Genomic DNA, 111,039 nt, shown 5'->3' with positions numbered 1-111,039 from the left:
GCCTGGGACTTCAGCCGGGGCCGTCGGCCGGTGCGCTGGCCCCGGGACGCGCCGCGCGGACCGCTGGTGGCACTGGCCGACGAGGCCACCAGCTCGGACGGCGACGTGATCATCGCGGCGATCAAGCTGCTCGGGCTCGGCCCGGTGATCGGCACCCGTACCTGGGGCGGGGTGGTCGGGATGAGCGGGCGGCACACCCTCGGCGACGGCACCCAGATCTCGGTGCCGAAGAACGCGTCCTGGTTCGGCGGCGGGCTCGGCTGGTCGGTGGAGAACCGGGGCGTGGAGCCGGACGTGCACGTGCTGCGCACCCCGCGCGACTGGGCGCGGGGGCGCCACCCGGAGCTGGTCGCCGCCGTCCAGCTGGCCCTGGAGCTGCTGGAGGACGCGCCCGCGGCGGCGCCCCCGCCGGAGTCCACGCCCCGGCCGGACCTGCGGCGTCCGCCGCTGCCGCCGCGGACGAACTGATCCCCGGGCTCAGTCCCAGGGGTCGCCCTCGGCCGTCATGTTCTCGGCGGCACGCCGGTCGGCCTCCTCCTGGGCGATCCGGTCCCGCTGGTCCCGGCCGCGCTCGGTCTCGTCGCCGTACGCGTCGGCGGCCTCCTCGTGGGCGAGGGCGGCGCGCCGGGCCTCGTCCTGCCCGGTGGACTCCTGCTGCGGCCGGTGGAACAACCTGTCGAAGATGCCCATGACTCCTCCAAACGGGATGGACGGAAGGTCGGAATACCGGGCTGCCCCCACTCTCACACCGGGTGCCCACGGACGCACCTTGAGCCCTTGGTCCCTGGTGGACGCGCCGAACGGCCGTAGCCGCGGGCCCCCGGACGGGCGGACAGTGGGGCCGTCGGCGAAAATCGACGCCACCCTCTGGAGCCCGCTGTGACCGTCGCACATCCCGGAAGCCACGCCCGGCGCACCGCCGAGGACCCGCACGACGGACCGCGCCGGCGGGTCGGCCCGCTGGCCGCGCTGGACGGGCGGCTGCCCGGCAACCACGACCTGCTGCTGATGCAGTGCCCCGGCTCGCTGCGGCCCCTGGCGGGCGGCGAACTGCCGGACTGGGCCCGGGCGGTCCTGCGGGCGTACCCCTGGGTGACGGTCGGCCGGGCACCCGCCGTGGTCGGCAACCCGGTGGACCTGCCGCACCCGCAGCGCTGCACCCGCGACCCGGAGGCGGCGCCCGAACTGTGGTTCCCGGTGACCGTGCGCGGCCCGCGCCCCGGGCAGCGGCTGGACGCGCTCGCCCCCTGGGCGGCGGTGGCCCGGACGCTGCGGCCCGAGCAGCTCGTCGAACGGCGCGCGCGGCTGGCCCCCGAGCGGCTGGCCGGCATCCCGGCGCTGGCCCTGCTGCCGGAGGTGGACCGGATGGTGGCGGACCACCGGCTGCCCTGGGGCCCGATCGGCGCGGTCGGCTACGAGCTGGGCAGCGGAGTGCCGGTGGCCGGGCCGCTCAGCCCGCTGCGGCTGGTGCTGCGCTCCCCGCAGCCGATCAGCCGGCGCGACGCGCTGCAACTGCGGCGGGCGCTGACCAAGCTGCCGCTGCCCGTGCAGGCGGAACTGGAGACCAGGCACGGCGCGGTGCAGCTGGCCGAGTACGCCTCCGGCGCCCACAGCCTCACCCTGCTGACCCCGGACGGCCCCCGGGAGGTCCACGACCCGTGGTTCCCCCGCGGCCCGTTCGTCTGAGCGGCCGGCGGTGTTCCAGGACAATCTCGGAGTTGGCGGCCCGGCCCGGCACCCGTGACGATGGAGCGTCGTCCGCCCTTCCCCAGACAAGGGAGTACTCCGTGCCGCACATCGCCATCGACAACGGACTGCCGGGAATCAGCGGCCTGCTGTCGCTGCGTCCGGACACCGCGGCCCCGCTGGGGATGCTCGCCGACGCGCTGCTGCGGGCCCCGGCCCCGATGAGCCGGGGCGAGCGCGAGCTGGTCGCCGCCTACGTCTCCCGGCTCAACGGCACCCGCTTCTGCGAGGGCGCCCACAGCGCCTTCGCCGCAGCGCAGTTGGACGGGGGCGAGGACCTGGTGAAGGCGGCCCTGGCCGACCCCTCGGCCGCGCCGCTCACCGAGCGGATGCGCGCCCTGCTGCGGATCGCCGGGGAGGTGCAGAAGCAGGTCGGCCCGGTCTCGCAGGAGGCGGTGGCGGCCGCCCGCGCCGCCGGCGCCGGTGACACCGAGATCCACGACACCGTGCTGATCGCCGCCGCGTTCTGCATGTACAACCGGTACGTCGACGGCCTGGCCACCGAACTCCCCGAGGACCCGGGCTACTACGCCGCGGGGGCGAAGCGGATCGTCGACTCCGGCTACGGCCGGGAGGACTGAGCCCGCGCGGACGGCGCCGTCGGGCGGGCGCCCGGCGGCGGTGTCCGGCGGCGTACCGACAGGGCACGATGGAAGAAGCGGCCGATCGGCCGCACCGGCAGGATGTCAGCGCTCGAGCACCGGTCCCCTGCCGAAGAGAGACACTGCCATGAGCACTTTCGCGTCGGGTCAGCCGAACTCCCTGGCCGACCCCGCTCCGCGCCGCCCCGCCTCCCGCACCTCACTGTTCGTCACCGGGGACTTCCCCCGCCGCCGCTGGCTCACCGTGCTGCTCAGTACCGTCGGCGGACTCCTGCTGGCGTACGCCTGGAACGCCAAGCTGGTCGACGACGAGATCGGCTTCAGCAGCGCCGACGCCCTGCTCGGGCACGACGCCCACCACACCCCCATCAGCGGGGTGCTCTCCGGCATCCTGTTCGCCTTCGTCACCGGACTGGCCGGCTCGTTCACCGCGTGCAACATCGCGGCCTTCAGTGCGGTCGGCCCGCTGGTCGGACAGGCGCCGTCGCTGCGCGGCAGGCTGCTGCACGTCGCCCGGCCGCTGGGCTGGATCTTCGCGGGCATGGCCCCGGTCTCCGCCGCCTACGGCGCCCTGGTCGGCCTCGTCGGCACGCACATGCCGCAGTTCTCGACGGCCGCCGCCAAGGGCCTGACGCCCCGGTCGATCCAGTCGATGACGACCTTCGGCCTGATCGGGCTGGTGATGATCGTGCTCGGCCTGGCCGCCGTCGGCCTGGTCCGGGACCCGCTGGCCGGCCTCTCCCGCCGCTTCCCGAACGCGCCGCTGGTGCTCGTCGGCGCGCTGATCGGCGGCTTCCTGGTGGGCCGGCCGTACCCGCTCTTCCGCGACCTCTTCCGGCACGCCGCCAACACCCACAACCCGGTGTACGGCGCCGGGGCGTTCCTGCTGCAGTCGATCGGCAACATCGCGGTCATGGCGCTGCTGTTCGTGCTGCTCACCTACGGGGTGGGCGGGCGCCTCCAGCGCCGGCTGGCGGCCGGGCCCGCCCGGATCAGCGTGCTGACCGCCGCGGCCTTCCTGGTCGCCGGGGTCTTCACCGTCGTGTACTGGGACCTGCGCATCCTGGGCCGGCTCGGCTACATCTGGTTCCCGTCCTCCCCCTGGACGTAGGCGCCTGTCCTCGAACTCGCGTCCGCGGGGCGCCGCAGGCCCCGACCGCCCACCCGGCCGGTCGGGGCCTGCGCGGCAGGGTTGGCGGACCGTCGCCCGGGCGTCACCGGGCGACGCCCGGCTGTACGGGCGGCGGGGTTGTGGGGCGTGTTCAGCGGTCCTTGACGTCGATCCCCAGGGCGTGGGCGAACTGGGGTGCCAGCTCCAGCAGTTGGGTGGAGCTGATGACCGCGCCGCGCAGTCCCTGGTGGCCGTCGGCCAGGCCGAGCCGGACGGCGCCGCGCAGGTCGGTCCGGCTCAGCGTCGCGCCGCGCAGCCGGACCTCCTCCAGCGTGGAGCCGGGGAAGGAGACCTCGGTCAGCCTGGCCTCTCCGAAGTCCACGTCGCGCAGCAGGCAGTCCTCGAAGACGACGTCCCGCAGGACGGCCGAGCGCAGGTTGACCGCCTCCAGCTTGCAGCCCCGGAAGACCACCCGGCGCAGCGCCGAGCCGTACCCGGCGACCCCGGCGAGCACCCCGCCGACGAAGGAACTGTCCTGCCACTCCGAGTCGCTGAGGTCGCAGGCGACCCAGCGGCCGGCCTGCACCCACACCTCGTTGAACCGGGCCTGGCGCAGTTTGACCCCGCTGAGCGCGACACCGGTGAAGGCGCACTCCAGGAACGCCGCGCCGGCACCCGACTCGTCGGTGTGCTCGCCGCCGTCGAAGTGCGCGGTGTCGTACCGCTCGTCGCTGCGCAGCGGCCCGGTGTGCGGGCGCAGCAGCTCGGCGTACGGGAGGTCGGCGAGCCGGTCGGGGACGGCACGGGACATGGCGGTGGCTCCTGGCGGTCGGGGCGGACGGGTCTCGCCCGCATGCTCGCACGCGGCACCGACAACGACCCGCAGCCACAGCAACACGGCCCGGACCGGCCGCGCCGAGGCGGCCGGTCCGGGGTGCTCACCGCGAGGACGGACCCTCGGGTCAGCCGCGCGACCAGAGCGAGTTGACCCGGCTGCGCTCGGTGCTGTTCGGGTAGGGGTTGGTGCAGGAGGTGCCGGGGCCGCCGCCCGACATCAGCTCGCTGCACGGACCGGTGTAGTGGTCCGGCAGGCCGAGCACGTGCCCGGTCTCGTGCGCCACCACGCGCACCGAGCTGTACTGCTGGTTCTGCTGGTAGTCGAGGAAGACGTAGCCGCGCCCGTGGCCGTCGGTGCTGGCGTACGAGCCGCGGCTGTCGTTGCCCTCGTAGTAGCGGAAGTCGGCGGCCGAGCCGGATTGCAGCTTGACGTTGGCGACCGAGCTGTTCCAGATCTGCGCCGACTGGGATATCTGGTTGCGGAAGGTCGGGGCGGAGCTGGCGTCGTAGGTGACGGTGACGACCGCCAGGCCGGGGTTGGCGGCCTGCTTGGCCTTGGCGGAGGTCATCACGGCCTGGAAGAAGGCCTGGTTGTTGGCGGCCTCCTCGGCCGAGCCGGCGTACGTCGAGGAGGTGTAGCCCTGCACGGCCGGAGCGGCCGGAGCCGCGGCGGCGGCGGTGGTGGGCAGTACCGCGAGGCCGGCCGCGAGGGCGAGGCCGAGGGTGGCGGACAGCACGGATCGCTTCATGTGGGGGCTCCGATTCCTGAGGTGCCGTGGCCGGTTGGGGGTCGGCCCGGGGGAACACCTGGTCAACGGGTGGTGTCCCCAGAGCTTCGGGCAACCCGGTGCGCGCGCGGATGATGCCAACCCGCGATAACACCGTCCAATACCCCTGCCGTGGAGCCCAATTGAGCTGTCTTTTCCTCGTCTTGACTCAATCGTGCCCCTGGCATTCCGTTCCGGCGGCGGCTAGGCTCCCGATCGGGGAAGTACCCGGAGCGGCGGGCCGCTCGATTCCGGCCGAGCGGCCCGCCGCTCCGAACCCGCCTGCGGGCCGAGTCAGTTGCGCGCCGCGAGACCGTTCGCCCAGAGGTAGTCGACCTGGCCGCGCTCGTTGCCGTCGGGGTACGGGTTGGTGCAGGACGGGCCGGGGCCGCCGCCCGACATCAGCTCGCTGCACGGGCCGGAGTAGTCGTCGGGCAGGCCGAGCACGTGTCCGGTCTCGTGCGCCACCACGCGCAGCGAGCTGTACTGCTGGTTCTGCTGGTAGTCGAGGAAGACGTAGCCGTGGCCGTGCCCGTCGGTGCTGGCGTAGGAGCCGCGGCTGTCGCTGCCCTCGTAGTACGAGAAGTCGCCGTAGCCGCTGGTCTCCTGGAGCCGCACGCTGCTCACCGAGCCGTTCCAGATCTGCGCGGCCTGGGATATCTGACCGGTGAAGGAGGGCGCGTTGGCGGTGTCGTAGGTGACGGTGACGGTCAGCAGCCACGGGTTCGCCGCCTGCCGGGCCCTGGCCGAGGCCATCACGGCCTGGAAGAAGGCCTGGTTGTCCGCGGTCTCCACGGCCGAGCCGGCGTACGTCGAGGGGGTGTAGCCCTGGACGGCCGGGGCGGCCGGGGCCGCGGTGGCGGTGGTGGCGGGCAGGGTCGCGAGGCCGGCCGCGAGGGCGAGGCCCAGGGCGGCGGACAGCACGGATCGCTTCATGTGGGGGCTCCGGTTTCGCGGTGCGCCGGCTCGCCGGGGCCGGTGGGGGCCGGGCCCGGGGGCGGCGCACGGTGGGGGCCGCCCCGGCGGCGCGGCCGGGGCGGGTTGCTGTCCCCCGAGCTTCGACCCGCCCGGGGCCGTCGGGGATGATGCCAACCGGCGATAGCCCGGCCGCATAGCGGCCCGTTCGGGCCCCGTTCGGGACCCGTTCGCGGCGCGTTCCGCCGGACGGTCGCGCCGCGCTCCGAGCCGGTCGGTCCGTCGGCATGCCTTTGATTGCCTGTCATGTCCTTGGCGAGATAGTGCGGCGGCGATTATGCTCCGGACGTGGAGCTCGACGTGAGACACCTCCGGGTGCTGTGCGCGATCGCCGATACCGGCAGCCTCCGCAAGGCCGCGCTCCAGCTCGGCATGACCCAGCCCTCCCTCACCACTCAGCTGCACCGCATCGAACGGGCCATCGGCGGCACCCTGTTCACCCGCGAGCAGACCGGCAGCCGGCCCACCGCGCTCGGCCACTCGGTGCTCTCCCGGGCCCGGCCGGTGATCACCGAGATGGCCGCCCTGGTGGCCGCCGCCCGCCAGGAGGCGCGGGACGCGGCCGGGGCCGGCCGGCAGCGGCGGCTGCGGATCGGCAGCGTCGGCAACCGGGCGGTCGCGGCCTGGCTGCGCCGGGTGCACGAGCGGCTGCCGGACACCGACACCACCATCCACGTGGACATCTCGGCCAGCGCGCTGCTGCGGATGGTCGCCGCCGACCAGTTGGACGTGGCCTTCGTGCACGAGAGCGAGGGCTTCCCGCTGCGGGTACCGCCGGACGCCGAGCAGCGGGTGCTGATGGCCCGGGAGCCGCAGTTCGTGGCGCTCGCCGCCGGGCACCCGGCCGCCGCCCGGCCGGTCGTCCACCTGGCCGACCTCGCCGAGGACACCTGGATGGTCGACCCGACCGCCGACCACGAGTACGCGGCCATGCGCCGGGTGTTCAGCGAGGCCGGGCTCAACCCCCGGGTGGTGCAGGTGCGGGACAACGCCACCGCCGCCGAGCTGGTCGCCTCCGGCGAAGCCGTCCGCCCCTGCCAGCCGACCTCGCTGCCCGGGCCCGGCACGGTGGTCCGCCCGGTGCACGGGGACCCGCTGGCCGTCCGGCTGCTGTTCACCTGGCGTCCGCGGGTGCTCAGCCCGCCCGCGCTGGACGCGCTGTACGGCGAACTGCGGGCCGCCTACCTGGATCTGGCCAAGGACAACCCGGCCTACCTGGACTGGCTGGCCCGGCACGAGCCGGTGCTGCTGGAGCGGGTCGGCTAGCCGGCGGTCTCCGCGCCGCGGGTCGGCCGGCCCTCCCGCGCCCGCCTGCTCTCCCGGCCGTGGATCAGCACGCCCACCGCCACCATCAGCGCGCAGACCAGGCCCGCCGCGAGCACGCCGGAGTCGCCGAGCGCGGTGCAGGCCAGCACCAGCACGGCCCCGACCGGTGCCAGCGCCTGGGCCACCGCGCCCCGCTTGGTGTGCCGGGAGTGCAGGAACCAGACGGTGGCCAGGTAGAGCGCGGTGGGCACGGTGACCGTCGCGGTGGCGGCGGTCGCGGAGACGTGCGCCTTGTGCACCGCCGACTCCACCGCCACCTCCAGCCCGGCGCCGATCGCCGCCGCCGAGCCGAACACCAGGTAGTGCCCGTAGCCCCAGACCAGCGCCTGCCGGTTGGAGCGCAGGTGCTCGTGGACGGGCCGGGCGAAGTAGATCCACCAGGCCGCGAAGCAGATCAGCAGCCCGCCGACCGCCACCGGCACCAGCCGGCCCAGCCCCTCGTGCTCGTCCACCGCCGACTGCACCGCGACGGTCGCCGCCGCCACCGTCTCGCCGAGCACGATGAGGGTGAACAGCCCGTACCGCTCGGCGATGTGGTGCGGGTGCCAGGAGGTCTGCAGCCGCAGCTCGGCGATCACCGGCACGGCCAGCTCGCACAGCACCCCGACCGGGACGGCGTACGGCCGGGCGCCCTGCGGCAGGAACAGCATCACCACCCAGGCGACCTGGCAGAGCGTGATCCCCGCCGCGTATCCCAGCGCGACCCGGCGTGCCGGGCCGTGTTCGCTGGCGGCCGCGCGCAGCCACTGGGTGACCATCGCCAGCCGCATCACCACGTAGCCGGCGATCGCCAGCGTCAGGTCCTGGGTGGCGAACAGCCGGGGCACCCCGGCGGCGAGGATCAGCACCCCGGCGATCTGCACCAGCGTGGTGACCCGGTACGGCACGTCGTCGACGTCGTACGCGGAGGCGAACCAGGTGAAGTTCATCCAGGCCCACCAGATCGCGAAGAAGGCCAGCGCGTAGCCGCGCAGGCCGTCGCCGTAGTGTCCGGCCGCGAGCGCGTGGGCCAGTTCGCGCCCGGCCTGGCCGACCGCGACCACGAAGCAGAGGTCGAAGAAGAGCTCCAGCGGCGTGGCGACCCGGTGCGGCTCGTGCCGGTCGCGCGGGACCATCCGGCGCACCGGCGGCGGATCGACGGGGTGGCTGCGGGGTGCCGCGGCGGCGGGGTCACTGGCCATCGGTACGGCTCCGGGAGTCGGGGGATCGTCCCGCGCATCCTGGCAGCGCGCCCGGCCCGGCGCACGCACCGGCGCGGCAGGTGTGCGCGCTCGGGCGCGACCGTGTGCACGCTCGGGCTCGGCCGCGTGCACGCTCGGGCGTGCGGCGTGAACCCCGCGCACCCCGGGCCACGAGAGCCCTGAATGTCCCTTTTTTCCTTACCGTCAGCCGCAGTTGACGCTCCGGTGCGCGAACCGGGTGACACCTCGGCGGGTTTCCGGGCGCGCCCCGCGCGCTGCGTCGCGCGCGGGCGGGGCGCCGCTAGATTCTTCCCGGTTGGAAGAGCGCGGGCCCGGCCGGGCCCCACGACACGGGCGGCCTGCGGGCAACGCGGAAGGTCAAGGCGGGTGGCGGGACAGCGGGGGCGGCAGAGCCGATCCTCCCGCGTCCGCGCCACCGGCCTCGTGATCACCGCGCTGCTCGCCAGCGCCTGCCGTGCGGCCCTCCTCGTCGCGGCGGCGGGTACTCCTACTTCTCCCAGCCGATCCTGCTGTAGTCCTCCCCCGCCAGGCCGAAGGCCCCGTAGTTGGCCAGGCCCTTGCGGGTCGCCACCACCTCCGGCCGCTGGTAGAGCTCGACGGTGTGGCCGAGTTCCCAGATCTTCGCGTCCGCCTGGTTGTAGAGCTTCGCGGCCTCCGCCGGGTCGACCGCCCCGGCCGCCTTCTTCAGCAGGTCGTCGATCTCCTGGCTGCCCAGGCGCGAGGGGTTGCTGAAGCTGTTGTCGCCCACCGGCAGCCGGAAGTTGCTCAGGCTCTTGGACAGCGGGAAGGAGTCGGTGTTGCGCCAGCTCGCGATCTCGAACTTGCCCGGGTTCACGTACTTGGTGAAGAAGTCGTTGGCCGGCACCTTGTCCAGGCTGACCTTGGCGCCGGCCGCCTGCCACATCGCCACCGCCGCGGTGGCCAGGTCGATCTGGGCCTGCGGGGTGGAGTCGTTGAGCACCCAGTGCAGCTCCAGCGGTCGGCCGTCCTTGGTGCGCGGCTGACCGCTGCCGGCCTCCTTCCAGCCCGCCTCGTCCAGCAGCTTCTTCGCGGCGGCCAGGTCGAACTTGGCCCACTCGCCGGAGGTGTCCTGGTAGCCGGTCTGGTTGGGCATGAAGATGTGGTTGCCGAGCGGCTTGAACTCCACCGGCACCCCGTTGTTGGCGATCTTGATCAGCGCGGAGCGGTCCAGCGCCCTGCCGAGCGCCTGGCGGACCTTCTGGTCGGCCAGCGCGCCCGAGCCGCCGAAGGAGATGTGCACCTCGTCCCACGGGCTGGCGCTGCGGATCACGGTGTCCTTGGCGTTCTTGAGCTGCCCGTACGCGGTGGCGGTGCCGGCCGCGGCGTAGTCGATCTCGTTGTTCAGGTACGCCTGGGTCGTCGCCGCCTGGGACATCACCCGGAAGGTGATCTTGTCGACCTTGGCCTTGGTGCCCCACCAGGCCGGGTCCGGGACGAGGGTCAGGGTCTGCGCGGTCTTGTCCGCCGTGCCGACCTTCAGCGCGCCCGCGGTGATCGGGATCTTCTCCACCCAGCCCTTGTTGAAGTCGTCCGGGGTGGAGATGCCGGCCGCCGGGATCAGCGGGCGGAAGAGGTTCTGCCAGTCGGCGTACGGCTCGGCGAAGGTGACCTTCACCTCGGTCGGATCGGCGCCCTGCTCGACCGCGGAGATCTGCTCGTAGCCGGACGGGTCGGAGACGTTGTACGCCGGGTCCTTGCCGCTCGCGGCCTGCCAGTCGGCCTTGAAGTCCAGGTAGCCGAGCGGCTTGCCGTCCGACCACTTGGCCTTGGGGTTGAGCCTGTAGGTGACCACCTGCGGCGAGGTCGAGGTGACCTTGGCGTCCACCAGGTAGTCCGGGTTGGGCAGGAAGGTGCCGGCGGCGTCCGTGGTGAAGAGCGAGGGCTCCAGGTTGCGCATGATCGAGACCGCGGAGCCGTAGAAGCCGTCCACCTGTAGCGGGTTCCACTGGGTGATCCACTGGTACAGCGGGAAGCGCACCTCCCCGCCGTCCTTGAGCTGGTCCGACGGCTTGGGGTTGAGGTCGTTGGCGCCCGTGCCCGGCGGTTCGGTCTTGGCCACGTCGCCGGCCGAGCCGCCCCCGCCCGAGGAGCACGCGGTGACCGCCAGCGCGACGGCGACGGCGAGGGCGGTCGCCCGGCCGAGACGGCGGGCCGTGGTGGAAGCGTCCATGAGGGTCCCCCTGGGATTGGTGACGCGAGTTGGGGCGCGCGAGGTGTGACGGGGCTTGAGCGTGGGCAGCCAATTCGGCACCGAGCGAGCAGAACGTAACAGCGGATCAGATCCGCCACCAGGGGGAGGAACGCACACCTGATCCAAAAGTCACACAAGGCAACACGGGCGCAACACCACCTCAGCGACCCGGTGCTTCACTCTGACCAGCGCATTCCCAGATATCGCTTCTCACCCCCCGACTGACGCCCCGACCGGGGCCGGAACGAAGGCCACCACCCGATGCCCACCAGACGCGTCGGCCCCACCCGCACCGCGACGGGCGGCCGTTGATGCTCCGCTACCTGGCGAAGCGGCTGAGCTACTACGCGGTGCTGCTGATCGCCGCCGTCTTCCTGGCGTACGCGATCTCCGCGACCGCCCTCCAGCCGCGCACCTACTTCGACGCCAAGGTCCCCCGCCCGGCCGCCGAATCGGTCGAACGCCAGCTCACCGCGCTCAACCTGAACGACCGCACCCCGGTCGTCGAACGCTTCGGCCACTGGGCCGGCGGGCTGCTCCACGGCGACCTCGGCCGGACCATCCACGACACCCCGGTCACCGACGACTTCGGCCGCCGGGTCTGGGTCTCGCTGCGACTGTTGCTGATCGGCAGCCTGCTCGGCATGGTCCTCGGCGTCGCGGCCGGGGCCTGGAGCGCCGTGCGCCAGTACCGGCTCTCCGACCGGCTGCTCACCGTGCTGTCCTTCGTGCTGCTCTCCACCCCGGTCTTCCTGGTCGCGCTGTTCCTCAAGAACGGCGCCATCGCCGCCAAGGACGCGGCCGGCCACGACGTCATCCCGTTCACCGGCTACGAGACCCCCGGGCTCACCGGCGGACTCGGCACCCACCTCGCCGACTGGGCACTGCACCTGCTGCTGCCCACCATCTCGCTGGCCCTCGGCGGCCTCGCCACCTACAGCCGCTACCAGCGCGGCACCATGCTCGACGTGCTCGGCTCCGACTACCTGCGCACCGCCGAGGCCAAGGGGCTCACCCGCCGGCAGGCGCTGCTCCGGCACGGACTGCGCACCGCGGTGATCCCGATGTCGACCATGTTCGCCTACAGCTTCCTGGGCATCTTCACCGGCGCGATCTTCACCGAGACGATCTTCGGCTGGCACGGCATGGGCGAGTGGCTGATCCAGTCGATCAACGAACAGGACGTCAACTCCGTGGTCGCCGTCAACCTGTTCACCGCCGTCGTCGTCCTCGCCTCCGGCTTCCTCGCCGACACCCTGCACGCCGCCCTCGACCCGCGCGTGCGGTCCTGACCGGAGGCGATCCCCACCATGACCACCACCGTCGCCGACTCCCCCGCCCCGGCCGCCGCCCCCCGGGCCTCCGGCCGCGGACGACTCGTCCTCGGCCGGCTGCTCGCCGCCCGCGGCGCCGTCGCCGGGGCCGTCGCCGTCCTGCTGCTGTTCGCGCTCGCCTTCGGCGGCCCCTACCTCACCCCCTGGGACTACGCCGCCCCGGACTTCTCCGCGCTGCACCAACCCCCTTCCGCCGAGCACTGGTTCGGCACCAACGGGGTCGGCCAGGACGTCTTCGCCCAGACCGTCCGCGGGCTGCAGAAGTCGCTGGTCATCGGCCTGCTGGTGGCGCTGTTCTCCACCGTGCTGGCCTCCCTGGTCGGCGCCTGCGCCGGCTACTTCGGCGGCTGGGCCGACCGGAGCCTGATGTTCCTGGTCGACCTGCTGCTGGTCTTCCCCTCCTTCCTGATCATCACCATCGTCTCGGGCCGGCTGAAGAGCGCCGGCTGGATCGCCTTCGTGCTGCTGCTCGCGCTGTTCAACTGGATGATCACCGCCCGGGTGGTCCGCTCGATGACCATCTCGCTGCGCGAGCGCGAGTTCGTCCGCGCCGCACGGTTCATGGGCGTACGACCGCTGCGGATCATCAGCCGGCACATCCTGCCGAACGTCGCCTCCTTCCTCATCATCGACGCCACCATCGCGGTCGGCGGCGCCGTGATGAGCGAGACCGCGCTCTCCTACTTCGGCTTCGGGGTCAAGGCCCCGGACGTCTCGCTCGGCACCCTGCTCGCCGCCGGGACCAGCGAGGCCCCGGTGTTCCCCTGGCTGTTCTACTTCGCCGCCGGGCTGCTGGTGGTCTTCGTCCTCGCCGTCAACCTGATCGGGGACGGGCTGCGCGACGCCCTCGACCCCACCTCCGGGGCGGCGCCCCGCCGTTCGCGGTCCGTCCGCCGTTCCCCTCGCACCCGTCGCCCCGTCAGCAGTCCCCGTGCCGCCAGCCGTAGGAAGCGCCCGTGACCACCGTCGTCGAAACCCCGCTGCTCACCGTCCGGGACCTGCGGGTGGACTTCGCCGGGCCCGACGGCCCGGTCCCCGCCGTCCGCGGGGTGGACCTCACCCTGCGGCGCGGCGAGACCCTCGGCATCGTCGGCGAGTCCGGCTCCGGGAAGTCCGTCACCGCGCTGTCCGTGCTCGGGCTGCTGCCCGGCACGGCGAGCGTCAGCGGCTCGGTGCGGCTGGACGGCCGGGAACTGGTCGGGCTACCGGGCCGGGAGCTCGCCGCGATCCGCGGCCGCCGGATCGCCATGGTCTTCCAGGACCCGCTCTCCGCCTTCACCCCGGTCTACCGGATCGGCGACCAGATCGCCGAGGCGGTCCGGATCCACCAGCGGGTGGACAGGGCCACCGCGCGCCGCCGGGCCGCCGAACTCCTCGACCTGGTCGGCATCCCGGCGCCCGACCGGGCCCTGGACAGCTTCCCGCACGAGTTCTCCGGCGGCATGCGCCAGCGCGCGATGATCGCCATGGCGGTCGCCAACGAGCCCGACATCCTGCTCGCCGACGAACCCACCACCGCGCTCGACGTCACCATCCAGGCCCAGGTGCTGGACGTGCTGCGCACCGCCCGGCGGGAGACCGGCGCGGCCCTCGTCCTGGTCAGCCACGACCTCGGGGTGATCGCCGGGACGGCCGACCGGGTCGCGGTGATGTACGCCGGCCGGGTGGTCGAGACGGCCGGGGTGGACGAGCTGTTCGCGGCCCCGCGCCACCCCTACTCGCTCGGCCTGATCGGCGCGCTGCCCCGGCTGGACGGGCGCGGCGGCCCGCTGGTGCCGATCCCCGGCGCCCCGGCGCCGATGGCCGAACTGCCCCCGGGCTGCCCGTTCGCGGCCCGCTGCCCGCTGGCGGAGGAGCGCTGCACCACGGCCGAGCCCGCCCTGGAAGGGGCGGGCGGGGAAGCGGCGGACGGGGAAGGCGCGGACGGTCACCTGGCGGCGTGCGTACGGTCGGCCGAGCTCGCCGAGCGGCGGCCCGCGCCGGCCGAGGTCTACCCCGTCCCGGAGCTGCCCACCGCCACCGGCCCCGACGACCGCTCCGCCCGGCCCCCGGTGCTGTCGGTGAGCGGGCTCGGAAAGACGTTCCCGCTCCTCAAGGGCACGGTGTTCAAGCGCAAGGTCGGCGAGGTGTACGCGGTGGACGGCGTCGACCTGGACCTGCGGGAGGGCGAGACCCTCGGCCTGGTCGGCGAGTCCGGCTCCGGCAAGTCCACCACCCTCTTCGAACTGCTGCGGCTCGGTGCCCCGGAGACCGGCCGGATCGAACTGCTCGGCCGGGACACCGCCGCGCTCACCCGGGCCGAGGCCCACCGGCTCCGCGCCCAGGTGCAGATCGTCTTCCAGGACCCGATGGCCAGCCTCGACCCCCGGATGCCGGTCGGCGACATCGTCGCCGAACCGCTGCTCGCCCAGCGCACCCCGCGCGAGGAGATCGCCCGCCGGATACCCGAGCTGCTGCGCCAGGTCGGCCTCGACCCGGAGCACGCCGTCCGCTACCCGCACCAGTTCTCCGGCGGCCAGCGCCAGCGCGTCTCGATCGCCCGGGCGCTCGCCGTCCGGCCCAAGCTGCTGGTGCTGGACGAACCGGTCTCCGCGCTGGACGTCTCCATCCAGGCCGGGGTGCTCAACCTGCTCCAGACGCTCAAGGCCGAACTGGGCCTGTCCTACCTCTTCGTCTCGCACGACCTCTCGGTGATCCGCCACCTCGCCGACCGGGTCAGCGTGATGTACCTCGGCCGGACGGTCGAGCAGGGCGAGGTCTCCGCCGTCTTCGACCGCCCCCGCCACCCGTACACCCGCGCCCTGCTCTCCGCCGTCCCGCTCCCCGACCCCGGCGCCGAGCGCGCCCGCGACCGCATCCTGCTGGCCGGCGACCCGCCTGCGCCCACCGAGCGCCGCACCGGTTGCGTCTTCCGCACCCGCTGCCCCCGGTACGCCGGGCTCACGGCCCCGGCCGACCGGACCCGCTGCGAGCAGGAGCGGCCGGCCCTGGTCGGCGGCGCGCCGGGGGCGGACCACCAGGCGGCCTGCCACCACCCGGAGCCGACGGCCGACGACGGCCACGTAAGGTAACCACTCGAACACGATTCGGTGGATCGGCTCGGCGCCGTGTAAAGTCTTCGACGTCAGCAGGCGCCGCTAGCTCAGTTGGTTAGAGCAGCTGACTCTTAATCAGCGGGTCCGGGGTTCGAGTCCCTGGCGGCGCACATGGCAAGGTCTCAGGCCGTCCACTCCGGTGGGCGGCCTGAGGCGTTTCCGGGGCCCAGGGGCCGGGGCCCGGTCAGCGGGTGTCGAGCACGGCCGAGGCCACCGCGTCCGGGCGGTCGAACATCACCAGGTGCCCGGCCGGGGCGGTGGTGCGGAAGTCCGCCCCGAGCAGCGCCGCCAGCTCCCGCTGCCGGGCCAGCCAGTCCTCGGTGCGCCGGGTCCGGCAGCCGTCGTCGGCGGCCAGCACGGTGATCGGCAGGTCCTCGGCCAGCGGCCGGGTGCGCCGCAGCTCGTCCAGCTCGGCGGCCGTGTCGAGGTAGCGACCGTTCTCCCGCAGCAGCGCGCGCAGGGCCCGCCCGGTGCGGTAGCAGCGCCGGACCAGCGGCGCCGGGGCGAGGTCCTCGCGGCGGACGGTGGACAGCCGGGCGGTGGTCCGGCGGACGGCCGGGCCGAGCAGGTAGGGCACGGCGAGGGCGGTGGCGGCCCCGGCCACCGCCCTCGCCACCAGGTCGCGCGCCGCCGGCGCCGGGTACGGCCGGACCGCCGCCTCCACGCTGCCGTCCACCAGCACCAGCCCGGCGGTCCGCTCGGGGTGCAGCCGGGCGAAGGCCTCGACGTGGAAGCCCGCGAGCGAGTGGCCCACCACGGTGCAGGGCGCGCGCAGCCCGAGGCCGTCCAGCACCGCCCGGATGCGCCCGGCCTCGCCGGCCGCCGTCGGAGCGGGCCGCCCGGCGGCGGGCTCGGCGGCGCTCAGCCCGTAGCCGGGACGGTCGAAGCGGACCACGGTGCGGTACGGCGCGAGGAAGGGGACGACCAGGTCCCAGTCGAACCAGCTGCTGCCGAGGCCGCCGGAGAGCAGGCAGGGCGGACCGTCGCCCTCGACGCGGACGTGCAGCGGGACGCCGTCGACGCGCAGGAAGCGCGTCCGGCCGCCGGCCTCCGTCCCGGGAGCGCTCATGCCGGCCTCCGGCCCGGCTGCGGCTCGGACGGGCCGTACTGCTCGTTGCCGCCCTGGCCGGACTGCCCGGCGCCGTCCGCGCCGGGCGGGTCCGGGCGAGCGGAGCGGGCGACGCCCAGGGCCAGCAGGCCGAGCCAGAGCGCGACCAGCAGCACCTGCAACCGCTGCCCGGCCCCGAGCGCCCAGGTGCCGCGTCCGGCCTGGAAGGCGGCGATCGAGGCGAGGCTCCAGCCGGTGGCGAGCAGCTCCGCGCCCAGCAGCCAGGGCCCGAACCGGCGCACCGGCGTCCACCAGTGGTAGCGCCGGGCGGCCACGGTGAGCGAGACCAGCGCGGTGAGCGCCCCGGCCGTGGCGAGGCTGCTGGTGACGGCGTGAGCGGTGTGGGTGGCGGGGACCAGCCCGGCGGTCTCCCGGGCGGCGCACATCTCGTCGCTGGTGGGGGTGCAGCTGAGCGGCAGCCGGGAGTCGGCGGCGGTCGCGGCGCCGAACAGGGCCAGCGCTGACCAGCCGGCCAGCGCCCAGCGGTGCCGCCGGGAGGCCCCGGCCCGGCCGGTGGCGAGGGCGGTGCCGGCGGCGGCGAGCAGGCAGAGCCCGGCGGCCAGGTCGGTGGCCCGGAACAGGCCGCCCAGCGGCTGGTCCTCGGCGGCGAGTTCGCTGATGTACGCCTGCACCGGGTCGAGTCCGGTGCTCAGTACGACCTCCAGGACCCAGGCGGTGTACGCCACGGCGCTGAGCAGCAGCAGGGCGGCGACCGTCGTCCGCGCGGCGCGGTCTCCCGACCTGCCGGGTCGCGCTCGTGGGTGTCCTGGCTGGGGGCTGGGCACCGTTCCACCCTAACCAGCGGCGAACTCCGGCCCAACCGGAAGGAAAGGGACGGATCGGGCGGCGGTCGCCGCGATGGTCGGGGGCACCCCTCGGAAGCGTGTATTGTTTTCCAGGTCAGCAGGCGCCGCTAGCTCAGTTGGTTAGAGCAGCTGACTCTTAATCAGCGGGTCCGGGGTTCGAGTCCCTGGCGGCGCACAGACAGTTGGGGAGTCTCTCGCAGCAGCGAGAGGCTCCCCGATTTTTTGGCCTCCGACGTCCGTTTTGCGTGTGATGTCGGTCTCGATTGGCGATCCGCCGGAGCCATCCGGCCCGTTCTGCTCGTCCAGGGCAGTAAAACCGGAATCGGGACAAAGGTCCCCAACCGCCGATGTCCCCGTCCGTGCAGGCTGCCCCGGTGCGCCCGCAGGAAAGGCCGCGCTTTGTCCAGAAACGCCCAGAGCGGCCGTCGCTCGCCGTCGATCAGCCTCCGCCCGGTCAAGCGGCTCAAGCGCACCCCCGGCCCGGCCGGCGGGTCCGGCGGGTCCGGCGGGTCCGGCGGCAAGAAGTCGCGCCGCCCCAAGCGCACCGGCTGGCGCCGCCTGATACCCACCTGGCGGATGACCCTGCTCGGCGCCGGCTCGGCGCTGCTGCTCGGCATCGGCCTGTTCGCGCTGGGGATCGCCCTGGTGAAGGTGCCGGACGCGCACGCCGCCGCGACCGCCCAGAGCAACACCTGGCTCTACTCGGACGGTTCGGTGCTCACCCGCACCGGCCAGACCAACCGGCAGAACGTCACCCTGGACAAGGTCTCCCCGGCCGCCCAGCACGCCGCACTGGCCGCCGAGGACCGGAACTTCTACGGCGAGGGCGCGGTCAACGTCCAGGGCCTGGCCCGGGCCGCGATCAACACCGCCAAGGGCCAGGGCACCCAGGGCGGCTCCACCATCACCCAGCAGTACGTGAAGAACACGTACCTGAACCAGAAGCAGTCGATCACCCGCAAGGTGAAGGAACTGTTCATCGCCATCAAGGTGGACGCCACCGAGAGCAAGGACGACATCCTCTCCGGCTACCTGAACACCTCCTACTACGGCCGCGGCGCCTACGGCATCCAGGCCGCCTCCCAGGCGTACTTCGGCGTCGACGCGTCCGCCCTCGACGCCGCCCAGGGCGCCTACCTGGCCACCCTGCTGAACGCGCCGAGCGCCTACGACGTGGCCACCGCCACCGCGGCGGGCAAGCAGAACGCCGTCAACCGCTGGAACTACGTACTCGACGGCATGGTCAAGGAGGGCTGGCTCCCCGCGGAGGAGCGGGCGAGGACCGCCTTCCCCGAGGTCCGGGACCCGCAGCCCAACCCGGGCCTGTCCGGCCAGGCCGGCTACCTGGTCGACGCGGCCACCCAGTACCTCACCTCCAGCGGGGTGATCAGCGAGACCGAGCTGGCCAAGGGTGGCTACACGGTCAAGCTGAGCATCGACCCCTCCCGTCAGCAGGCCCTCCAGGACTCCGTCCAGGCCCAGCTGCACGACACCCTGAACCCGGACAAGCGGAAGAAGGACGCGGCCGCCCAGGCCGGCGCCGCCTCGGTGGACCCGAAGACCGGCGCGGTCGTCGCCCTGTACGGCGGCGTCGACTACGTGAAGCACTACGTCGACAACGCCACCCGGCGCGACTACCAGGCCGGCTCGACCTTCAAGGCGATCGCGCTGGCCGCCGCCTTCGAGAACGAGGCCAAGACCCAGGACGGCCGCACCGTCACGCCGCGCACGGTCTACGACGGCACCAGCGGCCGGAAGGTCCGCGGCGGCAAGGGCACCCCGTACGCGCCGCCGAACGAGGGCGACAGGAGTTACGGCCAGATCAGCCTCCAGCAGGCCACCGACTGGTCGGTCAACTCGGCGTTCGCGCAGCTCGCGCAGGACACCGGGCTGCAGAAGGTCAAGGACACCGCCATCGCGATGGGCCTGCCCGGCAACACCCCGGGCCTCGACCCGGTGCCGTCCATCCCGCTGGGCGCGGCCACCCCGAGCGTGCTCGACATGGCGGGCGTGTACGCCACGCTGGACAACGGCGGCAAGCAGATCACCCCGTGGCTGGTGCAGTCGGTGGACCGCGAGGGCGAGAACGTCGCGCTGCCCGCGCACAGGACCACCCAGGCGATCAGCGAGGACACCGCCAACCAGGTCACCTCGATGCTCCAGGGCGTGGTGAGCGACCCGGGCGGCACCGGCTGGCGGGCGAAAGCACTGGGTCGTCCGGCGGCGGGCAAGACCGGTACCACCGACGACCAGAAGTCGGTCTGGTTCGTGGGCTACACCCCCGAGCTGGTCACCTCGGTCGCCCTGTTCGGCCAGGACCCGGCCAACGGCTCCCAGGTCAGCCTGAGCGGCGTCGGCGGCATCGACGGCGCGGCGGGCGGCCAGTACCCGGCCCAGATCTGGACCAGCTACATGAAGGCCGCGCTCAAGGGCCAGCCGGTCGGCGACTTCCCGACCCCGGCCGCCGGCGACTCCTCGGGCGCCACCGACCTGCCGACCGCCCCGAGCACGCCGAGCAGCGCCCCGTCGACGGGCGCCCCCACCGGCGCGCCGAGCACCGGCCCCACCACGACGCCGGGCGACGGCTCGGGCTCGACCCCGTCGGGCGGCACCGACGGCGGCGCGACCACCGCGCCGACGGCACCGCCGACCACGCAGCCGACCACCCAGCCCACCCGGCCGCCCCGGCCCACCTCGAAGCCGACGCCGACCGCCCCGCCGACGACGGCCCCGACCACGCAGCCGACCACCCAGCCCACGGGCGGGACGGACGCGCTCGCGGGGGCGGGTGCCTCGTCGGGCTCCGGGGGCTGACGGGCGGGGGCTGGTCGGGAGCCGGTTCTCGTGGCCGGGTCCTCGGGGCCGGGTCCTCGGGAGTGGGTCCTCGAGAGTGGGTTTCCCGGGGCCGGGTGAGTGCGCCACTCCGCACAGTTGCGGGCAGGACCAACTGACGGAATGGCGCCTTACCCGATCACTCGTGTGACTGTCACAATGCGGCGGTGCACAGATCAACGGCCTCGCCCACCCTCCCGTCGGGCAGAACCCTCGGCCTCGGCCTGGCGCTGGTCTCCGCCTTCGCCTTCGGCGGCTCCGGCACCGCGGCCAAGCCGCTGATAGAGGCCGGACTCTCCCCGCTGCACGTGGTGTGGCTCCGGGTCACCGGAGCGGCGGTGGCACTCCTCCCGGTCGCCTACCGGCACCGGCACGCCGTACTGCGCCGCCCCGGCCTGCTGCTCGGCTTCGGCCTGCTCGCCGTGGCGGGCGTCCAGGCCTGCTACTTCGCGGCGATCTCCCGCATCCCGGTCGGCGTCGCCCTGCTCATCGAGTACCTCGGACCGCCGCTGCTGATCGGCTACGTCAAGTTCGTCCAGCGCAAGCCGATCACCCGCGGCGCGGCCGTCGGCGCCGGCGTCGCGGTGGCCGGGCTGGCCTGCGTGGTCGAGGTCTGGAACGGTCTGGGCTTCGACGCCCTGGGCGTGCTGTTCGCCCTCGGCGCGGCCGTCTGCCAGGTCGGCTACTTCGTGCTCGCCGACGCCGGCCGGCACGGTGACCGCCCGGTCGACCCGCTCGCCGTCAGCGCGTTCGGGCTGCTCGTCGGCGCCGTGCTGCTCACCGCCCTCGCCCGGCCGTGGCAGGCCGACTGGGGCCTGCTCGGCGGGTCGGTGGTGATGAACGGGCACTCCCTGCCCGCGTTCCTCCCGGCCGCGTGGATGGTCCTGATCGCGACCGTGCTCGCCTACCTGACCGGCGTGATCTCGGTCGGCTACCTCTCGCCGCCGATCGCCGGAGTGGTCGCCAACCTGGAGGCCGTGGTCGCCACCGTGACGGCCTGGGTGCTGCTCGGCGAGCACCTCGGGCTGCCGCAGATCGCGGGCGGCCTGCTGGTGCTGACCGGCGCCTTCGCGGCGCAGGCGAGCAAGCCCGCGGAGGCGGGCGCGGGTTCGGGGAACGACGGGGCCGGAGGCGCCGACCCCCGGGACGCCGAAGCCGGGGCCCGTGACCGGGTGGCCGCCGAGCGTGGGGTCAGCGGCCGGTCCAGCCGAACCAGTCGAGGTGATTGAGCGGCCACACGACGGCCGACACCGGGCCGACCACGTTGTCCACCGGCACGGCGCCGCCGCCCGGGCCGTGCTGGTGGTACCGGGAGTCCGCGGAGTCGCTGCGGTGGTCGCCCTCGACCCAGACGTAGCCCGAGGGCACCTTCACCGGCCCGAAGTCCAGCCCGGCGCAGGAGTCGTCCCCGGGGTGGAGGTACGGCTCGTCGACCTTCCGTCCGTCGACGGACAGCGTGGTGCCCTGGCACTGCACGGTCTGGCCACCGGTCGCGATGACCCGCTTGACCAGGTAGTTGTCGTCCTTCGGCGGCACCAGGCCGACGAAGCCGAGCACCGAGCCCACGGCGTTGGTGACCGGGTTGGGGTCGGTGGGCTGCGGCGGCAGCCAGCCCCCCGGGTCCTTGAACACCACCGGCTGCCCCGGCTCCGGCTCCCAGCCGGTCAGCGGCGCGAGCTTGTTCACGCCGACCCGGTCGCCGATCCGCAGGGTGTTCTCCATCGAGCCGGACGGGATGGTGAACACCTGGAACAGACAGGTCTTGATCAGCAGCGCGACCACCAGGCCGACCGCCACCATCAACGGCAGCTCGATCCACCACGGCCGGGCGCGGCGGCCCGAGCGGCGGGCCTTGCGACCGCGCGAACCGCGAGCCCGGCGACGGGCCTCGGCGCGGCCGCCGGACACCCCGTGAGCGTTCGACGCGGAGTCGCCGGGAGCTCCGGCTCCACTGGGCGTTTCGGGCAGGTTCACCGCCATCGTCGCTGCTCCACCTCTCCGGCTGGGGAAGTCTGCACGCTACGCCAACCGTGGAGCCTGACGAAATCGGTCATTTAGCCGCCACCGACATCACCGGGCGACCCGGGGCCGCCCGGGGAGCCGGCCCTTGGGCCGTTCGTGACCGCCCGGAGCCGGGCCCCGGGCCGGCGGCTCGCGGCTCGCGTCTCTCGACCGGCGGCCCGGGCCGCCGGTGCAGGGCCGCCGGCGCCGGGTCTCAGGAGCGGGCGATGGCCTCGTGGTGGCGGATGACCTCGGCGATGATGAAGGTCAGGAACTTCTCCGCGAAGACCGGGTCCAGCTTCGCCCCCGCCGCCAGCTCCCGCAGCCGCTTGATCTGGTCCCGCTCGCGCGCCGGGTCGGCCGGCGGCAGCTTGTGCTCCGCCTTGAGCCGGCCGACCCGCTGGGTCGCCTTGAAGCGCTCGGCCAGCATGTGGACCACCGCGGCGTCGATGTTGTCGATGCTCTCGCGCAGGCTGGTCAGCTCGGCCCGTACGGCGTCGTCGATCCCCTCGGTCAGGCCGGTGTCGGGGGTCGTGGAGTGGTCCGTCATCGGGGCGGCTCCCGGTGTCTGCGGTGGGCGCCCGACCGTACGGCGGCCGGGCTCGGGCCCGGGCAAATCTAACAGGGCCCCGCTCGGGCCCCGCACCGTCGGACGGAACCGTCCACGATCCGGACAGCGGGCCGGGACCGGCGGACGGCACCGTACTCCGCCCGACCGGCCACGCGTGAAGCACCGGACCGCGCGGCGTGACGCACCGGACCGGGGAGGGATCTGCCCGTAGGCTGGGGCGTGCACGACCGGACGTGACCGCTCGAACACTCCCTCAACACTGGAGGAACCGACCGTGGCAACCACCCGCACCGCCCGTACGGCCTGGGAGGGCGACCTCGTCGCCGGTCAGGGCCAGGTGGCCTTCGAATCGTCCGGGATCGGCACGTTCCCGGTGTCCTGGCCGTCCCGCGCCGAGCAGGCCAACGGCAGGACCAGCCCGGAGGAGCTCATCGCCGGCGCTCACTCGGCGTGCTTCTCGATGGCCCTCTCGCACGGCCTGACCGGCGCCGGCACCCCGCCCACCAAGTTGGACACCCGGGCCGACGTCACCTTCCAGCCGGGGACGGGCATCACCGGCATCCACCTGACCGTCGTCGGCGAGGTCCCCGGGCTGGACGAGGCGGGCTTCGTGAAGGCCGCCGAGGACGCCAAGGCCAACTGCCCGGTCAGCCAGGCCCTGACCGGCACCACCATCACCCTCTCGGCCTCGCTGGCCTGAGCCGCGCCTCACCCCCTTCTTCCCCTTCTCTTCTTTTCCCCTCTCCGGCACCGCTTCCGGACCCGTCCGTCCCCCGGCTCCCGGCCCGCTCCGCTCCACTTCCGGCGCGCGACCGGCGCCCAGGGGCGCGGCTTCGGCGCACACGCCCCCGGTGCACATCATGTGATGTGCACCGGGGGCGTCTGCACGTACCACCATTCATGATCACAAAGCGGGCGAATCACCCTGGCGGCGGTCACCGCGCGTTGCCGTCGCGGCCTATGATCGGCCGCAGCGCCCTGTCCTTCCGGTGGGTCCCCGCGCGCCGGCGCCCCACGACGGGCGGCCCGTAGCGGACCGACTCCGAGGACCACGACAGAGTGCGGAGCCGACCGCCGGGTCCCGACTGGCCGGCCGGACCATCGTCAAGCGTCAGCAGCGGACGGGAGCATGCCGTGCCGGGCCAGAACGAGGGGGCCGACGCACACCACCCGGGCGTGCGGCACGAGGGATCACCGCGCCACCGCCACCTCGCCTCGCCGGTCCTGGGACCGGCCACCGGATCCGCCACCGGACCGGGCACCGGGACCGCGGGGGCCGTCACCGCCCGCAGCGCCTGCGGCACGCTCCCGGAGCCGGAACCGCTGCTCTGCCCCACCTGTTCGGCCCCCCTCACCGCCGACGCCCACCGGGGCCGGGCCCTCACCGCCGACGACACCGGCTGGGCGGACGGCGGCACCGGCCGGGCGGACGGCGGCACCGGCCGGGAGCGCGACGGCACCGACCGGCTGCTGGCCGCACTGCGGGCCAGCGAGTCCCGGTTCCGGGCCGCCTTCTGCGACGCCGTCATCGGCATGGCCCTGATCGACGCCGAGGACCGGATCATCGAGGTCAACCCCGCCTTCGCCACCCTGATCGGCCGGAGCGTCGGCGACCTGGTCCGCACCCACCTGCACGAGATCATCGACCCGGAGGGCATGCCGGACCGGCTCTTCTCCGAACTCGTCCACGGGGAGCGGGAACGGTTCCGCGTGGAGAAGCAGCTCAAGCACCGCGAGGGCCACACCGTCTGGAGCAAGGTCACCGTCTCGCTGATCCGGGACGGCGCCGGGGTGCCGCTCTACACCCTCGCGCTGGTGGAGGACATCACCGAGCAGCGCCGGCTCGGCGACCGGCTGGAGTACCAGGCCCTGCACGACCCGCTGACCCGGCTGCCCAACCGCGCCTACTTCTTCGAGCGGCTCGACGCCGCCTGCCTCGCCCCGGCCGACGGGCCGGTCCCGGCCGAGACCCCGGACGAACGCCGGGTCGGGGTCTGCTACCTGGACCTGGACGGCTTCGCGGCGATCAACGAGGCGCTCGGCCACCACATCGGCGACCAGCTGCTGATCGCCGTCGCCACCCGGCTGCGGCACGGGTTCGAGGGCCGCGACACCCATCTGGTGGCCCGGATGGGCGGCGACGAGTTCGCCGTCCTGGTCACCGACAGCCTGGGCATCGAGCAGCTGACCGAGCTGGCCGACCGGATCCTGGAGATGCTGGAACGTCCCTTCGACGTCGCCGGGCACCGGCTGGTGATCACCGCCAGCGTGGGCGTGGTCGAGCGGTCCGTGCACGAGACCACCCCGACCGACCTGGTCAAGGACGCCGACGCCACGCTCTACTGGTCCAAGGCCGACGGCCGCGCCCGCTGGACCCTCTACGACCCGGACCGCGGCGCCCACCAGCTCACCCGGCAGCTGCTCGCCACCGCGCTGCGCCCGGCCCTGGAGCGCGGCGAGTTCACCATCGAGTACCAGCCACTGGTCGGGCTGGCCGACGGCACCGTGCACGGCGCGGAGGCGCTGGTCCGCTGGCGCCACCCCCGCTACGGGACGCTCTCCCCGGACCGTTTCATCCCGCTCGCCGAGGAGACCGGCGCGATCGTGCCGCTCGGGACCTGGGTGCTGGAGGAGTCCTGCCGGCAGGCCCGGCAGTGGCTCGCCGAGTTCCCCGAGACCGAGACCTTCGTGAGCGTCAACCTGGCCGCCCGCCAGATCTGGGACTCCGACATCGTCGCCGACGTCGCCCGGGCCCTCGACCGCACCGGCCTGCCGGCCCGGCTCCTCCAGCTGGAGATCACCGAGAGCGCCCTGCTCGGCCCCGGCGGCCGCCCCCTCCAGGCCCTCCAGGCGCTCGCCGACATGGGCGTGCGGATCGCGATCGACGACTTCGGCACCGGCTACTCCAACCTGGCCTACCTCTCCCGGCTGCCGGTGCACGTGCTCAAGCTGGACGGCACCTTCATCGAGGGCTTCCGCGAGCCCGCCCCGGCGGACCGCCCCGGTCGGCCGGAGCTCGGCTCCCGCCGCAGCGACGCGGACGAGCAGATCGTCGGCGCGATGGTGCAGCTCGCCCACACCCTCGGCCTGACCGTCACCGCGGAGGGCATCGAGAGCGCCGCCCAGGCCGAGCGCCTGCGACTGACCGGCTGCGACACCGCCCAGGGCTGGTACTTCGCCCGCCCCGGCGAGGCCGAGCTGGTCGCGGCCATACTCCGCGAGGGCCGCCCCGCCCTCGACGGCGGCGGCCGCCGGGGCTGAGGCGACGCAGCCGGGTGTCGGGTCGGGCCGCGGCGGGACCGGCGGCCGGGCACGTGGTCGCCGTCACGGCGTCCCGGTCAGGCCGTTCCGGTCGGTTCGTTCCGGTCGGTTCGTTCCCGTCAGGCCGTTCCTGTCGCGCCGTTCCTGTCAGGCCGTCGGCGGGAGGCTGTCGCCGGGGCGCCACCGTCACGCGGCCGCCGTCAGGCCGTACGCCTCGGCGATCAGGCCGTACGAGCGGAGGCGGGCCTCGTGGCCGTGGATGTGCGAGGTGACCATCAGCTCGTCCACGCCGGTCCGCTTGCGCAGCGCCTCCAGCCCGTCGGCGACCCGGCCCGGGTCCCCGAGCACGACGTTGTCGAGCCAGCTGTCGATGAAGTCCGCCTCGACCAGGCTGTACGGGTACTGCTCGGCCTCCTCCGGGGTGGGGATCGGGCCGGGGTTGCCGCGCCGCAGGCGGAGCATGCCGAGGGCGGCGGAGCGGGCCAGGCGCCGCGCCGAGGACTCGTCGTCGGCGGCGACCGCGCTCACGCCGATCAGCGAGTACGGCTCGGCGAGCACGGCGGAGGGGCGGAAGGACGACCGGTAGAGGTCCAGCGCCGGGAGGGTGTTGGCGCTGCTGAAGTGGTGGGCGAAGGCGAACGGGAGGCCGAGGCGACCGGCCAGCTGGGCGCTGAAGCCGGAGGAGCCGAGCAGCCAGACCGGCGGGCGGTTCTCCCCCTTGGGGACGGCCGTCAACCGGGCGTACGGGTGGCCGTCCGGGAAGTCCCCGTCGAGGAAGTGGGTCAGCTCGGCGAGCTGCTGCGGGAAGTCGTCCGCGCCCTCGGTGAGGCCGCGGCGCAGCGCCCGGGCGGTGGCCGGGTCGGTGCCGGGGGCGCGGCCGAGCCCGAGGTCGATCCGGCCGGGGTGCAGGGCCTCCAGCAGGCCGAACTGCTCGGCGATGGCCAGCGGGGCGTGGTTGGGGAGCATGACGCCGCCGGAGCCGAGCCGCAGCGTCGTGGTGTTGGCCCCGAGGTGGGCGAGCAGGACGGCGGGGGTGGAGCTGGCCACCCCGGGCATGCCGTGGTGCTCGGCCACCCAGAAGCGGTGGTAGCCCCACTGCTCGGCCCGGCGGGCCAGCTCGGTGGTGGCGGCGAGGGCCTCGGCGGGGGTGTGGCCGACGCCGACGGTGGCCAGGTCGAGGATCGAGAGCGGAGCGGGTGCCGCTCCCCGGGTGGTGCCCCGGATCGCCGCGTCGGCCGTCGGCCCGGTCGCGTGCTCCTGCTGGTCCTCGGTGGTCATCCCGTCCGCCCTCCTGGCTGCCGTCCTTGAGCCGGCTGTCATGGGTGACCGCGCGGACCCGGGTGGCCCGCCGGTCGCTGTCGCCGAGCAGCGTCAACCACGGCCGGCGGCTCGCTGTTCCCGCCTCCGGGGTGTCGTCCGGCCGGGGTCCAGTCGGGTTTCGGCCATTCGGCACGGAACTCCGACCGGACGTCCGGCTGACGCAGAGCCAGCGGGCGAACACGGCTGGCGACTTCCCGCCAGCGCCGGAAGTCGCCAGCGCCAGGTCTCGCGGCAGCGGGCGGGGGTCCGGCAGGCTGGGACCAGGAGCGGGTCGCCGGAGCGGGACCCGCACTCCACCAGCAAGATCGTCGGGCTGGACCAGTACCGGACGATCACTGCGAGCCCTCGGCGCGGCACCCCGCCCCGGGGGCTCGTTCCAGTTGCGGCGGCCCTCCGCCGCCGGGGCGGCCCGCCGCACGGCCGGTCGCACGACCGGCTCGGCCGCACGGTTCGCCGCACGGGAGCGCAGCCGGAATCAGCAGCCGTGATCCATGCCATACCGGGGTGCTTCATGGCATGAAAAGTCGAGGCGCTAGCGTTGACCCCTGCAGCCACCTGCTCCCCCGGGCGGCGTGGAGGGAGTAGGGCCTTGAACTTCGTGGTGGCGATCGGATCCTCGTGGATCTGCGCGCTGGCGATCGTCGCCGTGCTCGGGGACGCCCTCCTGCCGTTCATCCCCAGCGGAACGCTGGTCATCCTGGCCGTGCTCAAGACGTCGCAGATCAACGGTGCCCCCCTGATGCTCGGACTGGGCGTGGCGCTGGCCTCCTTCCTGGGCGACCTCCTGCTGCTCAACCTGGCCCGGCGCGGCGCCCCGGTGCTGCACCGCCGGCTCGCCCGGCGTCCGAAACTGGCGGCCAGTGTGACCCGGGTCCAACAGGCCCTGGTCGAACGCCCCCACGGCGCGGCCGCCGCGATGGTGGTGATCGCGCGGTTCGTCCCGGCCGGGCGGACCGTCCTCGACCTGGCCATCGGCCACTCCCCCACCCATCCGCACCGGTTCCTGCACTGGTCGGCACTGGCTGCGCTGGTCTGGGCCGCCTACATCGTGACGCTGGGCTGGCTGAACAGCCACTGGTTCAACACCGCCTGGCTGAGCCTGGTGGTCTCCTGCGCGGCAGCCACCGCCATCAGCACCGCGATCGCGCGCATGGTGCGTCGCACCCGGCGGCTCGCCGCACTCTGACGGTCCGACCGCCGGCCGTCCCCTCCCGGCCGGGCCGCCCGTCCCGCTCCGGCCGTCCCGCTCCGGTCGGCGCGCCCCATAGCGGGCTTCGGGCCTGCCCGGCCCGGCAAGGGGCAAAAGTTTTCCCAAAAGGGCGACCAACCGGGCCGAACGCTGACGAAGTCCGCTGGGGAGCGGGCTGCCCGGCGGTACCGTACTGACCGGGCCGCACGGGGTGGACAGCGTCACAGGACGGCAACAGTCGACGCATCTCCGCAGCCCAGCCGGATGCGTCAAGCGTGTTGAGAGTCGTCAGTGCTCGACGACCTTGGTGGCCGTTGCGGCGACATGACATGCTAACGGCGGAATATTCATCAATTGCCCGATTTGACCGGTGCGGCTGCGGACCGCCCTCATCACCGGTATCGGCACCCAGGGGAGACCATGACCAGCATCTCGCGCAGGACTGTGCTCAGTGCGACCGCTGCGACCGCGGCCCTCGGCGCGGTCGCGGCCTGTTCCAGCGGCGGATCCGGTTCCGGCCAGGGCTCCGCCTCCCCCGGCCCCGGCGGCACGAGCACCCCCCAGAGCGGCACCGGCGACCCCACCCAGACGGCGGTGCCCAAGGGCACCCCGATCGGCGACGGCTCCAACGCGGACACCGGCCCGCAGCCGAACCAGCCCAAGCCCGAGAAGCTCAAGCCGGGCGAGCGGCCGCCGCAGTTCGTGGTCTTCTCCTGGGACGGCGCCGGCGGCACCGAGGACGGCCAGTTCCCCCGCTTCCTGAAGCTGGCGGAGCAGCACAAGGCCACGATGACCTTCTTCCTCTCGGGCATCTACGCCCTGCCCAAGGGCAAGGCCGACCTGTACCACCCGCCGAAGCACTCGGTCGGCGCCTCCGACATCCCGTACCTGTCGGACGGCGCGGTGAAGAGCACCCTCAAGCTCATCAGCCAGGCCTGGCTGGCCGGGCACGAGATCGGCACCCACTTCAACGGGCACTTCTGCTCCAGCCGTCCGGACAAGAACGGGGTCAACGTGTGGACCCCGGAGGACTGGCAGAGCGAGATCGACCAGGCGATCGGCTTCGTCACCCAGTGGCGGACCAACACCGGTTTCACCGACGTCGACCCGCTCCCCTTCGACTACAAGAAGGAGCTCATCGGCGGCCGCACCCCGTGCCTGGAGGGCCAGAAGGCGCTGCTGCCGACCATCGCCAAGCTGGGCTGGAAGTACGACGCCAGCTCCTCGGGCGGCCTCCAGATATGGCCGCAGAAGGTGCAGGACGGCAAGGTCTGGGACTTCCCGCTGCAGTCCATCCCGTTCCCCGGGCGCAACTTCCAGGTCCTGTCGATGGACTACAACATCCTGGCCAACCAGTCCAAGGGCAGCACCAAGGGCGACCCGGCCATGTACGGCGAGTGGCGCACCCAGGCCGCGAACTCCTACCTGGCGGGCTTCGAGCGCGCGTACAACAGCAACCGCGCGCCGTTCTTCATCGGCAACCACTTCGAGCAGTGGAACGGCGGCATCTACATGGACGCCGTCGAGGAGACCCTCAAGGCCGTCGCCGGCAAGCCCGACGTCCGGCTGGTCTCCTTCAAGCAGCTGGTCGAGTGGCTGGAGGTGCAGGACCAGTCCACCCTGCGCAAGCTGCGCTCGCTCAACGTCGGCCAGGCGCCGGCGGGCGGCTGGGAGAGCTTCCTCGGCACGGCCGGCTGACGCACCGGGCCGATCCGGACCCACTGAGTGACACGTCGGACTGACACGCCGGACTGACACGCCGAAGGGCGGAGGGCCGAAGCGCCGGCGGCCGGCGGGGCTCGAACCCCGCCGGCCGCCGCCGTCCAGGACGGATCCCTGGCCGGTGACCCGGCACGGCACGGCTATCCGACGGTGAGGGTGTCCGCCAGCAGGATGCGGACGATGCGGTCCGCCCCGGCCTCGCCCCAGAGGATCGAGTAGTGGTTGGTGTCCGGCACCGGCGCGGCGGTCACCTTCTCCGGGTCCAGCCCGGCCAGCCCGATCCGCCCGTGGTCGTAGAGGCCCTGCGGCTCGTCGAGCAGGCCGCGCTCGGCCCAGAGCAGGTCGGCCGGGCAGGGCAGCCGGTGCACGGCGGCGGCCGCGTCCTCGTCCAGCAGGACCTGGGCGCCGTCGGTCTGCACGGCCTCCAGCACGCAGGAGGAACGCAGTTCGGGCTCCACGCCGACGAGGTCGCGCTGGGTGTAGGCGTCGATCCCCTCGGTCCACTCGCCGGCGAAGGCGGGGTGCCCGCGCCAGAACTCCCGATAGGCGTCCCGGTCCGGGAAGGTGGTGGACAGCCGGGCCAGCGCCGGGCCGAGCACCGCCGCCAGGGCCTCCTCCTCGCGGACGCCCTGCGGCAGCGGGAAGGTCACCGCCCCGTCGACCAGCAGGACGCGCCGGACCAGCTCGGGGTGCCGGACGGCGGCCAGGGCGGTGACCCAGGCCCCCATCGAGTGACCGACCACCATGACGGGCCCCGAGCCGAGGGCGCCGATCAGCGCGGCCACGTCGTCGGCGTGCCGGGCCAGCCCGTACGGTCCGGCGACCGAGCGGCTGGCGCCGCGGCCGCGCAGGTCGGGCGCGACCAGGGTGACCCGGCCGGCCAGCCGGCGGGCGACCTCGTACCAGGCGAGGCCGTTGGCGGTGATGCCGTGCACCGCCACGACCGTCGGGGCCCGCGGGTCGTCGGCCGGCCAGCGCAGGACGGCCAGGTCCCCACCGGGCACGGGGACGGTCGACTCCTCGGGCTTCAGCGGCGACTGGCTCACGCGGGGGTACCTCCGGTGGGGTGGGCGGCTCCGAGGCCGGCCGGCGCCGGAGCGGAACGGGCGGATCGGCCGGCACGGATGCGGGCAGGCAGTCTAGCCAGGCCGCCGGGCAGCAGGTAGACCACGGCGACGAACAGGGCGCCCAGCAGGAACAGGGGTTGGGACAGCGGCGCGCGCAGCGCCGCCGGCAGGTCGGCGACGGTCGACGAGTTGGCGAGGTCGCCGAGCCGGTGGCCCGCCCAGGTGTACAGGACACCGCCGAGCAGCGGCCCCCAGCGGGTGCCGGACCCGCCGAGGACGACCATGACCAGGAGCGCGAGCGTGGCGTCCGAGGTGGCGGCCTGCGGGGTGGCGCCGCCGGTCAGCAGCAGGTAGACCACCCCGCCCAGTCCGGCGAGCCCGCCGGCCAGCACGAAGGCGACCAGCTTGTGGCCGTACGGCCGCAGCCCGAGCACCTCGACCCGGCGCTCGTTCTCCTTGATGCCCTCCCAGACCCGTCCCATCGGCGACTTGACGGCCCAGTGGACCGCGGCGACCGTCAGCACCAGGTAGCCGACGGCGATCCAGTAGAGGTTGGCGGTGTTCTCGATCCCGAGCAGCCCGTCGGGCAGCAGGTCGGCCGGGGCGGAGCGGCCCTCCTCGCCGCCGGTGACTCCACCGGGGTTGCGCTGGACGAGGATCGAGCCGGCCTGGGCGAAGGCCAGGGTGACCATGGAGAAGCCGATGCCGGTGACCCGCAGGCTGACCGAGCCGAGCAGCAGGGCCAGCAGCACGGAGCAGGCGACACCGAACACCGCGGCGGCGGCGAACGGCAGTCGCAGCTCCAGCATGCCGAGGTCGGTGGCGTAGAGGCCGGTGGCGAAGTAGAGCGCGTGGCCGAAGGAGAGCAGTCCGGTCCGACCGAGCAGGAGGTCGTAGCCGGTGGCGAGGGCCCCGTAGAGCAGGCACAGGGCGAGCAGTTGGAGGCTTCCGGGGCTGCCGAGCGGGCCGTCGAGCAGTCCCGGGACGGGAAGCGCACTGTATGGGGCGACAAGGAGCGTGATCAGCAGAGCGATCGGCCACCAGCGTAGCGCTCTGTGCACGACTGTCCAGCGATTAGTGACCGGATCACCTGTTCGAGGGATGGCGCCGGACCCGGCCTTGTGCTCACAATGGGTCTCGGCAAGGCCGGTGTCAGTCCCCCTTGCCACAGTGGCGGTGTCGGCGGAGCTGGTGTCAGTCCCCTCTGCTGGCATGGTGGTCACGGCAGGGCTGGTGTCAGTCCCCCCTGCCGGGACGGCGGCGCTGCGGTCGGCCGCGGGGCCACCGGTGCTCGTGATCGGTGTTTCGGCGCTCACGCGAGCCTCCCGGTGAGTCCACGGGGTCGGACGAGAAGCAGCACGGCGAGCAGGACGACGACCGAGAGGTCGCCGAGCCCGGCGCCGGTGTAGTAGTTGGCGAACTGCTGGACGAGGCCGACGCCCACCGAGGCGACGGCGGCTCCGGTCACGGAGCCCATGCCGCCCATCACCACGACGACGAAGGCGAAGATGAGCAGGCCGGTCCCCTGGCCGGGATTGACCGAACCGAAGTAGAGGCCGCCGAGGGCGCCACCGAGCGCGGCGGCCGCCCCACCGAGGGCGAAGACGAGGGTGAACGCCCTCCGGACGTCGATGCCGAGCGCCGCGACCATCGCCCGGTCCTCGACGCCGGCCCGGACGATCAGCCCGTAGCGGGTGCGGGCGAGGAACAACCGAAGAGTGAGCAGCAACAGTGCGGCGGCGGCCACCAGCACGAGGCGGTTGACCGGGACGGTCGCACCGAGCACGTGCCAGGTGCCGGACAGCAGGTCCGGCTGGGGGAAGGGGCGGGAGTCCGCGCCCCAGATCCCCATCAGCAGGGCGGGTACGGCCAGCCCGACCCCGACGGTGGCAAGGATCTGGTCGCGCGGGCGGCTGTAGAGCGGCCGGATCAGGAAGAGCTCCAGCAGGACGGCGGCGGCCGTCCCGACCAGGGTGCCGAACGGCACCGCCAGCCAGAAGGAGAAGCCGGCCTCGACGCCGGCCCACCAGGTGGCATAGGCGCCGATGGAGAGCAGGGCGCCGTGCGCGAAGTTGAGCACGTCCATCAGACCGAAGATCAGCGACAGACCGGAGGCGACCAGGAAGTACAGCGCACCGAGACCGAGTCCGGTACAGAAAAGGAGGACGACGGTGTCCATCAGGGCTTCACCTCGGCGGTGACGACGGGAGTGGCCGGGGAGGCGGCGGGCCGGGGCCCGCCGGCGAGCGGGTGACGGGAGCCGACGCCGAGCAGGCGGCGTGCGGCCTCCTCGTCGGCCAACAGCTGGGCGGTGTCCCCGCGGTGGGCGGTGCGGCCGTCGGCCAGGACGGCGCAGGCGCCGGCCAGCCGGCGGACGAGGGCGAGGTTCTGCTCGACCAGCAGGACGGGCACGGCCTCGGCCGCACGCGCCAGCACCTCGGCCACCTCGGCGACGATCTTCGGGGCCAGGCCCTTGGTGGGCTCGTCGGCGATGATCAACCGGTTTCGGTTGAGCAGCGTCCGGCCGATCGCCACCATCTGCTGCTGGCCGCCGGAGAGCGTCCCGGCCAACTGTCCGGCCCGCTGCTCGAGTTCGGGGAAGAGCTCGTGGACGAGCGCGTAGTTCGGCTCACCGGCCCCGTCCCCGGTCCCGGCGGCGCGTTCGGCGAGGCGGAGGTTCTCGGCGACCGTGAGGCCGGCGAAGATCCCCCGGTCCTCGGGCGCGTAGCCGATGCCTTGGCGCACGACCAGATGCGTGGGAAGGGAGGAGAGTTCGGTGCCGGAGAGCCGGATGCTTCCGGTGCGCGGCACCAGGCCCATGACGGCCTTGACGGTGGTGGTCTTGCCCGCGCCGTTGCGGCCCAGGAGAGCGGTCACCCCGGCGGGGGCCACGTCGAAGTCGACACCGTGCAGGATGTGCAGCCCGTCGATGACCACCCTCAGATCGCGGACGGAGAGGAGGGGATCGACAGCCGGCGGCTGCGAGGAGGCGGAGTGCGTCGCAGGAGCGGGGCGATGAGCGGAGAACGGAGAGGAGGTCACAACGCCTCACCCAGGTAGGCCTGTTGCACGGTCGGGTCGGCCATCACGGCCTCGGGGGTGTCCAGGGCGAGCAGGGTGCCGTGGTGCATCACCGCCAGCCGGTCGGCCAGACCGAGCAGGACGTCCATGTGGTGCTCGACCATCAGGACGGTCCGGCCCAGGTCACGGTGCACGGAACGGATCAGCGCGGTGAGGGCGGGCACCTCCTCCGCGCTGACACCGGCCATCGGCTCGTCCAGCAGGATCAGCCGGGGCTCGGAGACCAGCAGGACGGCCAGCTCCAGCTTGCGCTTCTCCCCGTGCGAGAGCGCACTGGCCAGGGTGTCCGCGCGGTGGGTGAGATCGGTGCGTTCCAGGGTGTCGGCCAACTGCTGCTCGTAGCGGTCGGCCCGGCGCCAGAGCCGGTACGAGGCACGCGGCCCGGCCGCCGCCTGGGCGGCCAGGCGGACATGGTCGGCGACGGTCATCCCCGGCCAGAGGGAGGAGGTCTGGAAGGTGCGGCCGAGCCCGCGGCGGGCCCTGGCGTGCACCGCCTCGGCGGTGATGTCCGCGCCGTCGAGGTGGAGGCTGCCGTGGGTCGCCGGGTAGATGCCCGAGATCAGGTTGAAGAGGGAGGTCTTGCCGGCGCCGTTGGGCCCGATGAAGGCGATGAACTCGCCTTCGCCGACCGAGAAGGAGACGTCCTCGACGATCGGCACGCCGCGGACGGCCCAGCCGAGCCCGTCCAGACGCAGCACCGGAGAGGAGGACGAGGACGGCGCGGAGGAGGAGGGCGCGGAGGCGACGGAAGGAGTGGAGGCGCTACGGGCGGACATCGGGATCAGCCCGCCATCGGAACGACCGGGGGGGCCGCCTCGTCCGCGGTCAGGGTCTTCTCCACCGAGGGCTTGGCGGCGGCGCCGTTGCCGGTCAGCCGCACCTGGAACATCGGCTGGAGCAGGGCGTGGTCCTCGGCGCGGACCGTGGTCCTTCCCTTCACCCCGTCGAAGCTCCAGCCCTCCAGGGCCTTGACCAGGGCCGACGTGTCGTCGGCGGAGCCGTGGTTGGACTCGACGGCGTGCACGATCATCTGGGCGGCGGTGAAGCCGTCCGGGGTGAAGATGTCCGTCTTCCCTCCGGCGGCGGTGACGGCCTCGGTCATGGCCTTCTCCACCGGGGTGCCGGCGGCACCGTCGAAGTAGTGGTTCAGGAAGGAGATCTTCTCGCCGGCCGGGCCGAACAGCGGGTAGGAGGCGGCCAGGTCGAGGCCGGTGACGACCTTGGTGTCGGCGAACACGTCCTGCTGGTTGAGTGCCGTCCACAGGGCCGAGGCGGTGTCGCCGGCCCAGGCGACGAACAGCAGGTCGGGCTTGGCGGTCTTGGCCTGGGTGGCGAAGGGCGTGAGGTCGGTCGCACTCGGCGGGGCGAGCACCTGGTCGACCGTCGCACCCTCGGCGCCGAGCACCGCCTTCACCGCGGTCACGTTGGCCTGGCCGAAGGCGTTGTCCTGAGCGAGCACGGTGACCTTCCTGCCCTTGGCGTCACCGACGAACGAGGCCGCGGTCCTGATGTCCTGGTAGGACTGGCGGCCGGAACGGAAGGTGTACTTGTTCAGGCCGGTGGCCTTGTCGGCGGCGGCCGGTCCGCTGATGAAGAGCACCTTGTTCTGAGCGGCGATCGGGCCGACCTGGAGGGCCACACCGGAGGCGGTGGAGCCGGCCAGCACCTTGTAGCCCTTGCCGATCAGGTCCTTGGCGGCGGACACCGCCTTGGCCGGGTCACCGGCGTCGTCCTGCTCCTCGAACTCGATCTTGTGTCCGTCGACCGCGCCGGTGCCCTTGGTCGCGTAGCTGAGGCCCGCCTTGAAGCCCTCCAGGTACTGCTTGCCGTAGGCGGCCAGCGGCCCGGTCTTGGAGTACACCAGGCCGACCTTGACCGGGCCCTTCGTCCCGCCGTCCGCCGCGCTCGTCCCGGCCGTACCGGCCTTGGCGCAGCCCGAGGCGAGCAGGACGCAGGCCGCGAGGGCGGCGAGCTTCCGGGCCGGGCCGCCGGTCAGGGAGTCGCCCAGGACGGCGCCGGAGGCGGCCCTGGAGGGGGTTGTCGAGCTGCGCATGGTGACCGACTCCTGAGGTGCGGCGGGGTGATTGCGGGAACCGTAGGTGTGCGGTGGGAGCGGCGACATGTGCCCGGTCGACGCATCAGCCCATCGGGATGTGGCTCCGGCCTCCATACCGTCGGGCCGCCGCCGTCCTCCGGGCGCCCAGGTGTGGTGTACCGACATGGTTCCCCGATCACCCATGGGGGTGGCCGCCATGGCTGAGGCGGCCCCCGGCCGGTGACGGTGGAGCAGCGCGGAGCCCGTCCGGCGGCAGCCACCCCAGCGGCGTGCCCGACCCGGTCCGGCCCAGGCAGGACCCCAGCCCGGCCTGGTGCGGCCACGGGCTCCGCGCGGTTCCCGAGCCCGCCGGCCACCCCTTCCGCCTGCCCTCCCGCCTGCCCCCGACCCTCCCCCTGCCCACTCCCCCCGGCCCCCTCGCACCGCCCGCTCCCTCCCACACGCCCCTCCCCCTCCCACCCCCTCCTCCCACTCCCTCACGAGGTGACCCCTTGGACAAGGTCCTGGACTCCCCCGCCGACGCGGTCGGGGACATCCCCGACGGCGCGGTGCTGGCCGTCGGCGGCTTCGGCCTCTGCGGCATCCCGAGCACGCTGATCGGCGCCCTGGTGGACTCCGGCACCACCGGGCTGCGGGTGGTCTCGAACAACTGCGGGGTGGACGACTGGGGGCTGGGCCTGCTGCTGCGGGCGGGCCGGATCGCCCGGATGACCTCCTCGTACGTCGGGGAGAACAAGGAGTTCGCCCGGCAGTACCTCTCCGGCGAACTGGAGGTGGAACTGACCCCGCAGGGCACGCTGGCCGAGCGGCTGCGGGCCGGCGGAGCCGGAATCCCGGCGTTCTTCACCCCGGCCGGGGTCGGCACCCAGATCGAGGAGGGCGGGCTGCCCTGGCGCTACGCGGCCGACGGCTCGGTGGCCCTGGCCTCCCCGCCGAAGGAGGTCCGCGAGTTCGGCGGCCGCCGGTACCTGCTGGAGGAGGCGATCACTGCGGACTTCGCGCTGATCCGGGCCGAGGTGGCGGACCGGCACGGCAACTGCGTGTTCCACGCCGCCGCCCGGAACTTCAACCCGCTCTGCGCGACGGCGGGCCGGATCACCCTGGTCGAGGCGGACCGGATCGTCGAGCCGGGCGAACTCCCTCCGGACGCGGTGCACCTGCCCGGGGTGTACGTCGACCGGGTGGTGGCCGCCGACCCCCGGGACCGCCGCGTCGAGCGCCGGACCGTCCGCCCCGCACTCCAGGAGGCCTGACCCGATGCCCACCGAGACCGCCGCCCCCACCGCAACCACCCCGGCCCCGCCCCCGGCCGTCGCCGAGGTCCCCGCCACCGCCACCGCCACCGCCACCGCCCTCGACCCGCGCAACGCCCTGGCCGCCCGCGCCGCGCGCGAGTTGCGCGACGGCCAGTACGTGAACCTGGGCATCGGCCTGCCGACCCTGATCCCCGACCACCTTCCGCCGGGCGTCGAGGTGGTGCTGCACTCGGAGAACGGCGTCCTCGGCGTCGGCCCGTACCCGGAGGAGGGCGCCGAGCACGCCGACCTGATCAACGCCGGGAAGGAGACGGTGACGGTCGCGCCCGGTGCCTCGTACTTCGACTCCGCCTTCTCCTTCGGCATGATCCGGGCCGGGCGGATCGACGTCTCGGTGCTCGGTGCGATGCAGGTGTCGGCCGCCGGGGACCTCGCCAACTGGATGATCCCCGGCAAAATGGTCAAGGGCATGGGCGGCGCGATGGACCTGGTGCACGGGGCCCGTCGGCTGATCGTGGTGATGGAGCACACCGCCCGGGACGGCTCGCCGAAGATCGTCGAGAATCTGTCGCTTCCGGCTACTGGCCGGAGAGTTGTGGACCGGATCGTCACGGACCTCGCGGTGGTCGACGTGACCCCGGAGGGGCTACGGGTGGTGGAGACGGCGCCGGGCGTGGACTTCGCGACGGTGCAGGCGGCGACCGGCGCACCCCTGCTGCCCCCGCTCTGACCAGCCCAGTCCCAGGAGCCCGAACCCCGCCCGAACCCAACACGGCCCCAACACGGCCCCAACACGGCCCCAACACGGCCCAGCACGGCCCAGCACGGCCCAGCACGGACGGCCGGATCGCCCCGAAGGCGGTCCGGCCGTCCCGTTGCCTCCGCGCCCGCCTCCACCACCGCCCTCCTCCGCTTCCGAGTTCCACCGATCCGCCCGACCGGAACGAATTCGCCGCAATAGCACCCGCACCCGCCGGATTGGCCGGGAACCACGGCATCTTCATGCCTGGGCGGCGGCGATCTCCCGGATTGGTTGCGATCACCGTTGCGCTCAGGGAGAGTTGAGGCGGCCAAGGATCCCGACGTGCCCGGAGGGGAAGCTGGAGAGTGCATCGGGATCCCGGATTCGAGGCCGCCCTACCGCCGTACAACCGAACCGGCCGCACACGCCGAAATTTGCTGGACAGCCCGGAAACCGCCGGAGAACCGCAGTTCACCGGGTCGCGTGTCGGCTGATTCCGACCGGTTCCCCCTGTTCCGCCCCGGACGGCTCCGAGTCGAGGCAAGCCCACGCAGAAGCCGAGCCAGCCGAGCGAGGCGCACACGTCTCGAACTCCGGGGGGAGTAGCTATGACCATGCCGTTCTCGCGACGAAAGGGCGTCGGAACGGCCCACGGGCGAGGTGCCGGGCAGCTGGAGGAGGCCGCCCTGAGCGACGTTCCCGTACCCGAAGCCCCTTACGACTACGGTCACTTCAGCCGTCTCGCGGGCCCGGCCCACGACCCGGACGAGGACGACGACCTCGGCGGCGGCGTCTACTGGCCCGAACCGGCCACGTCGTACGTGCCCGCCTCACCCAGCACCGCCTCACCCAGCACCGCCGCGCACGTACCCACCCCGCACGACCCCGCCCCGTACGAGCCACCGCCCGAAACCCCGTACCGCGTGCGGTACCGCAGCCTGCTGCGCCGCGAGCCGCACCGGATCCGCGCCGCCCTGCTGCTGACGGCCGCCCCCGTGGTGGAGGCGGTGCTGCTGGTCTGGCTGCTGCTGCCGGAGCACTGGCCCGAGCGACTGGACGAGACGAACGGCCTGGTGCTGCTCGGCGACAAGGTGATGATCGGCATCATCGCCGTCGTCGAGGTGTTCCGGCTGGTCAACGTCGTCTCCAACACCCACGCCACGCTGGTCGCCCGCGATCCGGTCCCGGTGACACCCGAGCCCGGCACCCGGGTCGCCTTCCTCACCACCTGCGTGCCGGGCAAGGAGCCGCCGGAGATGGTCCGGGCCACCCTCACCGCGGCCCGCGCCGTACGGCACGACGGCCCGTACGACGTCTGGCTGTTGGACGAGGGAAACGATCCTGCAATGCAGGCGCTCTGCACCGCGCTGGGCGTACACCACTTCAGTCGCGCCGGCCGGCCGCACTGGAACCGGCCGAAGGGCAGGTTCCGCGCCGGGACCAAGCACGGCAACTACAACGCCTGGCTCCAGGCCCACGGCGACGACTACGAGTTCTGGGTGTCCGTGGACACCGACCACGTTCCGCTGCCGGACTTCTGCGAGCGGATGCTCGGCTACTTCCGCGACCCCGACGTGGCATTCGTGGTCGGGCCCCAGGTGTACGGGAACTACCGCAGCTCCGGTTCGGCCGTCACCAAATTCTCCGAGAGCCAGCAGTACCTCTTCCACGCCCTCATCCAACGCGCCGGAAACCGTTACGGCGCGCCCATGTTCGTGGGCACCAACAACGCCGTCAGAATCCGCGCACTCCAGTCGATCGGCGGGTTGTACGACTCCGTCACCGAGGACATGGCGACCGGTCTGGAGTTCCACCGGAGCCGAAACCCGCGGACCGGGGAACGCTGGAAGTCCGTGTACACCCCGGACGTGCTCGCGGTGGGCGAAGGGCCGTCCTCCTGGACCGACTTCTTCTCCCAGCAACTGCGCTGGAGCCGCGGCACCTACGAGACCCTGCTCACCCAGTACTGGCGGGTGCTGTGGCGGCTGTCGCCCGGGCGGCTGCTCAACTACTCGCTGATGGTGGGCTTCTACCCGATGGCGGCGCTCACCTGGCTGCTCGGCGGTCTGTCCAGCGTGCTCTACCTGGGCTTCGGCGCCTCGGGCGTGCACGTCTCCTCGGAGATCTGGATGATGCTCTACAGCGACGCCGCCGCGCTCCAACTCCTCCTCTACACCTGGAACCGCAAGCACAACGTGAGCCCGCACGAGCCGGCCGGCTCCTCGGGGGTCGCCGGCATGGCGATGTCGGCGCTCTGCGGTCCGATCTACGCGGCCTCGCTGCTCCAGGCACTGGTGCGCCGCCGCAGCCGCTTCGTGGTGACGCCGAAGGGCCGCTCGGCCAGTACCGACCGGTTCGGCACCTTCCGCTTCCACCTGTTCTGGACCCTGGTGTTCGGCGGCGCGATCACCGCCTCCTACTTCACCGGCTACGACCACGCCGCGATGCGCACCTGGGCCTGGATCGCCCTGGCGCTCACCCTCCTGCCGGTCCTGATCAGCGCCGGCGACGCCGTCCGCCGCCGCCGGACCCGCCCCACTGCCACCCTCACCGTCACCGGCGGCCCGACGGCGGCTCCGAGGGTCGTCCTGGAGAAGCGCCGCCCGCGCCACGCCCGCGACTCTCGAGCCGCCAGGCCCACCGACCCGGCACAGCCCGTACGGACCGCACCCGACCACGCCCGCAGCGGCACGCCCTCCCACTGAACAGCACCGCCCACCGACCAGCACCGCCCACCGACCAGCACCGCCCACCGACCAGTACCAGAGCCGCCCCGCCCCGCCCCCGACCACCTCCCGAGGGGAGCACCCACCGTGAAGATCCACAAGGCCGGCCGCACCAAGCGCCTCGCCCTCGGCAGCACCGTCGCGCTGACCGTGGCCGGGATGAACGCACCGGCCGTCCTCGGCTTCGCCTCCGAGCAGTACCACCACTACGTGATCAACCGCCCCGAGTACAAGGCGCGGTACGGCCACTGGCAGACCCTGTCGCTGCCCGCCGAGTTCCGGGTGAACGCCGTGCACGCGACCCTGCTGCGCACCGGCAAGGTCCTGATCGTGGCGGGCTCCGGCAACGACGAGAAGCAGTTCAATGCGGGCACCTTCAAGAGCCTGCTCTGGGACCCGGCCGGGAACACCTACAAGATGGTCCCCACCCCGGCGGACATGTTCTGCGGCGGCCACACCTCGCTGCCGGACGGCCGCGTCCTGGTGGCCGGCGGCACCCAGCGCTACGAGAAGCTGGCCGGCGCCGTGAAGAAGGCGGCCGGCATCATGCGGGTGCGCAACGAGAGCCCGGAGCGCGACCGGACCTTCCCGAAGGGCACCGTCTTCGTCTCCCCGAACGGCCACGAGTACGCCAGCACCGGCCCGGTGACCGTCCCGGCCGCGACCAAGACCGGCTCCGGCGAGCAGACGGTGGTCACCGCCGGGGAGCAGCACGTGTACGTGGAGGCGGTCGGCCCGGGTCCGGACTACGTCTCCGGCTCCCCCGCCCAGTACCGGATCAAGGGCCTGAGCGGCACCGACGCCCACAACCTGTACGGGCAGAACGAGAAGCTCACCCTGGACAAACAGGAGTACCAGGGCATCCGCTCGGCCTTCGAGTTCAACCCGGACACCGAGCTGTACGAGCCGGTCACCGACATGGCCCACGCCCGCTGGTACCCGACGCTGACCGGGCTGGGCGACGGCCGGGTGGTCACCGTCTCCGGGCTGGACGACACCGGGGAGATCCTCGACGGCAACGACAACGAGATCTACGACCCGAAGAGCAAGTCCTGGTCCAAGGGCCCCGACCACTACTTCCCGACCTACCCGGCGATCTTCCTCACCGCCTCCGGCAAGCTCTTCTACTCGGGCTCCAACGGCGGCTACGGCCCCGGCGACAAGGGCCGCGAGCCCGGCGTGTGGGACCTGGCGAACGGGGCCTTCCAGCCCGTCCCCGGCCTTCGCGACCCGGGCCTCACCGAGACCTCCTCCTCGGTGCTGCTGCCGCCCGCGCAGGCGCAGAAGGTGATGGTGCTCGGCGGCGGCGGTGTCGGCGAGTCGCCGCTGTCCACGGCCCGCACCGACATCGCGGACCTCTCCTCCGCCGCCCCCGCCTTCACCCCGGGCCCGGACCTGCCGGCCGGCGGCACCCGCTACCTCAACAGCGTGATCCTCCCGGACGACACCGTCTTCACCACCGGCGGCTCCAGCGGCTACCGCGGCCGGGGCGACAGCGACCTGCTCAAGGCGCAGGTGTACCACCCGGACACCAACAGCTTCAGCACCGCCGCCGAGCCGACCGTGGGCCGCGACTACCACTCCGAGGCGCTGCTGCTGCCGGACGGCCGGGTCGCCGTGCTGGGCTCCAACCCGCTCTTCGCGGACAAGGCCGAGACCCAGCCGGGCGGCTTCGAGCAGCGCATCGAGATCTGGACCCCGCCGTACCTGTACCACGGCGACCGCCCGCAGGTAGGGGCCGTTCCGGAGTCGGCCAGGCTCGGCGGCACCGTCACCGTCGGGACGGCTCGGCCGGAGGCGGTCGCCACCGCCAAGCTGATCAGGCCGAGTTCGGTCACCCACGTGACGGACGTCGAGCAGCGCTCGGTGGCCCTGGACCTCGCCGGACGGACGGCGGACGGCGTCTCGCTCACCCTGCCCGGCAACCCCGACCTGCTGCCGCCGGGCTGGTACATGCTGTTCCTGACGGACGCCGCCGGAACCCCGTCGGTCGCCCGCTGGATCCAGGTCACCGCCTGACGCCCGGGCACCGGCCCGGACGCGGACGCGGGCCGCCTCAGCGCGCCGTCTGCGCCAGCCCCAGCGCGTACGGCAGCCAGAACTCGCCCGCCCGGGGCTCGCCCCGGCCGCAGTCGCCGTCCGACTCCCCCGGGTTCTTGATCCACAGGTAGGCGTCCACCCCGGGCCGGCCGGTCTCGGTGGTCGGCCGCTCGCCGAGCGCCCGCCCGGACGGGTTGCACCAGGCGTCGCCGCCCAGCGCGCCGTTGCCGCTGCGGCTGGTGTCGATGACGAAGTTCTTCCCGCCCAGGGCCGCGGAGAGCCTGGCGCCGTACGCCGCGTTCCGGTCGGTGTCGTAGAAGTTGGCGACGTTCACGGCGAAGCCGTCCGCCGCCGCGATGCCCGACTTGCGCAGGGCCGTTGCCAGTTCCTCCGGGTCCTGGGCCCAGCCGGGGTTGCCCGCGTCCAGGTAGACCCGCGCGTTCGGGTTCTTCTTCAGCTCCTGGACGGCGAACGCCAGCAGGCCGTACCGCTCGGCGGCCAGGTCGCCCTTGATCCCGCAGCTGTCCAGGGTGTGCGCGACGGCGTCCGGCTCCAGCACCACCCACGCCTTGCGGTCGCCGAGGGCCTGGGCGACGCCGGTGATCCAGGCCCGGTAGGCGGCCGCGTCGGGGGCGCCGCCGGCCGAGTACTGGCCGCAGTCGCGGTGCGGGATGTCGTACGCGACGAAGACCGCCGTCCGGCCCGCCTCGGTGGCCCGCCGGCTCACCTGCTCGGCGATCTCCTTGGCGCCCTGCTCGCCGAGCCACTGGGAGGAGGGCTGGGCGGCGATCCGCAGCAGTGTGTCGGCCTCCGCCGTCCGGCCCTGGCCGCGCAGCGCGGTCACCTGGTGGGCGGCGTTGGTCCGGTCGGAGACGTAGAAGGTCTGTCCGGGGAGCTGCGCCAGGGCCCCGTCCGCACTCGGGCCGCCGACCGCGCCGGCACCCGAGCTACCGGGTCCGCCCGCACCCGGGCCGCCGGCCGCCGCCGGGCCCTGGCCCTGGCCCTGGCCCTGGCCCGCCGGAGCGGCGCCCGGTGCGCCACCGCCCGTCGATCCGCTGCACCCGGACACGGCCGCCAGCACCACCCCGGCCAGCAGCGCTGCCGCGGCCCCCCGCAACGTCCCTGTCCGCCCCAGCCCGCGCACGTACCGCCCCTCCCCGGGACCGGTCCGGCGACCGGTCGGCACCAGCTAAGCACACCGGGAACCGGCCGACTGCCACCGCCGGTGAACGGCAAGTGGCCGTGGGCGGACGGGACATCGAACCCGTCCGGCCCACGGCCACCGGCGCTCAGAACTCGGGGAGCACCGCCCGGGGCGCTCCCGCCGAGGCTCAGGCCTCCTTGAGGTTCGGCACCCGCCAGTCGATCGACTCGCCGCCGAAGGAGTCCAGCGCGGCGTTGATCTGCGAGAACGGACGGCTGCCGAAGAACAGCTTGGCCGACAGCGGCGACGGGTGCGCCCCCTGCACCACCACGTGCCTGGTGGTGTCGATCAGCGGCAGCTTCTTCTTCGCGTAGTTGCCCCACAGCACGAAGACGACCGGCTCCTCGCGGTCGCTCACCGCCTTGATCACCGCGTCGGTGAACTTCTCCCAGCCCTTCGCCTTGTGCGAGTTGGCCTCGTGCGCGCGGACCGTGAGCACCGCGTTGAGCAGCAGCACGCCCTGCTCGGCCCAGTGCATCAGGTAGCCGTTGTCCGGGGCCGGGATGCCCAGGTCGGCGTCCAGCTCCTTGAAGATGTTGCGCAGCGACGGCGGCGTCTTCGTGCCCGGCAGCACCGAGAAGCTCATGCCGTGGGCCTGGCCGTTGTCGTGGTAAGGGTCCTGGCCGAGCACGAGCACCCGGACCTTGTCGTACGGGGTGGCCTCCAGCGCGGCGAACTCCTGGCCGCTCGGGGGGAACACCTCGTGCTCCGCGCGCTGGGCCGCCACGAACGCAGCCAGCTCGGCGAAGTACGGCTTCTCCACCTCGGCGCCCAGCACCCCGCGCCAGGACTCGGGCAGCTCCAGCCCGCCGCCCGCGCCGGCCTCGACCACGCCCGCCTCGACCGTGTCCGTCACGACATCTACCTCCCACACCGCGGCTGCTGCGCCGCACGCCCTCTTGCACCCCGAACGCTACACAGCCCCACCGACAACTCACTCCCCCGGAGCGGTTTCCGGACTCCGGACGGCGGCCACCGCCCGCCCCGCTCCCGGATCCACTTCCCGACCCGCTCCCCGGCCTTCTTCCCGACCCGCTCCCGGACCCGCTTCCCGCTCCACTCCCCGCCGCTCCACCCGCAGGTGCTCCACCACGTTGAGCGCCACCAGCAGCACCGCGAGCACCAGCAGCACCACCAGCGCCGGCAGCCGCACCATCGCGGGCAGCAGCGCCAGCACCACCCCCGCCGCGGCGATCCGGGTCGCCGCGACCTGACGGAACATCATCCAGCGCGTGTAGCCGAAGGTCAGCAGGTACAGCCCGCACCCGCCGTACAGCAGCGCCACCGGACCCGCGCCGAGCGCCCGCCGCGGGTCCGCGACCGTCTCCCCGAAGCCGACCGCCACCCCGATCACCCCGGCGGCCAGGGCCAGGTGCCCGTACTGGAAGACCCGCCGGACCAGGTCCCGGCGCGAGTCGGCGATCACCACGGCGTGCCGCATGGCGTCCGCCGCGTACACGAAGTACTGCCACCACAGGCCCACCGAGATGGTGAACGCGACCGCCACCGTGGCGAGTTCGGCCGCGTCCAGCCGGGCCGCGGCCGCCGTGCCGCCGATCCCGACGACCGACTCGCCGAGCACCACCAGCAGGAACAGCGCGAACCGCTCCGGCATGTGCGCCGGGTGGTACGCCACCACCGCGAGCCGCCGCCGGAACACCAGCGGCGCGGCCAGGTCGCCGAGCGCGGCCACCGCCCACAGCGCGAGCCGCGGCCCCTCCGGCAGCAGCCCGCCCGCCACCAGCAGCGGGCCGCTGACCAGCACGCCCACCCCGTACGGCCCGCGCCACGCGCCCGGGATGCGGACCACCAGGAGCAGCAGCACCATCCGGGCCAGCCAGTACGCGGCGCCGAGCAGCACGCCCCGCCCGCCGTACGCGCCCGGGACCGCCAGCGCCATGAACAGGCCGGCCAGCCCGACCAGCAGGATGCCCAGCCGGTCCCGCAGGTTGTCCACGTCCCGGATGTTGGCCTGCACGGTGGTGCCCACCCAGCACCAGTACACCGGCACGAACACCACCAGCGCCCGGACCAGCCCGGCCATGTCGTGGTGATGGTGCAGCAGCCCGGACACCTGGGTGATCGCGAAGACGAACACCAGGTCGAAGTAGAGCTCCGCCCAGGTGACCCGCTTCTCCCCCGGCCCCCGCGCTTCCTCCGTGATGTCCATCCGCCCGGCCCTCCCCGTAGGTACGAAGCGGCCCCGCCCCGGCGACCGGCCGGAACGGGGCCCACGACAGCACCGCAGAGGCTAGACCAGCTCGACCAGGTCCGCGATCGACTTGACCACCCGGGTCGGCCGGTACGGGAAGCGCTCCACGTCCGCGGCCGAGGTCAGGCCGGTGAGCACCAGGATGGTCTCCATGCCGGCCTCCATGCCCGCGACGATGTCGGTGTCCATCCGGTCGCCGATCATCACCGCCGTCTCGGAGTGGGCACCGGCGGTGTTCAGCGCCTCGCGCATCATCAGCGGGTTGGGCTTGCCGACGAAGTACGGCTCCACCCCGGTCGCCTTGGTGATCAGGGCCGCGACCGAGCCGGTGGCCGGCAGCACGCCCTCGGTGGAGGGGCCGGTCTCGTCCGGGTTGGTGCAGATGAACCGGGCGCCCTGGTTGATCAGGCGGATCGCCTTGGTGAGCGCCTCGAAGGAGTAGGTGCGGGTCTCGCCGAGCACCACGTAGTCGGGGTTGTTGTCGGTCAGCACGTAACCGGCCTGGTACAGCGCGGTGGTGAGCCCCGCCTCGCCGATCACGTACGCGGTCCCCCGCGGCCGCTGGGTCTTGAGGAAACTGGCCGTGGCCAGCGCGGAGGTCCAGATGCACTCCTCCGGCACCTCCAGACCCATCCCGGCGAGCCGGGCGCTGAGGTCGCGCGGGGTGTAGATGGAGTTGTTGGTGAGGACCAGGAAGGGCTTGCCGGACTCCCGCAGCCTGCGCAGGAACTCCTCCGCACCGGGGATCGGCGTGCCCTCGTGGATGAGGACCCCGTCCATGTCGGTCAGCCAGGACTCGATGGGCTTGCGCTCTGCCACGTGCGTGTCTCCCGAAGTGTTGCAGCGTCTTGCGAAATACGAGGGCCCTGACGCGGCACAGCCTAATCCGCCCGCCTGGCCGGGAACAGGACGTCCCGCCCACCGGGACGCGGCCTCCCGGCGGCGGGCGTTCCGTCGAAACCGGGAGCAACCGGGCGCCTCGTGATTGAGTAGGCGCATGAACCCGCAGACGACCCCCGGTCCTTTCCGCGTCGGCCTGATCGGCTACGGCCTGGCCGGCTCCGCGTTCCACGCGCCGCTGATCGCCACCACGCCGGGGCTGCGGCTGGACGCCGTGGTCACCGCCAACCCCGAGCGGCGCGCCCAGCTGGCGCGGGAGCACCCCGACGCCCGCGCCGTGGACACCCCCGAGCAGCTGCTCGCCGACCCGGACGCGCTCGACCTGGTCGTCATCGCCTCGCCGAACCGCACCCACGCGCCGCTCGCCCGCGCCGCCCTGCGGGCCGGCCTGGCCACCGTGGTGGACAAGCCGCTGGCCGGCACCGCCGCCGAGGCGCTGGAGCTGTGCCGGCTCGCCGAGGAGCGGGGCGTGCTGCTCTCGGTCTTCCACAACCGGCGCTGGGACGGCGACTTCCTGACCGCGAGCCGGCTGGTGCGCGGCGGCGCGCTCGGCCGGGTGCACCGCTTCGAGTCCCGCTTCGAGCGCTTCCGCCCCAAGCCCAAGCCGGGCTGGCGGGAGCTGGCCGACCCGGCCGAGGTCGGCGGCACCCTGTACGACCTGGGCAGCCACCTGGTCGACCAGGCGCTCACCCTGTTCGGGCCGGTCGAGACGGTGTACGCGGAGATCGACGTGCGGCGCGACGGAGCGGTGGTGGACGACGACGCCTTCCTGGCCCTCAACCACGCCTCCGGCACCCGCTCGCACCTGTGGACCAGCGCCGTCACCCCGCTGATCGGCCCCCGGCTGCGGGTGCTCGGGGACACCGCCGGCTACGTCAAGCCGGGCATGGACCCGCAGGAGGCCGACCTGCGGGCGGGCCTGCGCCCGGACGGCACCCGCCCCTGGGGCGCCGACCAGCCCTCGCACTACGGGACCCTCGGCACCGACGAGTCCGCGATCTCGCTGCCGACCGAGCCGGGCGACTACCCCGCCTTCTACACGGGCGTCGCCGCCGCCCTGGCCACCCCGGGCACCCCGCCCCCGGTCGACCCGCGCGACGCGGTGGCCGCCCTGGCCGTACTGGAGGCCGCCCGCGCCTCCGCGGCGACCGGGACGGCGGTCCGCCTGGGCTGACCGGGGTCCGGGTCCGGGGTCCGGGCAGGACGGGACCGCCGCCCTCACACCCCGATGACCTCCACCGCCGAGCCCAGCCCCCGGAAGTCCGCCAGGTTGCGGGTGTACAGCGGCAGCCCGTGGGCCGAGGCGACCGCGGCGATCATCAGGTCGATCCGGCGCGGGCGCGGCTGCCGACCGGCGGCGATGGTGAGGGTGACCAGCGTCCCGTAGCGGGCGGCGGCCGCCGCGTCGAAGGGCAGCGGGTCGAAGTCCGCCATGGCCGCGCCCAGCACCTCCAGCCGGTCCGCCCGGCTGGCCGGGTCCCGGGCCATCGACACGCCCTGCTGCAACTCGGCGAAGGTGATCGCGGTCAGCTCCGGCACGGCCGGCAGGTGGGCGGGGTCGAGCAGCGCCAGGTCGATGTAGACGCAGGTGTCCAGCACCCCGGCCGGCCGCCGCCGGGGCGCTCTGCGGCGCTCAGCCACGCCGCCGCTCGAACGGGTCGTCGCCCTCGTCCCCCACCAGCTCCTCGGGCCCGAAGTACTCCTCGGCCTCCTTGCGCATCCGCTGGTAGTCCACCCGCGGCAGCTTCCCGTGCCGCGCCACCAGCTCCTCCGCCGTGAGCCGCCGCCGCCCGGACACCGGCCGCAACTCCGCGACCTCGACCCCGTTCCTGGTGATGTGGAAGGTCTCCCCCGCCTCCACCGCGTCCATCACCGCGGCGGAGTTGTTCCGGAACTCCCGCTGGGTAATCGTCCTCATCCCTCCACGGTAGCCCCGCGTAGCACCCCTGGCTACACCCCGCCCGAGCACGCCGAAGCCCTCGTCGACCGCGCCCGATCCGCTGGGTTCGAACACCGATCATTCGAACAGAGGGGGGCTTCTGTCATGACCGGAAACGGCGAGCGGGACCAGAATCCCTGGCTCTACGGCCAGGACGCACCACCGCCCACAATCCTGGCGACCCGTCCCGCCCGACCGGGCCGTGGACGGGCACCGGCTCGACCGTCCTGGTCCAGCCGACCGTGCTCCAGCAGGCCTCCGGCGAATCCCGACGGCTCCAGGGTGAGCTGCGGTTCGCCGTCAGCCGCGTCGAGCCCGACACCGCCGCAGCCGTCCAGGCACTGGCCGGCGGGTGGGCCGGCGGCCCCGCGCTGTCCCAGGCGCTCACCTGGTGGAAGGACCGCTGGACCAGCCTCGACCACCGGCTCGGCCTGACCGCCGACCGCCTGGACGCCACCGCCCGCAGCTACCACGCGGCCGACAACGCCGCCGCCGCCGACTTCAAGGGGCCGTGACCATGGTGACCTTCGCCCTGCTCCGCCACGCGTCCTTCGACTCCCTCGACCACGCGGGCGGCACCTGGAACGGCGTCTCCGGCCAGGTGGAGCACCTCGCCGGCCAACTGCGCTCCGGCGTGCTACGCCCCCTCTCGGGCGGCGGCGGCCCCTACGCGGCCCCCGGGTCCGGGAGCCGACCCTGGACCGGCGCGGCCGCTGAGGAGGCCGTACGCGAGATCGGGTTCCCGGCCGACGAGCTGCACGCCTTCCACTTCGAGGCGCTGGCCGTCGCCGCCGCGCTGCACCAGGCCAGGAAGGCCTTCGCCGAGGCCCAGCAGAAGCTGCTGCGGGCGATCGGCGACGCCGAGGCCCTCGGCGCGACCGTGGCCGCCGACGGCACGACCACGCTGCCCGACCTGCCTCCCGAAGAACGCAACGCCCCCGAGGCGATCGCCTACCGGAAACGGAAGTGGGACGAGGTGCAGCAGCACGTCCAGGTCATGACCGCGGCCCTGACGGCAGCCACCGAAGCCGACAACGCCGTGGCTACGGCTCTGCGCGCGCTCAACCAGGAGGAGGTCGACCCGGCGACGCATCCGTACGGGGCCGCCAACAAGGACAAGTGGCGCCAGGCCGCGGTGGAGGCGTTCGAGAAGTCGGGAGGCGTTCCGGTCTCGATCCCCGTCGAGAGCCCGGTTGAACACCGCAGCTTCAAGGACGCGAACTGGTACTTCGCGATCGGGAGTTACCCGTACCTCACATCCGGAGTGGCGACAGCCGTCCCCGGACCGGACGGCAAGCCGCAGGTGTCGCTGCAGTACCAGGTCAACGTCTGGGACCGCTACAACGGGGATGAAGGCAAGACCACGCCGATCGCCGGCACCACCGTCACGGACCACGACATGGCGACGCTGCACCAGACCGGACTCGCCAAGGAGTTCGACATCGTCGGCAGGACCCAGCCGATCACACGGGTTCCAGCGGGCTGGGGCACCAGATCCGAAGGCGGCGGGACCGTTGCGGGAGGGCTCCTTCCTCGCCGAGCCGCTGCCCGGGCACAACAAGCGGCTCGGGGCGACGCTCTGGCTGGCGACGGAGGCGGGCGGTGGCACGCGGGTGTGGGTGGAGGCCGGGGACGCACCGTAGGGGGCTTCCCCGATGGATGCGGGAACCGGGCGAACCGTAGGATCGTCCTGCTGGTACGTCAGATGACCGACGGGGCACCGGGAGGGAGAGCGCGCCGTGACCGTGGTGGCGATGCTGCTGGGCCTGCTCCGGGTGCTGACCGGGGAGTTGGTGGCCGACAGCGGGATGCTCGCGTCGGTCGCCGCCGTCGCGGCCGTGGTGCTGGTGGCCGGGGCGGTCGCCGGGGCGCTGGCCGGGGCGCGCCTTTCGGGAGCGCGGGCGCCGGCGGCGGTGCGCAGCGGGGTGCTGCGGCGTCGGGCGTTCGGTACGGCGTTCCTTCCGCAGCGTGATCCGGACGCCCGGGGCAGGCGACGCCCCAGGGCGCCGGGGGCGGCCCTGGCGGCCGCGTAGTCACTCAACAGCCGTTCCGCGCGGCCGTCCTCCGCCGATCACTCATGTCCTGAGACCCCGGAGGGCTCGCTTCACCATGTCCGTACTCGCTGTTCTCGATCCTGCCGTCGCCCTGGCGCACGCCGTCGTCGCCGCCGTCGCCCACCTGGTGCCGACCGCACTGGCCATCGTCCTGTTCACCGTCGCCGTCCGGCTGGCGCTGCACCCGTTGGCGCGGGCGGCGGCGCGCGGGGAGAAGGCCAGGGCGCGGCTGGCGCCGAAGGTCGTCGCGCTGAGGGAGAAGTACGGGAAGCGCCCGGAGAAGCTGCGGGAGGCGCTGGCCGACATGTACCGGAAGGAGCGGGTGTCGCCGTTCGCGGGGTGCCTGCCGCTGCTGGTGCAGGTTCCGTTCTTCTCGGTGATGTACCGCCTGTTCACCACCCCGAACGACCTGCTGGACCACACCCTGTTCGGTGTCCCGCTGGGCCTGCACGTCACGGGCGCGCACGGCGCCGGGCAGTGGGCGGTGTTCGGGGTGCTGTTCGCCGGGCTGGCGGCGGTCGGGTTCGTCAACTTCCGCCGGGTGCGGCGCGCGGCGACGGCGACGGCGGCGCAGTCCGCCCCGCAGCCGGGGGCGGGACTGATGCCGTACCTGTCGTTCGGGTCGGTGCTGTTCGCGGCGCTGGTGCCGGTGGCCGCCGTGCTCTACCTGCTGACGGCCGGCGTCTGGTCGGCTGCCGAGCGGGCCTGGCTGTACCGGGACGGGACGCCCGTGCCGGCGGCCGCGCTGATCGCCTGATCAGCCACGCCAGCCGGCGGTCGGCACGCCGCGGTCAGAAGTGGCGCAGCAGCTCGGGGAAGGTCCCGAGCCGCAGCGTCGCCTCGTCCGGGCCGAGTTCCGCGTGCTCCAGCACCCAGGTGTGCTCGTGCGGGATGAAGACGGTGCGCAGGCCGGCCCGGCGGGCGGGGGCGATGTCGGACTTGGGCGAGTTGCCGATCATCCAGGTGCGGTCGGGGTCGAGGCCGAGGTCGGCGGTGAGCCGCCGGTAGGTGTCGACCGACTTCTCGGCGACGATGTGGATGCCGCGGAAGTGGTGGTCGATGGCGGACTCGGTCACCTTGCGCTGCTGTTCGCCCTGGTCGCCCTTGGTGAGCAGCAGCAGGTGGTGGCGGTCGGCGAGGGCGGCCAGGGTGTCCGCGACACCGGCGATCAGTTCGACGTTCCGGCTGGTCAGCGGCGTGAGCAGGGCGTCGATCCGGGCGTGCTCTTCGGCGGTGGGGGTGCGGCCGCTGAGCTGGTGCAGGCAGTCGGCGAGGCTCTGCCGGAAGACGGTGGCGCCGTAGCCGAGGGTGGCGGAGTTGACGGCCTCGATCTCGTTGAACAGGGCCCTGGTGCGCTGGTGCTCGGCGGGGGCGGCAACCCAGTCCAGAAAGCCGTCGATGACCCGCTCGAAGAGGACGTTGTTCTCCCAGAGCGTGTCGTCGGCGTCGAAGATCAGGGTCTGGTCGGCGTGCATCCGGTGGTCTCCAGGAGGGGGTCGGTCGGGCGGCGGCGGAAGTGGAAGTGGGTCAGACCGTCGGCAGCAGGCGGGCGGCGCGGTCGAGGGTCTGCCGGAGGTTCTCCTCGGTGGTCCGCCGCTTGGCCTCCTCGACGGTGAGCCACTCCAGCGGGGACGCCGGGTTCTCCGGCCGGGCCTGCCCCGGGGTGCCGGTGGCCAGCAGGAAGCGCAGGTCGGCGTGCTCGTGCACGGGTTCGGCGGGCGAGGCGGGGACGGGCACCACGGCGAGGTGGACGAGGGCGGGGCCGGGCCAGGGGGTGAGGTCGGTCAGGCCGGTCTCCTCCAGCCCCTCGCGCAGGGCGATGTCCAGCGGCCGGGTCTCCCCCGGGTCGCCGTGGCCGCCGACGTGCAGCCAGGCCTGCTGGCGGACGTGCCAGCGCAGCAGGACGCGGCGGGTCGGCGGGTGGACGATCAGCGCGGAGGCAGTGAAGTGGAGCGGGAAGGTGCCCCGGTTCCAGGCGTCGGCGACGCCGAGGAGGCGGCGGGCCCGCTCGTGGTCGGCGCTCTCCACCGGGCCCTGCGGGCGGTGGTCGTCCAGCAGTGAGGCCAGGTCGGGGCTCTGTGACGGGCTGCCCGTGGTCACCATGGGTCTGTGCTCCTCGTTCCGCTCCGGGGCGGCGCGGACCGCGTCGACCGGTGTGCGGGAGCGGTCGGTCGGGCCCGGGGCTTCGGGTTCCGGCGAACCCGCGCAGCCTAGCCCGGGGGCGTTCGGGCGGCCCACCGGTTTTCGCCGACGGCCGCGGGGTCCGTGGGCGGGCGGCACCCGGGTCCGGAAGCCGGACGGCGCCCGGGTCGACTGCCGTTCCACGGGCCTTCCACGGGCCTTCCACCGGCGGACACTTCCGGTACGGACGGCGGCGTACGGCGGCGTACCGGCTGGTCCGGCCGTTTCCCCGGAGGCCGTAGCCTGTGGTGATCGTTTCGGGACAGGTGGAGGGATGTCGTCATGGTGGCTGCTCCGGCGCTCGCCGAGCTGCGCGAGGTGTGCCAGCCGCAGGCCAAGCTTCAGAGCCGCAACGGCGAGCACTGGGCGGGCCGGCTGTACATGCGGCGGATCTCGCTGCGGACCACCCGGCAGCTGGTGCGCACCCCGGTGTCGCCGAACACCCTCACCTGGGTGATGGTGGCGTGCGGGGTCGGCGGCGGCGCGGCCCTGCTGATCCCGGGCCTGACCGGTGCGGTGCTGGCCGTCGTGCTGTTCCAGCTGTTCCTGCTGTTCGACTGTGTGGACGGCGAAGTGGCGCGGTGGAAGCGCCGGTTCAGCATGGCCGGGGTGTACGTGGACCGGCTCGGCGCCTACCTGGCGGATGCCGCGCTGATGATCGGTGCGGGCGTACGGGCGGCGCGCGGCGGCTCGGAGCTGTGGGTGTCGGCGGGGCTGGCGGCCGCGCTGGGCGTGGTGCTGCTCAAGGCCTCGACGGACCTGGTGGACGTGGCCCGGGCCCGCAGCGGGCAGCTCCCGGCGACCGAGGAGTCGACGCAGCCGCGTTCCCAGGGCATCGCGACGGCCCGCAGGGTCGCCTCGGTGTTCAAGATCCACCGGGTGACGAACGGCATCGAGGCCTCGCTGGTACTGCTGGCGGCGGCCGCGGTGGACACCGGGCTCGGCAACCTGGACGCGACGCGGTGGACGCTCGCGGGCATCACGGTGATCACCTGGGGCATGGTGGTCGCCCACCTGGCGTCGATCCTGTCCTCCTCGCGACTGCGCTGAGCGCCCCGCGCGCCCGGGAACCACCAGTAGCCACCGGGAAACACCAGTAACCCCCGGGAAACACCGGGAACGCTCCCCCTTCGGAACCAGTTGGACTACATATTCAGTCCAACGGCATATACAGTCGCCCGACTGTTCCGACCGAAGGGGACACCTCCATGCCGCCCCGCACGACGATCCGCACGGCGATCAGCACGGCGATCCGGACGGCCGCCACCCGGCCCGCCGTCGTCCTGCTCGCCGGATACCTCGCCGAGCTGCTGTTCCGGCTCGCCCTCGTCCGGCAGATGAGCTTCCCGTCCGTCCACCCCGACGAGGGCTCCTACCTCGCCCTGGCCCGCGTGCTGGCCGGCGGTACGGCGACCGAGATCCCGGTCGGCGTGGTCGTCCCCGGCGGCTACCCGCTACTGATCTCCCCCGCGCTGCGGCTGGCCGACGATCCGGTGACCGCCTACCACCTGGTCATGGGCGTCAACGCCGCCGTCAACGCGCTGGTCCTCCCGCTCGCCTACGTCGCACTGCGCCGCCTCGGCCTGGACCGCCGACCGGCCCTCCTCTTCGGCGCCGCGACCGCGCTGCTGCCGCCGGTGGTCTTCTACTCGCAGTTCGCGATGACCGACGCCGTCCTGCCCGTCCTGGTGCTCGCCTGGCTGCTCTGCCTGCACGGCTGGCTCGCCGACGGCCCGCCGCGGCGCCGCACCTGGCACGCCGTCGGGGCGGGTGCGTCGGCCGGCTACGCGATGGCGGTGCACGACCGCGGCGGCGTGGTGGTCGCGCTGACCGCCGCCGTCCTGCTCGGCGTACTGGTGCTGCGCCGCGCGCCGTGGCGCGCCACGGCGGCGGGGCTCGCGGCGCTCGGCCTCGGCGTGCTCGGCGCCGAGCTGCTGGCCGCCTGGCTGCACGCGCGGTTCACCGTCCAGGACAGCGCGGTCGGCGGCCTCCTCTGGCAGGGCCTGACCGATCCGGCGCTCGCCGGGCGGACCCTCGCCCGCACCGCCGGTCAGACCTGGTACTTCATCACCTCCACCTGGGGCGTCGGCGGACTCGCCGTCGTCGCCTGCCTGCACGCGCTGTTCGACCGCCGCCTGCCGCGGGCGTCACGGATCACCGGCGGCGTCCTGGTGGCGCTGCTGTTCGGCACGGCACTGGCCTCCGCCGCCACGCTGCCGCCGGACGGCCGGGTCGACGACTGGGTGTACGCCCGCTACACCTCCTGCCTCGTCCCGGCGGCCTTCGTGACGGGCGTCGCGGTGCTCGCCGGGTACGGGCGCCGCGCGCTGCGCCGGGCGGCGGCGGTGACGGCCGGGCTCGTCGCGCTGCTCGCCGTGGGCGTGGCGCTGTCGGCCGGCGCGGAGCTGAGCACGTCGAACTTCATCCCGTGGAGCCTGCCCGACGTCTCGTTCCTGGCCTCCGACTGGGGCCGGCTCGACATGCCCCGCGCCTCCGCCGCCGCGCTGGTGGTGCTCGGCGGGGCGGTCCTGGTGCGCGGCGCCGGGGGCCGCCGGGTGCTCGGGGCGCTCGGCGTCTCGCTGGCGCTGTTCGCCGCCTTCGCGACCGTGACGATCACCGCGCAGGTCGCCCGGCCGCACTCGACGGGGCGGGAGGGCCTGGCGACGGGCTTCACCCGCGCCTCCGGGATCGGCCAGGACGACAACGTGGTGTTCGCGTGGGACGTCGACTGGTCGCTGCGGGCCGCCCAGACCTTCGAGGTCTACCGGGGGCGGGTCTGGTTCCGCGATCCGCGCTGGCAGCCCGTCCCGGCGGAGGCGAACGTCATGGTCCTCCCGCTGCCCGAGGCGGGGCGGCCGCCGGAGGCGTACTGGCCCGACCACCCCGCCGACTGGTACGTCGAGCGGTTCGACGCCCAGCAGAACTGGGCGGTCTGGCACCGGCGTTGAGCCCGCCCGGGCCTACCGGCTTACGGGCCTACAGAGCTACAGGCCTACAGGCTTGCGGGCTTGCGGGCCTACTCGCCCACCGTCCGGGCGTGGGCGGCGAGGACGGTGTCGAGCAGGCCGGGGAAGCGCCGCTCCAGGTCGACCGTGCGCAGGGCGGAGAAGCGCCGGTTGGCCTCCTCGCGCTGACTGATCAGGCCGGACTCGCGCAGCACCTTGAAGTGGTGGCTCAGGGTGGAGGGCGCGACGTCCACCGGGAAGGTGCCGCAGGCCCGCTCGGCCTCGGTGCGCAGGATGCGCACGATGGTCATCCGGGTGGGGTCGGCGAGCGCGTGCAGGACGTCGAAGAGGTCGATCTCCTCGGTCTCGGGGTGCGCGAGCGCCGGTCGGCGGCGGGTGCTGCGAGGCATGGTTCGACCTCCCTGATCTGCGATGTTCGACATCCATGGAAAAGGCGTGGTACCACTTGCCCCGCACCAATTTCGTCGTTCGTCGAACATCGTAGCCGAGGGGGCCCGACATGCGCGCACTGGTGATGACCGCACCCGGTGGATCCGAGAACTCGCAGGTCCAGGAGATCGCCGCACCGCACCCCGGACCGGGGCAGGTGGCGATCGACGTCGCCCACGCCGGGCTGAACTTCGTGGACGTGATGACCCGCCGCGGCGACGCCGCGTACGCCGCCGACTGGCCCTACCGGCCCGGCAAGGAGGTGTCCGGTACGGTCCGCGAGCTCGGCGCGGGCGTCACCGGCCTGGCGGTGGGCGACCGTGTGGTCGCCGCGCCGGTCGGTGCCGGACTGGCCGAGGTGGTGCTCGCGGAGGCCGCGCTCACCGTGCCGCTGCCCGACGGGGTGGCGCTGCGCGAGGCTGCCGCCGTCCCGCTGGGCCTGGCCACCTCGCTCCTGCTGCTGACCGACGCCGGCCGCTTCACCGCCGGGGACACCGTGCTGGTCCACTCGGCGGGCGGCGGGATCGGCAACGCCGTCGCCCGGCTGGTCCCGCTGCTCGGCGGCGGCCGGCTGATCGGCACGGTCGGCCGGGCGGAGAAGGCCGCGGCGGCGGTCGCCTCCGGCTACCAGCACGCCTTCGCCCGGGGCGACGACACGGCCGAGGCCGTACGCGCCGCCACCGGCGGCCGGGGCGTCGACCTGGTGCTCGACCCGCTGGGCACCGCGGCCCTCGACCTCGACCTGGCCGTGGCGGCGCCCGGCGCGCGGATCGTGCTGTTCGGCAACGCGAGCGGCGGGGCCGTCGCCGACCTGCCCCCGCTCAGCCGCCTGATGGCGGGCAACCTGACCGTCACCGGCTTCAGCCACCGCGGCCTGGCCGCCACCGCCCCCGAGCGCCTGGCCCGCGCCATCCGCCGGGTCCTCGACCTCCTCGCCGGCGGCGGCCTGGAGCTGCCGGTCACCGAGCTGCCCGGCCTGGACGCCGTCCCGGCCGCCCACGACGCCATGCAGGAGGGCCGGGCGACCGGCAAGTACGTGGTGCGCGTCGGCGGCTGAACCCTGAGCCCGGCGCCCGGAGCCCGGGGCGAGGCGCCCGGCGGGCAGACGGGCCAGGAACGGCAACGCGCCCTGCACGGGAAGTCGACTCGGCCGACTTCCCGTGCAGGGCGCGCTACTCGCCGGGGTTCAGCGACCGGCCGGGCTCGCCACCTTGGCAGCGGAGGCGGCAGGGGCGGAGCCGGCCCGGCCGGTGGCGGTGGGGGCGGTACGGATCGAACGCTTCAGGGCCATGTGCATGACAGGCTGCCTTTCGAGGAGGGATGAGGGTCGGGCGTCACCGGCGACGACGCGTCAGCTCAGCGGCTTGGCCGGGCACCAGGCGTCGCCCCAGGCCGTCGTCTGGATGCAGTTGTGCCCGGTGGCGACGGTGGAGTCCGTCAGCGTCGCACCGTCGAACACGGAGGCGCCGGCCGGGGCCACCCCGCCCAACCAGGCGGCGGCACCCAGCGCGACCGCGGCCAGGGTCCGCGTCACGATTCCTCGCATGACGACAACTCCCATCACTTCGGGGACAGTTCCACACGTTTCGGGCGTTTCCGCAGTTCCCGCGGCATCGCCCGGCCCGTGATCGCCACCCTGCCAGTCGGCGGATGGCCACGGCATCCCCCACAAGGGATCATGAGCCTGCCTGGCAGCTTGAGGAGGCATGCGATGGACCCCGGGACCGGCCCCGACCCGACCGCCGACGTACCCGCACTCGACAGCGCGGCCGTCACGCTCTACCGGTGGACGGTCGCGCACGAGCGCCTCACCCCGGCGACCCTCGCCCAGGCCGCGTCGGAGACCGGCCTGAGCCTGCCGGAGTGCGAGGCGGCCGTCCGGCAGCTCACCGTGGCCTGCCTCTTCCAGGAACTGCCCGCACCCGAAGCCCCGACGGCCGGCGCCCCCACGGAAGGCGCCCCGATCGCCTGGCAGCCCGTCAGCCCCCAGGCCGCGACCGCGCAGCTGCTCTCCGCGCGCGACACCGCCCTCCGCGCCCGGGAGGAGGCCCTGCGCGAGCAGCGGCGGCTCATCCAGCAGCAGCGCGACGGCCTCGCGGCGCTGGTGCCCGTCTACCTCCAGGCCCGCCAGCACGCCTTCCCCCAGGGCACCATCGACCGCCTGCCGGACAAGTTCGCGGTGCGCTCACTGCTCGCCGACGTGATCGACTCCTGTCGCAGCGAGGTGCTGGTCTCCAAGCACGGCGGGTCGTTCCCCCCGGCCGCGCTGCGCGAGGCGCTGCCGCGCGACCTCGCGCTGCTCGACCGGGGGATCCGGATGCGGAGCCTCTACCAGCACGCGACCCGCTTCGACCAGCCCACCCGGGTGCACGCGGAGCAGCTCATCGGGGCGGGCGCCGAGATCCGGACGCTGCCGGAGGTGCTGCCGCAGCTGATCATCGTGGACGGCTCGCTGGCCCTGCTGCCCGCCAGTTCCGGCGGTGCGCTGATCATCCGGGAGCCGGACCTGCTCTCCTACCTGCTGGCGGTCTTCGAGCGGGACTGGGAGAACGCGACCCCGTTCGCCACCGGCCCGCAGGCCGCGCACGACGTCACCAAGACGATGAAGCAGAGCATCCTGGTGCTGCTCGCGAAGGGCCTCAAGGACGAGTCCGTCGCCCGCCGCCTCGGCATCTCCCTGCGCACCTGCCGCCGCCACGTGTCCGAACTGCTGGACAGTCTCGGCGCCCAGAGCCGCTTCCAGGCCGGCGTGGTCGCGGAACGGCTGGGCCTGACCTCGCACCCGGCGCCCGCCGCCCCCGCCGCCGAGGCCGGGGAGGCCGCGCCGGCGGCGGCCTGCCCCGCGTGCGGCGGCCCGCTGACGGCGCCCGCCCCCTCCCCCGCCGGCCAGCGCCCGGGCGGCCGCCCACCGCGCTACTGCTCACCGCGCTGCCGCTCCCGCGCCTACCGGAGCCGCCAGCGGGAACGGGCCGACGGCGTCACGTAACCCGGCTCCGGCGTGACGTAACCCGGGAACGCGGTTCCGGGCGGCCGGAAACCCGCGCGCCCGTCCGGGCCCGGTCTGTTTGACTCCCCGCCATGAGCACCTCGAACGTCCTGCCGGTCCTGCGCACCCCCAACCGGTGGGTCGCCTACGACGCCGCCCGGCGGCTGCTGGACATCACCGCGCACCACCGCTCGGCGGAGGTGAACGCGTACGCGGACGGGCTCACGGCGGCGGAGGCCCGGCGGCTCTTCGAGAGCTACCCCGACCACGTGTACCCGGGCGCCGCCGGCCACGGCACCGGGTACGACGAGGCCCGGTGGCTGCCGGCCGCAGGCGACTCCCGGGTCGACGGACTGGCCCCGTTCTCGTTCCAGCTGGACGAGCAGCCCGTCGGGTCGATCGAGGACCGTTTCCTCGGCCTCCTCGGCTCCTCCCCCGCCTCACTGTCCTGGAGCGGCTTCGCCTGGCCCGCCGTTCCCGAACTCGGCCTGGACCTCCGCGCCAAGGACGCCGGCGTCCAGATCGCCCTCAACAGCGGCAACGTCCACTTCGACCAGCCCGCGGACGACCACACGCTGTTCATCCACTTCCGCGCGGGCGACGTAGCCCGCGCCGGGTGGCTGGCCCGGCGGGTCGGGCTGACGGCCGTCGGCCCGGTGCAGCCGGGCTGGTAGCAGCCGGGGCATAGCCGCCGACCGATCGGCGTTGGGCCGGGCATGACCAAGATCCTGGTGATCGGCGCAACCGGCAGCGTGGGCAGGCACGTCACGGCCTCACTGGCCGAAGGCGGCCACGAGGTGCGGGCGTTGGTCCGGGACGCGGCGAGGGCCCGGCTGCCCGCCGGCGTCCAGGCCGTCCAGGGCGACCTGACGGTGCCCGGGAGCCTGGAACCGGCGCTGGCCGGCGGGGTGGAGGCGGTGTACCTGATGTGGCCCGGGCTGCCGGTGCAGCCCCGGGTCGTGGAGCTGATCGCCCGGCACGCCGAGCGGGTCGTCTACCTGTCGGCGGACGTGGCGGACCTCGCCGACGACGAGCCCGCCGTGATCTTCCACCAGGAGGTCGAGCGGCTGATCCGGCGGTCGGGCCTGAGCTGGACCTTCGTCCGGGCGATCGACTTCGCGGGCAACCTGCTGGCCTGGGCGGACCAGGTGCGGGAGGGCGTGGTCCGCTGGCCGTACGGGCGGGCGCGGCGCTCGCTGGTGCACGAGCGGGACATCGCGGACGTCGTGGTGCGGGCGCTCACGGAGGACGGGCACGACGGGGCCAAGTACGTGGTCACCGGCCCGGAGTCGCTCTCGCACGCCGAGCTGGCCGGGATCATCGGCGAGGAGCTGGGCGTCGCGGTGCGCTGGGAGGAACTGCCGGTGGAGACGGCCCGCGAGCAGCTGACGGCCGCCTGGGGGAACGCGGCGCTCGTGGCGGCCCGGCTGCGCGCCTGGGAGTCGTTCACGCGCGAACCGGAGCGGGTGACCGACACCGTGCGCCGGGTGCTCGGGCGTCCGCCGCGCGACGTCCGCTGCTGGGTGCGGGATCACGCGGCGGACTTCCGTCAGGGCCCTGGGTTCGAACTCGCCTCGGCGGGGCGTCAGTAGCGGACGGCCTTGACCACCACGGGCAGCAGGGTCATGTCGGCCGGCTGCCGGCTGAAGGCGACGGGCTGGGCCTTGCCGTTCGCCGGGACGTTCTCGGCGCCGACGACGGAGCTGTCCACGGTCCTGCCGCTGGTGTCGGTGAAGTCGACCTGGACGGCGTAGGAGGCGGCGGCGGTCCCCCGGTTCCGGATGGTGACGACCACCGCGTGCAGGCCGCCGGTGTTCTGCCGCGCGATGCCGGTGATGGTGATGTCGTTCAGCGCGTTGCCGCCGTCCGTCACCCCGCTGAGCGCCGAGGCGGCCTTCTCCCTCGTCATCGCCTGCTGTGCCGAGACGGACGCCTCGAAGGCGGACGCCGCCGCGGCGTTGGAGGCGGTGGCCGCCGCGGAGGCCTCCGAGGCCGAGGCCGCCGCGGCGGACGCCGAGGCCAGCAGCGATTCCGCGGCGGAGGCGACGGCGGAGGGCGGCTCGCCGGAGAAGGCGCCCGCGTTGGGCGGGGTGGCCGTGGGCGAGGCCGCCGTGCCCGACGAGCTGCTGCCGCAGGCGGCGAGCACGAGGGCGCCGGACGCCGCCACGATCAGCGCGACGGTGCGCTGCGGCGTCCACCTCCGGCCCGGTCGCCGCTCACCGCCCGGGGCGCGGCCGGGCAGTGGACGGTGGCTGGGTCGGCCGTGGCTGGGGGGACTGTGGAGTTCACGCACCGAGGATCCCTCTCCTGGTCGGGGCGGGGCGGCCGAGGGGCCCGTACGTCCCCATGCTTGGCAACATCCCGCTCCACAGCGACAGCTCCTGACCCGTCCGAGTGGGCGGGGCCGCGCCGGGGCGGCCCCGCAGGGACACGGACGGGTCCGCGCCGGGCGGCCTCAGCCCCCGATGGTCAGCACCGCCTTGCCGTGCAGCCGCCGTCCGAGCAGGGCGTCGACCGCCTCGGCCGCGTCGTCCCAGTCGCCGCGCCAGGTGATGCCCGGGTCCAGCTCGCCCGCCGCCACCCGGTGGGCGAGCCAGCCGAGGTCCCGGCCGAGGCCGGTGCAGCCGAGCAGGTAGAAGGAGACCACCGAGCGGTCGTGCCGGTCCGCGTCGCCGAAGAGGGTGCCGAACGCGAAGTCCTCGCCCTGCCCGGAGCTGTGGCCGGTGGCGACCAGGGTGCCGCCCGGCCCCAACGCCTGGTAGGCCTCGACCAGTTGGGGGCCGCCGACGACGTCGACCACGCCGTCGACCGGTCCGGCGGCCTCCTTCGGCGAGGCGACGACCTCGTGGGCGCCGAGCCGGTGCAGCAGTTCGCCGTTCCGGTCGGGCGAGCCGGTGGACGCCACGACGTGGGCGCCGGCCGCCCGGGCGAGCTGGACGGCGTAGCGGCCGACGCCGCCGGTGGCGCCGGTGACCAGGACGCTGCGGCCGAGCAGCGGGCCGATGCGGTGCAGCGCGCGCAGGGCGCTGGCGGCGGCGACCGGGATGGTGGCGAGGGCGGCCAGGTCGGCCCCGGCGGGTGCGGCGCCGATCAACCCGGTGTCCACCGCCCGCAGTTCGGCCCAGCCGCCGGCGGGCATCAGGGTGACCACCGGGGTCCCCGCGGCGGGGCCGGAGCCGTCGGCGGCGGCGCGTTCCACGATTCCGGCGGCGTCCCAGCCGAGGACGGTGCCGTCGGGGGCCATGTCGAGGCCGAAGGCGACCTCGCCGTAGTTGAGCGAGGTCGCGGTGACCCGGACCAGCGCCTGATGGGGCGCCGGTTCGGGGTCCGGAGCCGTACCGAGACGCAGGCCGCCGGGGGCCGAGCGGTCGACCAGGAGTGCGCGCATGGAGGATCCTCCCCAAGGTTCTGCCACTGAGTGGCATAAGCCTACAGGTGGCATAGTGGCTCCCACTAGACTGAGCGCGATGACTCCCGAGAAGGCCACCGCCACGGCACCGCAGCGGGGCGCCGAACAGGCCCCCGGCGCCCCGGACGCCAAGCTCCCGCTGCGCGAACGCAAGAAGCTGCGCACCCGTCAGGCGCTGATCGACACCGCCCTGGAGCTGTTCGGCGAGCACGGCTTCGACGGGGTGACGCTGGACCGGCTGTGCGAGGCCGTCGAGGTCTCCAAGCGGACCTTCTTCCGCGCGTTCACCAGCAAGGAGGACGTCGCGATGGCCCCCACCCAGGACCTGTGGGCGACGTTCCTGGAGGTGCTGGAGAGCCGCCCGCCGGACGACGGCCGGCTGATGGCCGTCCTGGAGGAGACGCTCGCCGAGGCGGTCGACCGGATGCCGGCCGACGGCTGGGCCGAACGCGCCCTGGCGAGCCGCCGGCTGGCCGCCCGGACGCCCTCGATGGACGCCCACGGGCTGGCCTTCTGCGAACGGACGACCCGGGAGGCGGTCGCGGCGGTCGACCGCCGGTTCACCCTCGACGGCCCCGGGACGGGCGCCGCGCTGCGCACCCGGCTGGCGGTGGACATGCTGGTCGCCGCGTTCCACCAGGCGATGGACGGCTGGGTGGCGCAGCCGTCCGGGCACACCCGCGCGGACCTCGTACGGCGACTCCGAGCGGCCTGCGCCGAACTGCCGGGCGCGCTCGCGGCGACGGTCGGGCCGCGGCGGGGCTGAGCGCGGCCCGGCAGAGCGGCGGCGGGGCTGGCGCGGCTCTCAGTCCGCGGCGGTGAGGCGGGCGAGGACGAGCCCGGCCACGATCAGCGCCAGCGCGGCCGCCCGGCCCGCACCGAGCGACTCGTGCCGCAGGACGGTCCCGAGCGTGATCGCGCCGACCGTGCCGATGCCGGTGAACATCGCGTAGGCGAGCCCGGCCGGCAGGTCGCGCATCGCCCGCGACAGCAGATAGACGGAGAGCGCGCCGAGCAGGACGCAGAGCGCGGTGGGGCCGGGGCGGGTGAAGCCGTCGGTCGGCTTGATGCTCTGCGACCAGACGACCTCGACCAGCCCGGCGGCGAGCAGGACGAGCCAGGACACGGCCGCCTCACCCCCGCCCGCCGGCGCGCACCCCGCCCGCCCCGGACGCCTCGCCCGGTCCGGACTCCCCGCCCGCCCCCGACGCCTCGCGCGCCAGCCGCCGCCCGGCCTCGGCGGCCTGCGCGAGGGCGGTGGCCAGCGACTTCTCGTGCTGCGGGAGCCGTTCGGCCAGCGTGGGGTCGACGGTCGCGTTCGCCAGTTCGGCGCCGATGACCAGGGTGTCCTCGACGGCGTAGTGCCCGCGGAAGAAGTCCAGCAGGTAGCGCTCCTGGTGGTCGAAGGGCTCGCGCGGCATGCCCGGCCGGTAGGAGCCGCCCTGGGCGGAGGCGACCACGAAGCGCCTCGGCCGCAGGTCCATCCGCGGGAAGGTGACCTGGTCGATCCAGAGCTTGAGCTGGGCCGGGACGCCGAAGTTGTACATCGGCGCCCCGATCAGGACGACGTCGGCGGCGAGCAGTTCGGCGAGCAGCGGTCCGAGGACGGCCCAGGCGGCGCGCTCGGCGTCGGTGCGGACCGCCTCGCGGTAGCGGTCGGGCTCGAGGATGCCCTCGCGGAGCATGGTGTCGCAGATCGTCGTCCAGGCCTCGCCGATCGGCGGCACCGGCTCGGCCGCGAGGTCGCGGTAGGTGTAGCCGCCCTGCGGCGCTTCGGCGCGCCAGGCCTGGGCGAAGGCCGCGCCGATCCGACGGGAGAACGAGCCGCGGCGGGCGCTGGCGTCGAGGTGGAGGAGTTGCGGCATGACGGTGCCCCCGGAAACCGTAAGCGGACACGGCGTCCACTTGACTGGTGCCGATGCTAGCCCTCAAGTGGACACAGCGTCCACTTGTTAGGATCGGCCCATGCCACCAGCCGAACGCGCCGACGCCGCCCGCAACCGCCTCAAGGTGCTCCGGGCGGCCGAGCAGCTGTTCACGACCCGCGACCCGTCCACGGTGACCATGGAGGACATCGCCCGGGCGGCCGGCGTCGGCCGCGGCACGCTCTACCGCCGCTATCCCGACCGCGCCTCGATCGCCCGCGCCCTGCTGGACGCCCACGAGCACGAGATCCAGGAGCAACTGCTGCGCGGGGAGGGCCCGCTGGGCCCGGAGCCGGCGGCCACCCCGGCCGAGCGGCTGAGCGCCTTCTACGCGGCGATGGTCCACCTGCTGGAGCGCCACTCCCACCTGCTGCTCGGCGCGGAGACCGGCCCGGCCCGACTGGCCACCGGCGCCTACGGCTTCTGGCGCGCGCACGTCCGGATGCTGGCCGCGGCGGCCGGGGCCGAGGACCCGGACCTGCTCGCCGACCAGTTGCTCGCACCGCTCGCACCGGAGCTGTACCGCCACCACCGCGACCGGGGCGTCTCCCCCGAACGCATCGAGGCGGGGCTCCGCCTGCTCGCCCACCGGATGCTCGGCGACCGCGAACCCACCGGGCCCGCCAGGCCTACGGGGCCTGCCCGGTAGGCGACTTACGCGTCCCGCAGGGAGTCGAGCCAGCGCAGCAGCCGGCCCCCTTCGCGGGTCATGACCTCCGGGTCGCGCAGCGCGTTGGCGAGGAGGGACATGCCCTGGTACCCGGCGACCAGGGTGAGGGCCAGGCCGTCAGGGTCGGGCAGGCCCAGCTCGCGGAACTGGCCCGCGGCCCAGTCGAGCAGCCGCCGGATCACCGCGCCGGCCTCCGCGTCGAGGTCCCCGTCGGCACGCTTGTCGAGTTCGACGGCCAGGGTGCCGGTCGGGCAGCCGCGCCGGGCGGCGGTGTCGCGCCGGCCGACCCAGGCCTCGACCAGCGCCTTGAGCCGGTCCAGCGGGTCGGACAACCGCTCCAGCCCGGCGGTGAGCTCGTCCAGGTGCGCGCTGTGCTCGGCGAGGGCGGCGCGGACCAGCTCGTCCTTGGTCTTGAAGTAGTAGTAGACGTTCCCGACCGGGACGTCCGCCTCGCGCGCGATGTCGGCGAGGGTGGTGCGCTCGACGCCCTGCTCGTGCAGCACCCGGGCCGCCGCCGCGGTGAGCCGTCGGCGCTTCTGCGACGCCGCTGTGCGCCGGTTCCCTGAGTCAGTCACCCGACTGACTATAGACAGCGACCCGCGGAGGGGGCTACGGTCTTTCTCAGTCAGCCAACTAACTCACTACACCCAAGGGGCGGAAATGATCACGGTGACGGGCGCGACCGGAAACATCGGGCGGACGCTGGTGGAGCTGCTGGCCGGGGCGGGCGAGCAGGTGGTGGCCGTGTCCCGGCAGCCGCAGCCCGCCCAGCCGGCGGCGGCCGGGGTCCGCTGGGCTCAGGGCGGGCTCGGCGACGCCGTGGGCCTGCGCCCGGCGCTCGAAGGGTCCCGCGCACTGTTCGTCCTGCTGGGCGGCGAGCTCAACAGCCACGGCGAGAGCCCGGACGCCCTGCTGAAGACGGTCGCGGACGCCGGGGTGAGCCGGATCGTCCTGGTGTCCTCGCAGGTCAGCGCCACCCGGCCGGACGCGCCCTCGCACGCCCGGCTGCGCGAGTTCGAGGCCGCCGTCCGCACCTCCGGACGGGAGTTCACCGTCCTGCGCCCCGGCGGCTTCGCCTCCAACGCCTTCGCCTGGGCCGAGACGGTCCGTACGGAGCGGACGGTCTTCGCGCCGTTCGGCGAGGTGGCGCTGCCCGTCGTCGACCCGGCGGACATCGCGGCGGTGGCCGCGGCCGTGCTGCGCGAGGACGGGCACGGCGGCCGCACGTACGAGCTGACCGGGCCCGAGGCGATCGGGCCGCGCCGGCAGGCCGAGGTCATCGCCGAGGCCCTGGGCGAGGAGGTGGCCTTCGTCGAGCTGTCCCGGGAGCAGGCCCACGCCCACTTGGCGCGGTTCATGCCCGAGCAGGTGATTTCCGGGACCCTGGACGTCCTCGGCCTCCCGCTCCCGGCCGAGCGGGCGGTCAGCCCGGACGTGGCGACCGTGCTGCACCGCCCGGCCGCGCCCTTCCGGGCCTGGGTCGAGCGCAACCTGCCGGCGTTCCGGTAGCACCGGCCGGCACCCCGGGCGCGCACGGAACGCGCGAAGCGCACGGAGCGCGGCGCGCGCCCGGGGCGGGCTCGGCAGGGTTCAGGCGGTGGTCGGCTCGGCGGCCTCGGTGTCCGCCGGGGCCGAAACGGCCCGCAGCTGGGGAGCCGGCGGCGCGGGGATGACGGCGGCGACGGCGGCCGCGAGCAGCGCGACGGCGCAGCCGATCACCAGGCCGACCCGGAAGCCGCCCTCCGACGGCAGGGCGTGCCCGCCCAGGGAGACAGTCATCTGCGACAGCACCACGCCCATCACGGCCGCGGACACCGAGGTGCCCAGCGAGCGCATCAGGGTGTTGAAGCTGTTCGCCGAGGCCGTCGCGGACAGCGGCACCGCACTCATGATCAGCGCGGGCATCGCGCCGTAGGCCAGGCCCACGCCGCTGTTGCAGACGATCGTCACGATCAGCACGCCCCAGGTGGAGCCCATCAGCGGCAGCGCCAGCCCGTACCCGACGGCGATCGTCAGTGCCCCGGCGACCAGGGTGAACTTCGGTCCGCGCGCGCCCGACAGCTTGCCGCCCAGCGGGGAGACCACCATCATCATCAGCCCGCCGGGCGCCATCCACAGGCCCATCGCCAGCATGGACTGCCCCAACCCGTAGCCGGTGGCCTCCGGCAGCTGGAGCAGCTGCGGCACGATCAGCGCCTGGGCGTACATGCCGAAGCCGACCAGGACGGAGGCGGCGTTGGTCAGCAGCACCCGCGGGCGCGCGGTGACCCGCAGGTCCACCAGCGGGTCGCCGACCCGCAGTTCCCAGCGGGCCCAGACCATCAGGATCGCGGCGGAGGCGGTGAACAGGCCGAGCGTCCGGGTGCTGCTCCAACCCCAGTCGCCGCCCTTGGAGACGGGCAGCAGCAGGCAGACCAGGCCGACGCTCAGGCCGATCGCGCCGACGAAGTCGAAGCGGCCGCCGGTGGGGCGGTGGCCGGTGGCGGCGGGGGCCGGGACGACGGTCCAGAGCATGCCGATGATGACGACGGCCAGCACGGCGGTGCCCCAGAACAGCACCCGCCAGCTGGCGTAGTCGGCGACGCCGGCCGCGATCGGCAGGCCGAGGCCGCCGCCGATCCCCATGGAGGCGCTGACCAGCGCGATCGCCGAGCCGAGCCGCTCGGGCGGCAGGACGTCGCGCAGCAGGCTGATGCCGATCGGCACCAGGCCCATGCCCATGCCCTGGAGCGCCCGGCCGGCGATCATCGGCACCACCGAGTCGGCCACCGCGCACAGCACCGAGCCGAGCAGGAGCGGCACGCAGGAGGCGATGAGCATCGTCCGCTTGCCCAGGAGGTCGCCGAGGCGGCCGCTGATCGGGACGAAGACGGCGGCGGAGAGCAGGGTCGCGGTGATGACCCAGGAGGCGTTGGACGCGGTGGTGTGCAGGAGTTGCGGGAGTTCGCTGATCAGCGGGGTGACCAGGGTCTGCATGATCGCGGCGACGGTGCCGGTGAAGGCGAGCGTCGCCACGATCGGACCGGTGCGGGCGGTGGGGGCGGGGCCGTTGATGGCGGGCCTCCTCGGGCGGGTCGGGGAAAGCGAGAGCGTGCACTTCGCACATGATGTGCGGATAGCACACTCTGATCAGGCTACACATGATGTGCATCGCGCACATTCTGTGGGAGGTGCACATCTCTGGCATACTGGACGTGATCGACGAAGAACCCGCAGGTCAACGCGGTGATGAAGGGACTTCGACATGGCCAGCCCCACACACGAGGTCGCCCTCGAATTCCTGGTGTTCGCCCGGCACCGCGACCTCAGCCAGGTCGACGACCGCCGCCCCGAGGGCAGCCAGCTCGAACGCGGCGCCTACATCCTGCTCAGCCGGGTCGAGGCCCAGGGGCCCATGTCGATCGGGCAGCTCAGCGACGCCTTCGGCCTGGACGTCTCCACCCTGAACCGTCAGACGGCGGCCCTGAAGAGCGCGGGCCTCCTCGAACGCATCCCGGACCCGGACGGCGGCATCGCCCGCAAGTTCCGCCTGACCGAGGAGGGCCGGCGCCGCCTGGCCGGCGAACGCGAGGCGCACGTCCGGGCGCTGAACCTGGTGATGGTCGACTGGCCGGAGGAGGACATCGCCGGCTTCGCGGAGTACCTGCGCCGCTTCAACGTCGGCATCGAACGCCTCGACGGCCGCCCCTGGCCCCGGGGCTGACGGGGCGCCCCTGGAGACCTCGCGTGTCGGCGGCGGACCGTAGTCTTCGCCCGGGTCCACGCACGAGGGGAACGAAATGGCGACACTCGACGAGATCAAGGCGCTCCTGGGGGAACCCCGGTTCCACTGGTCCGACCCCGCCCCATGGACGCGGTTGGAGCAGGAGCTCGGGGTCTCCCTCCCCGCCGACTTCCGGGAGTTCGCCGACGCCTACGGCCCGGTGGAGATCAACAAGCAGCTGTACCTGGACCACCCCGGCCACCCGATCCGGAACCTGGGCGAGAAGATCCGGGAGTGGATCGAGCACTGGCGCGACGAGGACGACGCGGAGTTCCTCCCCGGCCCGGCCGGCTCGGCCCCCGGGGAACTGCTGCCGATCGCCACCGCCACCACCGGCGAGTTCGTCTTCCTGCGCGTCCCGGACGAGCCGTCGGCACCCTGGGGCGTGGGCGTCCTGGAGACGGACACCCTGGAGTACGTCCCCTACGACGAGCTGGCCTTCGGCGACTGGCTGCTGGCGTACCTCCGGGGCGAGGACGTCACGGTGCACTCCCACAACTTCGCCCCGGACCAACCGTTCTACCGTCCGCTGACCTGACCTGACGTGACCTGACCTGCGCAGCGGGGCCGGGGTGGGCCCTATCCGACCGGGGGGAGTTCGGCGAGGAGGGCGGGGCCGGACCAGCCAGGGGTGGCACCGGGGGCGGCCGCCTCGGCCTCGCGGACGAGGGCGATGAGCCGGGCGTTGGCGGGGGCGGTGAGGCCGTGGCGCTCGGAGAGGGCGACGATCTCGCCCTGGAGCGAGTCGATCTCGGTGGGGCGGCCCCGCTGGAGGTCCTCCCACATCGAGGAACGGGCGGTGGCGTCGATCTGAAGGCTGGCCCCCGCCAGCTCGTGGAACTGCGCGTCCGGCAGTTCGAGCACCTGCGGCATCACCTCCGGCGGCACCGGCCCGAGCTGGGCCGGCGCCACCCCCGCGGCCCGGAACGCCGCCAGCGCCTCCAGCTGGCAGCGTGCCACGCACTGCCGGTACGCCAGCTGCCCGACCTGCTCGCGCAGCGGCAGGCCCGAGAGCGCGTTGACCGCGTTGTTGAGGTTCATCAGCAGCTTCGCCGCCTGGACGGCCGGCATGTCCACCCGCAGCTCCAGTTGCAGACCGCTCGCCCGGGCCGCCTCGGCGAGCGCGTGCGCCCCCTCCTCGTCGGCCAGCATCAGCGACCCGGCACTGCCCTGGTGGAAGGCGGCGGCGCCGGTCCGCACCACGTTGTACGGCACCATGCCGGCCAGCACCCGGTGGGACGGCAGCGCGGCCGCGAGCTCGTCCGCGTTGCGCAGGCCGTTCTGGAAGCTCACCACCACCGTGTCGGGGCCGAGGTGCGGAGCCAGCTCCCGGGCGGCGGTCGCGGTGTCGGCGGACTTCACCGTGACCAGGACGTAGTCGGCGCCGGACGCGGCCCGGGGGTCGGCGGCGACGGTCAGCTCCCGTACCTCGCGACGGGCCTCGCCCGGACCGGTGAGGGTCAGCCCCTCCGCGTCGATCGCCGCCATCGCCACCGGGCGGCCGATCAGGACGACCTCGGCGGTCGAGGCGAGCATGCCGCCGAGATGGCAGCCGATGGAACCGGCACCGAACACGGCGATCCGGAGCCTGTGCTGGACGGGGGCGGTGGACACGGGGCTGCTCCAGGGCGGCGAGGACGGGCGGGGCGAAGACGAGCGGGGCAGGGAAGGACGGGGCGCGGCAGGACGGGACGGGGAAGCCGGTCAGTCGAAGAGGTCGGGGTCGGAGAGGGTGATCTGGTCCCACAGCGGCCGGGCCTGGAACCAGCCGGCCAGCGGGGTACCGATCTGGTCGCGGGCGATCAGCGCGGTCTCGCGGTCGATCAGCTTGGGGGTGCCGGCCGCCATCGCGATCAGCTGCGCCTGGCAGGAGCGCTCCATGGTGACGAACCACCAGACCGCCTCGGCCACCGACTGCCCGACCGTGAGCAGGCCGTGGTTCTGCAGGATCACCGCCTTGTGGCCGGCCAGCGCGGCGGCCACCCGCTTGCCCTCCTCGGTCTCGGTGACGACGCCCCGGTAGTCGCTGTACAGCCCGTGGTCCTCGAAGAAGACGCAGGCGTCCTGGGTGATCGGGTCGAGCGGGATGCCGAGGCTGGAGAAGGCCTTGCCGTAGAGGGAGTGCGAGTGCGCGGCGGCGACCGCGTCCGGGCGGGCGGCGTGCACCTGGGAGTGGATCGCGAACGCGGCCCGGTTCACCGGCCGGTTGCCGTGCAGCAGGGTGCCCTCGTGGTCGACCAGGATCAGGTCGGAGGCCTTGATCTGGTTGAAGCTCATGCCGAACGGGTTCACCCAGAACCAGCTCGGGTTCTCCGGGTCGCGGACGGTGATGTGCCCGGCGACGCCCTCCGAGAAGCCGAACCGGCCGAACAGCCGGAACCCGGCCGCCAGTTGCTCCTTGCGGTACTGGCGCTCCTCCTCCACCGAGTCGAAGACCGGCGGCAGCGGCAGGGTCACCCCCTCCGGGGCCGGGCCGACGACGCCGGTCGCCGCGTACGGGTCGGCGGACTGCTGCGGTGCGGACATGGCGACTCCCGGGGCTGCGGCGGTGGGTGGGCAGGGGCGGACTGGACCAGAGATGCGTTCGAAAGATTCATACCTCTGGTATCAGCCCTATGGCTATGATCAATCTGATCATCGATCAGCGGGAGGAGCAATGATGCGCAAGGTACTGGCAACGCTGGCAGTTGGGGTCGCTACGGGTGCGGCCCTGCTCGGCGGCACGTCGGCCACCGCCGTCGCCGGCCAGCTGAACGAACCCAACCAGTCGGGCGTGGTACAGCTCAACGAGCCGAACCAGTCGGTCATCGGCCAGCTCAACGAGCCGAACCAGTCGGTCATCGGCCAGCTGAACGAGCCCAACCAGTCGGTCATCGGCCAGCTCAACGAGCCGAACCAGTCGGTCATCGGCCAGCGCAACGAGCCGAACCAGGACGTGGTTCAGCAGCTGAACGAGCCCAACCAGTAGGGCCAGTGACCACCACCCCACAGCTTCGCTACGCCCCACCCGCCCCGGCCCCCTTCCAGGCCCCGGACAAGAGCTTCGGGCAGTTCCTGGAAGAGAAGTGGACAGCCGTCTGCCAGGGCCTGGGGACGGGCGAGCCGGAGACTGCCCGCGTCCTGCGGGACCTGCGGGACGTGCTCAGCCCGTGGGGTGCCCAGCCCATCGGGACGCGGTGCACGCCGCCCTCGTTCGTCTCCTCCGACGGATTCCCCGCCGAGCTATCCGTCAGTTGGAAGGCGGGGCGACCGGAGATCCGCATCCTGTTCGAGTCGCTGAGCTCCGACCGCACGCCGCTCGGGTGCCAGGAAGCCGGCCGGGAGCTGACGCGCCGACTCGCCGAGCGGCCGGGAACGAGCATCGAGCGGTACCTCGACGTCGAGGACCTGTTCGTCACGCCCGATCCCGATCCCAACCGGCCCACCGTCTGGCACTCCCTGGCCTGGCAGCCCGGCGAGCGTCCGCACTACAAGGTCTACCTCAACCCGCAGGCGCACGGCCTGGACCGCACCCACGAGGTGATGGCGGAGGCCATGCACCGGCTGGGGCTGGCGGCGGCCTGGGAGCCGGTGGGGCGGCGCTGCGACGAACTCGCCCGGCGCGGGCACGAGGTGGAGTTCTTCGCCCTTGACCTGGACGGCGGAAGCGCCTCCCGGGTGAAGGTCTACTTCCGCCACCTCCCCATGTCGATGGACGAGTTGGACACGGTGGCCGCACTGTCGCACCGCCACGACCCGGTGCGGGCGGCCCGCGCCCGTGCCGTGATCTACGGGCGGGACGGCGGGATCGTGGACAACGAGCCGATGACCTGCCTGGCGTTCCGGGAGGGCGGGGCCGGCCCCGAGGAGGCCAACGTCTACCTGCGGCTGCCGGGCAACGCCCGCAGCGACGCCGAGGCCGCCGCGCGCATCGCGGAGCTGATGCGGATCGAGGGAGTGGACCCGCGCCCGCACGCCGAGGTTGTCCGCCGGCTGACGGCCGGGCTGCCGGACGGCGACACCGGCGTGCAGGAGCTCTGCAGCTACCGGACCATCGCACCCGGGGTCCCGGCGCACATCGGTCTGTACCTGCGGTTCAACACCTACGCGGAGCCCGAGGCCTGACTCGGCCTTCGCCGGACCGCCGTCACCTTCAGCTCGTTCCGGCGGCCGTCCGGAAACGGCGGAGCAGTTCGCGGCCGGGCGGGCTGTCCGGAGCGAAGCTGTACATTCCGGCGACGTCGGACGGCAGTTCGGGCCCCGCCAGCAAGGCGCCGTGGCAGTCGAAGCAGAAGGAGATCTCGAAGAGGAGCCCGCTGGAGCCGTGCGCCCGGATCCCGAACCCGGGCGCGAAGCAGCGACGCAGCTCGCTCTCCGGCAGCGACCCGATCAACTCCAGGGCCTGCCGCAGGTCCTCCGTTTCCCAGACGGCGATGCTCTCCCTTGTGGCAGAGCCCGAACCGTGGGCACGCGTCGGGTTCGCGATCCGGAGCACTTCGATCAGGCAGGTCTGCGAGGCGATGTCAGGCAGCAGCATCCGGACAGGATCTCAGAGGAGCACTGATCCGGGAACCGCTCAGGTCCGGTGATCGGCGTCCCGGGTGCGCCTGAACTCGCGCAGGAGCGCGAGGGGGTTGATCAGGGTGCTGGCCGGGACGTTTCCGATGTCGATCAGGCGGCGGCCGTGGAGGTTGGTGTCACCCGGGGCGGCGGAGGGCCAGAGGAGGCCGAATTCGCGTCCCTCGGTGCGGAGTTCGACGATCAGCTCGGAGACCTGGCGCGAGGTGAGGTGGAGCAGGGCCGGATCGGCGGGGTGGATGGGGTGGTGGGCGCTCACGCGGCACCGTCCAACTCGAACCAGACGGTCGTGCCGAGCTGCTGGGGGTCCACGGCCCAGCGGTGGGTGAGGCCGGCGACGAGCTGGAGGCCCCGGCCGGTCTCGGAGAACAGGGCGAGAGGGCCCTGCTCGGGGAGGAGCGGACTGCGGTCGGACCTGATCGCGAAGATCAAGAAGGAGATATAGATCGTGGGAAAGCTCGCCTGGACACGCCCTGCGTCGTGCGCCAACTCGAATAATTGCCCCGAAGTCGCCGTGACCGAGGATGCCGTCTTCGTCCGCAGCAGCCCTCGACCCGACGCCATCGCCCAACTCACCCCGGACGAGTGGCGCGACCTCGTCTCCGCCATCCGCGCCGGCGAGTTCGACGCCTGACTCCACCGATTCGGCACACGGGCGCTGACCTGCTACTGTTTCTGACGTCGCGAGGGAGATGATCTCTCGTCAGGCGTCAGCGGTGCTACCAGAGCACGTCCTACTTTCAGTAGGAAGAGTCCGTGCAACCCGGGCCTGGCGCTCCATAGTCGGAAGGGTCCGGCGCCCACCAGGGTGCCGGGCCCTTCCGCGTTCACTGCTCGGGACAGGAGCAACAGTGCGGATCGCGACCGACGACCTCTCCGGCCCCGAGATCGCCGAATTCCTCTCCGACCACGTCCGCCAGCTGCGGGCCACCTCCCCGCCGGAGAGCACCCACGCCCTCGACCTCGACGCCCTCCGCCGGCCCGGGATCACGTTCTGGTCGGTGCGGGACGGCGGCGTCCTGGTCGGCTGTGGCGCGATCAAGCGCCTGGACGCCGACCACGCCGAACTCAAGTCGATGCGCACCGCGCCCCTGCGCAAGCGGAGCGGCGTCGCCTCCCTGCTGCTGGAGCACATCATCGGCGAGGCCAAGCGCATGGGCTTCACCAGGCTGAGCCTGGAGACCGGTTCGGCCGACTTCTTCCTGCCGGCCAGGAACCTGTACGAAAAGTTCGGGTTCGTCCCCTGCGAGCCCTTCGCGGACTACCGGCCCGACCCGAACAGCACCTTCATGACGAGAGCGCTCCACGACCACGATTCGTCGCACCGGCGCTGAGCTGCTAGTATTCCTGACGTCGCGAGGGAGATGCTTCCTCGTCAGGCGTCAGCGGTGCTACCAGAGCACGTCCTACTTTCAGTAGGAAGAGTCCGTGCAACCCGGGCCTGGCGCTCCACGTCGGAAGGGTCCGGCGCCCACCAGGGTGCCGGACCCTTCCGCATTCCCGGCATCCGCGCGCCTCACCGGAGTTCGACGGACTGACCGGGCTCTGTCGGGCTCCGCGGTCGAGTGCAAGCACTGCCGGGGCCGGCGGCCCGGCCACCCGGCGGACACGGGCCCGTACGTTCAGCCGGACGAGCCGGTGGGCTACGACGTGACCGACATCCGGCGCCTGGCAGGAAGGTCGGCGTCGCGGCTCAACCCACGGCCCGCTTCACCAGCGCGACGATCCGCGCCTCCACTTCGGGGGTGACCTCGGTCAAGGCGAAGGCGTTCGCCCACATCGTGTCCTCGTCCAGCTTCGCCTGGTCGCTGAAACCGAGCGTGGCATAGCGCGACTTGAACTTCTCCGCGCTCTGGAAGAAGCAGACGACCTTGCCGCCGAGTGCGTAGGCGGGCATCCCGTACCAGAGCTTCGGCGCGAGGCTCGGGGCGTTCGCCGTGACGACGGCGTGGACGCGCTCGGCCATGATCCGGTCCGAGTCCTGCATCTCGGCGATCTTCTCCAGGACCTCCCGTGCCGCCTCTGCGGCCTTCTCCGCCGCGGAGGTGCGGCGCGCGGCCGCCTTCATCTCCTTGGCGTGGTCCTTCATCGCGGCGCGCTCGTCGGCCGAGAAACCCTCGTACGAGTCGCTCTTGGTGCTGCCCATCGCACGTCCCCCTTGCGGATGTTGTTGCTCTGGATGCCGTTGTCCGGGATCTTGAGAAGGGACTATAGGAGATCCGCCACCTACTCGGGGCGCTGCTCAACCCGCCCAGCACCACGCCGAAGCCGACCTCGCACGCCGACCAGACGGATCGCCGCCGCCGGGCTCCCCCCGATTTCCCCGGCCTGACCATCCCGGGCCCACGATTCGGAGCACGGGCACTGAGCTGCTAATATTCCTGATGTCGCGAGGGAGATGATCTCTCGTCAGGCGTCAGCGGTGCTACCAGAGCACGTCCTACTTTCAGTAGGAAGAGTCCGTGCAACCCGGGCCTGGCGCTCCACGTCGGAAGGGTCCGGCACCTACCAGGGTGCCGGACCCTTCCGCATTCCCCGGCCACCTGCCGACGCACCCCCTCACCGGAGTGGAAAGTCGGGGAGCCCGACTTTCCACTCCACTCACACCCCCGCCCCCGCCCCCGCCCTCAGGCCGTCGCGGACGACCGCGCGGGCGCGCCCGGCGGCCTCCGGGTGGCCGGCCAGGTGCTCCAGCATGCGGCAGGTGCCGACCAGGACCGCCGTCAGCTCCGGCACCTCCAGGTCCGGCCGCACCGCGCCGGCCTGCTGGGCGCCCTCAAGGAGTGCGGTGAGGACCTCGCGCACCGCGCGGCCGGCGTCGGAAGTGGCGGCCCGGGTGTCGACTCCGGCGTCCGCGAGGGCCGCGGCGAAGGCGTTCTTGGCCGGGGACTGGTCCAGCACCACATCGAAGAAGGCGAAGAGGGCGTCCCCCGGCCCGGCCTCGGCCGCCAGGCGTCGCCCCTCCTCGGCCATGCGTTCCAGTCGCCGGACGAGCACCGCCTCCAGCAGGGCCTCCTTGGTGGGGAAGTGCCGGAACACGGTGGCGATGCCGACCTTCGCCTCCCGGGCGATCTCCTCCGTGGACGCGCCGGTGCCCCGCTCGGCGAAGACCGCCTCGGCGACCTCCAGCAGTCGCGCACGGTTGCGCCGCGCGTCGGCCCGCAGGGGCTTCGCGCCTGCGGCGGAAGGAGTCTGATCTGTCGTCATCTGGTCCTCGCCATGCCTGGACAAACGGAGTGGCGTATCCGTATCGTCGGAAACGGAGTCGCCTATCCGATTGTAGGCGGCAGGATCCCGGAGGTCAGCCATGTCCGCACCAGCCACCCCGCGCGAGGTCTTCGAGCTCTTCATCGGCCTCATCTCGGCGGGCCGGTGGAGTGAACTGCCCGAGCTCTACGCGGAGGACGCCGTGGTGGACGTCGTCTTCTCGCCCACTCCCCCGCGCCGCGTCGAGGGTCGGGCGGAACTCCGCGAGCGCTTCGCCGCCCTGGCGGCCGCCGACGCCATCCGGCTGCGCGCGGAGAACATCCACGTCCACGGGACCGACGACCCCGAGGTGGTGATCGCCGAGTTCGACTACGAAGCCCTGTACCCCGCCACCGGCCGCACCTTCCGCACCCCCAACATCCAGGTGCTGCGTGTCCGGGACGGCCTGATCGTCGAGACCCGGGACTACCACGACCACCTCGCCTTCGCCGTGGCGGACGGACGCGCGGGCCAGCTGCTCGCCGCCCTGGACCAGCAGGGGTGACCCGCACCCGATGACGTAGCCCCACCGCGCCCCGCCCCGCCGTGCGTCTCACCCGCCCAGGTGGGTGGTGCTGCCACCGCGCCCATGGCGGCCGCGACGGCGCCTCAACTCGGCGAGCCACTCCCGCACCTGCGCCTCGTCGTGCAGGTACGGGCCGTCGGGGCCGGTCCGCAGGTCGATGCCGTGCAGCAGGTTCAGGGCCCACAGGGACACCTCGTCCCACCGCAGGTCGTCGTCGAGGAACCACCGCGCCGCCCAGCGGTCGGCCTCGTCCCGGCTCACCCGGCCGTCCGCCACGGCCGTGAACCACCGCTCGATGTCGTCCGGACCGGGCTGGTCGGTCTCCAACTCGTCACCCCATCAGTGCTATGGAAGAAAAATCGGGAGAAGGCCTGATCTCATCGTCGGCGAACTTCCCGAGCGGAAGCCGGTTTTCCGCCACCGGGGCCCCGGGTAGGGCCGAGACGTTCGCATCCCGACTGTTCCGGTACTCACGGACGGGGGCGGACCCTCGACGCTTTCCCATCGGAAGGACACCCTCATGCACAGGACCCTTCGGAACGCCCTCGCGACCGTCCTCGTGACGGGTGCGCTCACCGCCGCTCCCGCCGCCGTGGCCGCCGAGCAGGCACCGTCGACGGCCGAGGTCCAGGCGGAGGTCCGCAACCCGAAGACGATCAAGGTCGCCGACTACAACCAGGCCCGTGGAACCCTGATCAACGCCGGCAGCCGGACGGCCGCCAAGTCCCACCCGGCGCACGGCACCAAGGACGTCCCGGTCTCCCACGGCACCAGCCTACTCGCGGAGGCCCGCGACGAGTTCCGCGCCGCCGACCGGAACCTGCCGGCGGCCAGAAGAAGTCCGACATGTCGATCCCGCACTACAACGCCGTGCACAGCGCGGCCACCACCATGGGCATCGACCGCTGGTGACGCCTGCCCGCCGGGGCTTTCGGTCGCGCCGGCGGTCGGGGCCGGCGGTCGGGGCCGGCGGTCGGGGCACCGCCCCTCCGAGACCCTTGCGATCCGACTTCGGCGTGCCCGCCGTCAGCCCCGCCCCCGGCGTTGCTCGACCGACCTTCGGCGCGGACCCTCCTACAGGGGCCTCCGGGGCCTGGGCGTCACCGAGGGTTCGCCCAGCGTCCCGCCCTTCTCGACGGTGAAGACCCTGGTCTCGTGCTCCAGCGTCACCGTGATCTCACCCGGGCCGGACCAGTCGGCCCGGAGGAAGCCCTCCTCCTCGCCCCAGGTGCCGAGGCTCCAGTGTCGGGCCGACCAGCCGGTGCCGGAGACCAGCTCCACCCGGTAGACCGGATCGATCGAGAAGGCGATGTCGGTGACGCGCAGCACGTGGTCGGAGCGGTTCGGGTCGGGCTTGCGATCGACCAGCCGGCCGTCGCCCCCGAAGACGTACGCGAGGGTCCCGACCGCCGCGCCGACGACGAGGAGCGGTGACAGGACGGCCGCGAAGCCGATCTGCGCCCACCGGGTGCGGAACTCGACCTGGACCACCACCGAGGCCATGGCCAGCGCGACCGCCGTCCCGAGCAGCAGCACCGGGTGGTTCAGCCAGCGCTCGACCTCGACCAACCCGCCCTGGCGGGAGGAGAAGTAGCCCGGCAGGTACACCAGGAAGGCCGCCAGCGCCGCGCCTCTGAGCCACCACACCACCTGCCTGCGGCGCGTGCCTTTCATTTGCTCCCCCCGGAGTCGTCCTTTGCCGGGACTTTACTACGGGGACACCTGACGGCCCGGACGACGGGTGCTCCGTCGTCCGGGCCGCTCCGGCTACCGGCCGTACCCCCGTCACCGCCGGTAGAAGACGCTCCTCGACCAGAAGAAGCCGATCAGCGTCAGCACGGTGCACCAGGCCAGGGCGCTCCAGGCGCTGGTGCCGATCCCGGTGCCGAGCAGCAGCCCGCGCAGCGTCTCGATCATGGGCGTGAAGGGCTGGTACTCGGCGAACCAGCGCAGTGCCGTCGGCATGGAGTCGGTCGGCACGATGGCGCTGCCGATGAAGGGCAGGAACTGCAGCGGCATCGGCATGTTGCTGGCGCTCTCGACCGTCTTGGCCACCAGGCCGATGCCGGCCGATATCCAGGTCAGGGCGATGGTGAGGAAGAGCAGCAGGCCCGTCGCGGCCAGCCACTCCACCGGCCCGGCGTTCGGCCGGAAGCCCATCGCGAGGGCCGCGCCGATCACCAGCACCAGCCCGATCATGGTCTGGATGACGCTGCCGACCACATGCCCCGCCAGGAAGGCGGAGCGCGATATGGCCATCGTCCGGAAGCGGTTGACGATGCCCTCGGTCATGTCGGTGCAGATGCCGATCGCGGTGACCAGCGACCCGGACGTGGCCGCCATCAGCACGATGCCCGGCGTCACGTAGTCGATGTAGTCACCGCCGCCGATGCCGGCGCCCAGCGTGCTGCCGTAGGCGTAGTTGAAGAGCAGCAGCATCATGACCGGCATCACCACGACCGCGAAGGTCAGGGACGGGTACCGCAGCGCGTGCTTGAGGTTGCGGCGCAGCATGGTCAGCGAGTCGCTGAGCACGTAGCCGGCCGTCCCCGTGGCCGTACTCATCGCCCACCCTCCCCGGTGAGTTGCAGGAACACGTCGTCCAGGTCGGCCGTCTCCACGACCAGTGACTCGGCCGGTACGGACGCGTTGTCGAGCGCGTCCAGCACGGCCTTCACGGTGAGGACGGAGTTGTCCCCCGGGATCTCCAGCCGCAGTGCCTCGGCGTCGGCCTTGGCGTACTCGAACAGCGCGGCCGCGGCGGCCAGTCGGGCGGCGTCCGCGAACTGGAGCCGGATCCGCCCGCCGGGGGCGAGCCGCTTCAGCTCCTCGGCCGTGCCCTCGGCGACGATCCGGCCGCCGTCCAGGACGGCGATCCGGTCGGCGAGTTGGTCGGCCTCGTCCAGGTACTGGGTGGTGAGGAAGATCGTGACCCCGTGGTCGGCGACCAGGCCCCGGATGATCTCCCACATGGTGCGCCGGCTGCGCGGGTCCAGCCCGGTGGTCGGCTCGTCCAGGAAAATCACCTTCGGGTCACCGACCAGGGTCATCGCCAGGTCGAGCTTGCGCCGCATGCCGCCGGAGAAGGTGGCGACGGGCTTGCGGGAGGCCTCGGTGAGATCGAAGCGCCGCAGCAGTTCCTCCGCCCGCCTCCGCCCCTCCCGACGGCGGAGGTGGTTGAGGTCGGCCATCAGCATCAGGTTCTCCTCGGCGGTGAGCAGGTTGTCCACCGCCGAGAACTGGCCCGTCACCCCGATCGCCCCGCGCACCCCGTCGGCCCCGCGCTCCACGTCGTGCCCGGCCACCCGGGCCGAGCCGCCGTCGGCGGGGATCAGGGTGGAGAGGATCTCCACGGTGGTGGTCTTGCCGGCGCCGTTGGGCCCGAGCAGGGCGAACACGCTGCCCGCCGGGATCCCCAGGTCGACGCCCTTCAGGACCGCCTTGTCCCCGTAGGACTTGGTGAGCCCGACGGCCGAGATCGCCGGGTCCGCCGAGACCGCCCGCCTCGCCGGGACTGCGGAGACCGCCGCCATCAGGCCCTCCGCACGACGACGTTGCCGACCTGGGTGCGGCCGCGGACCTCGACCGTCTCCACCGCGTCGCCCGGGCCCTGGGTGGGGCCGAGGTCGTTGCGGACGCCGCCGACCTTGCTGTGCACGTCCAGCCAGGCCGCGGTGCCCTCCGCGATGCCGACCTCCACGTCCCCCAGGCTGGTCTGGAGGGTGACCTGACCGCGGACCACCCGGCCGACCCGGATGTGGCCGTGCGCCGATTTGGCGTCCACGTTCCCCTCGGCCGCGCCGATGTGGATGCGGCCGTTGGAGGCGTTGGCGTGCAGTTCGCCGTGCACCTCGTCGATCTCGGTGTCGCCGATGCTGTTCTTGACCGTCAGCCGGCCTCCGACGGAGCCGATCTCGATCCGGCCGGCGCCGGACACCTCGGCGTCCCCGGTCGTCGCCCCGAGCCGGACGTCCCCGAAGCCGCTGTCGAGCCGGGCGCTCTCGGCGCTCTCGACCTGGATCCGGCCGAGCGAGGTCTTCAGCCGGCAGTCGCCGAGCGGCCCCTCGGTGACGAACTCGGCCATCGGGGACTCGCTGTGGACGTCGGAGCCGGCCGGCAGCTCGACCAGGATCTCGATCCCGCCCTTCTTGCTGGTGAAGACGGAGCGCTGCTTGGGGGCCTTGATGCCGAGCCGGCCGCCGGAGAAGTCGACCTGGGTCTGCTCGGCGGCCTTGACGTCCGCCTCCTTGGCCGGGTTGGCCGGCCGGACCTCGACCACGGCGTCGGTGCGCTTGCCCGCCTTGATCCAGACCGAGCCGATGTCGAACTCGAGGATGGCGGAAATCGGACCGTCGATCTCGTACGTAGGCATGGCTGTCCCGTCCTCTTGACTCGTGTGGGTGTTCCCGCTGGTGGGAGCGGGGTGACGTCGAAGGTGCAGAAGGTGGCGCAGACGTTCCCGGTACTACGGAAGTACTAGTGGACCCAGCCGGTGAAGCCCTGGCCGCCGATGCTGCGCGCGACCCGGCCGGCCGGGTCGGCCACCGGACGGCGGGCCGGCTCACCGCCCTCCAGCGCACCGGCCAGGGCCCGGACCAGCCAGGCGTTGAGCGAGAGGCCGGCCTCGGCGGCGGCCTCCTCCGCCCGGGCCTTGAGGTGGGCGGGCAGGCGGAGGTTGATCCGGGCGGTGCCCGTCTCGTCCGACTCCGTCACCCCCGAGGGCGCCACCGGCGGCGCCGTCGGCGCCACAGGTGGTGCCATCGGAGCCACGGACGGCGCCACGGGCGACAGGTCGCCGTGGAAGGCCTCCGATCCGGGCGGCGCCGTCACCACGAACTCCGGATCGAGGCCGCGCAGGCGCACGTCCACCGAGCCGGGGGCGAGGTCACGGGTGACTTCGCCCATGGCGGCCGAGAGCGCGTTGAGCAGGGTGAGCCGCACGGCCGACTCCAGCGGGAGCGTCAGCCGCTCGGCCAGCGCGCGGGCTTCGTCCCCGCCGGTGGCGGCGGCCACCGCGAGCTCGTTCCGGAGGTTTTCCACGTACGGCGTGAGGTCCATGGCCGATAGCTTGGCACAACGGTGGCGCCATGTCGAGTCATTAGTGGCACCACTTTGGCGCCATCACCCGAACGGCCCTGGCGCCGACAACGGAACCGCCCCGCCGACGGGGGTCGACGGGGCGGTTCACCAGGGAGAACAGGGAAGCAGGGGAAACGGGCGGAGCCGGGAACTAGGGCCGCTGCCAACCCGCCAGGTAGGCGTCGATCTCCCCGGCCAGCCGGGTCTTGCCCGCCCGGTCCAGGAAGGACGCCTCGACGGCGTTGCGGGCCAGCCCCGCCACCCCGGCCTCGTCCAGGCCGAGCAGCCGCGCCGCCACCGCGTACTCGGTGTTGAGGTCGGTGCCGAACATCGGCGGGTCGTCGCTGTTGACCGTCACCAGCAGCCCGGCGTCCACCATCCGCTTGATCGGGTGGTCCTCGATCCGCTCCACGGCCCGGGTGGCGATGTTGGAGGTCGGGCAGACCTCCAGCGGGATCCGGTGCTCGCCCAGGTGGTCGATCAGCGCCGGGTCCTTCACCGCCTGGGTGCCGTGCCCGATGCGCTCGGCACCGAGCACCCGGATCGCGTCCCAGACCGTCTGCGGCCCGGTGGTCTCGCCCGCGTGCGGGACGCTGTGCAGGCCGACCGCCCGGGCCCGGTCGAAGTACGGCTTGAACTGGCGGCGCGGCACGCCGATCTCCGGGCCGCCCAGGCCGAAGCTGACCAGGCCCTCGGGGGCCAGCTCGGTGGCCAGCCGGGCGGTCACCTCGGCGGACTCCAGCCCGGCCTCGCCCGGGATGTCGAAGCACCAGCGCAGCACCACGCCGAGTTCCTTCTCGGCGCGCAGCCGGGCGTCCTCGATCGCCTCCATGAAGGCGACCTCGGGGATGCCCCGGCGGACCGAGGAGTACGGGGTGATGGTCAGCTCGGCGTACCGGATGTTCTGCCGGGCCATGTCCTCGGCCACGCCGTAGGTGAGCGCGCGGACGTCCTCGGCGTCCCGGACCAGGTCCACGACGCTCAGGTAGACCTCGACGAAGTGCGCGAAGTCGGTGAAGGTGAAGTACTCGGCGAGCGCCGCCGGGTCGGTCGGCACCTTGGAGTTGCCGGCGTGGCGCGCGGCCAGCTCCGCGACGACGCGCGGCGAGGCCGAGCCGACGTGGTGGACGTGCAGCTCCGCCTTCGGCATCCCGGCGATGAACGCCTCGATGCTCCGCTCTGTGGGGTTCCCGATCCGACTTCCGTCCGGCTGGACCACGGTCGTTCCCTTCTTCCTTCTTCACGTTTCTTCACGCGCGACGTCACCCGTCACGCGCACCGACGACAGCGCCGTCGGGGACAGTGCCGCCAAGGATAGGCCGTGCCCGGAACCGCCACCGGAGACCACCCCCGAACGCGACCGCCCCCGGGGGGATCACCCCCCGAACGCGACCGCCACGGTGTGGATCAGCAGCCCGGCCAGGGCGCCGACCACGGTGCCGTTGATCCGGATGAACTGGAGGTCCCGGCCGACGTTGGCCTCGATCTTGCGGGAGGCGTCGTCGGCGTCCCAGCCCGCCACCGTCTCGGAGATCAGCGAGGTGATCTCGGCGCGGTAGGTGTCGACCAGGTACTGGGCGGCGTCCTGGAGCCAGCCGTCCACCTTGGCCTGGAGCTTGGGATCGGTGGCCAGGCGCTCGCCGAAGCGCCGCACGCCGTCGCGGATGCGCCGGCGCAGTTCGCTGTCCTCGTCCTCGGCCGCACCCATCACCAGGGTGCGCACGGCCGCCCAGGTGGAGTTGATGAGGTCCTGCACCTCCGGGCGGGTCAGCAGCTCGCCCTTGGCCCGCTCGACCCGGGCGATGGTCTCCGGGTCGGTCTGCAGCTCGGTCGCGAAGTCGGCGAGGAAGTTGTCGACCGCGCCGCGGGCCGGGTGGTCGGGGTCGTCCCGGATGTCGGTGACGAAGCGCAGCAGCTCCTTGTAGACCCGCTCGCCGACCTGGTGGTCGATGAACCGGGGCGTCCAGCCCGGGGTCTTCTGGGTGACCTTCTGGACCACCTCCTCGTGGTTGGCGGTCAGCCAGCCGTGCGCCCGGACCGCGACCAGGTCCACCACCCCGTGGTGCCCGCCGTCGGCGACCACCTTGCCGAGCATCCGGCCCATCGGCTCGGCCACCGAGGTCGCGGCGGCCCGCCTGGTCACCGCCTCGGCGACCACCGCCCGCACGTCGTCGTCGCGGAGCACCGCGAGCAGGCCGCGCAGCGCCGCCGAGGCCTCCTTGGTGACCCGCTCGGCGCTGCCCGGCGCGGCCAGCCACTCCCCCAGCCGGCGGCCGATGCCGAGCGCCGCCAGGCGGCCGCGCACCACGTGTCCGGAGAGGAAGTTCTCGCCGACGAAGTCGCCGAGCGAGCGGCCGAAGGCGTCCTTCTTGGTCGGGATGATCGCGGTGTGCGGGATCGGCAGGCCGAAGGGGCGGCGGAACAGCGCGGTCACCGCGAACCAGTCGGCCAGCGCGCCGACCATGCCCGCCTCGGCGGCGGCCGCCACGTACCCCGCCCAGGGGCCGGCGCCGGCCGCCCCGGCCCAGGTGGCCAGGGCGAAGACCAGGGTCGCGAAGGCCAGCAGGCCGGTCGCGATGGTCTTCATCCGGCGGACGCCGCGTCTCTTCTCCTCGTCGGCCGCGGTGAACCGGACTCCGGGGCCGGTCCCGCTGAAGGCATCGTCACTCACCCCGCCAGTCTGCCCGGTGCCCGGCGCGTACGGGGGCGCGCCTCGCGATCACGCGCCCCGGCCAGGTGTCGCCCACCGGACCGGACGGGGACTCACCCCCCGCCCAGCACCATCCGCCGCACGTCCGTGCCCGCCCAGCGCTTCGGGTCCGTGCACCGCCGCCCGTCCAGCAGCACCCGCACCCCCGGCAGGTCCACCGGCGTCAGGTCCCGGTACTCCGGGTGGTCCGCCTGGAGCACCGCCGCCACCACCGGCTCCCCGACGTACGGCGGCAGCCCGAGCGCCGCCAACTCCTCCGCCTCGTACAGCGGGTCGCTGACGTACGGCCGCGCGCCCGCCGAGCGCACCGCCTCGACCAGCGGGAACACCCCGGAGTGCGCCGTCTCCTTGACCCCGCCCCGGTACGAGGCGCCGAGCACCAGCACGCCCTGCCCGGCGATCCCGCCCGGCACCGCCCCCGCCAGCATGCCCACCGCGTACTCCGGCACCGCCAGGTTGGCCTCGCGCGCCGCCCGGACCACCGTCGCGCCCGGGTCGTTCCACAGGTACAGCCGCGGGTAGACCGGGATGCAGGGCCCGCCCACCGCGATGCCCGGCCGGTGCAGGTGGCTGTACGGCTGGGAGTTGCAGGCGTCGGCGACCTCCGCGAGGTCCACCCCGACCTCGTCCGCGTACCGGGCGAACTGGTTGGCCAGCGCGATGTTGACGTCCCGGTACGTGGTCTCGGCGAGCTTGCCGAACTCGGCCGCCTCCGCCGAGGCCAGCTCCCAGACGCCGTTGGGCCGGGGCAGGTCCGGGCGCGGGTCGAAGTCCAGCACCGCCCGGTAGAACTCACCGCCGCGCCGGGTGGAGGACGCGTCCAGGCCGCCGACCAGCTTGGGGTAGCTACGCAGGTCGGCGAAGATCCGTCCGATGCGGACCCGTTCCGGGCTGAACACCAGCGCGAAGTCCGTCCCGGCCGCGAGCCCCGACCGGGAGGCCAGCCGGGGCGCCCAGCGCTCCCGGGTGGTGCCGACCGGCAGGGTGGTCTCGTAGCTGACCAGGGTGCCCCGGCGCAGCCCGGCCGCGACGGCGTCGGTGGCCGCGTCGAGCGGGGCGAAGTCCGGGCTGCCGTCGGCGGCGATGCCCAGCGGGACGACCAGCACCACGACCTCGGCCCGGGCCACCGCGGCCGTGGTGTCGGTGGTGGCCCGCAGCCGGCCCTCGGCGACGACCCGCTTGAGCGCCTGGTCCAGGCCCGCCTCCCGGGGGAACGGCGGCACGCCCCGGTTGACGCTGTCCACCACGCCGGGCGCGATGTCCGCGCCGGTCACCCGGTGGCTCTTCAGCGCGAACTGCACCGCCAGCGGCAGGCCCAGCCGGCCCAGCCCGACCACGCAGACGTCCTGGCTCATCCCCGTCCTCCGTTCACCGAGTCGGCCAGCCGGCGCCACGCCGGGTGGCGCCGCAGCCCGCGCCGGACCTGCGCCGGGACGAGTCCGCGCCACAGCTGGCGCGCGAGGTCGAGCGGCGGGGCGGCCTCCTCGACCGCCGCCCCGACCGACTCCGCGGCCGACCTCTTGACCGACTCCCCGGCCGCTTCCTCCCGCAGCAGGAACAGCTCGTCCGGCAGGCCGAGCCGGTCGTCCCGGAACGCCGGGTAGCCCGCGTACCACCGCCGCCCGTCCGGCACCACCGGCGGATCGCCGTGCGCCGCCTCGAAGCGGATCTGGCTGCGCAGCGCCTCCGGCCGTACGGTGCAGGCGAGTTCGAGCCGCACCCGCTCGGCGACCGGCAGCCGGTGGTACACCTCGCGGGCGCCGAACCGCTCGACCAGTCGGGTGACCTCGACGCACACCCGCTCCTGCACGTCCGGGGCCAGCAGCAGGAAGCCGTCCCGCAGCAGCCGCGGCACGTCCCAGCCGAAGCCGCGCGCCCGGATGGCGTCCAACTCCCCGCCCGGCTCGGCCAGATCGGCGGCCACCTGCTGGAGCGCGGCGATCCCGCGCAGCCGGTCCAGTACCCCGGCTCGCCCGGTGACGTCGCCCCGGTCCTCGCGCGGCCCCCGGAAGCAGCAGTCGTAGGAGGCGAGGACGGACACCCGGGCCGCCCGCAGGCAGGCCTCCAGGGTGAACGGCCGGTCCGAGAAGGCCTTCAACCGCTCGTCGTGGCGCAGCCCGTGGTGCCGGAGGAGGTCGTGCCGGAACAGCTTGGCGCCGGCCAGCGCCCGGGCCAGCACGGAGTCGGCGAAGCCCGCGGACGCGGCGTCCGCGTGGAAGGCCCCCGGCGTCACCGGCCGTCCGTCCGCCCCGACCTGCTTGGGCACCACCACGTCCGAGCCCCAGGCGTCGGCGGCCGCGACCAGCCGCTCCAGCGCCTCCTCGCCGAGCCGGTCGTCGGCGCCGAGGAACAGTACGTAGCGGCCGTGGGCCAGCTCCAGGCCGCGGTTGGCGGGGCCCGCCGGGCCGCCCGAACCGGGCTGGTGCACCACCGTGAACAGCCCGGGGTGGCGGGCGGCGTACTCGTCCAGCAGCTCCCCGCCGCCGTCCGTGCAGCCGTCGTCCACGGCCACCACCTCCAGCCGCCCCGGCGCCAGGGACTGCCCGACCAGCGAGTCCAGGCAGACGGTGAGGTGCGGCGCGGTGTCGTGGACCGCGACCACCACGGTCACGTCGGGATCGGCCATCGGACGGAGGGCCTCCGGTTCCGGCATCGGCGAGTGTTGCCGGGTCAACTCGTGCCGGGGGTCCGGGGTCACGATGATCATCCGCACGGGCGACGCGAACCGAACACACTTCCGGCCACCGCATGTACGCGCGATGGCCGGGAGCGCGGAGGCGAGCCCCGGCCGTCCCGTCAGCCGATCGCGACCTCCGCGTACATCCGGGCGATCACGTCCTCGATGGCCGGCTCGCGCACCGACAGGTCCACCAGCGGGTAGCGCGCGGCGACCGCCGCCACGATCGGCGCGGCGCTCTCCTGGGCCGGGAAGGCCAGCCACTGGCGCGGCCCCTCGACCCTGGTGACCCGCGCCCCGGGCACCTCGACCGGGTGCGCGAGCTCCTGCGCGAGGTCCACCACCAGCGTCCGCTCGCTGCGGCCGGTGGCGTGCAGGCCCTCCAGCCCGCCGTCGTACACCACCCGGCCGTGGTCGATCACCATCACCCGGCCGCAGAGCTGCTCGATGTCGGTCAGGTCGTGGGTGGTGAGCAGCACCGTGGTGCCCCGGTCCCGGTTGACCTCGCGCAGGAACTCGCGCACCCGGCCCTTGCTGACCACGTCCAGGCCGATGGTCGGCTCGTCCAGGTAGAGCACCCGGGGGTCGTGCAGCAGCGCCGCCGCGAGGTCGCCGCGCATCCGCTGGCCGAGCGAGAGCTGGCGCACCGGGGTGTCCAGCAGGCCGCCGAGGTCGAGCAGTTCGACGCAGCGGTCGAGGTTCTCGCGGTACCGGGCGTCGGGGACGCGGTAGATCCGGCGGGCGAGTTCGAAGGAGTCGCGCAGCGGCAGGTCCCACCAGAGGGTGGTGCGCTGGCCGAAGACGACGCCGATCCGGCGGGCCAGCGCGACGCGTTCGCGGGCCGGGTCGACCCCGGCCACCCGCAGCCGCCCGGAGCTGGGCACGAGGATGCCGGTGAGCATCTTGACGGTGGTGGACTTGCCGGCCCCGTTGGGCCCGATGTAGCCGACGCACTCGCCGGCCTCGACGGTGAAGTCGAGCCCGTCGACCGCCCGGACCTCGCGTTTGGCCCGGCTGAACCGGCCGGTGCGGGTCCGTACGGTGAAACTGCGGCGGACGTCGTGGAGTTCGATCAGTGCCATGGAGGCTCCTTCAGGGATGGGGGTTCAGCTGCCGGTGCCGCGGTAGGCGCGCAGCCCGGCCCGCCAGGCGAGCCCGGCGGCGAGGACGCAGAGCGCTGCGACGACCGGGGAGGCGAACTGGAAGGCGGTGGGCAGGCCGAGCGGGTCGGGACGGCCGAGGACGTACAGGGCGGGCAGCCAGTTGACGAAGGCCAGCGGGACGCCGAAGACCACCCCGGCGACCAGTTCCTTGGCGAAGACGGTCGGCGGGTACTGCAGCATGACGCCGCCGCCGAAGGTGAAGGAGTTCTGGAGCTCCTCGGCCTCGCCCCACCAGAACTGAAGGCAGGCGAAGCCGATCCAGATCGCGCAGAAGATGGTCGTGCCGCTGAGCAGCAGGACGACCACCAGCAGCACCCTGTCCCAGGTCCAGGCCACGTCCAGGACGGCGAGCGACCAGACCAGCACCGCCCCCGACTGGACCGGACGGCCGATCCGGCGCAGCGAGAAGCGCTCGGCGCAGAGCTGGGCGAGGGCCGGGGCGGGCCGGATCAGCATCACGTCCAGCGTGCCGGTCCGGATCCGCTCGCCGAGCGCGTCGGTGCTGCCGACCAGCAGGTTGGCCATGCCGAGCGCGAAGCCGGAGGTGCCGTAGAGGAAGCCGAGTTCGGGCAGGGTCCAGCCGCCGAGCGTGGCGGTGTGCCGGAACATCAGGATGATCACGGCGAAGTCGAGGAAGGTGATCACCACGTTGGCGGTGAGCATCATCGCGAACGAGGCCCGGTAGGACATGATCGCGCGGGTCCACATGGCGGCGCACAGCCACCAGGAGCGCACGGCCCAGCGGGTACGGGCGAGGGGCCGGACGGCAGGGACGTCGAAGCCGACGGCAGGGGCGTCGGGGCCGGGGGTGCGGACGTCGGACCCGGCGGTACGGAGGTCGGAGCCGGTGTCAGCCACCCTGGACCACCACCTTGCGGGTCGCGAGCGCCTGCACGCCGCGCCCGGCGGCCAGCAGCACGGCGGCCCAGCCGAGTTGGAGGCCGAGCGGCCCGAGCACGGCGGCGCCGGTGGTGTGCTCCAGGAACAGGTCGGCGGGCACCTGCGCCAGCGTCGCCCACGGGAGCACCTGGGCGAGGTCGGCGAGCCCGCCGGGGAAGAGCGTGAGCGGCAGCAGCATCCCGGAGAGGAACATCGTCACCACCAGGGTCACCGAGCGCACGCCCTCGGAGTCGTGCAGCCAGAAGCCGGTGAGCGCGACCAGGAACCGCAGCCCGAAGCTGACCACCTCGGCGAGCAGCGCGGAGAGCAGGAAGACCAGCCAGGTCAGCGGCCGCTCGGGCAGCCGGAAGTGGAAGAGCAGCGAGCCGATCAGCAGCGGCGCACCGCCGCGGACCAGCAGGTGGTAGCCGGCCCGGCCGAGGTCGCTCGCCAGCCACCAGCCCAGGAAGTCCACCGGCCGGTAGAGGTCGACGGCGATGTCCCCGTTGCGGAACCGCGTCTGGAGGTCGTCCTCGAATCCGCCGCCGAAGATCGCGGTGGTGGGCATCAGGCCCTGGCAGACCCAGATGAAGGTGACGGCCTGGCTCACGTCGTAGCCGCCGAGGCCGGGGCGGGCCTGCCAGAGCGCGATGAAGGTGTAGGCGAGGATGCAGCCGAAGACGGTGTTGGTGAAGACGCCGGCCAGGGTGGCGGCCCGGTAGGTCGAGTGGCGGCGGAAGGCGCCGCGGGCGACGGCGGCGTAGAGGCCGAGGGCGCCGTGGGGCCCGGAGGAGGCGTGGAGCGCGGGGGAGGCGGCCGGGGCCGCCGGGGGATCAGGGGGATCAGCGGGCCGCGCTCCGGCGGGGGCGGTGTTCGGCATATTGTCTCCTTGTCGACAAATGCGGGCAGACGGATACCCGCGGACACCCGGCGCGCACGCCCCAGCGGCCCCGACCGGCCGTACCCGGGGGGTACCGGGACTGGCGGGCGGAGCTGCGGAAGTGGGTGCGCTATGTGGTTTGCACCTTTCACCGTACCTCCGGACCACACCACCCGCACCCGGTTTTCCAGCCTGATCAAGCGTCAAATAGCAGATAATCTCGGCATGACCTTGAGCACCCGACGCCAGGCCAAACGGGCCGCCCGCCGCGAGGCCCGTCGCGCCCTCCCGCTCTGGCGCCGGCTCCTGCCCACCTGGCGGGTCACCTTCGGCACCCTCACCGCCCTGTTCCTGCTCGCCGTCGGCGGCTTCGCCGTGCTCTACGTCATCGTCCCGGTGCCCGACCCCAACGCCCACGCCGTCGCCCAGAACAACATCTACCTCTACGCCGACGGCACCACCGAGATCGCCCGCACCGGCGCCGTCAACCGCACCGACGTCACCATCGACCAGATCCCGCTCCAGACCCAGCAGGCCGTCGTCTCCGCCGAGGACCGCACCTTCTACCAGAACCGCGGCATCGACCTGAAGGGCATGCTCCGGGCCGGCTGGAACACCCTGACCGGCAAGGGCATGCAGGGCGGCTCCACCATCACCCAGCAGTACGTCAAGAACTACTACCTCACCCAGGACCGCACCATCGAGCGCAAGGGCCGCGAACTGCTCATCGCCCTCAAGGTCGACCAGCAGCGCGACAAGCGCGAGATCCTCGCCGGCTACCTCAACAGCAGCTACTTCGGCCGCGGCGCCTACGGCATCCAGAGCGCCGCCCACGCCTACTACGGCGTCGACGTCTCCCGACTCACCCTCGGCCAGGGCGCCTACCTCGCCTCCCTGCTCCAGGCCCCCAGCCTCTACGACGTCAGGACCGCCACCCCCGCCAACCGCGAGAAGGCCGTCGCCCGCTGGAACTACGCCCTCGACGGCATGGTCCAACTCGGCTTCGTCACCCCCGCCGACCGCGCCGCCACCGCCTTCCCCGAGCCGATCGACCCCCAGCCCGCCACCGGCCTCGCCGGCCAGGCCGGCTACCTGGTCGGCGTCGCCGACGACTACCTCATCTCCTCCGGCACCCTCGACACCGCCACCCTCAAGGCCGGCGGCTGGCGCATCACCACCACCTTCGACAAGCCCCGGCAGGACGCCTTCGCCAAGGCCGTCCAGGAACAGCTCACCGGCGAACTCGACCCCCGGGCCCGCCCCGCCACCGACACCGACGTCCGGGTCGCCGGCGCCTCCGTCGAACCCGCCACCGGCCGCGTGGTCGCCGTCTACGGCGGCCCCGACTACGCCAGACAGCCCTACAACGACGCCCTGCGCCAGGACAACCAGATCGGCTCCACCTTCAAACCGATCGACCTCGCCGCCGGGCTCGTCGCCCAACACGCCCTCGACGGCCGCCCGATCACCACCGAATCCCGCTACGACGGCACCAGCGAACGCCCCGTCACCGGCGGCCCCACCCCGTACGCCCCGCCCAACGAGGACGACATCGACTACGGCGACATCACCCTGCGCTACGCCATGGTGAAATCCGTCAACTCCGTGTACGCGCAGGAGGGGGTGGACGCCGGACTCGCCCGCGTCCGCGAGACCGCCGTCAAACTCGGCATCCCCGACAACGTCCGCGGCATGGACCCGGCCAACACCTCGATGACCCTCGGCACCGCCACCCCCAGCGCCCTCGACCTGGCCGGCGCCTACGCCACCCTCGCCGACCACGGCCGGGCGCGCACCCCCTGGTCCGTCCTCAAGCTCGAACGCGTCAACCCCGGCGGCGCCGTCGACGTCCCCAAGATGCCCGAGCACAACCCCACCGAGGCACTCGACCGGGAGATCGCCGACTCCGTCACCGACGTGCTGCGCGACGTCATCAGCCCGCGCGGCACCGGCGCCGCCGCCCTCGACCTCGGCCGCCCGGCCGCCGGCAAAACGGGCACCACCGACTCCAACCTCTCCGCCTGGTTCGCCGGCTACACCCCCGAACTCGCCACCACCGTCGGCCTGTTCCGGGAGAACCCGAAGACCCACGCCAAGGAACCGCTGGCCGGCACCGCCGGACTCACCCGGATCAACGGCGGCGCCTTCCCCACCCGGATCTGGACCGCCTACATGGCCGCCGCCCTCGACGGCACCCCCACCCAGGACTTCGACCTCCGGACCGGACGCGGCGCCCCCGACGCCACCCCCTGGCCCACCGCCACCGCCGGACCCACCCCCAGCGCCACCACCACCCCGACCAGCGGCAGCGCGCCCACCAACACCGACCCGGCCCCCGGCACGCCCCCCGAGCACGCCCCCAGCGCCCCCGCCGTCACCCCCCGGCCCACCGCCACCGCCGACACCACCCCCAGCCCCCAGGCCACCAGGCCCACGGCGGACCCGGAGCAACCCAGCCCGGCCCCCAAGCCCACCCAGGCGCGGCCCACCAGGCCCACCGCCCTGCCCAGCGCCACCGGCGGCCCCGCCACCAACCTGGCGACACCGCCCGGCGCGGTGCCCTAGCCTCTGAGCTCCTTCTCCAGCGGGGTGCGGAACCGCGGCGTCACCCGCACCTCCCCCAGCCAACCCGCCAACCGCTCCGCCTCCGCCGCGACGGCCCGCTCCGCCTCCGCGCCGACGCCCCGGAACAGCCGCCACACCACCTCGCCGTCGGCGCGCTGCGCCCAGCCGCCCACCACCTCGCCGCACCACCACACCGTCGGCCCGGCGTTGCCCGCCCGGTCGAACAGCGCCGGCACGTCCTCCGGCCGCAGGTACCAGTCCCGCCCGCGCCAGCCCATCACCGCGGGGTCCAGCGCGGGCAGCAGCGCCGCCCACGGCTCCGGCTCCACCACCGGCACCTCGTCCCCCGGCAGCACCACGGCGGGCACCCCGCCGGCCAGCGCCACGTCCAGCACCCCGAGGTCCGCCAGCGCCCTGCGGACGTCCCCCGACGTCCAGCCCGTCCACCACTTCACGTCCTCGACCGTCGCCGGCCCGTACGCCGCCAGCCAGCGCCGCACCACCTCGGCCTTCGCCTCCCGCACCGGCACCTCCGGCCACTGCGGCACTGGCGCCCACGGGTAGCTGCTGCTCAGCCACGAACCGCGCGGACGGCAGCGGCGCACGTGCCCGTCCGAGGCCAGCAGCCGCAGCAGCCGGCTGCCCACGCTCTGCCTCGCCTCGTACGCCTTGCCCGCCGACATCAGCATCGTCTCGCGCAACTGCGGTACGTCCTCGGACAGTTCCCTGGTCGTCGCCTCGCCGCGCCCGGCCAGCGCGGCCAGCACCTCGCGCTCCGTCTCCGCCAGCCGGGCCTCGTCCCAGCCCTCGGCGTGGTCCCGCAGGTGCTTCAGCAGCGTCGCCCGTTCCTTCACCGCGATCGCCCGGGCCGCCGCCGAACTCACGTACGGGGCGAAGCCCTCCGTCACCGCGAAGATCGTCCGCCGCATCGACAGCAGCTTCACCAGCGAGACGTCCTCGTACAGCGCCCGGTCCACCTCCGCCGCCGAGGGCTCCGCCAGCCGCGCGCAGGCCGACAGGTACACCGTGGCCGCGTCCGTCGCGTGCAGCCCGGCCACCGCGTCGGCCACGTCCTCCACCCGCGCCGCCCGCACCGACGGCGCCAGCAACTGCCGCCGCCCCAACCGGGCCCGACGCTCCGCATCACCGATCACCGGCACACTCATGCCGGGACCCTAGCGCGCACCACCGACAACGCCGCCGCTCCACGACGGGCACCGCGGGGAAGCACGGCGGAAGCGGGGCGGAAGCACGGTGCCCCCGACGCGGGTCGGGGGCACCGTGGGACGTCAGGCGGTCAGGCCGTCACAGGTACAGCCCGGTCGAGCCCTCCGTGTCGCCGAAGCGGGTCGCCGCGACGGCGTGCAGGTCGCGCTCGCGCAGCAGCACGTAGGTGGCGCCGCGCACCTCGACCTCCAGCTTGTCCTCCGGGTCGTACAGCACCCGGTCGCCGGGCTCCACCGAGCGCACGCTCTGGCCCACCGCGACGGCCTCCGCCCAGGTGCAGCGCTTGGACAGCTCCGCCGTGGCCGGGATCAGGATGCCGCCGGTCGAGCGGCGCTCGCCCTCGCTGCCCTCGGTGCGCACCAGCACGCGGTCGTGCAGCATCCGGATCGGCAGCTTCTCGCCGAGCCGGTCGTGGCGGGCGGGCTCCTGCGCGTCGTCGGAACGGATCGGTTCGTCGTTGGTACTCACGGTCCCGAAGGTACCTCGCCCGGGCGCGGCGTGTGACGCTGCCCCGGCATGCGGAAGGCCGGGCGCCCGATGCCGCCCGGCCCCGCCGTCCAGTGGGCTCAGCCCTTGCGGCGCTTGCGGGCCGAGGCGATCAGCAGCACCAGGCCCACGCCCACCAGCGCGGCCGGCACGACCCGCTCGCGGCGCGGCTGCCCCTGCTCGTCCACGAACTGCGCCCTGACCTTCTCCACCATGCCGCTGGCGGCCACGTACGCCCGGGCGGTCTTCTCCTCGACCGCGGCCACCGCCTTCGCCTTCACCTGGGCGGAGATGGTGCTCGGGTGGACGCGGACGGCCAGCTCGTCGAGGGTCCCCGCCAGCCGGTCACGCGTCCGCTCGATGTCCGCCTCGATCTGGGCGGTCGTCCGCGCCGACTTGTCCTGCGTGCTCGCCTCGCCCACTCGGGCCACCCCATTCACTCGCCGATGTCGTTCCGCCGATCCGTGCGATCGGTGTGACTGACCCAGTGTGTCAGCTGCCGCACACGGCCGCGCGGCCCCACCCACCATCGGAGGTAAGTTTGCCGTGGTACGACCGTCCGTCCCAGCCTCCAGGAGAGTACGACCGTGACTGAGCGCCTCCAGCCCGGCGACACCGCGCCCGCCTTCAGCCTGTCCGACGCCGACGGCAACCAGGTCTCCCTCGCCGACCACGCCGGCCGCAAGGTCATCGTCTACTTCTACCCCGCCGCGCTGACCCCCGGCTGCACCAAGCAGGCCTGCGACTTCACCGACAACCTGGAGGTCCTCGCGGACGCCGGCTACGACGTCATCGGCATCTCCCCGGACAAGCCGGAGAAGCTCGGCAAGTTCCGCGAGGCCGAGAACCTCAAGGTCACCCTGCTGTCCGACCCGGAGAAGACGGCGCTGGAGGCGTACGGCGCGTTCGGCGAGAAGCAGAACTACGGCCGCACCTACCTCGGCGTGATCCGCTCCACGATCGTCGTGGACGAGCAGGGCAAGGTCGAGCACGCCTTCTACAACGTGCGGGCCACCGGCCACGTCGCCAAGCTGCTGCGCGACCTGAAGGTCGGGGCCTGAGCCCTCCGGAGCCTGAGCACTCCGGGCCCCGCGCGAAGAACGCGAAGAAGCGGTGGCGGCACACCCCCCGACCGGGTGCACCGCCACCGCCGTCCGTCACCTCGACGGGCCGGGCCGATCAGCTGATCAGCAGGCCCCGAGGTCGCTCCAGACGCCCCACGAACCGCTGGTCGCGGGGTCGTCGCCCTTGGTCCACCACTTGTTCTGGTAGTAGTGGCCCTTCCACGAGACCTTGGTCGGGGTCGCGTAGGTGGTGCCCGCGTCCCAGCTCGGGGCCGCCGTGCAGGCGCCCGAGGTCGGGGTCACGGTCGGCGTCGCGGTCGGGCTCGTGGTCGGCGTCGGCGTGGCCGTGCCCGTGGGGGTCGGCGTCGGCGTCGGGGTGGCCGTCTGCGACGGGGTCGGGGTCGGCGTGCCGCCGTCCACCGCACCGCGGGTCAGGTCGCCCTTGATCCCGTACAGCGTGCCGCCCACGTTGACCGTCCAGTTCGACGGCGTGGACACCGGCAGGTAGTAGACGAAGTCCATGTCGATCGAGGCGCCCGGCGCCAGCGACTGCCAGCCCGGCAGCTTCACCGACACCCGGTTGTAGTTGCCCTTCAGACCGCCCACGTTGCCCGGGCCCGGGTTGTCCTGCTTGATGACCTGGAGGCCGAAGCCGGACTGGTCCTTGGCGTTGCCCGGGGCCGAGTTGCCGTAGTCGAACTGGAACTCGGTGCCGCCCGGCAGGGTCAGCGTCGAGTTGTTGACGATGTGCAGCTTCGGGTTGATCGGGTAGTTCGAGTCGCCCAGCGCGAAGTTGGTGAACGACACGTCGATCGGCAGGGTCTGCTGCGGCAGCGTGGTCGTCGAGCGGATCGCGCCGTACGGGGTCGCCGACTTGAACTTGTCGTACATCAGCGTGGTCAGCGTGTTGCCGGGCACGTACTGGCCCTTGCCGCCGTTGGCGGCGGCGTCCCACCGGTAGTCGCCCGCGAGCTCCCAGATCATCGCGCCGCCGGCGCCCTGGTTGACGATGTAGTCCGCCTTGGCGCCCACCGACTGCTCGTCCTCGGTGGAGAGGAACACCTTCTTGGTGTCGTTCCACAGCCACGGCGCCACCAGGGCGGAGCTGTAGTTGCGGGTGTAGGTGCCCTGCAACGCGGTGTCGGACACGCCGTACTTGGCCAGGTAGTCGGGCAGGATGCCCTTCTCCAGGTTCTTGGCGTGCCACATCGGGTTCGACCCGGCCGGGGACTCCTTGCCCGCGTCGTCCTTGTCGTTCCAGATGTTGTCGATGCCGACCGCGCCGTCACCGCAGGAGGTCAGGCCGGAGCCCGCCGGGCAGGTGGTCGCCGAGGCGGTGCCCCAGAGGCCGTTGGTGCCGCCCTGGACGTTCTTGAAGCCCCGGGTGTAGTACGGCAGGCCGACGTTGATCCGGCCGCCGGGCATCGAGCCGCGGAAGTAGTGGTACGACCAGTCGGCGTTCAGGTAGCCGATGCCGCCGTACTGCGCGGTGCCGTAGACGTTGGCGGCGGCCAGCTCGCCGTCCTTGCCGTCGTCGAACAGCGAGGCGTTCGGGCCGACGTACTTGTTCCAGGCGCCGTGCAGGTCGTACGACATGATGTTGACGTAGTCCAGGTACTTGGCCACCTGGAAGGTCTCCATGCCGCGCAGCAGGTAGCCGGAGGACGGGGCCGCGACCGACAGCAGGTAGTGCCTGCCGTCGGCGGCGCCGGCCTTGTCCAGGCTCTCGCGCAGGGTCTTCATCAGCGCCGCGTAGCCCTTGGCCAGCGAACCGCGCTTGGTGTTGGCGAGCTGCCAGTCCAGCGGGTTGCCGGCGTCCTTCATCGAGGTCGGGTACTCGTAGTCGATGTCGACGCCGTTGAAGCCGTACTTGCGGAGGAAGTCGACCGAGGAGGCGGCGAAGGTGTCGATGCCGGCCTGGTTGACGCTGCCGTCCGGGTTGACGGTCATCGAGTAGAAGCCGCCGGAGTTCACGCGCTTGCCGTCGTCCCCGAAGTAGCCGCCGGTCTCGGTCCAACCGCCCACCGAGATCAGGGTCTTGACGTTCGGGTACTGCTTCTTGTACTTCGTCAGCAGGTTGAAGTGGCCCTTGTACGGCAGGCTCGGGTCCAGCTCGGCACCGGGGACGCCGGGGAAGGAGATCCCGGTGGCCTCGTTGGTCGGGCCGTCGGTGCCGACCGAGAGCTTGTTGTCGCCGCCGACGTGGCCGAAGGCGTAGTTGAGGTGGGTGACCTTGTCCCAGGGGACGTCGCTCACCAGGTACGGCGCGTCGCCGTTCTTGCCGGTGCGCCAGCCGGTGAAGTAGCCGATGATGCGGCGCTGGTGGTCCGCGCCCATCTTCTCGCGTCCGCTGGTGTCGTAGACGGAGCAGTACGGGACGTCCACCCCGGTCGTCTGGTACAGGCCGTCCGGCCGACAGGCCGCGTTGTCGACCGCCGCCGACGCCTGCGAGGGCGCCGCACCCAGCGTCGCCATCAGCAGCCCGGCCAACGAGGCCGCGGCCAGCGAGGCCACACCGGCCCGCGCCGCGGGGCTCTTCCGGCGGTGCGCGGCGGTGGGACGCCGCTCCGCCGTGTTTCGGATCAACACTCGGTCCTCCAGGAGAGAGTGTCGGCACGTGCCTGTGGGGAAGCACGCACGTGGGGGATTGCGATTGGCGCAGAAGCTATGTGGTCTGAACCACATAGGTCAATAGGTCTGTACCAATTGGTCATCAACGGCCAAACATCACAGGTCGGAGCGCTCGACAATCAGTCAGCCCCTGGCTGGAACCCGCGCGGTGGACGGGGCGGGGACAAGCACAGGTCGCCGCGCCGAATCGCGCTGTCCCCGCCGAGGACGAAGCCCTAGACTGATGGCCATGCGGCCTTGGCGTAACCGGCAGCCGCGCGGGTTTTAGGTGCCCGTGGGAGAAATCCCGTGAGGGTTCGAGTCCCTCAGGCCGCACTAGCCTAAGAATCGAAGGCCCGCCCCCGAGTGATCCCGGGGGCGGGCCTTCGATGCGCTCACCGGACGGGGCATCAGGCCAGGAGGGCCTTGACCACCGGGGCGAGGGCCCTGAACGCCTGGCCGCGGTGGCTGATGGCGTTCTTCTCGTCGGCGGTGAGCTCGGCGCAGGTGCGGGTCTCGCCGAGGGGCTGGAGGATCGGGTCGTAGCCGAAGCCGCCGTCGCCGGCCGGGGCGGTGCGCAGGGTTCCGAGGAGGCGGCCCTCGACGACGCGCTCGGTGCCGTCGGGGAGGGCGAGGGCGGCGGCGCAGAAGAAGTAGGCGCCGCGGTGCGGTTCGGCGATGTCGGAGAGCTGGGCGAGCAGCAGGTCGAGGTTGGCGCGGTCGTCGCCGTGCCTGCCGGACCAGCGGGCGGAGAAGATGCCGGGCGCGCCGTTCAGCACGTCCACGCAGAGGCCGGAGTCGTCGGCGACGGCGGGCAGGCCGGTGGCGCGGGCCAGGGCGTGCGCCTTGAGCAGGGCGTTCTCGGCGAAGGTGACACCGGTCTCGGGGACGTCCGGGATCTCCGGGTAGGCGTCGGCGCCGACGAGTTCGACGTCCAGGCCGGCGTCCGCCAGGATGGCGCGGAGCTCGGTGACCTTGTGCTGGTTGCGGGTGGCGAGGATCAGGCGGGTGGACATATCGCTCACCCTACCGAGAGTCCGGGAACGGTCAGCCGGTGCAGACCGAGGTGAGGTTGCCGGCCGCGTCGCCGAGCGGCTTGAGGTCCGGGACCTCGTTCCGGTCCGCGGCCCGCTGCACGTTCTCGACCTGCTTCTGCAGGTCGGTCACGGCCTTGGCGACGTCGGTGTTCTTGGAGTTCTTCCCGACCTGGTCGAGGTCGGTCTTGAGCTTCTGCAGGGCCTTCCCGGCGGCCGCCGAGTCGTTGCTCGCGTTGTCGTAGGCCTTGGTGACGTCGGCGAGGTCGCCGGTGATCTTCACCGCGGTGTTGCCGCAGTCGAGTGCCTTCTGGGCGGCGGAGCAGCTCACCATGCTGAGCGGAAGGATCGCGATGAGTCCGGCCACGGCGAGGGCGGCGGGGCGGGCGATGCTCGACGGCATCCGATCCTCCTGGGGGGCGCGGGTTCCGTGGGGTGGGACGCGCACCGGGGGGTGCGCGGTTCCCGCAGCGGGAGTGCTGCGGGAACCGTACGGTCTCCGGGCCCGGCCTGTACAGCAGGCCGACCGTTCGGCGGGCCGTTCGTCCGTGGCCGGCGCGCGCGTCCGTACCGTGGCCGAAGGGCCGTCCGCGCCGGTGGGCTGACCGTGCGTCCGCTCCGGTCCACGGCTGCGGGGCCCGCGCGGGTTCAGCCCGCGCCGGTTCAACCCGCGCCGGTTTCAGCCCTGCAGGGCCTTGCGCTGGATCTCGTCCAGCTCCGCGCAGCCGAGGCTGCCGAGGTCGAGCAGCCGGTCGAGCAGGTCGCGGTCGAACGGGGCGCCCTCGGCGGTGCCCTGGACCTCGACGAAGCGGCCGTCGGAGGTGCAGACGATGTTCATGTCGGTTTCGGCGCGCACGTCCTCCTCGTACTGGAGGTCGAGCATCGGAACGCCGTCGATGATGCCGACGCTGACGGCGCTGACGCCACCGGTGATCGGCTGGCCCTTGGCGCGCAGCAGCTTCTTGTCGCGGGCCCAGGCGACGGCGTCGACCAGGGCGACGTAGGCGCCGGTGATGGCGGCGGTGCGGGTGCCGCCGTCGGCCTGGAGGACGTCGCAGTCGAGGACGATGGTGTTCTCGGCGAGCGCCCGGTGGTCGACCACGGCGCGCAGCGAGCGGCCGATGAGCCGGCTGATCTCGTGGGTGCGGCCGCCGATGCGGCCCTTGACGGCCTCGCGGTCGCCGCGGGTGTTGGTGGCGCGCGGGAGCATGGAGTACTCGGCGGTGACCCAGCCCTCGCCGCTGCCCTTGCGCCAGCGGGGCACGCCCTCGGTGACGCTGGCGGTGCACAGCACCTTGGTGTCGCCGTAGGAGATGAGGACGGAGCCTTCGGCGTGCTTGCTCCAGCCCCGTTCGATGGTGATCGGGCGGAGCTGTTCGGGGGTGCGGCCGTCGATGCGTGACATAGGCACTGAGCGTAGTCGCTCCGGGGTCCGCTTCCCGAAGCGTCGGTGCCGCGCGGCGGGCCCGGCCCCCGGCTCCTGGCTGCGGATGCGCCGCGGCCCGCCGTCCCCCTGAGCGGGTCGGCGGGCCGGGCGGGCTGAACCCGGGGGCTCAGCTCACATCATGTCCTCGATGTCGGCGGCGATCGGGTCGGCGTCGGTGCCGATGACGACCTGGATCGCGGTGCCCATCTTCACGACGCCGTGGGCGCCGGCGGCCTTGAGGGCGGCCTCGTCGACCAGGCCGGCGTCCTTGACCTCGGTGCGCAGGCGGGTGATGCAGCCCTCGACCTCTTCGATGTTCTCGATGCCGCCCAGACCGGCGACGATCTTCTCAGCCTTGCTGGCCATCTGGTTTCTCCCTCTGTCTCGGCCCTTCGGCGGCTCTGCCGGGTGCCGTCCTGCGCTGGTGCTGGGTGTCCCTCGACCGTCTGGCGGTGAGGTCCGTGCCGGTGGCTGACGCGGGTTCGGCTGCGGTCGGGCCGGCGAACAGCGCGACCAGCATCACCCGCGCCGGTCCGGTCCGCCACGTTAGTCCACTTTCGGCCCATTCCGGCGGGCAGGCTCCCGATCGTCGCCCGAGGATGACGATCAGCGGGGCTCGCGCCTCCGGAGTGGGGCCTGCGTCCAAGTGGTCTACACCAATATATGTGTACTCCGAGGAACGCAGGAACGGCCCCGGGTGTTCCCGAGCCCTGCCCGAGGGTCCCGCAGGGGCCTGCGGACGGCAACTGCTCTCGGAGGGCGAAGGATGAGTTCGGCAGGCGCCACGGCCCCGCGGACCACGTGGTGGCACACCTTCTACGGCGGCCTCCAGAAGATGGGCCGTTCCCTTCAGCTGCCGGTGGCGGTGCTCCCCGCCGCGGGCATCCTCAACCGCCTCGGCCAGCCGGACGTGTTCGGCAAGGACGGCCTCGGCTGGGACAACGTCGCCAAGGTCTTCGCCTCCGCGGGCGGGGCGCTGCTCGACTCCTCCTTCGGCCTGCCGCTGCTGTTCTGCATCGGCGTCGCGATCGGCATGGCCAAGAAGGCCGACGGCTCGACGGCGCTGGCCGCCGTGGTCGGCTTCCTGGTGTACTACAAGGTCCTGCACGCCTTCCCGGAGAGCTGCCCGACGGGGACGGCCCTGGTGCCGGACGCCTGGACCGGCCAGTGCGTGAGCTACTCGTCCGCGAAGGCCGCGGCCGCGACGTACCAGAACCCGGGCGTGCTGGGCGGCATCCTGATCGGCCTGCTGTCGGCCTGGCTGTGGGTCCGGTTCCACCGCACCAGGCTGGTGGACTGGCTCGGCTTCTTCAACGGCCGCCGCCTGGTCCCGATGATCACCGCCCTGGTGGGCCTGGTCATCGCCGTGCTGGCGCTCTGGGTCTGGCCGCCGATCGGGCGCGGCCTGAACGACTTCTCACAGAACCTCTCCGACCTCGGCGCGGGCGGCGCCGGCATCTTCGGCGTGTTCAACCGCGCGCTGCTGCTGATCGGCATGCACCAGCTGCTGAACACCTTCGTCTGGTTCCAGTTCGGGGAGTTCGTCAAGCCGGACGGCACTCTCGTGCACGGCGACATCCCGCGCTTCCTGGCGGGCGACCCGACGGCCGGCCAGTTCCAGTCCGGCTTCTTCCCCATCATGATGTTCGCGCTGCCGGCCGCCGCGCTGGCGATCGCGCACTCGGCGAAGCCGCACCGCCGCAAGGAGATCTACGGCCTGATGCTCTCGGTCGGCCTGACCTCCTTCGTCACGGGCGTCACCGAGCCGATCGAGTACTCCTTCGCCTACATCGCCCCGGCCCTGTACGCCGTGCACGCGCTGCTGACCGGCGCCTCGATGGCGGTGACCTGGGGGCTCGGGGTGCACGACGGGTTCAGCTTCTCGGCCGGCCTGATCGACTACGTCATCAACTGGGGGCTCGCCACCAAACCGTGGCTGATCATCCCGATCGGCCTCGGCTTCGCCGCCGTGTACTACGCGCTCTTCCGGTTCATCATCGTCAAATTCAACCTGAAAACCCCCGGCCGGGAGGACGAGGCCGAGGTCGAGGACGTCACCAAGGCCTGATACCGGCCCGCCCCCGGGTTATCCCCGCATTGGCCTCCGGACCGCCCCGGTCCGGGGGCCTTCGGCATTTCGGAAAGCCCGGCCGCCCCGGCCCGACACGCCCAACACCCCTGGCAGAGCGCCGTGTGCTTTTGTTGCGCCATTAGCCAAAATCGATTTTGTTGCGCAATCGGCCAAAGTCCCAATCGCGGCCGGTTACCATGATCGCCATTCGGTAAGTAGGTTTCGATTTCATAGCGCTTCCCGGTGACAGCGCTTTCCGGGGTTCCTCGACTTCTCCACCCGTGCTACAAAACTGGTCTACACCACGTGTGGTGTAGACCAGTTCGCGGTTGGCCCCCTGTGCCTCTCCCCGACCGACCGCCCTGCCGTTAGGAACCCATCCCCCATGAGTCAGTCCGCGCAGGCACCGGCGCCCGCCACGGCTCCGGCTTCGCCAAGCCCCGCCAAGAAGTTCGGCCAGAACCTCCTCCAGGGTCTGCAGAAGATCGGTCGCAGCCTCCAGCTGCCCATCGCGGTGCTCCCCGCCGCCGGTCTGCTGATGCGTCTCGGCCAGGACGACGTGTTCGGCAAGGACGGCCTCGGCTGGAACAAGGTCGCGTCGGTCTTCGCCACCGCCGGTGACGGCGTCTTCGCCAACCTGCCGCTGCTCTTCGCGGTGGGCATCGCGATCGGCTTCGCCAAGAAGGCGGACGGCTCCACCGCCCTCGCCGCGCTGGTCGGCTTCCTGGTCTACAAGAACGTCCTCACCGCGTTCCCGGTCTCCGAGGGCCACGTCGACGGCGCCAAGTGGGTCAAGCCCGTCTACCAGGACCCGGGCGTGCTCGGCGGCATCGTGATCGGCCTGCTGGCCGCGGTCCTGTGGCAGAAGTACCACCGCACCAAGCTGGTCGACTGGCTCGGCTTCTTCAACGGCCGCCGCCTGGTCCCGATCATGATGGCCTTCGTCGGCACCGGCGTCGGTGTCTTCTTCGGTCTGGCCTGGGGCCCGATCGGTGACGCCGTCAAGAGCCTGAACGACTCCCTGATCGGCGCCGGCGCGTTCGGCGCGGGCGCCTTCGGCCTGGTCAACCGCGGTCTGCTGCCGGTCGGCATGCACCAGTTCGTGAACTCCTTCGCCTGGTTCCAGACCGGCGACTTCACCAAGCCCGACGGCACCGTCGTGCACGGCGACCTGACCCGCTTCTTCGCGGGTGACCCGACCGCCGGACAGTTCATGTCGGGCTTCTACCCGATCATGATGTTCGCGCTGCCCGCCGCCGCGCTGGCCATCGCCCACGCCGCCAAGCCGCACCGCCGCAAGGCCGTCACCGGCATGATGGTGTCGCTGGCCCTGACCTCCTTCGTCACCGGTGTCACCGAGCCGATCGAGTTCGCCTTCGTCTTCATCGCCCCGGTCCTGTACGTCATCCACGCGCTGCTCACCGCCGTCTCGATGACCGTCACCTGGGCGCTCGGCGTGCACGACGGCTTCACCTTCTCCGGCGGCCTGATCGACTACGCGCTGGCCTGGAACAAGGCCACCGACCCGTGGATGATCATCCCGCTCGGCCTGGTCTTCGCCGCGATCTACTACTTCCTGTTCCGCTTCGCGATCACCAAGTTCAACCTCAAGACCCCCGGTCGCGAGGACGACGACGAGATCGAGGACGTCACCAAGGCCTGACGCCCGCGTCACCGCCCGCCCCGAAGGCCCCGCCCCGCCGCTCCCCCAGCGGCGGGGCGGGGCCTTCGGCGTATCCGGGTACACCGGACGCCTGGGAACGGCGGTTGACGAACCGACGGACGCCCTGGTCAACTGAAGCGGTGAACGCCTCGTGCCCGCTGGTCACCCGCAGCCACATCGACTTCGGTCGCGTGTGGTCCGCGGCATGTCGCGGCTGAGCTGACCGTTCCCCCGCCGCCGCCCGGCTGACGTCCCGCCCGGCGCCGGTCCTTCCCCTCCCCGCCCGTACGGGCTCCGCCCGCGGGCCGCCACCGCGATCCAGCGCATCCCGCGCGCCCGCGCCCCCGTGCACCGGCACGGCCGCGCCGGTGCCCGCACGCGTCCGCACGAGGAAGTCAGGCTCACCATGCCCCGCCAGTTGCACCTGTCCGCCGCCCTCGACAGCCCCGGCCGTTTCGACGCCGGGCACTACGCCTACCTCGCCCGCCTCGCCGAGCGGGCCACCCTGGACTTCGTCACCCTCGACGACTCCTTCGCCGCCGCACCGAGCCGTCCCGACGCGCTCGCCGCCCTCGCCCGGATCGCCCCGCTGACCGACCGGGTCGGGCTGGTGCCGACCGTCACCACCACCCACACCGAGCCCTTCCACACCTCGATCTCGGTCAACACCCTGGACTGGGCGAGCGAGGGCCGGGCCGGCTGGCTGGTCGGCGTCTCCACGACCAAGGCCGAGGCACGGGCCTTCGGCCGCCGGCCGGTCGCCGCCGGGGACGAGCTGTGGGCCGAGGCCGCCGACGCCGTCGAGGTGGCCGCCCGGCTCTGGGACAGCTGGGAGGACGACGCTGAGATCCGCGACACCGCCACCGGCCGGTTCGTCGACCGCGACAAGCTGCACCACATCGACTTCGTGGGCCCCCGCTTCTCGGTCCGCGGCCCGTCCATCACCCCGCGACCGCCCCAGGGCCGCCCGGTGGTCGCGGTGCCGGTCGCCGCCGCCGACCTCGCGCCGGACGCCTCCCCGGGCGGACGCGCCCGGGTCGCCGCCGCGATCCGGCACGCCGACGTGGTGCTGCTCGACGCCCCCGACCGCGCCACCCGGCTGACCGCCGCCACCGAACTGCGGCTGCGGGCCGGCGAGGGCCTGCGCATCCTCGCCCGGCTCGGCACGGCGCTGTCCGCCCTGCCCGACCGGGCCGCCGACGAACGGCTGCTCGCCGAGCTCACCGCGACCGGCACCGGTGTCGACGGCTTCCACCTCTCCCCCGCCGACCCGCCGCGCGACCTGGCCGCGCTGGCCGACCGGATCGCCCCCGCCCTGCGCGCCGCCGGACTGCTGCGCGCCGGGTACACCGGCCGCACCCTGCGCGACCACCTCGGCCTGGCCCGCCCGGCCAGCCGCTACGCCGCCCGCCCCGCCGACGCCTCCACCGCTTCCCCCGCCCCCGCCCCCGCCCTCGCCGAGGTGGCCCGATGACGGACCGACCGCTCAAGCAGATCCACCTCGCCGCGCACTTCCCCGGCGTCAACAACACCACGGTGTGGAGCGACCCGGCGTCCGGCAGCCACATCGAGTTCTCCTCCTTCCGCCACCTCGCGCAGACCGCCGAGCGCGGGAAGTTCGACTTCCTCTTCCTCGCCGAGGGCCTGCGGCTGCGCGAGACCAAGGGCCTCATCCACGACCTCGACGTGGTCGGCCGCCCCGAGTCGATCACCGTGCTGAACGCGCTGGCCGCCGTCACCGAGCGGCTCGGCCTGGCCGCCACCGTCAACGCGACCTTCAACGAGCCGTACGAACTGGCCCGCCGCTTCGCCTCGCTGGACCACCTCTCCGGCGGCCGCGCGGCCTGGAACGTGGTCACCTCCTCGGACGCCTTCACCGGGGAGAACTTCCGCCGCGGCGGCTACCTGGACCGCGCCGACCGCTACACCCGGGCCGCCGAATTCGTCCAGCTGGCAAGGGAGTTCTGGGACGCCGGGGAGGAGCCCGTCCGGCACTCGGGACCGCAGTTCGAGGTCGAGGGCCGGCTCTCGCTCCCCCGGCCGCCGCAGGGCCACCCGGTGGTGATCCAGGCCGGGGACTCCGACGAGGGGCGCGAGTTCGCCGCCGCCACCGCCGACGTGGTCTTCTCCCGGCACTCCACCCTCGCCGACGGCCAGGCCTTCCACGCCGACGTCAAGCGCCGGCTCGCCGCGTACGGACGCAAGCCGGACGAGCTGAAGATCATGCCCGGAGCCACCTTCGTCCTCGGCGACACCGACGCCGAGGCGGCCGATCGGGCCCACGGGATCCGCCGGGCCCAGGTGAGCCCGCAGACCGCGATCGCCTTCCTGGAACAGGTCTGGGGCGTCGACCTGTCCGACCACGACCCGGACGGACCGCTGCCCGCCGTCGACCCCGACCCGGACAGCGGCCTGGTCCAGGGCCGGGTGCGGCACACCGACCCGGTGGCCGTCGCCGCACGGTGGCGGGCGGTGGCCGCGGAGAAGAAGCTGACCAGCCGCGAACTGGTGATCGAGGTGACCGGCCGGCAGTCCTTCATCGGCTCGCCCGCCACCGTCGCCGCGCAGATCGACCACTTCGTGCAGAACGACGCGGCCGACGGCTTCATCCTCGTCCCGCACCTGACCCCGGGCGGCCTGGACGAGTTCGTCGACCGGGTGGTGCCGCTGCTCCAGGAGCGCGGGGTGTTCCGCACCGACTACACCGGCCCCACCCTGCGGGACCACCTCGGGCTCCCGGTCCCCGGGCGGCGCTGAGCGGACGGGATCAGATCCAGCCGCGCCGAGCAGCGTGCACGCCGGCCTGGAAGCGGCTCTCCGCGCCCAGGCCGGCGGTCAGTTCGGCGACCAGCCGGCGCACCGTACGCTCCGACACCTCCAGCTTGCGGGCGATCGCCGCGTCCGTCAGCCCGGCCGCCAGCAGGCGCAGTACGGCGAGTTGACGGTCAGTCATCTCGGCTTCTTCCGGGCCGAGTTCGGGCGGTGTCCAGGCGGCCGACCAGAAGTACTCGAACAGCTCCGCGACCAGCGCCACCAGGGCCGGTTCGCGGACCACCACCGCGCCGGCGCCCTGGGGGTACCCGTCCGGTCCGGCGCCGGGCGCGGGCAGGATCGCCAGCCGGGCGTCCACCACGATCAGCCAGAGCGGCAGCGAGTGCGCCGCCCTGATCCGGGCCCCGGCCCCGGTCAGCTCCCGGACGTGCGCCAGCACGGCGGGGCGGCGCAGCGCGGCGGCCGGGTAGATGGTGCGCAGGGCGGCGCCGTGGGCGAGGGCGAGGCGTTCGCGGGCGAGCTTGCCGGCCAGGGCGGGGCCGGAGAGGTCCTGGCCGGGGCGCAGCGAGAGGGCTTCGGTGCGGGCGCCGCGGGCGGCGTCCTCCAGCAGGGCGGCGATCCGGTCGGCGCCGCGGACGAGTTCGAGGCCGGTGCCGGCGCGGTGCCGCTGCTGGACGGGCAGGTAGCCGGTGTGCAGCCGGTCGACGGCGTCGCGGGCCTGGCGCAGTTCGGCGACCAGGGCGGTGACCCGGGCGTCGGCGTCCAGCAGGAGTTGGCGTACGGCGGTGTCCACGGAGACCGCGGTGTCCGCCGGGGCGTCGTCCGCGGCCCCGGGGCCGGCGGTCGGCTGGAGCAGGCCGAGCGCGCGCAGTTCGGCGGTGGCGGCGGCCAGCCGGGGGGCGTCCCAGTCGGGGCCGAGGGGCTCGGGCGCCCGGCCGGGTTCGGCGAGCAGTCGGGCGTAGAGCTGGGTGGCGTCGGTGCCGGTGGGGCTCTCCATCGGCGCAGCCTAGTGAGGGCGGGCCGGGCGCGGTCGGGGGCTTCCGCTCCGCGAGACGGCGGCCTGCCGGGCCCCGGCAAGGTGTGAAGTCCGTCTTCCGGTACGGCCCTTCCGCTCCCGGTCATGACCGGTTCCGGTCGGCTCCGGCGGGCTGACCCGCGGGGCGGCGGCGCGCAGGATGTCCGGCATGGCTATCCCCGAAGCTTCGACGATCTGGTGGAACGGCGCCCTGGTGCCCTGGCAGGAGGCCCGGGTGCACGTCCTCGCCCACGGCCTGCACTACGGCACTGGGGTGCTGGAGGGCACCCGGGTGTTCGCCACGGCGGACGGCCCGGCGGTGTTCCGGCTGCCCGAGCACCTGCGCCGGCTGCACCGCAGCGCCCGGATGATCCGGATGGAACTCCCGTACGACATCGCCGACCTGGCCAGGGCGACGGTGGAGCTGGTGCGCGCCAACGGCCACCAGGACTGCTACCTGCGGCACTTCGCCTTCCTCGGCTACGGCACGATGGGCATCGACATGCGCCACTCGCCGGCCGACGTGTCGATCGCGAGCTGGGAGTGGCGGGGCCAACTCCCGCAAGGGGAAGGCGGGATCACGCTGAAGACGAGCAGCTGGCGGCGGAACGACCCGAACGCGGTGCCGCCCGCCGCGAAGGCCACCGGCCCGTACCTGAACTCGGTGCTCGCCCGCCGGGAGGCCAACGACGCGGGCTACGACGAGGCGTTGCTGCTCGGGCCGGACGGCGCGGTGAGCGAGTGCACCGGGGAGAACGTGTTCGCCGTCCGGGACGGGGTGCTGCGCACTCCCCCGTCGAGCGCGGGCGCCCTGGAGGGCATCACCCAGGACACCCTGCTCACCCTGGCCCGTGACCTGGGTGTCGAGGCGCGGGTGGAGGGCCTGCTGCGGTCGGACCTCTACGCGGCGGACGAGCTGTTCGTCTGCGGTACGGCCGCCGGTGTCGTCCCGGTCCGCGCGCTGGACGACCGCGCCCTGCCCGAATCGCCCGGCCCGGTGACCGGCCGGCTGCGGGAGGCCTACCGGGCGGCCGTGTCCGGCGCCGATCCGCGTTACCGGCACTGGCTGACGCCGGTGGCGTGACCGTGTGGGGCCCCGCCCGGTCACACCGGGCCGGGCGGCGCGGGCCGGCTCAGATCTCGTACACCGCGCCGGCCCGGGCGATCTCGACCGGCCCGGGGTAGGCCGCCGCGGCGTCCCGGCGGTTGTGCTCGGCGTCGGTCCACGGGGGGATGTGGGTGAGGACGAGCCGACGGGCACCGGCCGCGGCGGCGTGCTCGCCCGCCTCGCGGCCGTTGAGGTGGACGGCCCGGTAGGTGTCGCGCCCGTCGATGTAGGCGGCCTCGCAGAGGAAGAGGTCGGTGTCGCGGGCGAGTTCGACGAGTTCGGCGCTCTCGCCGGTGTCCCCGCTGTAGACCAGCGAGCGGCCGTCGTGCTCCAGCCGGAAGGCGAAGGCGTCGACGGGGTGGTTGACCCGGGCGACGCCGATCCGGAACGGGCCGAGCTCGAAGCTGCCGGGGGTGAGGGTGCGGAACTCGAACACCTCCTTCATCCCGGGGTTCTCCGGCATGTCGTAGGCGCGGGCGAGCCGCTCGGCGGTGCCGGCCGGGCCGTACACGGGCAGCAGTTCGGGGCAGCCCTCGGCGCGGTAGTTGCGGGCCACCCAGTAGGCGCACAGGTCGACGCAGTGGTCGGCGTGCAGGTGGCTGAGCAGGACGGCGTCGACGTCGTAGAGGCCGGTGTAGTTCTGGAGGGCGCCGAGGGC

Annotated in this window: 109 protein-coding genes and 3 tRNA genes (2 of these 112 cut by a window edge); 49 read left to right on the top strand and 63 right to left on the bottom strand. The window is 73.3% G+C overall.

The genetic code is table 11. The annotated features are described in order from the left end of the window. Positions 1-468, top strand: partial view of a S41 family peptidase gene (locus ACZ7RU_RS27290; protein ID WP_470343600.1) — the 3' portion only. Its footprint begins 2,760 nt before the window's first position; only the last 468 of its 3,228 coding nucleotides appear in the window; its start codon lies beyond the left edge, outside the window; its stop codon occupies positions 466-468. Between the two features lie 9 nt (positions 469-477). On the opposite strand, the gene ACZ7RU_RS27285 is transcribed toward ACZ7RU_RS27290, so the two are convergent. Further along, on the bottom strand, positions 478-690 hold the full coding sequence (locus ACZ7RU_RS27285; RefSeq protein WP_470343599.1) for a hypothetical protein: 213 nt from the start codon (positions 688-690) through the stop codon (positions 478-480). A gap of 189 nt (positions 691-879) precedes the next feature. On the opposite strand from ACZ7RU_RS27285, the gene ACZ7RU_RS27280 reads away from it, so the two are divergent. From ACZ7RU_RS27280 to ACZ7RU_RS27270, 3 genes are all read left to right on the top strand, one after another. Beyond that, positions 880-1,686 carry a phosphoribosyl-dephospho-CoA transferase MdcG domain-containing protein gene (locus ACZ7RU_RS27280; RefSeq protein WP_470343598.1) on the top strand — a complete coding sequence of 269 codons (807 nt, stop codon included), beginning with the start codon at positions 880-882 and terminating at the stop codon, positions 1,684-1,686. A 101-nt stretch (positions 1,687-1,787) separates the two neighbouring features. After that, a complete protein-coding gene (locus ACZ7RU_RS27275) occupies positions 1,788-2,327 on the top strand; it encodes a carboxymuconolactone decarboxylase family protein (protein WP_470343597.1) in 540 nt (179 codons plus the stop codon). 148 nt (positions 2,328-2,475) lie between these two features. Beyond that, positions 2,476-3,459 (top strand): hypothetical protein, encoded by a 984-nt coding sequence (locus tag ACZ7RU_RS27270; protein WP_470343596.1) that lies wholly within the window; start codon positions 2,476-2,478, stop codon positions 3,457-3,459. Positions 3,460-3,610: 151 nt separating this feature from the next. Here ACZ7RU_RS27270 and ACZ7RU_RS27265 read toward each other — a convergent pair whose 3' ends face one another. The 3 genes from ACZ7RU_RS27265 to snpA (ACZ7RU_RS27255) all read right to left on the bottom strand — a co-directional run bounded on the left by ACZ7RU_RS27265 (position 3,611) and on the right by snpA (ACZ7RU_RS27255) (position 5,999). Next, positions 3,611-4,270, bottom strand: coding sequence for a pentapeptide repeat-containing protein (locus ACZ7RU_RS27265; protein WP_470343595.1), 660 nt, complete (start codon positions 4,268-4,270; stop codon positions 3,611-3,613). A gap of 151 nt (positions 4,271-4,421) precedes the next feature. Next, positions 4,422-5,045 carry a snapalysin gene (gene snpA, locus ACZ7RU_RS27260; protein ID WP_470343594.1) on the bottom strand — a complete coding sequence of 208 codons (624 nt, stop codon included), beginning with the start codon at positions 5,043-5,045 and terminating at the stop codon, positions 4,422-4,424. A 312-nt stretch (positions 5,046-5,357) separates the two neighbouring features. Continuing rightward, complete coding sequence (snpA, locus tag ACZ7RU_RS27255) at positions 5,358-5,999, bottom strand: snapalysin (protein ID WP_470343593.1); 642 nt, start codon at positions 5,997-5,999, stop codon at positions 5,358-5,360. A gap of 327 nt (positions 6,000-6,326) precedes the next feature. Here snpA (ACZ7RU_RS27255) and ACZ7RU_RS27250 point away from each other — a divergent pair, with 327 nt between their 5' ends. Beyond that, positions 6,327-7,304 (top strand): LysR family transcriptional regulator, encoded by a 978-nt coding sequence (locus ACZ7RU_RS27250; protein WP_470343592.1) that lies wholly within the window; start codon positions 6,327-6,329, stop codon positions 7,302-7,304. On the opposite strand, the gene ACZ7RU_RS27245 is transcribed toward ACZ7RU_RS27250, so the two are convergent. Next, positions 7,301-8,545 carry a low temperature requirement protein A gene (locus ACZ7RU_RS27245; RefSeq protein WP_470343591.1) on the bottom strand — a complete coding sequence of 415 codons (1,245 nt, stop codon included), beginning with the start codon at positions 8,543-8,545 and terminating at the stop codon, positions 7,301-7,303. The genes ACZ7RU_RS27250 and ACZ7RU_RS27245 overlap by 4 nt on opposite strands. 508 nt (positions 8,546-9,053) lie before the next feature. Continuing rightward, the gene (locus ACZ7RU_RS27240; protein WP_470343590.1) at positions 9,054-10,757 is read right to left on the bottom strand and encodes an ABC transporter family substrate-binding protein; all 1,704 of its coding nucleotides are present in this window, start codon (positions 10,755-10,757) and stop codon (positions 9,054-9,056) included. Between the two features lie 332 nt (positions 10,758-11,089). Here ACZ7RU_RS27240 and ACZ7RU_RS27235 point away from each other — a divergent pair, with 332 nt between their 5' ends. The 4 genes from ACZ7RU_RS27235 (at position 11,090) to ACZ7RU_RS27220 (ending at position 15,317) form a co-directional block, all read left to right on the top strand. Continuing rightward, positions 11,090-12,070: an ABC transporter permease gene (locus tag ACZ7RU_RS27235; protein WP_355255418.1), complete on the top strand. Its 981-nt coding sequence runs from the start codon at positions 11,090-11,092 to the stop codon at positions 12,068-12,070. Between the two features lie 18 nt (positions 12,071-12,088). Then, positions 12,089-13,072, top strand: a complete 984-nt coding sequence (locus ACZ7RU_RS27230) for an ABC transporter permease (protein ID WP_470343589.1) — start codon at positions 12,089-12,091, stop codon at positions 13,070-13,072. After that, entirely contained in the window at positions 13,069-15,183 is a 2,115-nt protein-coding gene (locus tag ACZ7RU_RS27225) for an ABC transporter ATP-binding protein (protein ID WP_470343588.1), read from the top strand. The genes ACZ7RU_RS27230 and ACZ7RU_RS27225 overlap by 4 nt, the downstream gene beginning before the upstream one ends. A gap of 60 nt (positions 15,184-15,243) precedes the next feature. Continuing rightward, a tRNA-Lys gene (locus ACZ7RU_RS27220) sits at positions 15,244-15,317 on the top strand. Between the two features lie 74 nt (positions 15,318-15,391). On the opposite strand, the gene ACZ7RU_RS27215 is transcribed toward ACZ7RU_RS27220, so the two are convergent. Both ACZ7RU_RS27215 and ACZ7RU_RS27210 read right to left on the bottom strand, forming a co-directional pair. After that, positions 15,392-16,276: an alpha/beta fold hydrolase gene (locus tag ACZ7RU_RS27215; protein WP_470343587.1), complete on the bottom strand. Its 885-nt coding sequence runs from the start codon at positions 16,274-16,276 to the stop codon at positions 15,392-15,394. Beyond that, on the bottom strand, positions 16,273-17,100 hold the full coding sequence (locus tag ACZ7RU_RS27210) for a DUF998 domain-containing protein (protein WP_470343586.1): 828 nt from the start codon (positions 17,098-17,100) through the stop codon (positions 16,273-16,275). Before ACZ7RU_RS27210 ends, ACZ7RU_RS27215 begins: the two co-directional genes overlap by 4 nt. 122 nt (positions 17,101-17,222) lie before the next feature. Here ACZ7RU_RS27210 and ACZ7RU_RS27205 point away from each other — a divergent pair. From ACZ7RU_RS27205 to ACZ7RU_RS27195, 3 genes are all read left to right on the top strand, one after another. Next, positions 17,223-17,296, top strand: a tRNA-Lys gene (locus ACZ7RU_RS27205). Positions 17,297-17,520: 224 nt separating this feature from the next. Beyond that, entirely contained in the window at positions 17,521-19,935 is a 2,415-nt protein-coding gene (locus ACZ7RU_RS27200; protein WP_470343585.1) for a transglycosylase domain-containing protein, read from the top strand. Positions 19,936-20,120: 185 nt separating this feature from the next. Next, on the top strand, positions 20,121-21,182 hold the full coding sequence (locus tag ACZ7RU_RS27195; RefSeq protein ID WP_470343584.1) for an EamA family transporter: 1,062 nt from the start codon (positions 20,121-20,123) through the stop codon (positions 21,180-21,182). Here the strand turns inward: ACZ7RU_RS27195 and lepB are convergent. After that, positions 21,145-21,861: a signal peptidase I gene (lepB, locus tag ACZ7RU_RS27190; protein ID WP_470343583.1), complete on the bottom strand. Its 717-nt coding sequence runs from the start codon at positions 21,859-21,861 to the stop codon at positions 21,145-21,147. The two genes, ACZ7RU_RS27195 and lepB, sit on opposite strands and share 38 nt — an antisense overlap. Positions 21,862-22,168: 307 nt before the next feature. After that, on the bottom strand, positions 22,169-22,504 hold the full coding sequence (locus ACZ7RU_RS27185) for a chorismate mutase (RefSeq protein WP_470343582.1): 336 nt from the start codon (positions 22,502-22,504) through the stop codon (positions 22,169-22,171). Positions 22,505-22,799: 295 nt separating this feature from the next. Here ACZ7RU_RS27185 and ACZ7RU_RS27180 point away from each other — a divergent pair, with 295 nt between their 5' ends. Together ACZ7RU_RS27180 and ACZ7RU_RS27175 are read left to right on the top strand one after the other, a co-directional pair. Further along, positions 22,800-23,225, top strand: a complete 426-nt coding sequence (locus tag ACZ7RU_RS27180) for an OsmC family protein (RefSeq protein ID WP_470343581.1) — start codon at positions 22,800-22,802, stop codon at positions 23,223-23,225. A 434-nt stretch (positions 23,226-23,659) separates the two neighbouring features. After that, positions 23,660-25,786 carry a putative bifunctional diguanylate cyclase/phosphodiesterase gene (locus tag ACZ7RU_RS27175; RefSeq protein ID WP_470343580.1) on the top strand — a complete coding sequence of 709 codons (2,127 nt, stop codon included), beginning with the start codon at positions 23,660-23,662 and terminating at the stop codon, positions 25,784-25,786. Between the two features lie 186 nt (positions 25,787-25,972). Here the strand turns inward: ACZ7RU_RS27175 and ACZ7RU_RS27170 are convergent, their stop codons facing one another. Further along, positions 25,973-27,064 carry an LLM class flavin-dependent oxidoreductase gene (locus ACZ7RU_RS27170; protein WP_470343579.1) on the bottom strand — a complete coding sequence of 364 codons (1,092 nt, stop codon included), beginning with the start codon at positions 27,062-27,064 and terminating at the stop codon, positions 25,973-25,975. Positions 27,065-27,704: 640 nt separating this feature from the next. Here ACZ7RU_RS27170 and ACZ7RU_RS27165 point away from each other — a divergent pair. Both ACZ7RU_RS27165 and ACZ7RU_RS27160 read left to right on the top strand, forming a co-directional pair. After that, positions 27,705-28,292, top strand: a complete 588-nt coding sequence (locus tag ACZ7RU_RS27165) for a DedA family protein (protein WP_470343641.1) — start codon at positions 27,705-27,707, stop codon at positions 28,290-28,292. Positions 28,293-28,715: 423 nt separating this feature from the next. Next, positions 28,716-29,993, top strand: coding sequence for a polysaccharide deacetylase family protein (locus tag ACZ7RU_RS27160; RefSeq protein WP_470343578.1), 1,278 nt, complete (start codon positions 28,716-28,718; stop codon positions 29,991-29,993). 164 nt (positions 29,994-30,157) lie between these two features. Here the strand turns inward: ACZ7RU_RS27160 and ACZ7RU_RS27155 are convergent, their stop codons facing one another. From ACZ7RU_RS27155 to ACZ7RU_RS27130, 6 genes are all read right to left on the bottom strand, one after another. Then, positions 30,158-31,063: an alpha/beta fold hydrolase gene (locus ACZ7RU_RS27155; RefSeq protein WP_470343577.1), complete on the bottom strand. Its 906-nt coding sequence runs from the start codon at positions 31,061-31,063 to the stop codon at positions 30,158-30,160. After that, entirely contained in the window at positions 31,060-32,145 is a 1,086-nt protein-coding gene (locus ACZ7RU_RS27150; protein WP_470343576.1) for a branched-chain amino acid ABC transporter permease, read from the bottom strand. Before ACZ7RU_RS27150 ends, ACZ7RU_RS27155 begins: the two co-directional genes overlap by 4 nt. 251 nt (positions 32,146-32,396) lie before the next feature. Next, positions 32,397-33,263 carry a branched-chain amino acid ABC transporter permease gene (locus ACZ7RU_RS27145; protein WP_470343575.1) on the bottom strand — a complete coding sequence of 289 codons (867 nt, stop codon included), beginning with the start codon at positions 33,261-33,263 and terminating at the stop codon, positions 32,397-32,399. Continuing rightward, on the bottom strand, positions 33,263-34,027 hold the full coding sequence (locus ACZ7RU_RS27140; protein ID WP_470343640.1) for an ABC transporter ATP-binding protein: 765 nt from the start codon (positions 34,025-34,027) through the stop codon (positions 33,263-33,265). The genes ACZ7RU_RS27145 and ACZ7RU_RS27140 overlap by 1 nt, the downstream gene beginning before the upstream one ends. Positions 34,028-34,122: 95 nt before the next feature. Beyond that, positions 34,123-34,941, bottom strand: coding sequence for an ABC transporter ATP-binding protein (locus ACZ7RU_RS27135; protein ID WP_470343574.1), 819 nt, complete (start codon positions 34,939-34,941; stop codon positions 34,123-34,125). A gap of 5 nt (positions 34,942-34,946) precedes the next feature. After that, positions 34,947-36,218 (bottom strand): substrate-binding domain-containing protein, encoded by a 1,272-nt coding sequence (locus tag ACZ7RU_RS27130; RefSeq protein WP_470343573.1) that lies wholly within the window; start codon positions 36,216-36,218, stop codon positions 34,947-34,949. A gap of 494 nt (positions 36,219-36,712) precedes the next feature. Here ACZ7RU_RS27130 and ACZ7RU_RS27125 point away from each other — a divergent pair, with 494 nt between their 5' ends. The 4 genes from ACZ7RU_RS27125 to glxA all read left to right on the top strand — a co-directional run bounded on the left by ACZ7RU_RS27125 (position 36,713) and on the right by glxA (position 42,964). Then, positions 36,713-37,474 carry a CoA transferase subunit A gene (locus ACZ7RU_RS27125; RefSeq protein WP_470343572.1) on the top strand — a complete coding sequence of 254 codons (762 nt, stop codon included), beginning with the start codon at positions 36,713-36,715 and terminating at the stop codon, positions 37,472-37,474. 4 nt (positions 37,475-37,478) lie between these two features. Next, positions 37,479-38,207 (top strand): 3-oxoacid CoA-transferase subunit B, encoded by a 729-nt coding sequence (locus ACZ7RU_RS27120; RefSeq protein WP_470343571.1) that lies wholly within the window; start codon positions 37,479-37,481, stop codon positions 38,205-38,207. 620 nt (positions 38,208-38,827) lie between these two features. Beyond that, complete coding sequence (locus tag ACZ7RU_RS27115) at positions 38,828-40,924, top strand: glycosyltransferase family 2 protein (RefSeq protein ID WP_470343570.1); 2,097 nt, start codon at positions 38,828-38,830, stop codon at positions 40,922-40,924. Between the two features lie 108 nt (positions 40,925-41,032). Further along, entirely contained in the window at positions 41,033-42,964 is a 1,932-nt protein-coding gene (gene glxA / locus ACZ7RU_RS27110; protein WP_470343569.1) for a radical copper oxidase GlxA, read from the top strand. Positions 42,965-43,001: 37 nt separating this feature from the next. On the opposite strand, the gene ACZ7RU_RS27105 is transcribed toward glxA, so the two are convergent. The 4 genes from ACZ7RU_RS27105 to ACZ7RU_RS27090 form a co-directional block, all read right to left on the bottom strand. After that, the gene (locus tag ACZ7RU_RS27105) at positions 43,002-44,102 is read right to left on the bottom strand and encodes a glycoside hydrolase family 6 protein (protein WP_470343568.1); all 1,101 of its coding nucleotides are present in this window, start codon (positions 44,100-44,102) and stop codon (positions 43,002-43,004) included. 214 nt (positions 44,103-44,316) lie between these two features. Next, positions 44,317-45,045, bottom strand: coding sequence for a uracil-DNA glycosylase (locus ACZ7RU_RS27100; protein ID WP_470343567.1), 729 nt, complete (start codon positions 45,043-45,045; stop codon positions 44,317-44,319). A 78-nt stretch (positions 45,046-45,123) separates the two neighbouring features. Continuing rightward, the gene (locus ACZ7RU_RS27095; protein ID WP_470343566.1) at positions 45,124-46,359 is read right to left on the bottom strand and encodes a low temperature requirement protein A; all 1,236 of its coding nucleotides are present in this window, start codon (positions 46,357-46,359) and stop codon (positions 45,124-45,126) included. A gap of 81 nt (positions 46,360-46,440) precedes the next feature. Next, positions 46,441-47,220, bottom strand: coding sequence for an HAD-IIA family hydrolase (locus ACZ7RU_RS27090; protein ID WP_470343565.1), 780 nt, complete (start codon positions 47,218-47,220; stop codon positions 46,441-46,443). 178 nt (positions 47,221-47,398) lie between these two features. On the opposite strand from ACZ7RU_RS27090, the gene ACZ7RU_RS27085 reads away from it, so the two are divergent. Then, complete coding sequence (locus ACZ7RU_RS27085) at positions 47,399-48,475, top strand: Gfo/Idh/MocA family oxidoreductase (RefSeq protein WP_470343564.1); 1,077 nt, start codon at positions 47,399-47,401, stop codon at positions 48,473-48,475. A gap of 44 nt (positions 48,476-48,519) precedes the next feature. Here ACZ7RU_RS27085 and ACZ7RU_RS27080 read toward each other — a convergent pair whose 3' ends face one another. Both ACZ7RU_RS27080 and ACZ7RU_RS27075 read right to left on the bottom strand, forming a co-directional pair. Beyond that, positions 48,520-48,942 carry a PIN domain-containing protein gene (locus ACZ7RU_RS27080; RefSeq protein WP_470343563.1) on the bottom strand — a complete coding sequence of 141 codons (423 nt, stop codon included), beginning with the start codon at positions 48,940-48,942 and terminating at the stop codon, positions 48,520-48,522. Further along, a complete protein-coding gene (locus ACZ7RU_RS27075; RefSeq protein ID WP_470343562.1) occupies positions 48,935-49,219 on the bottom strand; it encodes a type II toxin-antitoxin system Phd/YefM family antitoxin in 285 nt (94 codons plus the stop codon). Before ACZ7RU_RS27075 ends, ACZ7RU_RS27080 begins: the two co-directional genes overlap by 8 nt. Before the next feature lie 263 nt (positions 49,220-49,482). Between ACZ7RU_RS27075 and ACZ7RU_RS27070 the strand changes: the two genes are divergently transcribed. The 4 genes from ACZ7RU_RS27070 (at position 49,483) to ACZ7RU_RS27055 (ending at position 52,051) form a co-directional block, all read left to right on the top strand. Then, the gene (locus ACZ7RU_RS27070) at positions 49,483-49,755 is read left to right on the top strand and encodes a hypothetical protein (RefSeq protein WP_470343561.1); all 273 of its coding nucleotides are present in this window, start codon (positions 49,483-49,485) and stop codon (positions 49,753-49,755) included. A 2-nt stretch (positions 49,756-49,757) separates the two neighbouring features. Then, entirely contained in the window at positions 49,758-51,212 is a 1,455-nt protein-coding gene (locus ACZ7RU_RS27065; protein WP_470343560.1) for a hypothetical protein, read from the top strand. Then, on the top strand, positions 51,166-51,273 hold the full coding sequence (locus ACZ7RU_RS27060; RefSeq protein ID WP_380339505.1) for a DUF6412 domain-containing protein: 108 nt from the start codon (positions 51,166-51,168) through the stop codon (positions 51,271-51,273). The genes ACZ7RU_RS27065 and ACZ7RU_RS27060 overlap by 47 nt, the downstream gene beginning before the upstream one ends. Positions 51,274-51,349: 76 nt before the next feature. Continuing rightward, positions 51,350-52,051 (top strand): YidC/Oxa1 family membrane protein insertase, encoded by a 702-nt coding sequence (locus tag ACZ7RU_RS27055; RefSeq protein ID WP_470343559.1) that lies wholly within the window; start codon positions 51,350-51,352, stop codon positions 52,049-52,051. 34 nt (positions 52,052-52,085) lie between these two features. Here ACZ7RU_RS27055 and ACZ7RU_RS27050 read toward each other — a convergent pair whose 3' ends face one another. After that, positions 52,086-52,769: an HAD family hydrolase gene (locus tag ACZ7RU_RS27050; RefSeq protein ID WP_470343558.1), complete on the bottom strand. Its 684-nt coding sequence runs from the start codon at positions 52,767-52,769 to the stop codon at positions 52,086-52,088. A gap of 52 nt (positions 52,770-52,821) precedes the next feature. After that, a complete protein-coding gene (locus ACZ7RU_RS27045; RefSeq protein ID WP_470343557.1) occupies positions 52,822-53,397 on the bottom strand; it encodes an NUDIX hydrolase in 576 nt (191 codons plus the stop codon). A 360-nt stretch (positions 53,398-53,757) separates the two neighbouring features. On the opposite strand from ACZ7RU_RS27045, the gene ACZ7RU_RS27040 reads away from it, so the two are divergent. Next, positions 53,758-54,525 (top strand): CDP-alcohol phosphatidyltransferase family protein, encoded by a 768-nt coding sequence (locus ACZ7RU_RS27040; RefSeq protein ID WP_470343556.1) that lies wholly within the window; start codon positions 53,758-53,760, stop codon positions 54,523-54,525. A gap of 158 nt (positions 54,526-54,683) precedes the next feature. Continuing rightward, positions 54,684-56,423, top strand: a complete 1,740-nt coding sequence (locus tag ACZ7RU_RS27035; protein WP_470343555.1) for a phospholipid carrier-dependent glycosyltransferase — start codon at positions 54,684-54,686, stop codon at positions 56,421-56,423. Positions 56,424-56,491: 68 nt separating this feature from the next. Here ACZ7RU_RS27035 and ACZ7RU_RS27030 read toward each other — a convergent pair whose 3' ends face one another. Next, a complete protein-coding gene (locus tag ACZ7RU_RS27030; protein ID WP_470343554.1) occupies positions 56,492-56,830 on the bottom strand; it encodes an ArsR/SmtB family transcription factor in 339 nt (112 codons plus the stop codon). A gap of 110 nt (positions 56,831-56,940) precedes the next feature. Between ACZ7RU_RS27030 and ACZ7RU_RS27025 the strand changes: the two genes are divergently transcribed. Beyond that, the gene (locus ACZ7RU_RS27025; protein ID WP_470343553.1) at positions 56,941-57,927 is read left to right on the top strand and encodes a quinone oxidoreductase family protein; all 987 of its coding nucleotides are present in this window, start codon (positions 56,941-56,943) and stop codon (positions 57,925-57,927) included. A gap of 294 nt (positions 57,928-58,221) precedes the next feature. Here ACZ7RU_RS27025 and ACZ7RU_RS27020 read toward each other — a convergent pair whose 3' ends face one another. Continuing rightward, positions 58,222-58,416 (bottom strand): hypothetical protein, encoded by a 195-nt coding sequence (locus tag ACZ7RU_RS27020; RefSeq protein ID WP_470343552.1) that lies wholly within the window; start codon positions 58,414-58,416, stop codon positions 58,222-58,224. A 165-nt stretch (positions 58,417-58,581) separates the two neighbouring features. Between ACZ7RU_RS27020 and ACZ7RU_RS27015 the strand changes: the two genes are divergently transcribed. From ACZ7RU_RS27015 to ACZ7RU_RS27005, 3 genes are all read left to right on the top strand, one after another. Beyond that, positions 58,582-59,856, top strand: coding sequence for a helix-turn-helix transcriptional regulator (locus ACZ7RU_RS27015; protein ID WP_470343551.1), 1,275 nt, complete (start codon positions 58,582-58,584; stop codon positions 59,854-59,856). 92 nt (positions 59,857-59,948) lie between these two features. Next, on the top strand, positions 59,949-60,530 hold the full coding sequence (locus ACZ7RU_RS27010; RefSeq protein ID WP_470343550.1) for a hypothetical protein: 582 nt from the start codon (positions 59,949-59,951) through the stop codon (positions 60,528-60,530). Between the two features lie 42 nt (positions 60,531-60,572). Further along, positions 60,573-61,448, top strand: coding sequence for an SDR family oxidoreductase (locus tag ACZ7RU_RS27005; RefSeq protein ID WP_470343549.1), 876 nt, complete (start codon positions 60,573-60,575; stop codon positions 61,446-61,448). Here the strand turns inward: ACZ7RU_RS27005 and ACZ7RU_RS27000 are convergent. Both ACZ7RU_RS27000 and ACZ7RU_RS26995 read right to left on the bottom strand, forming a co-directional pair. After that, a complete protein-coding gene (locus ACZ7RU_RS27000; protein WP_470343548.1) occupies positions 61,442-62,149 on the bottom strand; it encodes a hypothetical protein in 708 nt (235 codons plus the stop codon). The two genes, ACZ7RU_RS27005 and ACZ7RU_RS27000, sit on opposite strands and share 7 nt — an antisense overlap. A 162-nt stretch (positions 62,150-62,311) precedes the next feature. Further along, positions 62,312-63,244 (bottom strand): zinc-binding dehydrogenase, encoded by a 933-nt coding sequence (locus ACZ7RU_RS26995; protein WP_470343547.1) that lies wholly within the window; start codon positions 63,242-63,244, stop codon positions 62,312-62,314. 79 nt (positions 63,245-63,323) lie between these two features. Between ACZ7RU_RS26995 and ACZ7RU_RS26990 the strand changes: the two genes are divergently transcribed. Further along, entirely contained in the window at positions 63,324-64,031 is a 708-nt protein-coding gene (locus ACZ7RU_RS26990) for a TetR/AcrR family transcriptional regulator (RefSeq protein ID WP_470343546.1), read from the top strand. Between the two features lie 39 nt (positions 64,032-64,070). Here the strand turns inward: ACZ7RU_RS26990 and ACZ7RU_RS26985 are convergent, their stop codons facing one another. Beyond that, on the bottom strand, positions 64,071-64,391 hold the full coding sequence (locus tag ACZ7RU_RS26985; protein ID WP_387756960.1) for a DMT family transporter: 321 nt from the start codon (positions 64,389-64,391) through the stop codon (positions 64,071-64,073). Positions 64,392-64,398: 7 nt separating this feature from the next. Continuing rightward, positions 64,399-65,130, bottom strand: a complete 732-nt coding sequence (locus ACZ7RU_RS26980; RefSeq protein WP_470343545.1) for an FMN-dependent NADH-azoreductase — start codon at positions 65,128-65,130, stop codon at positions 64,399-64,401. A gap of 100 nt (positions 65,131-65,230) precedes the next feature. On the opposite strand from ACZ7RU_RS26980, the gene ACZ7RU_RS26975 reads away from it, so the two are divergent. Further along, positions 65,231-65,839 carry a TetR/AcrR family transcriptional regulator gene (locus ACZ7RU_RS26975; protein ID WP_470343544.1) on the top strand — a complete coding sequence of 203 codons (609 nt, stop codon included), beginning with the start codon at positions 65,231-65,233 and terminating at the stop codon, positions 65,837-65,839. 5 nt (positions 65,840-65,844) lie between these two features. Here ACZ7RU_RS26975 and ACZ7RU_RS26970 read toward each other — a convergent pair whose 3' ends face one another. Further along, positions 65,845-66,435, bottom strand: a complete 591-nt coding sequence (locus ACZ7RU_RS26970; protein WP_470343543.1) for a TetR/AcrR family transcriptional regulator — start codon at positions 66,433-66,435, stop codon at positions 65,845-65,847. 85 nt (positions 66,436-66,520) lie between these two features. On the opposite strand from ACZ7RU_RS26970, the gene ACZ7RU_RS26965 reads away from it, so the two are divergent. Then, positions 66,521-67,369, top strand: coding sequence for an SDR family oxidoreductase (locus ACZ7RU_RS26965; protein WP_470343542.1), 849 nt, complete (start codon positions 66,521-66,523; stop codon positions 67,367-67,369). 81 nt (positions 67,370-67,450) lie between these two features. Here the strand turns inward: ACZ7RU_RS26965 and ACZ7RU_RS26960 are convergent, their stop codons facing one another. Then, complete coding sequence (locus ACZ7RU_RS26960) at positions 67,451-68,914, bottom strand: MFS transporter (protein WP_470343639.1); 1,464 nt, start codon at positions 68,912-68,914, stop codon at positions 67,451-67,453. 190 nt (positions 68,915-69,104) lie between these two features. Between ACZ7RU_RS26960 and ACZ7RU_RS26955 the strand changes: the two genes are divergently transcribed. Together ACZ7RU_RS26955 and ACZ7RU_RS26950 are read left to right on the top strand one after the other, a co-directional pair. Beyond that, the gene (locus tag ACZ7RU_RS26955) at positions 69,105-69,563 is read left to right on the top strand and encodes a MarR family winged helix-turn-helix transcriptional regulator (protein ID WP_470343541.1); all 459 of its coding nucleotides are present in this window, start codon (positions 69,105-69,107) and stop codon (positions 69,561-69,563) included. Between the two features lie 76 nt (positions 69,564-69,639). Beyond that, positions 69,640-70,161 carry an SMI1/KNR4 family protein gene (locus ACZ7RU_RS26950; protein WP_470343540.1) on the top strand — a complete coding sequence of 174 codons (522 nt, stop codon included), beginning with the start codon at positions 69,640-69,642 and terminating at the stop codon, positions 70,159-70,161. A gap of 41 nt (positions 70,162-70,202) precedes the next feature. Here ACZ7RU_RS26950 and ACZ7RU_RS26945 read toward each other — a convergent pair whose 3' ends face one another. Beyond that, the gene (locus tag ACZ7RU_RS26945) at positions 70,203-71,237 is read right to left on the bottom strand and encodes a 2-dehydropantoate 2-reductase (RefSeq protein ID WP_470343539.1); all 1,035 of its coding nucleotides are present in this window, start codon (positions 71,235-71,237) and stop codon (positions 70,203-70,205) included. Between the two features lie 90 nt (positions 71,238-71,327). Further along, complete coding sequence (locus ACZ7RU_RS26940; protein WP_470343538.1) at positions 71,328-72,149, bottom strand: class II aldolase/adducin family protein; 822 nt, start codon at positions 72,147-72,149, stop codon at positions 71,328-71,330. A 133-nt stretch (positions 72,150-72,282) separates the two neighbouring features. Between ACZ7RU_RS26940 and ACZ7RU_RS26935 the strand changes: the two genes are divergently transcribed. Both ACZ7RU_RS26935 and ACZ7RU_RS26930 read left to right on the top strand, forming a co-directional pair. Beyond that, positions 72,283-72,591 carry a hypothetical protein gene (locus ACZ7RU_RS26935; protein WP_470343537.1) on the top strand — a complete coding sequence of 103 codons (309 nt, stop codon included), beginning with the start codon at positions 72,283-72,285 and terminating at the stop codon, positions 72,589-72,591. A 5-nt stretch (positions 72,592-72,596) separates the two neighbouring features. Continuing rightward, entirely contained in the window at positions 72,597-73,727 is a 1,131-nt protein-coding gene (locus ACZ7RU_RS26930; protein ID WP_470343536.1) for a tryptophan dimethylallyltransferase family protein, read from the top strand. Positions 73,728-73,755: 28 nt separating this feature from the next. Here ACZ7RU_RS26930 and ACZ7RU_RS26925 read toward each other — a convergent pair whose 3' ends face one another. From ACZ7RU_RS26925 to ACZ7RU_RS26915, 3 genes are read right to left on the bottom strand one after another with little or no spacing between them, the layout of a single operon-like run. Further along, complete coding sequence (locus ACZ7RU_RS26925) at positions 73,756-74,139, bottom strand: hypothetical protein (protein WP_470343535.1); 384 nt, start codon at positions 74,137-74,139, stop codon at positions 73,756-73,758. 39 nt (positions 74,140-74,178) lie between these two features. Further along, positions 74,179-74,439: a hypothetical protein gene (locus ACZ7RU_RS26920; protein ID WP_470343534.1), complete on the bottom strand. Its 261-nt coding sequence runs from the start codon at positions 74,437-74,439 to the stop codon at positions 74,179-74,181. After that, complete coding sequence (locus tag ACZ7RU_RS26915; protein WP_470343533.1) at positions 74,436-74,612, bottom strand: ATP-binding protein; 177 nt, start codon at positions 74,610-74,612, stop codon at positions 74,436-74,438. Before ACZ7RU_RS26915 ends, ACZ7RU_RS26920 begins: the two co-directional genes overlap by 4 nt. 16 nt (positions 74,613-74,628) lie before the next feature. Here ACZ7RU_RS26915 and ACZ7RU_RS26910 point away from each other — a divergent pair, with 16 nt between their 5' ends. Together ACZ7RU_RS26910 and ACZ7RU_RS26905 are read left to right on the top strand one after the other, a co-directional pair. Further along, a complete protein-coding gene (locus tag ACZ7RU_RS26910; RefSeq protein WP_470343532.1) occupies positions 74,629-74,814 on the top strand; it encodes a DUF397 domain-containing protein in 186 nt (61 codons plus the stop codon). Between the two features lie 217 nt (positions 74,815-75,031). Then, entirely contained in the window at positions 75,032-75,514 is a 483-nt protein-coding gene (locus ACZ7RU_RS26905; protein WP_470343531.1) for a GNAT family N-acetyltransferase, read from the top strand. A gap of 359 nt (positions 75,515-75,873) precedes the next feature. Here ACZ7RU_RS26905 and ACZ7RU_RS26900 read toward each other — a convergent pair whose 3' ends face one another. After that, on the bottom strand, positions 75,874-76,326 hold the full coding sequence (locus ACZ7RU_RS26900; RefSeq protein WP_470343530.1) for an iron chaperone: 453 nt from the start codon (positions 76,324-76,326) through the stop codon (positions 75,874-75,876). A gap of 455 nt (positions 76,327-76,781) precedes the next feature. Further along, positions 76,782-77,387 carry a TetR/AcrR family transcriptional regulator gene (locus ACZ7RU_RS26895; protein WP_470343529.1) on the bottom strand — a complete coding sequence of 202 codons (606 nt, stop codon included), beginning with the start codon at positions 77,385-77,387 and terminating at the stop codon, positions 76,782-76,784. A gap of 100 nt (positions 77,388-77,487) precedes the next feature. Here ACZ7RU_RS26895 and ACZ7RU_RS26890 point away from each other — a divergent pair, with 100 nt between their 5' ends. Further along, positions 77,488-77,931: a nuclear transport factor 2 family protein gene (locus tag ACZ7RU_RS26890; RefSeq protein WP_470343528.1), complete on the top strand. Its 444-nt coding sequence runs from the start codon at positions 77,488-77,490 to the stop codon at positions 77,929-77,931. 48 nt (positions 77,932-77,979) lie between these two features. Here the strand turns inward: ACZ7RU_RS26890 and ACZ7RU_RS26885 are convergent, their stop codons facing one another. The 13 genes from ACZ7RU_RS26885 to ACZ7RU_RS26825 form a co-directional block, all read right to left on the bottom strand. Beyond that, the gene (locus tag ACZ7RU_RS26885) at positions 77,980-78,279 is read right to left on the bottom strand and encodes a hypothetical protein (protein ID WP_470343527.1); all 300 of its coding nucleotides are present in this window, start codon (positions 78,277-78,279) and stop codon (positions 77,980-77,982) included. A gap of 747 nt (positions 78,280-79,026) precedes the next feature. Next, complete coding sequence (locus tag ACZ7RU_RS26880; protein WP_470343526.1) at positions 79,027-79,626, bottom strand: hypothetical protein; 600 nt, start codon at positions 79,624-79,626, stop codon at positions 79,027-79,029. Between the two features lie 111 nt (positions 79,627-79,737). After that, positions 79,738-80,517, bottom strand: a complete 780-nt coding sequence (locus tag ACZ7RU_RS26875) for an ABC transporter permease (RefSeq protein ID WP_470343525.1) — start codon at positions 80,515-80,517, stop codon at positions 79,738-79,740. Then, positions 80,514-81,485: an ATP-binding cassette domain-containing protein gene (locus ACZ7RU_RS26870; protein WP_470343524.1), complete on the bottom strand. Its 972-nt coding sequence runs from the start codon at positions 81,483-81,485 to the stop codon at positions 80,514-80,516. Before ACZ7RU_RS26870 ends, ACZ7RU_RS26875 begins: the two co-directional genes overlap by 4 nt. Further along, positions 81,485-82,324 (bottom strand): DUF4097 family beta strand repeat-containing protein, encoded by an 840-nt coding sequence (locus ACZ7RU_RS26865; RefSeq protein ID WP_470343523.1) that lies wholly within the window; start codon positions 82,322-82,324, stop codon positions 81,485-81,487. Before ACZ7RU_RS26865 ends, ACZ7RU_RS26870 begins: the two co-directional genes overlap by 1 nt. A gap of 104 nt (positions 82,325-82,428) precedes the next feature. Continuing rightward, positions 82,429-83,010 (bottom strand): toxin-antitoxin system HicB family antitoxin, encoded by a 582-nt coding sequence (locus ACZ7RU_RS26860; RefSeq protein ID WP_470343522.1) that lies wholly within the window; start codon positions 83,008-83,010, stop codon positions 82,429-82,431. Between the two features lie 172 nt (positions 83,011-83,182). Next, positions 83,183-84,250 (bottom strand): adenosine deaminase, encoded by a 1,068-nt coding sequence (locus ACZ7RU_RS26855; protein ID WP_470343521.1) that lies wholly within the window; start codon positions 84,248-84,250, stop codon positions 83,183-83,185. Between the two features lie 156 nt (positions 84,251-84,406). Then, complete coding sequence (locus ACZ7RU_RS26850) at positions 84,407-85,702, bottom strand: DUF445 domain-containing protein (RefSeq protein WP_470343520.1); 1,296 nt, start codon at positions 85,700-85,702, stop codon at positions 84,407-84,409. Positions 85,703-85,794: 92 nt separating this feature from the next. After that, entirely contained in the window at positions 85,795-87,096 is a 1,302-nt protein-coding gene (locus tag ACZ7RU_RS26845; protein WP_470343519.1) for a nucleotide sugar dehydrogenase, read from the bottom strand. After that, positions 87,093-88,367 (bottom strand): glycosyltransferase family 2 protein, encoded by a 1,275-nt coding sequence (locus ACZ7RU_RS26840; RefSeq protein WP_470343518.1) that lies wholly within the window; start codon positions 88,365-88,367, stop codon positions 87,093-87,095. Before ACZ7RU_RS26840 ends, ACZ7RU_RS26845 begins: the two co-directional genes overlap by 4 nt. Before the next feature lie 170 nt (positions 88,368-88,537). After that, positions 88,538-89,500, bottom strand: a complete 963-nt coding sequence (locus ACZ7RU_RS26835; RefSeq protein WP_470343517.1) for an ABC transporter ATP-binding protein — start codon at positions 89,498-89,500, stop codon at positions 88,538-88,540. A gap of 24 nt (positions 89,501-89,524) precedes the next feature. Further along, positions 89,525-90,439, bottom strand: a complete 915-nt coding sequence (locus ACZ7RU_RS26830; RefSeq protein ID WP_470343516.1) for an ABC transporter permease — start codon at positions 90,437-90,439, stop codon at positions 89,525-89,527. Then, positions 90,432-91,340: an ABC transporter permease gene (locus ACZ7RU_RS26825; protein ID WP_470343515.1), complete on the bottom strand. Its 909-nt coding sequence runs from the start codon at positions 91,338-91,340 to the stop codon at positions 90,432-90,434. The genes ACZ7RU_RS26830 and ACZ7RU_RS26825 overlap by 8 nt, the downstream gene beginning before the upstream one ends. Positions 91,341-91,565: 225 nt before the next feature. On the opposite strand from ACZ7RU_RS26825, the gene ACZ7RU_RS26820 reads away from it, so the two are divergent. Continuing rightward, positions 91,566-93,905, top strand: coding sequence for a transglycosylase domain-containing protein (locus tag ACZ7RU_RS26820; protein ID WP_470343514.1), 2,340 nt, complete (start codon positions 91,566-91,568; stop codon positions 93,903-93,905). Here the strand turns inward: ACZ7RU_RS26820 and ACZ7RU_RS26815 are convergent. The 3 genes from ACZ7RU_RS26815 to ACZ7RU_RS26805 all read right to left on the bottom strand — a co-directional run bounded on the left by ACZ7RU_RS26815 (position 93,902) and on the right by ACZ7RU_RS26805 (position 96,040). Then, entirely contained in the window at positions 93,902-95,071 is a 1,170-nt protein-coding gene (locus ACZ7RU_RS26815; protein WP_470343513.1) for a winged helix DNA-binding domain-containing protein, read from the bottom strand. The two genes, ACZ7RU_RS26820 and ACZ7RU_RS26815, sit on opposite strands and share 4 nt — an antisense overlap. Before the next feature lie 139 nt (positions 95,072-95,210). Further along, positions 95,211-95,513: a GroES family chaperonin gene (locus ACZ7RU_RS26810; protein WP_196952357.1), complete on the bottom strand. Its 303-nt coding sequence runs from the start codon at positions 95,511-95,513 to the stop codon at positions 95,211-95,213. A gap of 185 nt (positions 95,514-95,698) precedes the next feature. Continuing rightward, positions 95,699-96,040 carry a DUF3618 domain-containing protein gene (locus ACZ7RU_RS26805; protein ID WP_470343512.1) on the bottom strand — a complete coding sequence of 114 codons (342 nt, stop codon included), beginning with the start codon at positions 96,038-96,040 and terminating at the stop codon, positions 95,699-95,701. Between the two features lie 165 nt (positions 96,041-96,205). Between ACZ7RU_RS26805 and bcp the strand changes: the two genes are divergently transcribed. Continuing rightward, positions 96,206-96,679 (top strand): thioredoxin-dependent thiol peroxidase, encoded by a 474-nt coding sequence (gene bcp / locus ACZ7RU_RS26800; RefSeq protein WP_470343511.1) that lies wholly within the window; start codon positions 96,206-96,208, stop codon positions 96,677-96,679. Positions 96,680-96,805: 126 nt separating this feature from the next. On the opposite strand, the gene ACZ7RU_RS26795 is transcribed toward bcp, so the two are convergent. Then, complete coding sequence (locus ACZ7RU_RS26795) at positions 96,806-99,157, bottom strand: chitinase C-terminal domain-containing protein (protein ID WP_470343638.1); 2,352 nt, start codon at positions 99,155-99,157, stop codon at positions 96,806-96,808. A gap of 387 nt (positions 99,158-99,544) precedes the next feature. On the opposite strand from ACZ7RU_RS26795, the gene ACZ7RU_RS26790 reads away from it, so the two are divergent. Then, positions 99,545-99,628: transfer RNA gene (locus ACZ7RU_RS26790), tRNA-Leu, on the top strand. Between the two features lie 74 nt (positions 99,629-99,702). Here the strand turns inward: ACZ7RU_RS26790 and rdgB are convergent. From rdgB to ACZ7RU_RS26770, 4 genes are all read right to left on the bottom strand, one after another. Continuing rightward, positions 99,703-100,308, bottom strand: coding sequence for an RdgB/HAM1 family non-canonical purine NTP pyrophosphatase (gene rdgB / locus ACZ7RU_RS26785; RefSeq protein ID WP_470343510.1), 606 nt, complete (start codon positions 100,306-100,308; stop codon positions 99,703-99,705). A 31-nt stretch (positions 100,309-100,339) separates the two neighbouring features. Beyond that, entirely contained in the window at positions 100,340-100,729 is a 390-nt protein-coding gene (locus tag ACZ7RU_RS26780; RefSeq protein ID WP_470343509.1) for a hypothetical protein, read from the bottom strand. Between the two features lie 276 nt (positions 100,730-101,005). Next, entirely contained in the window at positions 101,006-101,731 is a 726-nt protein-coding gene (rph, locus tag ACZ7RU_RS26775) for a ribonuclease PH (protein WP_387756921.1), read from the bottom strand. Between the two features lie 153 nt (positions 101,732-101,884). Then, the gene (locus ACZ7RU_RS26770) at positions 101,885-102,118 is read right to left on the bottom strand and encodes a PTS sugar transporter subunit IIB (RefSeq protein WP_401114701.1); all 234 of its coding nucleotides are present in this window, start codon (positions 102,116-102,118) and stop codon (positions 101,885-101,887) included. 400 nt (positions 102,119-102,518) lie between these two features. Between ACZ7RU_RS26770 and ACZ7RU_RS26765 the strand changes: the two genes are divergently transcribed. The 4 genes from ACZ7RU_RS26765 (at position 102,519) to ACZ7RU_RS26750 (ending at position 108,243) form a co-directional block, all read left to right on the top strand. Then, a complete protein-coding gene (locus tag ACZ7RU_RS26765; RefSeq protein ID WP_470343508.1) occupies positions 102,519-103,820 on the top strand; it encodes a PTS transporter subunit EIIC in 1,302 nt (433 codons plus the stop codon). A 388-nt stretch (positions 103,821-104,208) separates the two neighbouring features. Continuing rightward, positions 104,209-105,486 (top strand): PTS transporter subunit EIIC, encoded by a 1,278-nt coding sequence (locus tag ACZ7RU_RS26760; protein WP_470343507.1) that lies wholly within the window; start codon positions 104,209-104,211, stop codon positions 105,484-105,486. 406 nt (positions 105,487-105,892) lie between these two features. After that, positions 105,893-106,960 (top strand): LLM class flavin-dependent oxidoreductase, encoded by a 1,068-nt coding sequence (locus tag ACZ7RU_RS26755; protein WP_470343506.1) that lies wholly within the window; start codon positions 105,893-105,895, stop codon positions 106,958-106,960. Further along, positions 106,957-108,243 carry an LLM class flavin-dependent oxidoreductase gene (locus tag ACZ7RU_RS26750; protein WP_470343505.1) on the top strand — a complete coding sequence of 429 codons (1,287 nt, stop codon included), beginning with the start codon at positions 106,957-106,959 and terminating at the stop codon, positions 108,241-108,243. Before ACZ7RU_RS26755 ends, ACZ7RU_RS26750 begins: the two co-directional genes overlap by 4 nt. A 10-nt stretch (positions 108,244-108,253) precedes the next feature. Here ACZ7RU_RS26750 and ACZ7RU_RS26745 read toward each other — a convergent pair whose 3' ends face one another. Then, positions 108,254-109,255: a helix-turn-helix transcriptional regulator gene (locus ACZ7RU_RS26745; protein WP_470343504.1), complete on the bottom strand. Its 1,002-nt coding sequence runs from the start codon at positions 109,253-109,255 to the stop codon at positions 108,254-108,256. Positions 109,256-109,442: 187 nt separating this feature from the next. Here ACZ7RU_RS26745 and ACZ7RU_RS26740 point away from each other — a divergent pair, with 187 nt between their 5' ends. Beyond that, complete coding sequence (locus tag ACZ7RU_RS26740) at positions 109,443-110,357, top strand: branched-chain amino acid transaminase (RefSeq protein WP_470343503.1); 915 nt, start codon at positions 109,443-109,445, stop codon at positions 110,355-110,357. 49 nt (positions 110,358-110,406) lie between these two features. Here the strand turns inward: ACZ7RU_RS26740 and ACZ7RU_RS26735 are convergent, their stop codons facing one another. Further along, positions 110,407-111,039, bottom strand: the 3' portion of a protein-coding gene (locus ACZ7RU_RS26735) for an MBL fold metallo-hydrolase (RefSeq protein WP_470343502.1). 114 nt of this gene lie beyond the right edge of the window; only the last 633 of its 747 coding nucleotides appear in the window; its start codon lies beyond the right edge, outside the window — the gene reads right to left on this strand; it ends in the stop codon at positions 110,407-110,409.

The organism is Kitasatospora sp. NPDC114501, from assembly GCF_055633695.1.
The sequence above is the reverse complement of the archived record's forward strand: the minus strand, read 5'-3'. Positions and strand labels throughout refer to the sequence as shown.

Coding starts and splice junctions, on each gene's coding strand:
- ACZ7RU_RS26835 (WP_470343517.1), bottom strand. CDS start 89,500: ATGGCACTGATCGAACTCCACGACGTCCGCCGCAGTTTCACCGTACGG.
- ACZ7RU_RS27020 (WP_470343552.1), bottom strand. CDS start 58,416: ATGCGAGGAATCGTGACGCGGACCCTGGCCGCGGTCGCGCTGGGTGCC.
- ACZ7RU_RS26860 (WP_470343522.1), bottom strand. CDS start 83,010: ATGGACCTCACGCCGTACGTGGAAAACCTCCGGAACGAGCTCGCGGTG.
- ACZ7RU_RS26935 (WP_470343537.1), top strand. CDS start 72,283: ATGCGCAAGGTACTGGCAACGCTGGCAGTTGGGGTCGCTACGGGTGCG.
- ACZ7RU_RS26955 (WP_470343541.1), top strand. CDS start 69,105: ATGGCCAGCCCCACACACGAGGTCGCCCTCGAATTCCTGGTGTTCGCC.
- ACZ7RU_RS26895 (WP_470343529.1), bottom strand. CDS start 77,387: ATGACGACAGATCAGACTCCTTCCGCCGCAGGCGCGAAGCCCCTGCGG.
- ACZ7RU_RS26745 (WP_470343504.1), bottom strand. CDS start 109,255: ATGGAGAGCCCCACCGGCACCGACGCCACCCAGCTCTACGCCCGACTG.
- ACZ7RU_RS27160 (WP_470343578.1), top strand. CDS start 28,716: ATGACCAGCATCTCGCGCAGGACTGTGCTCAGTGCGACCGCTGCGACC.
- ACZ7RU_RS27245 (WP_470343591.1), bottom strand. CDS start 8,545: ATGGCCAGTGACCCCGCCGCCGCGGCACCCCGCAGCCACCCCGTCGAT.
- ACZ7RU_RS26950 (WP_470343540.1), top strand. CDS start 69,640: ATGGCGACACTCGACGAGATCAAGGCGCTCCTGGGGGAACCCCGGTTC.
- ACZ7RU_RS26865 (WP_470343523.1), bottom strand. CDS start 82,324: ATGCCTACGTACGAGATCGACGGTCCGATTTCCGCCATCCTCGAGTTC.
- ACZ7RU_RS26900 (WP_470343530.1), bottom strand. CDS start 76,326: ATGGGCAGCACCAAGAGCGACTCGTACGAGGGTTTCTCGGCCGACGAG.
- ACZ7RU_RS26815 (WP_470343513.1), bottom strand. CDS start 95,071: ATGAGTGTGCCGGTGATCGGTGATGCGGAGCGTCGGGCCCGGTTGGGG.
- ACZ7RU_RS27145 (WP_470343575.1), bottom strand. CDS start 33,263: ATGGACACCGTCGTCCTCCTTTTCTGTACCGGACTCGGTCTCGGTGCG.
- ACZ7RU_RS26740 (WP_470343503.1), top strand. CDS start 109,443: ATGGCTATCCCCGAAGCTTCGACGATCTGGTGGAACGGCGCCCTGGTG.
- ACZ7RU_RS27215 (WP_470343587.1), bottom strand. CDS start 16,276: ATGAGCGCTCCCGGGACGGAGGCCGGCGGCCGGACGCGCTTCCTGCGC.
- ACZ7RU_RS26770 (WP_401114701.1), bottom strand. CDS start 102,118: ATGGCCAGCAAGGCTGAGAAGATCGTCGCCGGTCTGGGCGGCATCGAG.
- ACZ7RU_RS26925 (WP_470343535.1), bottom strand. CDS start 74,139: ATGCTGCTGCCTGACATCGCCTCGCAGACCTGCCTGATCGAAGTGCTC.
- ACZ7RU_RS27055 (WP_470343559.1), top strand. CDS start 51,350: ATGTCCGTACTCGCTGTTCTCGATCCTGCCGTCGCCCTGGCGCACGCC.
- ACZ7RU_RS27030 (WP_470343554.1), bottom strand. CDS start 56,830: ATGCCTCGCAGCACCCGCCGCCGACCGGCGCTCGCGCACCCCGAGACC.
- ACZ7RU_RS27065 (WP_470343560.1), top strand. CDS start 49,758: ATGGTGACCTTCGCCCTGCTCCGCCACGCGTCCTTCGACTCCCTCGAC.
- ACZ7RU_RS26750 (WP_470343505.1), top strand. CDS start 106,957: ATGACGGACCGACCGCTCAAGCAGATCCACCTCGCCGCGCACTTCCCC.
- ACZ7RU_RS26980 (WP_470343545.1), bottom strand. CDS start 65,130: ATGCCGCAACTCCTCCACCTCGACGCCAGCGCCCGCCGCGGCTCGTTC.
- ACZ7RU_RS26975 (WP_470343544.1), top strand. CDS start 65,231: ATGCCACCAGCCGAACGCGCCGACGCCGCCCGCAACCGCCTCAAGGTG.
- ACZ7RU_RS26990 (WP_470343546.1), top strand. CDS start 63,324: ATGACTCCCGAGAAGGCCACCGCCACGGCACCGCAGCGGGGCGCCGAA.
- ACZ7RU_RS27240 (WP_470343590.1), bottom strand. CDS start 10,757: ATGGACGCTTCCACCACGGCCCGCCGTCTCGGCCGGGCGACCGCCCTC.
- ACZ7RU_RS26965 (WP_470343542.1), top strand. CDS start 66,521: ATGATCACGGTGACGGGCGCGACCGGAAACATCGGGCGGACGCTGGTG.
- ACZ7RU_RS26765 (WP_470343508.1), top strand. CDS start 102,519: ATGAGTTCGGCAGGCGCCACGGCCCCGCGGACCACGTGGTGGCACACC.
- rph (WP_387756921.1), bottom strand. CDS start 101,731: ATGTCACGCATCGACGGCCGCACCCCCGAACAGCTCCGCCCGATCACC.
- ACZ7RU_RS26940 (WP_470343538.1), bottom strand. CDS start 72,149: ATGTCCGCACCGCAGCAGTCCGCCGACCCGTACGCGGCGACCGGCGTC.
- ACZ7RU_RS27045 (WP_470343557.1), bottom strand. CDS start 53,397: ATGGTGACCACGGGCAGCCCGTCACAGAGCCCCGACCTGGCCTCACTG.
- ACZ7RU_RS26890 (WP_470343528.1), top strand. CDS start 77,488: ATGTCCGCACCAGCCACCCCGCGCGAGGTCTTCGAGCTCTTCATCGGC.
- ACZ7RU_RS26840 (WP_470343518.1), bottom strand. CDS start 88,367: ATGGCCGATCCCGACGTGACCGTGGTGGTCGCGGTCCACGACACCGCG.
- ACZ7RU_RS26995 (WP_470343547.1), bottom strand. CDS start 63,244: ATGCGCGCACTCCTGGTCGACCGCTCGGCCCCCGGCGGCCTGCGTCTC.
- ACZ7RU_RS26760 (WP_470343507.1), top strand. CDS start 104,209: ATGAGTCAGTCCGCGCAGGCACCGGCGCCCGCCACGGCTCCGGCTTCG.
- ACZ7RU_RS27025 (WP_470343553.1), top strand. CDS start 56,941: ATGCGCGCACTGGTGATGACCGCACCCGGTGGATCCGAGAACTCGCAG.
- snpA (WP_470343593.1), bottom strand. CDS start 5,999: ATGAAGCGATCCGTGCTGTCCGCCGCCCTGGGCCTCGCCCTCGCGGCC.
- ACZ7RU_RS27085 (WP_470343564.1), top strand. CDS start 47,399: ATGAACCCGCAGACGACCCCCGGTCCTTTCCGCGTCGGCCTGATCGGC.
- ACZ7RU_RS26795 (WP_470343638.1), bottom strand. CDS start 99,157: ATGGCGACGCTGGGTGCGGCGCCCTCGCAGGCGTCGGCGGCGGTCGAC.
- ACZ7RU_RS27235 (WP_355255418.1), top strand. CDS start 11,090: ATGCTCCGCTACCTGGCGAAGCGGCTGAGCTACTACGCGGTGCTGCTG.
- ACZ7RU_RS27040 (WP_470343556.1), top strand. CDS start 53,758: ATGGTGGCTGCTCCGGCGCTCGCCGAGCTGCGCGAGGTGTGCCAGCCG.
- ACZ7RU_RS27120 (WP_470343571.1), top strand. CDS start 37,479: ATGCCCACCGAGACCGCCGCCCCCACCGCAACCACCCCGGCCCCGCCC.
- ACZ7RU_RS27050 (WP_470343558.1), bottom strand. CDS start 52,769: ATGCACGCCGACCAGACCCTGATCTTCGACGCCGACGACACGCTCTGG.
- ACZ7RU_RS26845 (WP_470343519.1), bottom strand. CDS start 87,096: ATGAGCCAGGACGTCTGCGTGGTCGGGCTGGGCCGGCTGGGCCTGCCG.
- ACZ7RU_RS27115 (WP_470343570.1), top strand. CDS start 38,828: ATGACCATGCCGTTCTCGCGACGAAAGGGCGTCGGAACGGCCCACGGG.
- ACZ7RU_RS27005 (WP_470343549.1), top strand. CDS start 60,573: ATGACCAAGATCCTGGTGATCGGCGCAACCGGCAGCGTGGGCAGGCAC.
- ACZ7RU_RS27130 (WP_470343573.1), bottom strand. CDS start 36,218: ATGCGCAGCTCGACAACCCCCTCCAGGGCCGCCTCCGGCGCCGTCCTG.
- ACZ7RU_RS27095 (WP_470343566.1), bottom strand. CDS start 46,359: ATGGACATCACGGAGGAAGCGCGGGGGCCGGGGGAGAAGCGGGTCACC.
- ACZ7RU_RS26825 (WP_470343515.1), bottom strand. CDS start 91,340: ATGCCGAACACCGCCCCCGCCGGAGCGCGGCCCGCTGATCCCCCTGAT.
- ACZ7RU_RS26820 (WP_470343514.1), top strand. CDS start 91,566: ATGACCTTGAGCACCCGACGCCAGGCCAAACGGGCCGCCCGCCGCGAG.
- ACZ7RU_RS26810 (WP_196952357.1), bottom strand. CDS start 95,513: ATGCTGCACGACCGCGTGCTGGTGCGCACCGAGGGCAGCGAGGGCGAG.
- ACZ7RU_RS27265 (WP_470343595.1), bottom strand. CDS start 4,270: ATGTCCCGTGCCGTCCCCGACCGGCTCGCCGACCTCCCGTACGCCGAG.
- ACZ7RU_RS26755 (WP_470343506.1), top strand. CDS start 105,893: ATGCCCCGCCAGTTGCACCTGTCCGCCGCCCTCGACAGCCCCGGCCGT.
- ACZ7RU_RS26880 (WP_470343526.1), bottom strand. CDS start 79,626: ATGAAAGGCACGCGCCGCAGGCAGGTGGTGTGGTGGCTCAGAGGCGCG.
- ACZ7RU_RS27285 (WP_470343599.1), bottom strand. CDS start 690: ATGGGCATCTTCGACAGGTTGTTCCACCGGCCGCAGCAGGAGTCCACC.
- rdgB (WP_470343510.1), bottom strand. CDS start 100,308: ATGTCCACCCGCCTGATCCTCGCCACCCGCAACCAGCACAAGGTCACC.
- ACZ7RU_RS26780 (WP_470343509.1), bottom strand. CDS start 100,729: ATGCCGTCGAGCATCGCCCGCCCCGCCGCCCTCGCCGTGGCCGGACTC.
- ACZ7RU_RS27270 (WP_470343596.1), top strand. CDS start 2,476: ATGAGCACTTTCGCGTCGGGTCAGCCGAACTCCCTGGCCGACCCCGCT.
- ACZ7RU_RS26870 (WP_470343524.1), bottom strand. CDS start 81,485: ATGGCGGCGGTCTCCGCAGTCCCGGCGAGGCGGGCGGTCTCGGCGGAC.
- snpA (WP_470343594.1), bottom strand. CDS start 5,045: ATGAAGCGATCCGTGCTGTCCGCCACCCTCGGCCTCGCCCTCGCGGCC.
- ACZ7RU_RS27135 (WP_470343574.1), bottom strand. CDS start 34,941: ATGTCCGCCCGTAGCGCCTCCACTCCTTCCGTCGCCTCCGCGCCCTCC.
- ACZ7RU_RS27035 (WP_470343555.1), top strand. CDS start 54,684: ATGCCGCCCCGCACGACGATCCGCACGGCGATCAGCACGGCGATCCGG.
- ACZ7RU_RS27075 (WP_470343562.1), bottom strand. CDS start 49,219: ATGAGGACGATTACCCAGCGGGAGTTCCGGAACAACTCCGCCGCGGTG.
- ACZ7RU_RS26875 (WP_470343525.1), bottom strand. CDS start 80,517: ATGAGTACGGCCACGGGGACGGCCGGCTACGTGCTCAGCGACTCGCTG.
- ACZ7RU_RS27230 (WP_470343589.1), top strand. CDS start 12,089: ATGACCACCACCGTCGCCGACTCCCCCGCCCCGGCCGCCGCCCCCCGG.
- ACZ7RU_RS27170 (WP_470343579.1), bottom strand. CDS start 27,064: ATGACCACCGAGGACCAGCAGGAGCACGCGACCGGGCCGACGGCCGAC.
- ACZ7RU_RS27010 (WP_470343550.1), top strand. CDS start 59,949: ATGAGCACCTCGAACGTCCTGCCGGTCCTGCGCACCCCCAACCGGTGG.
- ACZ7RU_RS27015 (WP_470343551.1), top strand. CDS start 58,582: ATGGACCCCGGGACCGGCCCCGACCCGACCGCCGACGTACCCGCACTC.
- ACZ7RU_RS27185 (WP_470343582.1), bottom strand. CDS start 22,504: ATGACGGACCACTCCACGACCCCCGACACCGGCCTGACCGAGGGGATC.